Genomic DNA, 114718 nt, shown 5'->3' with positions numbered 1-114718 from the left:
GCCGGTGGCCGGGTTGGTCACATCGGCAACGCGGGTGTCGGCCGGTGCCGTAAAGGCGCCGTTGATCCAGTGCTTCGTGGTCTGCACGTGTACTCCTTGGTGGCTGGTAGAGGGGCTGGTCACCATCCTGCCCAGTCGCCTGCCCGCGCGACATTGCCAACGTGTCAGGAAATATCCAGAAATCTTTACGAAGTGTTGGCTTACTGCAATCCTCCCTGCCTAGACTTCCAGGCATGAGCCTGCAGCTGCGTACCGTCCTGGACCTCGGCGTCGTCCGGGCAGGGGAGCCTGAGATCCTCACCGGAGGTGACTCCCTGGACGTACCGGTGCGCTGGGTGCACGTGGCCGAGCTCCGGAGCCTCGCCGATCTCCTGGAGGGCGGGGAACTTGTGCTGACCACCGGATTGGCCTTTGGAAAGTCCGCAGACCAGGCGGCCGAGTACCTCAGCGGTCTCCAGACAGCCGGGGCGGCAGGCGTCGTCGTCGAAATCCCGCCGGACCGTCCGGAAGCCGCCGCCGCTCTGGAAACCGGTGCCCGGCTGGCAGCGGAGGGTTCCTCTACGGCCCTCCCGGTGGTCCGGCTGCACCGCACTGTCCGCTTCGTGGAAGTCACCGAAGTGGTGCACCGGCGGATCGTGGCCAGCCAGCTGGAACAGGTGGAAAAGGCCCGGCAGGTGCATGAAGTCTTCACCATGCTGAGCCTGCAGAGCGCCGGGGTTCAGGAGATTGTGGACCGGACCGCGCAGCTGCTGGACGCGCCCGTGGTGCTGGAGGACAGCTCGCACCTTGTGGTGGCCTTCGCCGCGGGAGCCATGGCGGCACAGGAACTGCTGCAGGACTGGCAGCGCCGTTCGCGGGCGGTGCATGTATCCCCGGAAACCCGGGTAGCCGGAGATGAGCGCTGGCTGCAGACACCCGTTGGCCTGGGCAGTACGCAGTGGGGCAGGCTCGTGCTTCCCGGAGTGCCCCGGGCTCCCGGGGAGGCCTCGGAAGCGGCAATGGTCCTGGAGCGTGCCGGGCAGGCCCTGTCCATCAACCGGCTCGCGGAGCGGGACCAGGCCGGGCTGGCCCAGCAGGCACAGGCCGGACTGATCCATGAGCTGCGCAGTTCCCGCTCGCAGGATGAGGACGAGGCGCTAACCCGGGCATCAGCACTGGGCCTCAAGCCGTCCCCGGCGTACCTGCCCCTGGTGCTGCACCTGGATTCAGGGTCCGCCAAAGACCCGATGTCCATGCAGCGCAAGGAACGGGCACTGCTTGAAGGGCTCGACGCCGTATTGGCAGCGACCCGGAACAGTGCGCTCGCTGCAGCGCTGCAGACCGGGCAGGTGGCAGTTCTGCTGGCGTTGCCGGCACGGATGCTGGAGGACGGGATGCTGGAGCGGATCTGCGGTGACCTTGCTTCCCGAACGGCGCCGGGGGAACTGGTGTGGACTGCCGGAGTGGGACGGGCGCGGACCCGCCTGGCCGACGCTGCTGCCGGTCTGGATGAGGCTGCCCATGTAGCGCAGACAGCCAGCACACTCAGTGCGGGGGCCAACCGCTATTTCCGATCCACGGACGTGCGCCTGCGCGGACTCCTGGCGCTGCTGCGCGAGGATCCCAGGGCTGTCTCTTTTGCGGAGGCGGAACTGCGGGGACTTGAGGCGGAGGAGGATCTGGCCCTGCTGCAGCGCTTCCTTGAATGCGGCGGCAACAAGACTTCACTGGCCCGGACCGGCTACCTCAGCCGTCCCACGCTTTACTCCCGGCTGCAGAAGCTTGAGTCCCGTCTGGGGGTATCGCTGGATGATCCCGAGTCCCGGACGTCACTGCATGTGGCGGTGCTGCTGCGCCAGCTCCAGGCGCTTTCCCCGGCAGGCTGAGCATGCGGTAACAAAAGACCGCCTAAGCCAAAGCAGGTCCCTGCCGCGGTAGGTTCAACGCATGACCTCATCATCATCCTTGGACTACGGGCAGGCCGTTGCCACCGTGCAGATCGATAATGACCGCGTTCGGGTCACGGAATGGCGGTTTCCTCCGGGGACCCAGACCAGCTGGCACCGGCACGAGCTGGACTATGTGGTGGTTCCGACCGTTGCGGGGCACATGAGTTATGAGACTGCCGAAGGCCAGGCAACGCGGGATCTGGTGGTTGGGGAGTCCTACGCCCGCGAGGCAGGCAGCGAACACAACGTCATCAACAAGACGGATACCGAGTTCGCCTTCGTGGAGATTGAGCTGAAGCCTCAGGGCTAAGACTCAGAACGCGTAAAGGTGCAGGCTGGCAGCCGGCGCCCTAGCGCCCGGAGACCAGGTTTGCTGCCTTGGCGATGGGCGACGTCGTGCTCCGGCCGTTGCGCTCAGCGCGGTCCGCAGCGTAGTACGCCGCGTACATGGCCTTCACGGCAATCCAGCGCAGTGGTTCCGGTTCCCATTTGCGGACCCTGCGGTTGACCCACGGCATGGCGGTCAGCTCGCTGCCGGGGTCAAGGATCAGGTCGCGCAGGGTGCGGGCAGCCAGGTTCGTAGCCGCTACGCCGGTGCCCACGTAGCCTCCGGCCCAGCCCAGTCCGGTCTTCGGGTCCAGACCAGCGGTGGCCTTCCAGTCACGCGGAACACCCAGCACCCCGGCCCAGGCATGCTCAATCCGGGCGTCGGCAGCGGCAGGGAACATGTCCTGCAGCAGCGCCGTGAGGCTGGCAATGGTCTCCGGCTGCGTGGCGCCGTCGGTATCCGTGCGGGAACCAAAGCGGTAGGGCACCCCGCGTCCGCCCAGCGCAATCCGGCCGTCTGCCGTCCGCTGCGCATACATATAGGCATGGGCCATGTCCGCGACGGTGTCCATCGAGTTCCAGCCGATCTGCTGCCAGACCGCGTCCGGGAGCGGCTCCGTGGCGATCATGGAGGAGTTCATCGGGAGCCATTCCCGGTGGTGGCCGCGCAGGTTGGCGGTGAAACCCTCAGTGGCACGGAGGATGTACTTCGCACTGACGGTCCCGCGGTCGGTCACGGCGCGTCCGGGCTGGATGTCCGTCACGGTTGTGCCCTCATAAATGGGAACGCCAAGGCGTTCGACGGCGGCAGCCAGACCGCGCACCAGGCGGGCAGGATGGATCCGGGCACAGTGCGGATGATGGATGCTGCCCAGCGCGCCGGCAACGTGAATCCGCTCAGCGGTCCCGGCGGCGTCGAGCAGGCGGGTCCCTGCCTCCGGCCAGGCGGCTTCGTCTTCCGCCCACGCCCGCAGGCGGCCCAGCTGCGCCTCGTTGCGGGCCACGTTCAGTTCCCCGCCCTTGGCCATCGCAGCGTCGATGCCCTCGGCAGCTGCCACCGCGATAACTTCGTCCACGGTCTCGTTGAGCAGTTCCTGGAACCGCCCCACGACGGCGCGGCCGTGTGACTTCACGTACTGGCTGCGCCCGCCGGTGATCGAATTCGTCAGCCACCCGCCGTTCCGCCCGGAGGCGCCGAACCCCGCGAAGCGGGATTCGAGCACCACCACGGACAGGTCCGGCCGGGCCTTCTTCAGGTAGTAGGCAGTCCACAGCCCCGTGTAACCGGCACCCACGACGGCGACGTCCGCCTCGCGGTTCCCATCCAGGCCGGGACGGGGTTCAGGAACACCCGTGTCCGCGTACCAGAAGGAAACATTGCCGTTTACCGGGGCTGTGGAGATGCTCATCAGAGGTGGTTCAGGCCTTCCGTAAGGACAGAGCGCAGGATGGACTCAATCTGGTCGAACTCGGGCTGCCCGATCGTCAGCGGCGGTGCCAGCTGGATGACGGGGTCCCCCCGGTCGTCAGCGCGGCAGTAGAGGCCGGCGTCGTAGAGTGCGGTTGAAATGTAACCGCGCAGCAGGCGCTCGGACTCGTCGGCGGAGAAGGTCTCCTTGGTTGCCTTGTCCTTGACCAGTTCGATCCCGTAGAAGTAGCCGGCGCCGCGGACATCGCCCACAATCGGCAGGTCCTTGAGCTTTTCCAGGGTGGCGCGGAAAGCGGGTGCATTGGTCTTCACACGGTTGTTGAGATCTTCGGCTTCGAAGATGTCCAGGTTCGCCATGGCGACAGCGGCGGAGACCGGGTGCCCGCCGAAGGTGTAGCCGTGGTAGAACGTGGTGTCGCCCTTGGCGAACGGTTCGAACAGCCGGTCGGAAGCGATCATCGCACCCAGCGGCGCATAGCCGCTGGTGATGCCCTTGGCGCAGGTGATGATGTCAGGTACGTAGTCGAAGTCGGTCGAGGCAAACATCGAGCCAACACGGCCAAAGGCGCAGATCGTTTCGTCCGAGACCAGCAGTACGTCGTACTGGTCGCAGATTTCGCGCACACGCTTGAAGTATCCGGGGGGCGGCGGGAAGCAGCCGCCGGAGTTCTGCACCGGCTCGAGGAAGACAGCGGCGACAGTGTCCGGCCCCTCGAATTCAATGGCTTCGCCGATGCGGTCGGCGGCCCAGCGGCCGAAGGCCTCCGGGTCCTCCAGACCGGCAGGTGCGCGGTACTGGTTAGTGTTCGGGACGCGGAAAGCGCCCGGGACCAGCGGCTCGAAGGCGGACTTCATGTCCGGGATGCCGGTGATGGACAAGGCTCCCTGGGGAGTGCCGTGGTAAGCGACGGCGCGGGAAATGACCTTGTGCTTGGTGGGCCGGCCGGTCAGCTTGAAGTACTGCTTCGCGAGCTTCCACGCGGACTCGACGGAGTCGCCGCCGCCGGAAGTGAAGAAGACGCGGTTCAGGTCGCCGGGGGCTCCGGCCGCGAGGCGCTCAGCGAGGTCGATGGCCGGCGGATGGGCGTAGGACCAAAGCGGCATGAAGCTCAGCTCACGGGCCTGGCGGGCAGCAGCCTCGGCCAGTTCTTCCCGGCCGTGGCCGACCTGCACGGTGAACAGCCCGGCCAGGCCGTCAATCAGTTCATGGCCGCGGTCGTCATAAATGTGATGGCCTTTGCCGCGCGTAATAATCGGTACATTTCCACCGGCGGCCGTTCCCGAGTGGCGGGCCATGTGCATCCACAGGTGGTCACGTGCCGCCTGCTGGCGGTCCGTTCCGCGCGGCGTTGTTGACGAAGAAGTTGAAGGCTGGACAGTTGTTTCGGTCATCTGGTGCCCCAGTTGTAGGCCTGCTTGCGCAGGGAGAGGTACATAAAGGTTTCGGTGGTTGAAACTCCGGGGATGCTGCGGAACCGGTTGACCAGCAGCATCAGGTCCTGGTCGTTTTCGCACACCACTTCGGCCAGCAGATCGAACGAGCCGGCAGTCACCACGCAGTAGTCCACCTGATCAATTGCTGAGATCCGGTCGGCTACCGCAAGGACGTCATCGTTCACGCGGATGCCCAGCATCGCCTGCCGGGGGAAGCCCAGCTGCAGGGGATCGGTCACCGCAACGATCTGCATGACGCCGCTGTCTGTCAGTTTTTGGACCCGCTGCCGGACTGCCGCTTCGGAAAGGCCCACGGCCTTTCCGATCGCGGCGTAGGAACGGCGTCCGTCTTCCTGAAGCTGCTCAATGATCGCCTTGGAGATGTCGTCGACGGAATGGTTCCCAGAAGCGGATTCCATGGTTTGCGCCACCTCCAGGTGCGGATTCGAGAGCTCAGACTGCGTGAGTGGTAGCAATTCAATCTTTTATTTCGTGTGAAATCAAGGCTTTTCGGAACGGAAAGCGTGCTGATCTTGTCATATTCATTTGGAAACCGTTGTGTAACAAAACTTTTACAACGAAAACCTTGTCGCAACGGATTTCGGTCTGGCACTATCAATCATCAACACCCGTCCGCAGTGAAGTAGTGCCAGCAAGGAGCCCCTTATGTCGAAGCGCCCCGTGAACGATCCGATGCTACGGAGTATCGTCAACGCCCAGCTGTCCCGGCGGAAGCTGCTCATGGGGGCCGGTGGGCTTTCCGTTGCAGGCATGCTTGCGGCCTGCGGAACCGGAGGCGGAACCAGCGGTGGTTCGTCCTCGAAGCCGAGCCCCGCAGCTGACGTTTCAGACACTGACAAGATCGTGAACTGGGCCAACTGGACCCTCTACCTGGACTACGACGACTCAACCCGGAAGTACCCCTCGCTGGAGGCGTTCAGCGAAGCCACCGGGATCAAGGCGAACTACTCCGAAGACGTGGACGGCAACGATTCATACTTCGGCAAGGTGCAGGGACAGCTCTCCGCCGGCCAGGACATCGGCCAGGACATCATTACCCTCACCGACTGGATGGCAGGGCGCATGATCCGCCTGGGCTACACCCAGGAACTGAACCTGGACAACATCCCCAACTCCAAGAACCTGCTGACCGGCCTGCAGAACGTGGACTTTGATCCGGGACGCAAGCACTCCCTCACCTGGCAGTCCGGCTTTGGCGGGATCGTATGGAACAAGGAAGCTTTCCCCAAGGGCCTGAAGTCCGTGTCCGATCTTTGGCAGCCCGAGCTCAAGGGCCGTGTGGAGGTCCTCGACGAGATGCTGGACACCATGGGCCTGCTCATGATGGATCAGGGCGTGGATATCACCGGTGACTGGGGCGAGGATGAGTTCGAGAACGCCCTGGACGTCCTGTCCAAGCAGATCGCGGACGGCCAGATCCGCCAGGTCAAGGGCAACTCCTACAAGGAAGACCTGATTTCAGGTGACGCCCTGGCGGTTATCGGCTGGTCCGGCGACATCACCCAGCTGAACTTCGAAGAGGGCGACAAATGGGAGTTCGCGCTGCCCGAAGCCGGCGGCACGCTGTGGTCGGACAACCTGCTGGTCCCGATCGGAGCGACACATAAGTCCAACGCCGAGAAGCTCATGGACTACTACTATGACCCGGTCAATGCCGCAACCGTCGCAGCCTACGTGAACTACATCTGCCCGGTTGAAGGAGCACGGGAAGCTATGGAGGCCATCGACCCCGAACTCGTCGAGAACCCGCTGATCTTCCCCACGGACGAGTACCTGGCCAACGCCCACGTGATCCGCACGCTGAGCCCCGACGAAGAGACCGATTTCAACGACCGGTTCCAGACTGCGATCGGAAACTGATAGATGAGCACCACCGAACTTTCCCGGGCATCAGGCGCCGCCGAGCAGGGCTCCGGAGCAGACCTCGTCCTTTCCGGCGTCACAAAACGGTTCACCGAATTCACTGCCGTGGATAACCTGGACCTGGTAATCCCCTCCGGCTCCTTCTTCGCCCTGCTTGGCCCCTCCGGCTGCGGCAAGACCACCACGCTGCGGATGATCGCCGGCCTGGAACAGCCCACGGCAGGCAGCATTTCCATCGGGGGCAAGGACATCACCGGCACCAGCCCTTACCAGCGTCCGGTCAACACGGTTTTCCAGAACTACGCGCTGTTCCCGCACATGAGCGTGCTGGACAACGTTGCCTTTGGGCTCAAGCGCCGCAAGATCCGCGATGCCGAGGCCCAGGCCAAGGAGGCACTGGAGCTGGTTGAGCTGGCGCACCTGGCAGCCCGCCGTCCTGCCCAGCTGTCCGGCGGCCAGCAGCAGCGCGTGGCTTTGGCCCGCGCCGTCGTCAACCGGCCGGCCGTGCTGCTCCTGGACGAGCCGCTCGGTGCGCTGGACATGAAACTGCGCCGCCAGATGCAGGTGGAACTGAAGAAGATCCAGACCGAAGTTGGCCTGACCTTTGTCCACGTCACCCACGACCAGGAAGAAGCCATGACCATGGCGGACACCGTGGCCGTGATGAACCACGGCCAGGTTGAGCAGATGGGCCCGCCGCAGGAACTGTACGAACTTCCGCGAACCGCTTTTGTCGCGAACTTCCTGGGCAAGTCCAACCTCATGCAGGCCACGGTCACCGGTGACGCGGGCGAGTACCTGCAGATCGACGTCGCCGGCAACTCCCTGACCCTTCTCAAGGAACGGGCCACGGACCATACCGGCAAGATCCTGGTGGGCATCCGGCCGGAGAAGCTGCGGATGGAAGCGGATACGGCTGCTGCCGCACCCGGATCGATCCGCGGGGTGGTGCTCGATGCTTCCTTCACGGGGGCCAGCACCGAATACCTGGTCGACGCCGAGGGCATCGGCACCGTTGGTGTCTTTGCGCAGAACCATGGCGGGGCCCTGTTCAACGACGGTGACCGGGTGCGCCTTGCCTGGGATCCCGAACACGCCTTTGGCCTCAGCGGAAGTGAGGACCGGGAGGCCGGCGCCGGAGAGGACGGCCTGTAATGGCGCTCCTCACCGCAGGCAAGGCCGCCGGCGCCGGGCCCAGCGCTGCAGAAGAGGAAGCCGGCAAGCGCCGCGGACGGATCGGCTACCTGCTGATTCTTCCCGGGTTCATCTTCCTGCTGCTCTTCTTTGCCATGCCGGTGCTCTCCCTGCTGGCAACTTCGCTCTACATCAAGCCCGAAGGGGCCGACGTCGGGCAGTTCGTTCCGGCCCTTGAGTTCGGCAACTACGTAGTAGTGCTGCAGAACTACTGGCCGGCAGTGCTCCGTTCATTCGGGTTCGCGCTGATCGCCACGGTTGCTGCCCTGGTTATCGGCTACCCGATGGCCTACCTGGTGGCCGTTCGGCTGCGGGACCGGAAGCTGCTCAAAGGCATCCTCCTGGTGCTTATCATCGCGCCGTTCTTCACCAGCTTCATCCTCCGCACCCAGGCCTGGAAGCAGATCCTGGCAGATGAAGGACCGGTGGTCTCCGTCCTGCGTGCGGTGTCCCTGCTGCCCGAGGACGGCCGGCTCACCGCCACGGCCTTCGCCGTCATCTGCGGCCTGACCTACAACTTCCTGCCGTTTATGACCCTGCCTATCTACGCGAACCTGGAACGCCTGGACACCCGGCTGATCGAGGCCGGCGGCGACCTATACGCCAACGGCATCACGACCTTCCGCAAGATCACCTTCCCGTTGTCGCTGCCGGGTGTGATGGCCGGGACGCTGCTGACGTTCATTCCAGCCACAGGCGACTACGTGAATGCTGCCCTGCTGGGCAACAACCAGAACACCACCATGATCGGCCAGGTCATCGATTCCCGGTTCTTCCGCGTGGTCGACTACCCGGGCGCATCGGCGCTTTCCTTCCTGCTGATGCTCGCGATCCTGTTCCTGGTGATCCTGTACGTGCGGCGTTTCGGCACCAAAGAACTGATGTAAGGAACCAAACATGAAACAGAAACTACGCCGCTGGCTTGTGCCGGTGTTCGGAGGACTGGCCTTCCTTTTCCTCCTGGTTCCGATCGTTTACGTCTTTGCTTTCTCCTTCAACGACGCCGGCCGCACCAACCTTTCCTGGCGCGGCTTCACGCTGGATAACTGGAAGAACCCCTGCGGGGCCCCCGGTGTCTGCGAGGCGCTGGGCAATTCCCTGCAGGTAGGGCTGGCGGCAACGCTGATTTCGACGGTGCTGGGTACGGCGATCGCCGTCGGGCTGGTCCGTTACCGCTTCAAATTCAACGCGACGGCGAACATGCTGATCTTCCTGCCGCTTGCTACCCCTGAAGTGGTGCTGGGCGCTTCGCTCCTGGCACAGTTCCTGAACGTCGGCGCTGAGCTGGGAATGGGCACTGTCATCATTGCCCACTCGATCTTCTGCATTTCCTTTGTGGTGGTGACGGTCAAGGCGCGTGTTGCGAGCCTCGACCCCAAGCTGGAGGAAGCAGCCGGGGACCTTTACGCCTCGCCCATCCAGGCGTTCTGGCGGGTCACTTTCCCGCTGCTGCTGCCCGGTATTGTGGCTGCGGCACTGCTGGCCTTCGCCATGAGCTTCGATGACTTCATCATCACCAACTTCAACTCCGGCAACCTGGACACGTTCCCGAAGTTCATTTACGTCGCGGCGACCAGGGGCATCCCGGCGCAGGCCAACGTGATTGGCTCGGCAATGTTCATCATTTCCCTGCTGGTGGTCATCGGCGGACAGGTCCTGGCACACCGCCGGGCCAAGATGCTGGCGGCCCGGTAGGGACTGAACGCGGCACTAAGAGGGCGCCTGGCGGATCATCCGCCAGGCGCCCTCTGCTGTGCTCGATGGTCCGGCTGCGGTTAGGCAGTGACCTCACGTTCATCCGCCGCAACGGCAGTTGCTTCAAGAGCACGCTGCCGGCGGCGCATCCAGATGGACAGGCCGAAGATCACCACGAGGGATGCATAGATACCCGCCGCGATAGGGGACTGCACCAGCGCCAGCGGATCGCCCTGGGAGATGGCCAGTGAACGCCGCAGCTGATTCTCGAAAATCGGGCCCAGGATCAGGCCGACCACCAGCGGGGCGATCGGGTAACCGTAGCGCCGCATAAAGAACCCAAGAACGCCGATCAGCAGCAGCAGCACAACGTCCACGCTGGTGAAGTTGACCGAGTAGGCGCCCAGAGCCGCGAAGACCAGGATTCCCGCGTATAGATATGGCCGGGGGATCTGCAGGATCTTGACCCATATGCCCACCAGCGGCAGGTTCAGGACCAGGAGCATCAGGTTGCCGACGTAGAGGCTGGCAATCAGGGCCCACACCAGGGCGCTTTCGCTTTCGAACAACAATGGCCCTGGTTGGATCTGGTACCGCTGGAATGCCACAAGCATCATTGCGGCGGTAGCAGTGGTCGGAATTCCCAAGGTCAGCAGGGGAACGAGCACTCCGGCTGCAGCCGCATTGTTCGCTGCTTCAGGCCCTGCCACGCCCTCGATCGCGCCCTTGCCGAACTGTGCCTTGCGGCGGCCCTTAGCCAGTTTCCGTTCCGAAGCGTAGGACAGAAACGTGGCGACGTCCGCCCCGCCGGCAGGGATGGTCCCCACCGGGAAACCAATCGCGGTTCCGCGCAGCCAGGGCTTCCAGGAACGGCTCCAGTCCTCCCGGCGCATCCAGGTGTTCCACCTGCCCGTGACCGGAATGACCTCTACCGGCCCGTGGCGCAGTCGGGACGCCACGTAGAACGCCTCACCCACAGCAAAAAGGCCCACGGCAACCAGCACCACGTCCACGCCGTCGGCGAGGAAAGCGCTGCCGAACGTGTACCGCTGCTGCGCGGTGAGCTGGTCCACACCTACGACGGCGACAAAGAGTCCGATGCCCAGGGAAGCCAGTCCACGCAGCACGGAGGCTCCCAGCAGTGCGCCGACGGTAAGGAAAGCCACCACCATCAGAGCAACGTATTCAACGGGTCCGATCTGTACCGCGAATTCCGCCACGTATGGCGCGACGAAGGTCAGCGCAATGGTCGCCAGCGTCCCTGCAATGAATGAACCGATCGCCGCCGTAGCCAGGGCGGCGGCGCCCCGGCCGGCCTTGGCCATCCGGTTGCCTTCGAGCGCCGTCACAATGGAAGCGGACTCGCCTGGGGTGTTCAGCAGAATCGAGGTTGTTGAGCCGCCGTACATGCCGCCGTAATAGATGCCTGCGAAGACGATGATGGCTGCGGTGGGATCCAGCGAATACGTGATGGGCATGAGTAGGGCGACTGTCATGGCCGGCCCAATGCCGGGCAGTACGCCCACGGCTGTGCCGATTAGCACACCACCAAGCGCGTAGAGCAGGTAAACCGGCTGGGCCGCTACCGCAAACCCCTCCATAAGGTGAATGAAATTATCCATTGAGGAACGGCACCCCTTCCAGGATTCCGGCGGGCAGGGAAACCCCCAGGAGGCCGGCGAATCCGACCTGCAGAATCAAGGCAAGGACCACGCCTATGACCAGGCTGCGGATCCATGAAGCTGCGCCGAGGGCCCAGCTCACCCCGAAGAAGAGCACGGCTGCAGCCACGGGCCAGCCAAGAGGTTCGATCAGAAAGATGTGGAGGATCAGGAAGCCGGCCAGCTTGGCCAGAGCCGCCCAATCGGTGCGCACCGTGGGATCGATGTCCTCGCCTTCTTCCGCGTCGCCTGTCCGTCCGCGCATTACCTGGACGATCAGCGCAGTGCCGACGATGACTAGAAGAGTTGAAACAAGGTATGGGAAGGCTCGGGGGCCGATGTCGCTGGCCGAAGGCGGCGTTTGGATTCCGGCTCCGGCAAGAAAACCGGTGACGCCAAGACTGAGGACGGCAGCGGCGAAGAGCAGTTCCCCTACGCGCCCGGAGAGAGCCGTGCGGCTGTCTCCGGGCGCAGTCGGCTGAGCAGTCATCGGATTAGAGCAGCCCGATGTCGGTCAAGGTCGTCTTCACCGTTTTGATGTCCTCGGTGAGGAAGTCCTGGAATTCCGGGCCGGTCAGGAACGCGTCGGTCCAGTTGTTCTCTTCCAGCGTCGCCTTCCATGCCTCTGTTCCGTGCAGCTCGGTAACGAGCTCGGTGAGGGCTTCCGCCTGGCTGTCGTCGATGGAACCCGGAGCGACTACACCGCGCCAGTTGGTCAGGACAACGTCAATGCCCTGCTGGCTCAGCGGCTTTACGTCGGGCAGCTGGACTGCCGGTTCCTCGCCGGAGACGGCCAGTGCGCGCAGCTTCCCTGCCTTAACCTGCTCAGCGTATTCACCCACGCCAGAAATGCCCGCGTTCACCTTGTTGCCCAGGAGCGCGGCCAGCGATTCACCGCCTCCGGAATAGGGGATGTAGTTCAGGTTTCCAGGATCGATGCCAGCTGCCTTCAGCATCGACCCTGCGAGGATGTGGTCCGCACCGCCTGCGGAACCGCCCGTTATGGACACACCCTGACCCTCTTCCTTAACGGCAGCAAGCAAATCGTCGATGGTCTGGTATTCGGAATCAGCGGGCACCACAACAACAAGCTGTTCTTCGGTGAGGCGAGCGATGGGAGTGGTGTCCTCAATCCGGTTCGCTGCGTTGTTGGTCTCAACCGCGCCGACCATAACGTAGCCCATGACCATCAGGGTATTGGGGTCCTTCTCGGTGGCGAGCTTCGCCAGCCCGTTGGTCCCTCCGGCACCGCCGATGTTCTGTACGGAGGCATTGCCAACGAGGTCATTTTCCTGCAAATCCGACTGGATGGCCCTGCCGGTCTGGTCCCAGCCGCCGCCCGGATCGGCCGGAACTACGATGTTGAGCCGGTCAATTCCTCCGTCCGCCGTGGAGCCTTCCGATGCGCCGCACGCTCCAAGGGCAAGAACTGCGCCGGCGGCTACGGCTGCGAGGGCTGAACGGCGCGTCATTGCGCGGTTAAGCAACATGAGGTTTCCTTTCTCAGCGTGATGCGGGTCACCACGTGCCGTCTCAGCGTAGGAAGACCCCGATGCCGGGACCAGAATGCGGTCATAGCGGAGGTAATGGTCTTTGTGGTCATGGGCACGTTCCGGATCCCGGTGCGGGACGCGTGCGAAGATGTGCCCATGATCGGATCGATGTCGCTCAGATCACAGCTGTTCCTGCTGCAGCTGCTGATTGTGCTTGTTGTGGTGCTGGTTGCCGGCTCAGTCGCAGTCCGGATGCAGGCCGAGCAGATCCGCGACGCCTATGAAGCACGCATGGTTGGCGTTGCCACCTCGGTGGCCCAGCTGCCGTCAGTTGTCGAGGCATTCAGTGAGCCCGACCCCAGTACTGCCATCCAGCCCATCGCGGACCTGATTACCCAGGCCACCGGTGTGACCTACGTTGTGGTCACAGACGACGCCGGCATTCGCTATTCCCACCCCAATCCCGCCCGGATCGGGAGCAAGGTGTCCACAGATCCTTCCGTACCGCTGAGCGGCGATGTCTACGTGGGAACCCAGACCGGCACACTGGGCACATCCTGGCGGGTGAAGGTTCCGGTTTTTGCTCCTGATTCAACAGTCATCGGTACGGCTTCCGTGGGGATCCTGGAGTCGGAACTCCAGGCTGAACTGCAGGAAGACATGCCGGAGCTCATCGCCTGGCTGATTGCGGCCGCGGTGCTCGGTTTTGCGGGCGCAAGCTGGCTCTCGCGGCTGGTCTGGAAACGGATCTACCGGCTGGAACCGGAAGAAATCGCCCAGCTCCTTAAGACCCGTGATGCAATGCTCCACGCGATTGGGGAAGGCATCGTCGCGATCGATGAACGTGGGAACGTTGCCCTGGTCAATGACGAGGCCCGGCGGCTCCTGGAATTGCCGGCGGACGCAGAAGGCCGCCCGGCGAAGGAAGTACTTCCCGCCAACTTGGCGGCGATGCTGCATTCCGCGGGCGAGACTGATGAGACGGTGCTGGCGGGCGAACGGGTGCTCCTGGCGCGCGCAGGAGGCGCGGTAGTGGACGGCCGAAGGACAGGCGGGGTGCTCATCCTCCGGGACCGCACCGAGCTGCACCAGCTGCTGCAGGACCTTGACGGGGCCCGGGATGCCACCTCTGCCCTGCGCGCACAGGCGCATGAGTTCTCCAACCGCATGCATGTGATTTCCGGCCTGCTGGAACTGGGTCATACCGAACAGGCAGTGGACTTCATAGCCCGGTCCGGCCATGGCGGTTCCCTGCTGGCCACGACAACTACGGACGGAATCACCGATCCGGACAGCGCTGCCCTTCTGATGGCAAAAGGGAGCCTTTGCGAAGAAAAAGGAATCGATCTTGTGCTCGAACCCGGGGCGGATCTGCGGCCGGACGGGACCACCGACTGCGTCACTGTGCTGGGCAACCTGCTGGACAATGCCATGGACGCCGCCGGGAAAGGCGGCAGAATTCGCGTTGCGCTCTCATGGCAAGCCGGACGGCAATGGGTCACTGTCAGCGACAACGGCCCGGGCATCCCGGCGGAGGAACGCGTTTTGGTGCTGCGGGAGGGATACACCACCAAGGGCCATAACCGTCCGGGCACACGGGGATTCGGGCTGGCGCTGGTTTCCCGCATCGCCCTGCGCCGCAGCGGAACCGTGCGGATCACCGACGCTCCGGGCGGCGGAGCCCAGATCACGGTCGAACTCGGCCCCAGCCAGCCGCCGGTTGCAGCGGGCCGGAGAGGCAGCAGCGAACACGACGCCGGAAGGGGTACAGAATGAGCAGCATGTCCGAATCAGTAAAGACTGCCCTGGTGCGTACCCTGGTGGTCGACGATGACCAGCAGGTAGCCGGACTGCACAGCGGGTTCCTGCTTGCCCATGGAGGGTTCGAAGTTGCCGGAACAGCGCACACCGGTTCCCAGGCAATGGAATTGATTGGGGCGCTGCGTCCGGAACTCGTGCTGCTGGACATCCATCTGCCGGATATGTCCGGCATCGATGTACTGCGGGCAGCCAGGAACCTCCCGGGTGAACCAGTGGACATCATCGCCATCACCGCTGCCCGGGAACTTGAGACAGTTCGTGCGGCGATGGCCGGCGGTGTGCTGCACTATTTGGTCAAGCCCTTTGGGTCCCGTGTGCTGCTGGACCGCCTGGATGCCTATCTGCAGGCCCGGGAACAGCTGCGGGGCAAGGAAGGCAGCCGTGACACACTCGACCAGGCAAGCATTGACCGTCTGCTTAGGCCCGGCACCGCGGCGTCCTTCCCGACGGTATTGTCCGGACTGCCCAAGGGGCTGTCGGAACCCACGCTCACCGCCGTCGTGCGTGAATTGAAGAAAAGCGGGGAAAGCTCCGCCTCCGCGGTCGCGGCCGGCGTCGGCCTGGCACGGGTGAGCGCTCGCCGCTACCTTGAGTTCCTGGTTACCCGCGGGATGGCCGCTGTGGCACCCCGATACGGTGATGCCGGCAGGCCGGAGAAGTTCTACCGCTGGATTGGTATCGACGGCTAAAAGTGTCACACCGCGAACAGCCCGGCGTTTTCTACTGCAGCAGCTCCCGCAGGCGCCGCGCATTGTTGACCGCAGCGCCTCCGCCGTCGTTATTGAAATAGGCATAGACATCCCGGCCCCCTGCGAGCCACTCGCGGATGCGCTCCGCCCACCAGCGCAGGTCCTCATCCGGATAGGACCCCGCATACAGGGTGTGCTGATCCGGCCCGTGCAGCCGCACATAGACAAAGTCGGAGGTTGCTTCGAGGATGCAGGGCAGCTGCGCGCCGCTCATCACGCAGTACGCAGCATTGTGGCGGGCCAGGAGCGCGAAGATTTCAGGGTCATTCCAGCTGGCATGACGGAATTCAACAGCCACCCGGATTGTCTCCGGAAGCAGGCCGAGCACGTGGGCGAGCCTGGCGTCGTCGCGTTCAAAGTCCGGCGGCAGCTGGAACAGCAGCACGCCGGCACGGTTCCCGAGGACCTGCCAGCAGCGGGTAATCCGGTCCACCCACACCTCCGGATCCCGCAGCTTGCGGGCATGGCTTAGCCCCCGCGGCGCCTTCACGGAGAACTCGAAACCGTCCGGCAGCCGGTCGCGGTACCGGGCGAATGCCTCTTCACGCGGCCATCGGTAGAAGCTCCCGTTGAACTCAACGGTGTCGAACTGTGCAGCGTAGTACTCCAGCCACTTTCCGGTCGGCACCCCGGCGGGATACAGCACATGCCGCCAGTCGCTATATGTCCAGCCGGAGGTTCCAATGCGCAGCTGTCCCATCCGTCCCCCTTTCTGCCTGGCCCAGTCTTTCCGGACCAACGTACCTCCGCATCCCAAAAAGAGCGCGGAAGCGTACACAGGGAGCCTGCCGAACGGCAGACTGGAAACGGAGCCTCGTACCAGCTTGGAAGCGCGGGAAAGGACCCAGCATGGAACAGCCGGAAAAGTCCCAGCAGCCGGATCAGCCAAATCAATCCGGTTCCGGGCGGGGAATCTATCTGCATATGGTGCGGGACCTGCGGGCGCAGCCCGACGCGGTCTACAACGCGTGGACTGACCTTGCCCACGTTACGGACTGGTGGGGTCCGGAGGGTTTTACCGTCCCGGAGGACAGGGTGCGCATGGACAGCCGCGAAGGCGGCGAGTACCGGGCCTGCATGGTCAACACCATTACCGGGGACGAATTGTGGTGGGGCGGCACCCTCGAGCGGCTGGACCCGCCGGGCCACCTCTCGATGACCCAGCGGTGGGAGCAGCCGGACGGCACACCTGCCAGCAACACCACGCTGATTACCGTGGACCTGGAACCGCACGACGGCGGCACGCGGATGGCGTTCGCCCAGGGTCCGTTTCCGGACACCAGGGACAGGGACGGGCACGAGACGGGCTGGAACTCGTCCTTTTCCCGGTTGGCGGAGTACCTGGCGCGACGGGCCTGAAATAACCCCGGGACTCACGCCGTTGCACTACTAAGCCCCACCCAGTGCAACGAAAGGCCCGCTTTCCATGACCTACCCGCTTTCCATCCTCGACTTCGCCTCCATTGAAGAAGGCGGGACTGCAGCCGACTCTTTCAAGGAAAGCCTGGCCCTTGCCCGGCACGCCGAAAAGCTTGGGTACCGACGTGTCTGGTACGCAGAGCACCACAACATGCCAACCATCGCGTCGTCGGCCACGAGTGTGCTGATCTCCTTCATCGGTGCCAACACATCCACCATCCGGCTTGGTGCCGGCGGAATCATGCTTCCCAACCATGCCCCGCTGACTATTGCCGAGCAGTTTGGCACCCTGGAGTCCCTGTATCCGGGACGGATCGACCTGGGCCTTGGGCGGGCCCCGGGCAGTGACCAGAAGACCATGCGCGCACTGCGGCGTGATCCCATGTCCGCAGACAGCTTCCCCCGTGACGTCCAGGAGCTGCAGGGATACCTCACCGGCAACAGCTTGATTCCCGGCATCGACGCCATTCCGGGCAAGGGCACCAACGTGCCGCTGTACATCCTCGGATCCTCCCTCTTTGGCGCCCGGCTGGCCGCCGCGCTGGGCCTGCCGTACTCCTTCGCCTCGCACTTCGCGCCGCAGGCGCTCCAGGACGCCGTCGCGCTGTACCGGCGCGAGTTCAAGCCCTCCGAACAGCTGGCGGAACCGTACGTGATTGCCGGAGTGAACGCCCTCGCCGCTCCCACCACCGGGGAGGCAGAGGAAATCTTCAAACAGTCCCAGCGCCGGCGGGTCACCCAGCTCCTGGGCAAGGACCGCACCTACACGGATGAGGAAGCCGACCTGGTGCTTGAATCCCCGGCAGGCCAGCACATCAAGATGATGGGCCACTACTCCGCAGTTGGTACCCCCGCCGAGGTCCGCAGCTACCTCGACTGGTTCGCCGGACATGCCCAGGCGGATGAGCTGATCGTGGCCACCCACGCTCCCACGCTGGAGCAGCGGCTGCGGTCCTTCACACTCCTGGCCGAGGCTGCCGAGCTCGTTCCCGCCTAACCCGTCTTCACCTTCATCGAGATGGCAGAAACTGCCCGTATGAACCCTCAAACGGGCAGTTTCTGCCATCTCGCGGGGAGGAACGGGGAAGGCGATTGCATCAGGGCCTGGATGACCGCGGACAGGTGCGCCGGCCCCTATGCCAGAATCTAGACATGGAAACATCCGCCCACGTCATCCGGGTCAACGTGCCGTTGCGCTGGTCGGACATGGACGCCTATGGGCACATCAACAACGTTGAAGTGATCCGGATGCTGGAAGAAGCCAGAATCCTCGCGTTCGGTCCGCCCGGCGGCACCGGTGCACACGGGATCGAGCCGCCCGTGCCGCTATTCAACACGGTTCCGCCAAACACCCAGTCGCTGGTCTCTGAACACAGGGTCAAGTACCTCGCTCCGCTGGAGTACCGCAACGTCCCGGCCGACGTCGATATTTGGTTCAGCTCGGTCAAGGGAGCGAGCCTGACCATTTCCTACCTGGTGTCCGACCCGGTGACGAATAAGGCGTGCATCAAGGCTGAAACCACTCTGGCCTTTGTCGACGCAGTCACGGGCGCCCTGCTGCGGGTTACCGCAGAGCAGCGGGAACTCTGTGGCCGGCATACCGGCACATCTGTCTTTGCTTAAGGGGTCCCCGCGGAAAAGCGCGCGGACTACCATCTGAGACAGCTGCCTGCCTAAGGTACTGGGGAACCGCTCACTGCCGGAGGAGACCCTGCCGTGTCGAATGATCCGTGGTACAGCCTTGGCATAACGCCGATCGAAGCCTTGTGGGTGGTGGTCTCGGCCATCGGCATCTACGCCGCGTTCTTCCTGCTGATCAGGGGCTTCGGCCAGCGTGCGCTGGCCAGCTGGAGCACCCTGGACAAGGCGATTGTGATTGCCCTGGGCGGCGTAGTGGGCCGGGTCATCCTCGGCTACACACCCACCCTCGCCGGCGGGATCGTCGGACTCATCACCCTGTTCACCATGATGCGGCTCGAAGAGTACCTCCGCCGCACCAAACGCGGCGTGTACCTGAGCAGCAAACCGGTACTGCTGATGGCCGGGGACGAGATCCTCGCAGATAACCTCAGAAAGGCCCGGATCCAGAACGACGAGCTCTATTTCAAACTGCGCCAAGCCGGGATCCATAACTTCTCCGAGGTCTCGATAGTGCTGCTTGAGCCCACCGGAGACGTGAGCGTAATGCGCAGGGGAGTGCCGGTGGAACGCGAGCTGCTGCGGCGCGTGGCTGACAGGGACCGGATCCCCAGCCAGCTGTTGCTGCCGGAGCGGGAGGGGCGCCAGGGTACCTAAAGGGGCCCATGGCCGGCCCGGCCCGCAGGCCCGATTAGGTGTTTCGGGAAACCCCGTGTAGAGTCTTTCTCAGTTGTTGTGTTGCGCATTTTGTATTTCAAGCGGCGAAACCCAGACGGGCTAGCCGCTTTTTCTGTAGAAGCGGTAAAAGGGACACCGCGACTGAAACCCCCGAAAGTCGGGAGCGGTTTCGAGCAGAAAGAAGTATAAAAAATGGCTACAGGTACCGTGAAGTGGTTCAACTCCGAAAAGGGCTTCGGCTTCATTGAGCCGGACGACGGCAGCGCCGACGTCTTCGCTCACTACTCCGCCATCAACTCCAGCGGCTACAAGTCCCTCGAAGAGAACCAGAAGGTTTCCTTCGACACCGAGCAGGGCCCCAAGGGTCCGCAGGCCACGAACATCCAGGGCCTCTAATTCAAGAAGCCTAGACGCCGCCGCTAAGGCAGGCATCTAAAAAGAAGAGCAGGACGGGCAACCGTCCTGCTCTTCTTGTTTAACCCGTCAACTCCGCCCGGCGGAGGGTAGGGCCCGTCGAGACGCTGAAGACGGGGCCTACCCTCCGATGCCGGAGATCGTCAGTCCTGGACGCGCACTGCAGTCTCGCGCAGGTACTGTTCCACCCGGGTATAGGCGTCCTGGGTCAGGGCACGCCAGAATTGCATCGCGAGGCGTGGTTCATCCTCTTCGATCTGATGGATCACGTCGGCCGGCAGGCGCCAGACCTCCACTGCGCCGTCGGCCTTGACGGTGGTCTCCTGCCTCCGGTCCTCGCCCAGGGCCATCTCGCCGAAGGTCATTCCGGCGCCCAGACGCGTCAGTTTCACGCGGTGGCCGTCCGGACCCGGCATGAGGGTCTGCACATGGCCCGAGGCAATAAAGTAGACACCGCTGAAGCGCTGGCCGATCCTGCGGATCACATCGCCGTCGTCGTAGGTCAGTTTCTCCATCCGGGAGGAAAGGTCCTTGGCGCTGTCCTCACCGAGGGGAGCCAGCGCGGGGGAGTCCTTGGGCAGTATCCGGGCAGGCTGAACGAGGTCCGCCGCGTAGCGCTCAAGCAGTTCTTCCTCGCACCACTCAACCGCTCCGGAATGGGTGGCAAACGCCTGCACGTCGTGGCCGTCTTCCACCAGGCTGGCCGCCACGGTCCCGTCCGCGTCCACGATGGCCAGGCTCCGTCCGCCGCGGGTCAGCATGTCTGCCGCCTCGGCGAACATCCGCATGGCCACTCCGGAGACCTCATCAACACTGCGCAGGTCCAGCACCACCAGTACGACGTCGTCATCCAGGGAAGCGAGCTCCCGCACCATGGCTTCGGCACCGGCAAAGAGCAGGTCGCCGTTCAGCTCAAGCACCCGTGCACGGTGGATGTTGGAGCGCAGGACGTTGGCTGCTTCTTCGCTGCGGCGGATGCCCGAAGGAGTGGTGCCAATGTCATAGGAACCGCGCAGCGCAGAGCGTCCTGTACGTCCGGCACGGACAAAGTGCAGTTCAAGGTCGCTGGAGAGCCGCTGGCTGACGGCTACGCCGCGCACACTGCTGCCGTGGGCATCCAGCGGCGGCGAGTAGACGGCCAGACCGATCTGGCCCGGCAGCACGGCGATCGTGCCGCCGGCTACCCCGGACTTCGCTGGCATGCCTACGCTGCTCATCCAGGCACCGGCGTCGTCATACATGCCGCAGGTGGCCATGACGGAGAGCACCCGCTCCACCGGCGCTATATCCAGTACCTGGTCATTCGTGAGGGGGTTGCGGCCGCTGTTGGCAAGGGTGGCAGCCATCATTGCCAGGTCCAGGGTGTTAACCATTACCGAGCATTGCCGGAAATAGTCCTCAATGACCGGTGTGGGATCAGATTCAATGATGTCGAAACTACGCAGAAGATATGCAAGTGCATGATTTCGGTGCCCGGAGCGGAGTTCTGACTGGTAGATCTTTTCGCTGACAGAGAGCTGACGTCCCGCAAATGCTGAATACGTATTGAGAATTCGCTTAAAGCGTGAATTTCCGCCGGCACCGCGGACGAGGGAGGTGGCAGTGAGGGCTCCGGCATTGATCATGGCGTTCGCGGGGCGCCCGGTGCCTTCGGCCAGGGAGATCTCGTTGAACGAGTCTCCGGACGGTTCAACGTCCACCTTGGCGTCCACCTCGTCCATGCCCCGGTCGGCCAGCGCCAGGCCGTAGGTGAACGGCTTGGAGATCGACTGGATGCTGAACTCCTCGCGGGTGTTGCCCACCTCGTAGACGAAGCCGTCTGCAGTGGCCAGGACTATTCCGAAGTGATCGGGATCCACGTTGGCCATCGCGGGAATGGAACTGTACGGTTTCCCGTCCTTTAGGTCGGCAATCTCGGCGTGGATTCGTTGCAGGTAGTGATCGATCGGGGAGTCCATCCATCCAGCCTACGGGGGTTGGGAAAGCCCGTGACCTGACCGTTATCTCTGTGTATACTGGCACGCAGTTGTTGTGTTGAGTGTTTGAACTTGAAGCGGCGAAGCCCGAATCCAGGGCCAGCCGCTTTTTTTGTAGAACGCTGCATGGGACACTTCAGCTGGAAACTCCTCGACGGTCGGGGATGTTTCGCCTCAGAAGGATGATTAAAAATGGCAACTGGCACCGTGAAATGGTTCAACTCCGAAAAGGGCTTCGGCTTCATCGAGCCCGATGACGGCAGCGCCGATGTTTTCGCCCACTACTCCGCCATCAACGCGAGCGGCTACCGCTCACTTGAAGAGAACCAGAAGGTTAGCTTCGACACCGAGCAGGGACCCAAGGGTCCCCAGGCGGTAAACATCCAGCCTGTCTAACCAAGACTTCCGGCCCTTTCACGGGCCAGCTGGAAACGCAGATGCAGGACGGATTCCGTCCTGCATCTCGCGTTTAAGGCACACTCCGCGCTGAAGCGTCCCCCTGCCTGCCGGCGCCGGCAGCAGGGCATTTCCCCGGTGCCTGCCCGGGCGTACCTCGCCGATGTCAGCCGTGACCAGCTGATGCGCCTGCTCACCGAAGGTGGATACGTCCACTACCGCTGGAAGGAAGATGATGAGCTTCACGCGGTGATGGCAGGCATCCTGAAAGAGTTCGGTTCCATAGGGGACATGGTCAAGGGCGCCGGTTCGGCCGGCGAGCTGCGGCACAGGCTGGAGGTTCCCCGGCATTGGACCGGTAACGGCCGGTATTTTCATGGAATGGGTGCCCGCACGGTTCAACGGAACCTGCACCGGCTGACCCTTCCCGGGGCCTTGGCCCGCCGGGGACGTAACGCAGCACACAAATCCGGATGCTTCTGGCTATACTCCTAACAGCTTCAAGAACTGCGGCCGCCAAGCTCCGACTTGGCCGCATACCAACCCCACGCTCGTTGGGTGGTTCGGATGAAGAAGCGGCCTGCACTCGCCCCTGGGGCAACCGGTGCCAGGCAAGAGCACGCCGAAAGGACCGGCGCCCGGCGCCGCCGCCATGGACACTCCTGTTCCCCCAGCAACCTCCCTCAAAGCAGTCAGCCTGCAGGACTATGAGGACCTCGTACGTCTGCGCGAGGCCTTCGTCGAGTTCCTTCTCAGCGAGCCAAGAGCCGCTGCATGAGCGGTCCGGCAGGGCTGCTGCTGGATACCCCCGTCCTTGCCGAGGTCCGCAGCGGGAGCCCAGACCCCGCCGTCGTCGGTTTCCTCCGGAGCCGCAGCCACCTTCGAGTCTTCGTGTCCGCCCTCACCGTGGGGGAATTCGAATCGGCTGCTCCAGGCTGGCTCAAGGAACTGTCCCAGCGCTTTGCCGGGAACATCCTTCCCGTGGACCATGAGGTGGCGATGCTGTGGCGGACACTGCCTGTGCCCGCTGCCGAAGGACCCCGGGACTCGCACCGCTCCTGGCTCGCGGCGACGGCAATCCACTGCAACCTCACGGTCGTGACACCTGAACCTGAGGCCTTTGTGGCGTATGGTGCGCATGCGGTCAGTCCATTCACGGAATTCGGCTGAGCACAACCCCCTGTGAGAGAATTCATTGTCCCGGGTGAGGCCGGGCACACTGCCGCGTGCTGTCTTGGCGCCGCGGACACTCGCAAGTTAGGAACTCTTGGCCGATGGCTGAAAACACTCCCCGCGCGAATGCAGTACCGCATTCGGAGCGGATTGACGACGACGGCGGCAAGGCCGCCAAATGGAAAATTGTCGGCCCGGGACTCGTGGTTGCTGCCACGGGTGTTGGTGCTGCCGACATGGTTGCCACCCTGGTGGCAGGATCCCGCTACGGCTACGGCCTGCTGTGGGCAGTTATCCTGGGCGTCATCCTGAAGATCATCCTCGTGGAAGGTGCCGGGCGGTTCACGCTTGCAACCGGTAAGACCATCTTCGAAGGGTGGCGTTCGCTGGGACGCTGGACCACCTGGTACTTCGGTCCGTACATCATGATCTGGGGCTTCGTTTACGGCGCCACGGCCATGTCTTCCGCTGCGCTGCCGCTGGCAGCAGTCTTCCCGTTCCTTCCGCTGTGGGCATGGGCCATCGTGATGGGCCTGGCCGGCTTCGTCATGGTCTGGTTCGGTAAATACGCCACCTTTGAAAAGATCACTGCTGCCCTCGTTGGCCTGATGTTCGTCACCGTGGTCGGCCTGGCCATCATCGCAACCCCCAACATCCCGGAGATGTTCAAGGGCCTCGTCCCGATGATCCCCGAAGGCGGCATCGTTTACACGCTGGCTCTCGCCGGCGGCGTCGGCGGCACCATCACACTGGCTGCGTATGGCTACTGGCTGCGCGAAAAGGGCTGGTACACGCCCAAGTGGATGAAGGTCATGCGCATCGACAACTCGATGGCCTACGTGATGACGGGCATCTTCGTGATCGCCATGCTCATTGTGGGTGCCGAGGTTGTCCGCACCGCCGGCATCACGCTCAGCGCAGGCGACAAGGGCCTGCTGGACCTCTACGACGTCCTGAAGCTTGAATACGGCGACTTCATTGGAACCGGCTTCCTGATCGGTTTCTGGGCCGCGTCCTTCTCCTCCATCATCGGCGTCTGGAACGGCGTTTCGCTGATGTTCGCCGATTTCTGGGGGAACATGCGCGGAAAGGAATCCGGTCACCCGGACACCCGCGTAGGCGGAAAGTACTTCAAGTTCTACGTCCTGTGGCTGACCTTCCCGCCGATGATTCTTTTCGCACTGGGACAGCCGATCGGCCTGATCCTCGCCTACGGCGTGCTCGGCTCGCTGTTCATGCCGTTCCTGGCCGTCACCCTCCTGGGACTGCTCAACGGCAAGCGCATCCCGAAGGAATGGGCCAACCGCCTCCACACGAACATCGCCCTGGGCATCACCGCCCTGCTGTTCATCATCCTTGGCCTGCAGCAGGCCTGGAAGGCACTCTCGCCGGTATTCGGCGGCGAGTAGCCCCTCACTTGGGCGGTCTCACAACCCGCCCGCCAAGGCGCTGCGAAGCACCCTGAAACTGCCCTGCCGTGTGTAAACGCGGCAGGGCAGTTTAGCGTACGCACCCTCCTTCCACGAGGGAAAAACTAAGTTCGAAAATAAGTACGCAGACCCTGTCTACGCCCTGAGGACCCTCCGCTACTCTGGAATGGCGAGAGAAGGTTGCAGCATGGAAATCAGCGCAGCGGGTGGCCTGAATCGTCTGATTGCGGGCCGATACCGACTCATCGAACCAATTGGCCACGGTGGCATGGCCACCGTCTACAAGGGACTGGACGAAGCTCTCGGACGCGACATCGCCGTGAAGCTCTTCCGGGCCAGCGCTGTCGACCCCGACGACGTCGGGCGGCAGGAAACGGAAATGCGTCTCCTGGCTTCGCTGACGCACCCGGGGCTGGTGACACTCTTTGACGCAGGCAAGGACGACGCCGGCCGCGACGACGGTCCCGACGGAGAGCCCCGGGCATTTCTGGTGATGGAACTCGTGGACGGGCCGGACCTGCGCAAGCGGCTTCGGGACAATCCCGTGCCTGCAGCTGACGTTGCCTACGTCGGCGCTGAACTCGCCGGTGCGCTGGCCTATATCCATGCGCGAGGAGTGGTTCACCGCGACGTTAAGCCGGCCAATATTCTCCTGCCGCCTACCATCGCCGGTACGGCACCGCGGGCCAAGCTCACGGACTTCGGGATCGCCCGGATGATGGACGGGGCCAGGCTCACTGCGACCGGTGCAACGCTTGGCACGGCCAACTACCTCAGTCCGGAACAGGCGTCGGGCAGGTCCGCGTGCGCCTCGTCCGATATCTACTCCCTTGGACTGGTGCTGCTGGAGTGCCTAACCGGAAAAATTGAGTTCGGCGGCACCCCGCTGGAGGCAGCCGTTGCAAGGCTGAGCAGGGATCCGGAGGTCCCGGAGACCCTCGGCACGCACTGGAGCTCCCTGCTCACCGGAATGACCGCACGGGACCCGGAGTCCCGGCCAACGGCTGCGGAGGTGTCTGCTGCATTGCTGGATCACGGGTGGTCCGCAGGGCCCGTGACACCGGCTGCAACCCGGGACATCGCCCCGCCCCGAACGGAAACAGCGGCTCCTGAAACGGCAGAGGCGTCAGAAGTGGACGGTTTGGCGGCTGAGCCGGAGACCTCCGCCAGCTTGGATTGGCTGCATACGGGCACCGGCGCCAGTACTGCAGAGGATCCGCGGACGCCTGCCATGGAGCAGGCAGCCGCAGCCTATCTGGCCAGGGACGACCTGGACCATCCGGACATCCATACGCCTGCGGCTCCGCCCACGCCTCCGTCGATCGGCCCCCTGTCCGGAGCCGGCCAGGGGCGTCCCGGCAGCGCGGGGCCGAAACAGGCCGCTATTGCCCGCGCAGCCGCCGTTCCAATGCCTCCCGGCCGTGCCGTCCTCGCCGGCCGTGTGCTGCTGGCAATCCTGGCCATGACCGTCCTGACGGTGGCAGTGGTGCTGGCAGCCGGCCGGGTCGGAGCGTCCGACTCCCTCCAGCCCCAGAAGGTCCCTTTCCAGATTGGCGGGACCAGCAGCGGGGAACCGTAACCCAGGCCCGCCGGTTTGTCCGGGTTAGGCCCGGAAGCGGCTCGGATCGCATACTTGAAACATGGATTTTCCCGTACCGTCCCCTAACGACCGCTGCCCTTGCCTGAGCGGTGAGACGTACGGGAACTGCTGCTCCCGCTTCCATGCCGGCAGCGCCTGGGCCCCCACCGCAGAAGCGCTTATGCGTTCGCGCTACACCGCATTCGTCACCGGCGACAAGGAATACCTGCTCCGGACCTGGCACCCCAGCGGGCGTCCTGCCCGGCTCGATCTTGACAGCGAAATGCGCTGGCGGCGCCTGGACATTCTGTCCACAGAGGCCGGCGGGCCACTGGATTCGACCGGAGTAGTCACCTTTGAGGCCCATTACCGGCAGGACGGCGACGCCGGTGTGCAGCGCGAACGCAGCACCTTCGTCCGGGAAGACGGCCGATGGCTGTATGTTGCGGGCGAGTAGGCCCCGACACCTTCCACCTGCTTCGGGCCGCGCCTAGTCTTAAGTAGCGTCCGACGGCGGCTCGGATCCGGGTCCCATCGGGAAGTCTTCCCGAACAGGCGTACGCGCCTGCCAGTGGTCGGACCCCAGCAGAACGAGGACACCATGAAAGCACTCGTTTATGAAGGACCCGGACAGAAGGCGTGGAAGGACGTCCCTGACCCGCAGATTCAGGATCCGCGGGACGTGATCGTCAAAATCGATACCACGACCATTTGCGGCACAGACCTCCACATCCTTAAGGGAGACGTTCCCGCAGTCACCCCGGGCAGGATACTCGGCCACGAAGGGGTAGGCACCGTCAGCGAGACGGGGTCCAGTGTCACCAACTTCAAGGTTGGGGACAAGGTCATCCTCTCCTGTGTTTCCGCCGACGGTTCCTGCAGCTTCTGCAAGGAGGGCCTGTACTCGCACTGCACCGGTTCCGAAGGCCAGTCCGGAATCGGCTGGATTTTCGGCCACCTGATCGACGGGACGCAGGCTGAGTATGTGCGGGTTCCCTATGCAGACACCTCCATGTACCTGTTGCCGGAGGGCGTAAGCGAAGAGCACGGAGTGCTGCTCAGCGATATCTTCCCCACCGGTTTTGAGATGGGCGTGCAGTACGGCCGGACCAAGCCCGGTGACGTTGTCGCCGTGATTGGAGCGGGACCTGTGGGCCTCGCCGTGATCTCCACGGCTGGCCTGTACGGGGCCGCGAAAATCATTGCCGTTGACCTGGACCAGAACCGGGTGGACCAGGCCCGCAAGTTCGGTGCCACGCACGGAGTGAACTCCGGCGACTCCGATTGGAAGGAACAGATCATGTCCCAGACAGATGGCTGGGGCGTGGACGTGGCCGTGGAAGCCGTGGGTATTCCCCGGACTTTCGAGATGTGCACAGAGATTGTCCGGCCGGGCGGAAACGTGGCGAACGTGGGTGTGCACGGCAAACCGGTCAGCCTGGAACTGGACCGCCTGTGGATCGAGAACATCGACATCAGCATGGGCCTGGTGAACACGGACACCCTGTCCATGCTGTTGAAGCTGATGGCGGAGGGGAAGCTCCCGGCCGAGCCCTTCATCAGCCACCGCTACCCGCTGAATGACATGATGACCGCGTACGACACATTCTCGCGGGCGGCGGAGACCGATGCGCTGAAGGTGATCCTGAGCACTGAATAGCAGGCCTCCCGGGCGGTTTGGGCAGCGGCTCAAACCGGGCGGATACTGGAAGTGCGACCGCAGCTGCGGCCGCACTTCCACGTCAAGGGGGTATGTAAATGTCAGCAGACATTTCCCGTACGATGATCGCCGGCCGGCTCAACATCGAAACCGGCACCTTTGCGCTGAAAGAGGTCCCGGTCCCTGACCCCGGGCCCGGTTTTGTCCGTGTGAAGGTGGGCGCGGCAGGCGTCTGCCTGTCTGATGTGCACCTGATCCAGGGCCTGCTCCGCCCTAAGTTCCTCAAAGGCAGTGAAGTCACCCTCGGCCACGAAGTCGCCGGAACGGTCGACCTGCCGGGCCCCGGTGTCTCCTCGCTGGCAGCGGGGGACCGGGTAGTGGTCCAGGCCGGTTATGAGTACAACGGGGTTACTCTCACCATGGGTGTGGACTACGACGGCGGCTGGGCCGAGTATCTGGTTGTTCCTGCCGGCGTCTGTGTTCCGCTGGGTGATGACATCCCGTTCGACCAGGCTTCCATCATTCCCGATGCCGTTTCCACGCCGTGGGGGGCTATTGCCTCCACTGCCGATGTACGGGCGGGGGAAGCAGCCGGCGTCTGGGGAATCGGCGGACTGGGTGCCCACGGTGTCCAGCTCCTGAGGCTGATTGGCGCCGCACCCATCATTGCCGTCGACCCGATCCCGGAAGCACGCGCCCGTGCGCTGGAGTTCGGCGCGGACATTGCCCTGGACCCGATGGCCGGTGACTTCGCCGATGCAGTGAAGGCCGCCACCGGCGGGCGGGGACTCGACGTCGCGCTGGACTTTGCCGGAGTGGACGCTGTACGTGCCCAGGCACTGGACTCACTGGGTCTCCGCGGCCGGCTGGTGCTGGTTGGCCTTAGCGGAAAGCCCGTGACCATCGGTGACAGCACCGGCTTCTCCTACGCCCGCAAACAGGTCCTGGGCCATTACGGCTCCGAGGCGCATCACGTTCCCCAGCTGGTTTCACTCACCCGCCTGGGACGGCTGGACTTTGCCAAGTCCGTAAGTGCCCGCCTGCCGCTCGCCGAGGCGGAGCAGGCGGTCAAGTCCCTGGACGCGAAGGAAGGCAACCCGATCCGGATTGTCCTGATTCCCTAGCAGGTCAAAACGCGCTGAAGCCCTCCGCCCAAGGCAGAGGGCTTCAGCGCGTTTCAGGCTCCCTTACTTGTCCTTGCGGTGCTTGCTGTCTTGGCTGTCTTTGGACTTTGAATCCTTGATGTCCTTGGCAGCCTTGACCGCTGCCGCGGCGGCCGTGGCCTTCACCGGGGTGGGGACCTTGACGACCTTGACCTTGGTCTTGCTCTTGGTGTCCAGGACCAGTGCGGCGGCTATGCCCAGCATCCATATGTCCTTGGCGAAGGGGGTGCCGGCGGCGCTGGGACGGATGCCGTCGTCTTCAGTGAAGTCCGGCGTCTTCAAATACATCCTCATCATGCCGCCCGAGAACGCGCCGAGCGCCAAACCGGCCAGGCGGCTGGGGACGAAAGGAGTCAGCAGCGCCAGGCCGAGGGTAATTTCGGCGGCGCACAGCAGTTTGCCGAACCGGACAGGTTCAATGTCCAGTACCTGGGGGAAGGCGTTCCCTGCCAGATGCTGCAGGCCTGCAGCAGATTCGGCGTCGAGGTTTCGCTTGTTCAGGCCCGAGTTCAGGATGTACGCGCCGGTGGTGAGCCGCAGCGGGATGTGGCTGAGTTTCATGGTGGTTCCTTACGGAGGCGGCAGTTTCCACGCACGAGCCTACGGCGGCGCCGGTACAGGCGCCAGAGCCCTGCGCCCCGGCAGGCGCCGAACTTTCCATGCGCGCCCGGCGCCGGGTGAACAAAAGATGGCCGGAGCGCGCACATTTGGTTCGACGGGGGAACATGCCGACGCAAAGTCCCACGGCTGCCCGGATATCTGCTTTTATTAATGAGTTACTGGGCAACCCGTCAACGACACTAGAAGGTCACTAATGGATTACCTCCCGGCCGAGCATCCCCGGCCGCGACATTTCATCCTTCACCTAAGCGACACCCATCTGCTGGCAGGACCGCAACCGCTGTACGGATCGGTGGACAGCCGGGCCAAGCTGCTTTCCCTTTTTGAACGCCTCTCGGCTGCTGAGCGCAAGCCGGAGGCGATTGTTTTTACCGGGGACCTGGCGGACAAGGGGGAACCCGAGGCCTACGATGAGCTGCGCTCCATCGTTGAACCGGCAGCGGAACAGATGGGCGCGAAAGTCATCTGGGTCATGGGAAACCATGACAAGCGGGAGCACTTCAAGGAGAGACTGCTGGATGAAGCTCCGGATATGGCTCCGATGGACCGGGTCTACGAAGTCAACGGCCTGAGGATCGTCACGCTGGATACGTCCGTGCCGGGCTACCACCACGGGGAACTGAGCGATTCCCAGCTTTCCTGGCTGCGGTCCGTTCTGCGCACACCGGCACCGGACGGGACGATCCTGGCCCTTCACCATCCGCCGGTCCCCAGTGTCCAGGACCTCACTGTCCTCGTGGAGCTGCGCCACCAGCGCGACCTCGCGGCTGTCCTGGCAGGAACCGACGTGCGCTCAATAATCGCCGGCCATCTGCACTATTCGACCTTTGCCACCTTTGCGGGAATTCCCGTATCGGTTGCCTCGGCTACCTGCTACACGCAGGATCTTGCCACCCCGGGAACCCGCGGGCAGGACGCCGGGCAGGGGTTCAATATGGTGCACGTCTACGAAGATTCAGTGGTGCACTCAGTGGTTCCGCTGGAGGAAAGCGCCACCGTGGGGGAGCGGGTGGACGAAACGGAGACGCGCCGCCGGCTGGAAGCAGCCGGCCGGCGCATCCTGGATGCCCGGTCCCTAAGCAACGCGTAGGGGAGACTACAGAACGTCCGGGTCCGGCTCCGGTCCGAGGTTGAAGAACCGGCCGGTGATCGAAGTGGGTGTGAGCTCCACATAACGGTACTTCGGCGTACGGACCCACGGCTTCAGCGGGTACTTCTCCGCCTCCTCGATCTCCGCGCTGCGGTCCAGCTCCCGGCAGGAGCCCTTGATAATTACGGACCATGCCTCGTCGCTCATGATGCCGTCGGTTTCGAAGGCCACCTGGGAGTTGATCGTCAGCCCGGCAAGTTTCGTTCCGGGTGCGGTCCGGAAGAGGAGCACGCCGTCATGCGCAAAGTAGTTGATGGGAAAGATGTCGGGCTGGTTGCCCACGCTGACTGCGATTCGGCCGTGGAAGGTCTTTTCGACGTACTTCCAGGCTTCTTCTGCCGTGAGCTCAACAACCGGAGGCAGTTCTTCAGTAGTCATGGTTCCAGTCTGCCCCGCCGGAGCGCCTCCCGCCAGCCGGTGGAACCGGACCGGGTTGACTGGGGCGTGCTGCATCACAAAAGTGGAACGGGTAACATCTTTGACCTGATCAGCACTACCTCGAGTGAGAGAGAGCGTGATGACGGACGACGAAAAGCAGTACGCGGCACAGGAGCACCTCACTACCCGGCAGGGCCACCCGGTCTCCGATAACCAGAACACCCGCACCGTTGGATCCCGCGGCCCGGCAACTCTGGAGAACTACCAGTTCCTTGAGAAGATCAGCCATTTCGACCGGGAGAGGATTCCTGAGCGTGTGGTCCATGCCCGCGGGTTTGTGGCTTACGGCGAGTTTGAGGCCAGCGGCAAGTGGGGTGATGAGCCCATCGCCAAGTACACGCGGGCCAAGCTCTTCTCCGAACCGGGTAAGAAGACCGACGTCGCGATCCGGTTCTCAACGGTGATCGGCGGCCGGGATTCGTCCGAGTCGGCACGCGATCCGCGCGGCTTCGCAGTGAAGTTCTACACCGAAGACGGCAACTGGGACCTCGTGGGCAACAACCTGGGGGTCTTCTTCATCCGCGACGCGATCAAGTTCCCGGATGTCATTCACTCCCTGAAACCGGATCCCGTGACTTTCCGGCAGGAACCGGCCCGGATCTTCGACTTCATGTCCCAGACGCCGGAATCCATGCACATGCTGGTCAACCTGTTCAGCCCCCGCGGCATCCCGGCCGACTACCGGCACATGCAGGGATTCGGCGTAAACACCTACCGCTGGGTCAACGCAGCGGGGGACTCGAAGCTGGTGAAATACCACTGGCAGCCCAAACAGGGGGTGAAGTCCCTGACGGAAGAGGACGCCGGAAACATCCAGTCGCAGGACCTGGGCCATGCGTCAAAGGACATCTACGAAGCCATCGAGCGCGGGGACTATCCCCAGTGGGACCTCTACGTTCAGATGATGGATGACAACGATCATCCGGAGCTGGACTTCGACCCGCTTGATGACACCAAGACCTGGCCGGAACAGGACTTTGTCCCGCAGTACGTGGGAACCATGACCCTGAACCGCAACGTTTCCGACCACCACAATGAGAACGAACAGATCTCGTTCGGCACCGGTGTCCTGGTGGACGGACTCGAGTTCTCCGACGACAAGATGCTGGTTGGCCGTACGTTCAGCTACTCGGACACCCAGCGCTACCGGGTGGGACCGAACTACCTTCAGCTGCCGGTTAATTCGGCCAAGAACGCCAAGGTGGCCACCAACCAGCGCGGCGGGCAGATGTCCTACGGCACGGATCTCGCCCCGGGGCAGAACCCGCACGTGAACTACGAGCCCAGCATCACCGGCGGTGTGCAGGAAGCACCCAGGACGGGTCCAACGGAGATCGGCCCCGAGCTGAAGGGCCGGCTGATGCGGGCCCGCATCGAACGCACGAACGACTACATGCAGGCCGGCCAGCGCTACCAGCTGATGGAGCAGTGGGAGAAGGACGACCTGGTGAAGAACTTCGTCGACAACATCTCCGAGGCTGCGCGTGCGGTGCAGGAGCGAATGCTCTGGCACTTCTACATGTGCGACGACGAGCTTGGTGCCCGTGTGGGCGAAGGCCTGGGTATTGGACTGTCTGAGATCAAGGACCTGGGACCGCTTCCCACCCAGACACTGAACGAGGAAGAACTGGACCGGGTCAAGAACCTCGGCAACAACGGTCCGCGCAATGTGGAAGGTCTGACCATGACCCACTGCGTGCCCAACGAGCACGTGGTGGTGTCCCGCTAGGGGCAGCACTTCCAGCGCAGCAGAGAAGCGGCTAGTTCGGGGTGACGTACGCGCCGGAAATACCGCCGTCGACCATGAAGGTGGAGGCAGTGATGAAAGAGGAATCGTCGCTGGCCAGGAACGCCACGGCACCGGCAAGCTCTTCGGGCTCCGCGAACCGGCCCAGCGGAATGTGCACCAGCCGGCGGGCCGCCCGCTCGGGGTCTTTGGCGAAAAGCTCCTGCAGCAGGGGAGTGTTGACCGGTCCCGGGCACAGCGCGTTCACGCGGATTCCCTGCCGCGCGAATTCGACGCCGAGTTCCCGGCTCATTGCCAGGACCCCGCCTTTGGACGCGCTGTAGGAGATCTGCGAAGTGGCGGCCCCCATGACCGCCACGAAGGACGCTGTATTGATGATTGACCCTTTCCCGGCCGCCAGCATGTGGGGCAGGGCGTACTTGCAGCAGTAATAGACGGAGGTCAGGTTCACCTCCTGCACGCGGCGCCACGCATCGATTCCGGTATCCAGGATGGAAGCGTCCTCCGGCGGGGAGATCCCGGCGTTGTTAAAAGCGATGTCCACCCTTCCGTAGGTGTCCTGTGTGATCTCGTAGAGGCGCCTAACTTCTTCCTCGCTGGTCACGTCAACGGGCACGAACAGGCCGCCCACCTCATCGGCCGCAGCCTTCCCGGCGACGGGGTCAACGTCGCCCACGACGACGTGCGCGCCTTCGGAAGCCAGGCGCCGGGCGGTGGCGAGGCCGATCCCGCTGCCGCCGCCGGTGATGACCGCAGACCGTCCTTCGAGCCGGCGCGGGGGAGCAGATGAGACCGGATCCAACATGGTGTTCCTCCTTTGGGCCGCTACCGGCCGGTGGCGATAAAGACGTTCTTGGTTTCCGTGAACGCGTCCAGGGCGTCCGGGCCCAGTTCCCGGCCCAGCCCGGAATGCTTGAACCCGCCGAAGGGAGTCCAGTAGCGAACTGACGAATGAGAGTTCACGGAGAGGTTCCCGGCTTCCACGCCGCGGGCGGTGCGCAGCGCCCGTCCCAGGTCCCGGGTCCAGATGGAGCCTGAAAGCCCGTAGGCGGAGTCGTTGGCGATACGCACCGCCTCCGCCTCGTCTTTGAACGGCACGACGGCGAGGACCGGACCGAAGATCTCCTCCCGCAGGGACGGGCTGCCCGGGGCCGGCGCCAGTACTGTCGGCGGGAACCAGAAACCCGGGCCCTGGGGCGCCTGGCCCTGGAAAACGACGTCGTCTCCGGTGACGTAGCCGGCAACGCGTCCGCGCTGGCCTGCGGAGATCAGGGGACCCATGGCGGTCTCCGCCAGAGCCGGATTTCCAACCGCCATTCCCGTGACGTGGGGTTCGAGCAGTTCCAGGAAACGGTCGTAAACCCCTGCCTGGACCAGGACACGGGAACGGGCACAGCAGTCCTGTCCGGCGTTGTCGAAGGCCCCGCCCGGTGCCGCGGCGGCCGCCTGGTCCAGGTCGGCGTCGTCGTAAATGATGTTGGCGCTTTTGCCGCCCAGTTCCAGCGTCACGCGTTTGAGCTGGGCTGAACAGCCCGCCATGATCTGCTGCCCGACTTCGGTGGACCCGGTGAACACGACCTTGCGGACCGAAGGGTGGGTGACGAAGCGCTCGCCGATCACGGACCCCTTGCCGGGGAGGACCGAGAAGACTCCCTCCGGAATGCCCGCTTCGAGGGCCAGTTCCGCCAGCCGCATGGCCGTGAGCGGGGTCAGTTCTGCCGGTTTCAGCACAACGGTGTTCCCTGCTGCCAGCGCCGGAGCGAATCCCCAGGCAGCGATCGGCATGGGGAAGTTCCAGGGCACGATCACCCCGACCACTCCCAGCGGCTCGTGGAACGTCACGTCAATGCCGCCGTCCACGGGAATCTGCGTCCCGGCGTGTCTTTCCGGTGCCCCGGCGTAGTAGTTCAGGACGTCCCGGACGTTGCCCGCTTCCCAGCGCGCGTTGCCGAGGGTATGCCCGGCATTGGCCACTTCGAGTGCGGCGAGGTTTTCCAGATCAGCGTCCACGGCGGCTGCAAAGCGGCGCAGCAGCAGGGCCCGGTCCGAAGGCCCGGTGTTCCGCCATGTTTCAAACGCACGGGCCGCGGTTGCGATGGCGGCATCCACTGCGTCCAGGTCCAGGGGCGCGACGGTGGTGATGATTTCTTCCGTGGCCGGATTCAGGATGGGGGTGGTCAACTGCGGGCTCCTTCGGAAGTTGAAACCGCAGCCGGTGCGGCGGGACCGGGCGCTGGTTTGCCGCTGCCTTCCGCGGCAGCGACGAACCCGCGGAAGAGACGCAGATCAGCGGGATTCTGTTCAGGGTGGAACTGCACGCCCAGCACCCAGGCGTTGCTGCCGGCCAGCTCAACCGCCTCGATGGTTCCTTCCGGAGCCACCGCGGTGACCTCAAGCCCGTGCCCCAGCTCGGCGATGCCCTGGTGGTGATAGCAGGGGGCACTGGCCGTGGGACCAAGCAGGGAAGAGATCAGGCTGCCGGGTGTAGTGGTGAAGCTGACTTCGCCAAAGACTCCCGGGGCAGGCTGGTAGTTGGCTTCGGACCGGGCATCGGGCAGGTGCTGGATGAGCGTTCCGCCCAGGGCTACGTTGAGGATCTGCGCGCCGCGGCAGATCGCCAGCAGCGGCAGCCCGCGCTCCAGGGCGGCCTTCGTGAGGGCAAGGTCGTGGGCATCACGCTGCGGCTGGCTAATGGTGAGCCGGTGCGGCTGGTGCCCGTACTGTGCCGGGTCCACGTCGGTGCCTCCGGCGGTGACCAGGCCGTCTAGCCGGTCCAGGACGTGCACGCCGGTTCCTACGGGCGGAAGCAGCACCGGAATGCCGCCGGCCGCAGCAACGGCTTCAACGTACGTGCCGGGAATCAGGGCCGCCGTCCCCTTCCAGACACCCCAGGCCGCCTCCTGGTAGTAGGTGGTAATCCCGATTAGCGGCCGGCCGGTGCCGCGGTTATCAGAGGCGCTCAAAGCCACGCTTGCGCTCCCAATCGGTGACCGCGGACTCGAAGGCGGCCAGCTCGACGTCGGCCGCGTGCACGTAGTGGGTGACGACGTCGTCGCCGAAGGCCTTGCGGGCAAGCTCGCTTCCGGCGAGGAGGTCCCTGGCGGCGCGCAGGGTGGTTGGCAGCCGGTCCGCTCCTGTGGTGTAGGCGTTCCCTGCCGTGACCGGTTCCAGCGGCAGCCGGTTTTCCAGCCCGTGAATGGCGGCGGCTACCAGTGCAGCTGCGGCCAGGTACGGGTTCAGGTCCCCGCCGCCCACCCGGTTTTCGCTGCGCATCCCGGCGCCGTGGCCCACTACACGCAGGGCGCAGCTGCGGTTGTCCATGCCCCAGGCGATGGCAGTGGGCGCGAAACTGCCTTCCACGAAGCGCTTGTAGGAATTCACGTTTGGTGCCAGGAAATAGGTCAGTTCCTTCAGTGCTGCCAGCTGGCCGGCGAGGAAGTGTTCCATCACCTCACTGAATCCGTGTTCGCTGTCTCCCGGGAACACGGGCTCACCGTCCAGGTCCCGGAGACTGAAATGGATGTGGCAGGAGTTGCCCTCGCGTTCGTTGAACTTCGCCATGAAGGTAACGCTCTTGCCCTGCTGGTCTGCGATTTCCTTGGCACCGGTCTTGTAGAAAGCGTGGTTGTCGCAGGTCCGCATGGCTTCGTCGAAGCGGAAGGTGACTTCCTGCTGGCCGTAGTTGCATTCGCCCTTGGAGGATTCCACCACCATGCCCGCGCTCTCCATCCCGGTACGGATGGCACGCAGCACCGGTTCCAGCCGGGAGGTGGCCAGCAGCGAGTAGTCCACGTTGTACCTGCTGGCTGCCTGCATTCCGGTGTAGTCGCGGTCCCAGGCATCGGAGTAGCTGTCGTCAAAAAGGATGAACTCTAGCTCGGTGCCGATGTAGGCCCGGTAGCCCAGCTCCTCCAGCCGGTCCAGCTGACGGCGGAGGATCTGCCGCGGAGAAGGCGCCAGCGGAGTGCCGTCGGTATGCAGCACGTCGCACTGGACTATCGCGGTGCCGGGCAGCCACGGCACCAGCCGCAGCGTGTCCATGTCCGGGCGCATCACAAGGTCCCCGTAGCCGTTCTCCCAGGACGATGACTCGTACCCTTCGATCGTGTTCATGTCCACGTCCACCGCCATCAGGTAATTGCAGCCTTCGGCACCGTGGGGATGAACGTCCTCGAGGAAGGACCTGGCGCCGCAGCGTTTGCCCTGAAGCCGCCCCAAATGGTCGGTGATGGCAACGATTACCGTGTCGATGCTGCCGTCTTCGGTGCGTTCGCGCAGTTCTTCGAGATCCAGCCCGTTCGGCGGTAGTTTGCGTTCCTGCTGCTTCATGCCTGTTCACTTCCCACGTTTGGTTCCTAACGGATTTCCGATTCTGCTTCGGTGATCTGGGCGAACTCCTCTTCCGGGGCGCTGGCAACCAGGTGGTGGCGGCTGTAGAACCAGAAGTAGGCCAGGGCTGCCACAAATATGCCTGCGGTGATGGAGGCAGCCAGTACGTCCACCACAAAGGTCGCCACCACTGCCACTACGGCAAGGACCAGCGCGACGCCGGTGGTCACCGCTCCTCCGGGGGTGCGGTAGCCGCGGGGGAGATCGGGCTCCCGCCGGCGGAGCACTATGTGAGAGAGGTTCAGCAGCACGTAGGACACGGTTGCGCCAAAGACTGCGATGTTGATCAGCAGACCGCCGTCGCCGGTGAGCGCTGCGAGCAGGAACCCGATGGTGCCCGGCACGATCAGTGCCATGTACGGGGTGCGCCAGCGTGTGGTCAGGGACATCCAGCGGGGCAGGTAGCCGGCTCGGGAGAGGGCGAAGAGCTGCCGGGAGTACGCGTACATGATCGAGAAGAAGCTGGCTACGAGTCCGGCGAGTCCTGCGTAGTTCACGAAGTCCGCCAGGAAGGTGTTGCCGCCGTAGGCGATGCGCAGAGCTTCAGGGAGGGGATTGTCCGAGGTGCTCATGGCCTCTGCGCCGGCAGCCCCCGGAACGAGTACCAGCATCAGCGCGCCGAAAACCAGCAGGATCGCCATTGCCGCGATGATGCCGCGGGGCATGTCCCGCTTGGGGTCGGAGGTTTCCTCGGCCGCCAGCGGGACGCCCTCGATGGCAAGGAAGAACCAGATGCCGTAGACCAGCGCCGCCAGCACACCGGCAATACCCATCGGCAGGAAGGAACTGGCGCCCGCTGCGTCGGTGGGAACAATGTCAAAGAGGTTCGCGGCGTCGAACTTAGGCACCAGGCCCACCACGGTGGCGATGAGCGCCAGGACAGCGATGGCAGTGATGACGAACATCAGCTTGAGCGCTTCGCCCACGCCGCGGAGGTGGATGCCGATGAAGATGGCGTAGGTGACCAGGTAGACCGGCCAGGAGTTGGTGAGGCCGAACAGCCCCAGGGCTTCTATGTACCCGCCGATGAAGGTGGCGATGGCCGCCGGTGCCACGGCATATTCGATCAGTACGGCCATCCCGGTGGCGAAGCCGCCCAGCGGTCCCAGTGCCCTGCGCGCAAAACCGTAGCCGGCTCCCGCGGTTGGCAGTGTGGAGGAAAGCTCGGCGAGTCCGAAGACCATGCACGTGTACATAATGCCCATCAGCACGAAGGCGATGAGCAGTCCGCCCCAGCCGCCCTGGGCCAGGCCGAGGTTCCAGCCGGAGAAGTCTCCGGAGATGACGTAGGCAACTCCGAGTCCGGCGAGCAGGATCCAGCCCGCCGCACCGCGCTTGAGTTGCCGGTGGCTCATGTAGCTGGCGTCGACCTTTGTGTAATCGACCCGGGATTTAGCCATGCCGTTTTCCTTGTTTGTTGGAATAGGACGCGGTGCAGGAACAATCCACTGGAGCTGGTACCGCACAAAAGGACTGATTTCAGTCCATGGCGGTTGAGGAAGAGTCTGAGGCCGCGCATGGCTGCACGTCAAGGGTTCATGCGAACTTTTATTGGTCTATTTTGAGGGTTTTAGGCATAGAATCCCGGACATGGAGATGCCGCATTTCGATTCCGGAGCGCTTCCGCCGCGGCCGGTGCGCCGGGGGAATGCCTTTGAGGAAACCGTCGAGCGGGTGCTCGAGAATCTCAAACTGGGCATTTACGCCGCCGGGACACGGCTTCCACCCGAGCGGGAGCTGGCCGCGCAGCTGGGTGTTTCGCGCGCTACCCTGCGCGAGGCGCTCGCAGAGCTGCAGGCCGCCGGATACCTTGAATCACGCCGCGGCAGGTACGGCGGGACCTTTGCCGCCCAGATCCTGCCCGGTCCCGCTGCGCAGCCGGACCAGGGCGATGCCCACGACCTCGAAGACGTCCTGCTGTTCCGCAGGGTGGTTGAATCGGCGGCCGCCAGGCTGGCTGCCGAGGCAACGCTCACCCCGGCAGCCAGGGCCCATCTGCGCTCGGCGCTGGAGGAAGTTGACTGCGCCACCACCGAGACATTCCGGCCGAAGGATGCCCGCTTCCACATCGCCGTGGCTGAGCTGTCCGGATCACCGCGCCTGGTCGCTGCGGTGGCAGATGTCCGGGCCCAGGCCAGCGACCTGCTGGACAGGATTCCACTGCTGCAGGCCAACCTTGACCACTCCCAGGCGCAGCACCGGGAACTCACCGAGGCCATCCTGCGCGGGGACGCGGATGCCGCCTCGGCTGCGGCACTGGCCCACTTGGAAGGTACCGAACGGCTGCTGCGTGGGTTCCTGGCCTAGCACTGCATAAAGCACGACGGCGGCACCCGGGCCTTCGCTGCAAAGGCACGTGCCGCCGTCGTACTTTGTTGCTAGTTTTCCCAGGGCGCCTTGATGGGGAAGTACTTTTCCAGGAAGTCCGTCACCCGGTTGGTGCGTTCCTCGGTGGAGACCTCCGGGAAAGAGCCGTCGTTGAGGCAGAACAGATCCTTGTTCCGCTTCGCCAGCAGGCGGTCCATATCCTTCAGCCCGCGGTAGGACGTGGTGTCCACGTACTTCACCTTGGCGGTTTCCTGCGTGACGGCACGGCCCGTGAGCAGCGCGTAGTAGTGGTAAAGCGAGTTGGTGACGGAGATGTTGTCCTTCGCCCGGAACTTGCTCGCCGCCGTGGCCGCGAACTCCTCCGGGAACACTGCTTCCATTTCCACGAGGACGCTCTTACGCAGCGGTGCCGCTGTGTGCTCGAGGTGCCTGGTGGTGATCCGGCCGAACCGTTCCCAGAGAAGGCGGCGGTTCACCCGGGCAGCGTTCTCAAAACCGCTGCGCTCGGGATCATTGGCGCCCAGGCCAATGCGGGTGCTGGCCTCGATGAACTTGGTGATGCCGCCGGGGGAGAAGAACAGGTCCGGGCCCACCGGACGGCCAAAGAACATGTCGTCGTTGGAGTACAGGAAGTGTTCGGAGAGTCCGGGGATGTGCTGCAGCTGGGACTCGACGGCCTGTGAGTTGAACGTGGGCAGCACGGAGGGGTCGCGGAAGTGCTCCACCGCCGGCACGAAGGTGACCGACGGATGATCGGCCAGCCACTCCGGCCGCGGCGAATCGGAGGCGATGAAGATACGCCGGATCCAGGGCGCGAACATGTAGATCGAGCGCAGGGCGTACTTGAGTTCGTTGATCTGCCGGTAGCGGGCTTCGCTGTCATCGCCTTCGCCAACGACGGCGTCCTGCATCAGGGCGGCCCGGCGTGCGCGGTATTCGGGGGAGTTGCCGTCCACCCAGGAGAAGACCAGATCGACGTCGAACCGGATGTCCGTGGCGTGGTCGGCGAACATGTTCTCGATGGTCGGCCAGATCAGGCCGTGCTTGTCCACGCTGCCGCGGACCACCTCGGAGGCGGGGAGGGTGCGGCGGGTCAGGGAGTTCTCCACCGGGAGGGTGATTTCCTTTTCACCCAGTTCCCAGAGCTCCACCTGGACTCCCGCGGAGGCTCCGAAAACGAGGTTGGTTCCGCTTGTCCCGCGGGGCCGGAAGAGCCGGACGATGCGGGTTTTCTGGTGAGGTGAGAGGTCTCCGTCGGCCACCAGCACTGTCCGTGCCTTCTCCGTGTCGACGCTGCGTGAGTAGAACGGTTCGTCCCGGCATGCTTCCACCAGGGCCCGGCGCAGGTCTTCGCGCAGCTGCAGGTCGATTGCGATCACCGGGCGCTGGTCGTTGCCGCGTACCAGCAGGTAGTCGATTCCGGCGTCATCGAGGACCCTGCGCACAAAAAGCAGGTCTTCCACCATTGCCTGGTGCGGGGTGAGGCCGGTGTCCATAAGGGTGAGCCGACCCTTGATCTTGCTGACGTTGGGACGGTGTTCGACCCTCTCGACGACGGCGAGGGAAGCCGTTTGGAGGACTTCTGCCTCTACTCCGTCTTCCGGGGTGCCGTAGTAGACGTCGTGCTCAGCTGTGATGTCGGTAATTGGAGCCTCCGAAGGGGTCGGGCCGGTTGGGCGCGGAAAAAGGGGAAGCGTGCGACACTGCACAGATAGCTGGGCCCCCGGTGCTGCCCGGCCGTTTTTGGTGCCGGACGGGTGCTGTGAAACCGCGGGATGCTATGGGCGGCGCTGGCGGGGCTGCGTAGCATTGATGCTTAGCACGCGGAAACCTCCGGGAGCCGATGTGAGATACCGTAACACCCTGTTCGCGGCCGTAATAACGGCCGGTCTTGCCGCGGCCTCCTGTGCTGCCCCGGAGCCTTCTGAAACCGCTTCTCCTGACTGGTCCGTGTACGAGGTCCAGGCTGCGTCGCTGGAGTTTGAATACCGCTCTGACTGGCAGGTTGAGCAGGTGGAAGCCCTGGCTAATGACCCTGCCGGCGGTGTTTCCCTGCGGGTTCACGACGCCGATGGCGACGTTATTGCCTGGCTGGATACCGGGATCATTACGGATCAGGTGTGCATGGGGATGCAGGAGCCTGTTGCCTATACGGAGTACGACTCCCAGATGATGCCTGACCTGGAATCCGAGCAGGGGACTGAGCAGCGTTTTGTGTACCGCTCTGTTGCTCCTGCTGCCGGTGAAGCATTGGTGACCTATGCGGTAGTGAGCACTCCGCCTCCTTCTGCAGAGGAGGCTGCCTGCGGTTTATTCGATTTCTTTACTTTGACTGAAGCCAGCGGTGGCCGGTTTGCCGGTGTGGTCCGTGCCGATGAAGGTTCGGATATGACTGCGCACTTGGAGAAGGCTTCAGCGTTTGCCGGTTCCGGGGAGTACCGCGATGTCAGGCGAATGCTGGTTTCTTTGCGCAATTCGGACTGATCTTTCTGGGCTTGTTGTGCTTCTTCTGTGGCGTCCTGTGGATAAGTCAGTATGCTGTGCGGCAGTTTGAGTAGGATCTACCGCACGCTGCCTTACTGCCTTGCCTACCACGGGGGTTTTGATGTCCAGTCTTGGTGTTCGCCGCCGGTTTGCTGCGGTATCTCTGGCTCTGGCTGGTTCTTTGATCGCTCTCTCGGCGTGCTCCGGTGCTGAGGATCCTGATGCTGATGCGGCGCAGTCTCCGAGTGGTTCTGTCTCGCCGAGCACTTCTCCCAGCCCGACTCCTACGCCTTCTGCGACGTATAAGCCGGCGTCTGCTGACGGCCCTGCGGAGAATGTTCCTTTGCCTGTGATGCCTGAGGAAGCGAAGGTCGAGTCCAAGGAGGGGCTCATTGCCTTTGCGAGGTATTGGTATGAGTTGGTGAATTACGGGTATGAGACGGGGGATGTGGAGCCCGTTCGGGCTGTCAGTGGGCCGGACTGCACTGACTGTAACCGGTACTTTGACGTCGTCCAGCGCGGGTACCGGGATGAAGACTGGATGGCTGGTGCCATGATCGACTTTAGGAGTGTCCACAGTGACTATGTGCTTACACCTGATGGGCTGTATCAGGTGTTGATTCAGTTCACGCAGGAACCAATCGAGTTCTTCGGACCAGAAGGTGCCGAGTATGGCGTTGACCCCGGGAGCGACGCCCCCGTCGTGCAAATCCTGGAGGCACGCTTCCAAGATGAAAAATGGGTCGTTGCACAATTGTCGAGCATGTAATGAGATCCGCTGCTGTCGATCGATTGACCATCACGATCCTGGTGCTTTCTCTATTCATGCTTTGGGCCCCCATCACGTCGGCTCACTCCAATGAAGATAAGACTGGAGGAGGATCGTCATTCCATGATGGCGATGTCATCGGCGAGTGGTACCAGCACGACTCTGGGGTGTGGACGAATCTACAGGTCGGTCTTCCAGAAGACCCCAATGGATATCGGTTTGAACCGGCCTGCTTCGACGACCGAAATTCCGGGGATATAGCATGCTTGCGACAGGCCGCTACTTGCACCGCGGCTTCAGACGGTCGACTGGTGTGGTGGTTCTCCGGGCTCCGGGTTACCGACCCTGCTACTTGGCCTCGCCTCGGTGCCAACCCGAGTTGCATCTACTCGGAAGACCCTGCAGCTTTTCAGGAGCGACTACGCGAAGCCATACTTACGGCTTTCCAGGAAGCACCTATTACTCCGGGAACCATGACTCTCCAGCCAAGTCCTCACACACTCATTGGTGCCCACACAAACGTGTACGTGGAAGCATCCAGCCAGGTCTTCGAGATGGAGCTCCTTGGCCAATCCATCCGCATCGAGGTGGAGCCTACGGAGTACACCTTCAACTACGGCGACGGCACAAGCTATGGGCCGGTGTCGACGTCCGGAGGACCGTTGCCGGAAGCACGCTGGGGCGAACAGACGCCAACCAGCCACATGTATTCGCAGACTGGTGATTTCACGGTGGGTATCACGACGTTCTTCTCCGGACAGTATTCGGTCAATGGCGGCCCGATGATTCCGATGGATGGACGTGCTGAGGTGGCATCGCCGTCGCAGGTGGTGAGTGTGTGGCGTGCAGAGTCCAGGAATGTTGCAGATAACTGCCTGGTGAATCCGGCCGGTGTGGGTTGTTGAGCCCGGTTAGGTCGAGCGGTCCGGCTGGATGTGCTCCAGTCGGACGTAGCAGGCGTTGATGCGCGTGATCGAGGGCGGTGGGCTGGCGCTGGCCTTTATGCTGGTGGCACTTGTAGTTGCGTCAGCCGGTTGTTCGAGCAACGCGGGGCCTGGTACGGAAGTGGGTCCATCTCACGCTGTGGTGAGTACGCCGGCTTCAGTGGAGCCGTCTGCTTCTGCCACGTATAAGCCTCCTTCAGCTGGGGGTCCTGCGGAGAATGTTCCGATGCCGGCGATGCCAGAGGAAGCGAAGGTCGAGTCGAAGGAGGGGCTTATTGCTTTCGCGCGACACTGGTATGCACTTGCCAACTATGGATACCAAACAGGCGACGTTGAGCCGTTGAGAGAGATCACCGGGCCGGACTGCTATGCGTGCAAGTCCTACTATAAAACAGTGGCCAGCGGGTTCCGGGAGGGGTGGGTTTCAGGCGCCGAGATCGAAATCCTAGATGTTAGTAGTACCTACGCCTTGACCGATAATGGGCGCTATCAGGTCCTCATACAAATAGTTCAGGAACCCCTCGACTTCTATACAGCTGCCAACGGTTTCATCAAGACAGTTCCAGGCAATGACCTGCCGTCTGTTCAAATGATCGAAGCCACATTCGCAAGTAGCTCATGGACTGCCGTGGATGTAGTGACTATTTATCACGCGGGATAGAATTCAGATGCTTCACGTAACAAGTCATTAGGGCCGTGGAAAATTGTGACGGTCGTGTAACTGACGTCGACTCGCAAATTACGGTGTTCATCCTATGTCGGGACCCCGCGCCCAACCGAACGCTTCATTGCGTCCAAGAGTGCCAACCCGTCTGGACGTAGATCTTCTGTGGCGTCCTGTGGATAAGTCAGTATGCTGTGCGGCAGTTTGAGTAGGATCTACCGCACGCTGCCTTACTGCCTTGCCTACCACGGGGGTTTTGATGTCCAGTCTTGGTGTTCGCCGCCGGTTTGCTGCGGTATCTCTGGCTCTGGCTGGTTCTTTGATCGCTCTCTCGGCGTGTTCCGGTGCTGATGATACTGGTGCTGATGCAGCGCAGTCTCCGAGTCCTTCGGTAAGCGAGTCTGTTTCTCCCAGTCCGACTCCTACTCCTTCGGCGACGTATAAGCCGGCGTCTGCTAAGGGCCCTGCGGAGAATGTTCCTTTGCCTGTGATGCCTGAGGAAGCGAAGGCGGAGTCCAAAGAGGGGCTTATTGCTTTTGCGCGGTATTGGTATGAGCTGGTGAATTACGGGTATGAGACCGGGGATGTTGAACCCGTTCGGGCTGTCAGCGGGCCGGACTGCTTCGCTTGCCAGAATTTCTACAGCGGGATGGGCGACGTCTACGGGAGGGGAGGATGGATCCAAGGTGGCGACATTGAAATAGTCACGCTAAATTCCGAGTATCAGTTGACTTCAGAGGGGCGTTACCAGGTTCTTGTCTCAGTGAAGCAACGAGACATGACTTATTGGGATGAAGCCGGGCAGGCAGACCGGCGACCCGGTGATGAAATCTCATTCCTCCAAATAATGGAAGTATCGTTCGAGAATGAGGGCTGGTACATTCATCTTGCCGAGTCCACGGGTGATTGACGTGCGCGTCTGGGCTTCCCCGCCGGAACAGGGAGGGCTTGCAGCAGAGGATCATTCTCTGGGGCCGGCTCGACGCAGGACGTTTCAACTCCTCCGCGGCGGCCATAGCGGAACGACCTCGTCGTGGATTCCTTTACACAAATTTGCTGCGCTTCTGGCATGTGTGGTCATAGTCTCTGCGGGTTGTTCGTCGCCACAAGATCTAGGAACGGCTTCAGGACAGTCGTCTCACCAGGTGACCGAGCAACGTTCTGCAAAACCGCTACCCTCCGCAACCTACAAGCCGGCTTCTGCTAAGGGGCCTGCTGAGAACGTTCCCCTGCCCGACATGCCAGCGGAAGCGAAAGCCGAATCCAAAGAGGGACTGATCGCCTTCGCGCGATACTGGTATGACCTTGTGAATTACGGTTATGAATCGGGTGATCTAATACCCATTGGCTCGCAGACCCTGGGAGACTGCCGGGACTGCTCCCGGTACGAGCAGGTGATTACGGATGGATACGCGAATTCGGACTGGATTTTCGGCGGCCAGATAACTGTTTGGGGGATGGATTCCGAGTACGTTTTGACCGATGCTGGCCGATACCAAGTCTTGGTCCAATTCAGCCAGGATCGGATTGAACTACGCGGCCCCAACGATGTTCTGTACACCGAGCACCCAGGCAGTAAACATCCGGTCGTTCAGATGCTCGAAGCCCGGTGGACGGACGCGGGATGGGTCGTCGAGGAGCTCGTAAGTCTCTAAGGAGGAACTCGTACCGCGGAATTCACCGGATGGCCGGGCTAACCGATGACGCGGATGAACAGATCATCCGGGCCAGACAGTCGGAGTTTCTGTGCCCGGTCCTGCCGTCTAAGGGTGGCCCGGATAAGGCACCGCGAACAGTGTCCGAGGATCCTGCAGCAGAGCGGGATACGCGAAATCTGACCTCAGCACACTGCCCGAAACACGAACCGTCCGCTGGGCAGTGTCATTCGTCAGGGACGCCTCGCCAACGGTTCCCAGCTCCAGGACAGTCCGGTCCGACCCCAGTAAGGCAACCTCATCGCCGTCGTTCATTTCATCCAGGAAGCGCTCAAGCTGGCGGGCTTTCTTCCCCGTCACCGGCGCACCGCGGGCGGACAACATGGGCAGCTCAATCACCTGCCCGTCCTTGCTTGGAACGGAACGGGCAACCCACAGCGCGTCTCCGCCCGGTTCTGCGGGAAGGACCAGTTCTTCGGGATCGGGCCACACGTAGGGCAGATGCGGGGGAGTGCCGGGAAACAGGTCGGCGTAAAAAACGGGATCCTTAGCCAGCAGGTTCGACCGGTGGCTCTCGTGGAGCTGTGCATCGCCGAGCCAGGGCGGCAGCGGTAACTCACCGCCGTCGGCCTCCGGAGCGAACTCAACCAGCTGCGGCCTCACGGTATCTGCGTATCCGCGGCCGGTCCACGCATCGGTCATCGCCAGCCCGTAGGCCACAAGCGCGGGAACATAACCCATCCACATACGGGTGACCGGATGGTTTCGCCAGCCGTAGTCGGGAAGGACGAGTGCGCGCAGAATCTGCAGGGTCTCAACCCTCTGCTTCCCCAGCCTCGGAGAATCCAGCACCCCGGCACTGCGCCGGAAGCTCTCGTAGGGAAGGAACGTCTGCACGGCTCAGAACCTAGTATTCGGCATACAGTTCACCGGCGAGCAGCGGGACATCAAGACGGTTGTCGGGCCCAGGCAGCGGACAGGCCCAACGCTCGTCATAGGCGCACGAAGGGTTGTAGAGGAAATTGAAGTCGAGCAGCAGCGAGTCCCCAGGCCCTTCTCCAAGATGAGCGCCCTTGATGGTGTCCAGCAGATACCGCCCGCCGCCGTACGTTCCGCCATCGGTGCCGGCGAGTCCGTCACGGACCGGCAGGAAAAGCCCGCCGCCGTAGGTCGCCAGCCTCCATACCGCCAGCCTGCCGACCGGCGTCGTAACGGTCCCGAGGCGTTCGAAATAGACCGTCCCGTCCGTTCCGGTGGCCACTTCGAGCTGCTGGCCAGCGCCGTCGTCGTCAATCTCTGCCGAACAGCGCAGCTCAGGATCATAGGGAGCGACGGCGAGCCCTCCGAAACGCTGTTTGGCCTCGCCGCTCAGCGGGGAAGCGGGGTGCGAGGCAAAGAGCGTATCCCGTTCACGGCGCCACGAATCGTGGGCCGACGACGGCGAATCAGCCTCCGCGGTTGCGCGCACCTGGGCGTATATGTCGAACATGCGACGGCGCCAGTCAGCCGTCCGGAGTGCCGAAGCTGGGGAAACCATAGGCCCAGCGTAGTGTGTTTGGGTGACTACGGGACTGTTGATTGTTGTGCTGGCTTCGATCTTTGTCGGGGCGCTGGCCCAGCGGATCGCCGGCCTTGGTTTTGCTCTTCTCATTTCGCCGTTCCTCGTGATTATCCTTGGCGCCCATGCCGGCGTGCTGATGGTCAATGTGTGCGGGTTGGTTTCGTCGCTGCTGATCATGTTCCGGGTCTGGAAGGACGTGGACTGGAGCATGTACCGCTGGCTCGTGATCCCAGCTGTCATTGGCAGCGTTCCGGCGTCAATTGCTGCCGTGTATTTGCCGGCCGCCCCGATGGCAGTGATTGTGGGTGCAATCGTCCTGGTGGCGCTTGGCGCGTCGCTGATCCTGGCGCGCAATTCGGTAGTTGTCACCGGTAATCCGGCGAAGGCGATAGCCGGTTTCGCTTCCGGAGTGACCAACGCTGTGGCTGGTGTGGGCGGCCCTGCGGTAAGCGCCTACGCGGTGATGGCACGGTGGCCGCAGCGTCCGTTCGCCGCGACCCTGCAGCCGTTCTTCGTAACCATCGCGACGGTCACCCTGGCCGTAAAACTGACGATGGAGCCGGGACAGATGCCTCCGTTCAGCGTCGTTGCCTGGGTGCTGATTGGTCTCATGATCGTTGGCGGAATCTACGCGGGGGAGCGCCTGCAGAAGCACATCCGGGACGACCACGTCCGCTTCGCAGTCATCGTAATCGCCTTCCTTGGCGCCGGAGCCGCGATGGTCAAGGGCATCATCGACCTGATGGCGTAATCAGGCTGTCACTGGTGCCCGACGGCGGTGCGGAGCCTGTGCGGTGGGCGCGGTTGGTGTTCTCTCGCACGCAGTAGATCCGGTCCGCGTGCCCGACGGCGGTACGCCAGGAAGGGGCCTAACCCGCCAGCGATAAGGGGCAGTTATTGACTGCCCAAGGTGCCCGTAGGTGCGTTTCACCGTGGTCCGAAAAGCAGGAAAATGACCCGTAATCGGTGGTCCTGAAAAGAGCCAAATTTGGACCCGAAATGTCAGTGGCAGCTGAGAGTGTAGGGGTATGAACCGCTCCTCGGACACCACGTTTTCCCGGTCACCTGACTGGGATGAAAACGGTGCGCCGGGCGCGGAATCGGGTGCCGATTACCCGTCTTCTTTTCGTCCGGATTCCGGGTCGGCTCCTACCGCTGATGCCGTGTTCTATGCGGACTCTGCACTTGTTGCTGACCCCGCATCCGGGGAACCCGCAGTTTTGCCGGCGGGATTTACCGGACGCCTGACGCTGCATGGAGCAGATTCTTTGGGTTACGACGAAACCGTTTCTGCCCTACAACGTCTGGGCATGCTTATCTCTTGGGCCCAGGCACAGCAGGCCCGAGTGGCAGCCCGTTTGGAGGAGCTCTTTGCCCGGGACATCGCCGAAGCTGCAGGACGCGAAGAGCCCGCCCTGGCCATGAGCCTGGCAGCTGCCGAAGCATCCACCGTTCTGAACATTCCGCACATGACGGCAATGCAGCTGATCAGCGAATCATCCCGTCTGTGCACTGAGGCGCCGCAGACCCTGACCCAACTGGCCGAGGGAAAGATCGCGATCCAGCATGCCCGCATCATCCTCGAAGAAACCCACAACCTTCCCACTGACATTCCTGAGGCTACGACTGCGAATTTGGATGGCGGTGACCCGGCGACTGGAGACACCGCAGGCGACCAATCTGCAGGGGAAGCCAGCCAGTTGGATCTCGGTCTCGATGGCATGGGCGCTCCGGCCGGCCGGGATGGGGGCGACAAGAGTGGCGAATCCTCGGACTCTGCCAATACCGGTGTTGCCGGCGGGGAGGACATGAGAACAGGGCAGGACGGGGATCCACGCAGTCCGGGAGGTGGAACCGCAGGAGCCCTGTCCACCGGCGCTGTGCTGAGTGTGCGTGCCGCATTCGAACGGGACCTTCTCGCTGCAGCCGAAGGCCGGACAGCTGCCGGGTTCGGCCGGCGTGCCCGCCGGCTCCGTGAATCAAGGTTTCCGGATCTAATCCCGATCCGTCACCGCCAAGCCAAGGACAGGCGGCGGGTAACCTTCCAGCCGCTGCCCGATGGCATGTCCTGCCTCAGCGCGATCATCGCGGCAGAGAAGGGCCAGGCAATGTTCGCAGCCCTCACAGGCGCCGCCAAAGCCGGCAGACGAGCAGGGGACCCACGGACGATGGACCAACTCCGTGCCGACACCCTTACTGAGCTTCTCCTGGAAGGTGATTCCAGGGACATAAACCCCGATGGTCCCAGCGACGGAGCGGGCACCGTGATTGAGCATCACACCGGTACAGTCTCTGGGACTGGGACTGGGACTGGGACTGGGACTGGGACTGGGACTGGGACTGGGACTGGGACTGGGACTGGGACTGGGACTGGGACTGGGACTGGGACTGGGACTGGGACTGGGACTGGGACTGGGGCTCAGACCGAGACCGGCACCGCGACCAGTGCCCGTAAACGTCCGAGACGGGCCGAACGGCACCGGAACCAGAACCGCTCCAAAGTCCGCACCGAGGTTATGGTCCTCATCAGCGCAGACACTCTCGCCGGCGTAGACGAGCATCCGGCGGAGCTGAACGGGTATGGACCGGTCAGTGCCGAGACCGCACGCGCCATGATCCTCGAAGCACTGCACTGGACGCCTCTGCTCCAAGACCCAAACACGGGGGAAATCCTCAACGTTGGACGAACACGGCGGATCCCTGCCGGGCTCAAACGCTGGCTTCAGGCCCGGGATGGAACGTGCAGATTCCCTGGCTGTTCAGTGAACGTCACCCACGCGGAGATCGATCACACGACGCCCTTCTCCCACGGCGGACCAACCGATCATGGGAACCTGGAACACCTCTGCCCCAAGCACCACAGGTTCAAGACCCTTGGCCACTGGAAGGCCCGGCAACCAGAAGCCGGAACCTTGGTGTGGAGCTCACCCACCGGGCGTACCTACGTCACCGATCCGGCTTTGGATTATCTCTCTCAGGGGCCAGCCCCAATGCGGCGGGACGTTGTGGGGCCAGCCCCAATGCGGCGGGACGTTGTGGGGCCAGCCCCAATGCGGCGGGACGTTGTGGGGCCAGATCCAGTGCGGCGGGACGTTGTGGGGCCAGACCCAGTGCGGCGGGACCCTCTGCAGCAGAGCCAACAACCGAGTGACGATCCACCTCCCTTCTAGGCAAGGGCAACTGCGTTCCAGATCAAGGGCAACTGCGTTCTAGACCAAGGGCACCACGTCCTTTCTCAGGGGCAACCGCCTTTCCGGGGCGCAATGCTCAAGCCCAGCCTCGACTCACGCCCACACCCTCAGCAACAGGACCGGCGGTGAATGGCACGATAGAAAGCGATGAAACTCTTGAAACGCCCGAAGAAACCGGGTGTGCTGCCCATGCCGCTCTGGCTGCAGGGAATGTTTGAACTGGGGCAGGCGGCAGTGCTGTCGGCCCTGGTCGTCATCCTGCCTCTCACAGGGGTCTGGGCAACCAACGGGTTTTCAGACCGGGACTACGCCTCACTGGCACGCCTGAGTGGACAAGCCTGGCTGCTCCTCCACGGAGTACCACTGTCACTGAGCTACCCGGCAGGAACGGTCGGCCCTGAACCCTCCGGGGGACTGCTTTCCCTCATTCCGCTGGGCCTGACAATGATCCCGTTCTTCCTCTGCTGGCGAGCCGGACGCCGACTGGCCAGAGCCTCCTACACGGACCAGCTCTGGCAGGCACTGCTCGGAGCGCTCGGTACATATGCCATTCTGGGAATATGTGCAGCGTACTTCTCCGCAAATGAGGATGTCAGTATCTCCCTCGTGGCCGGAGCCCTCATCCCCCTCATCTCGGCCGGACTAGGGGTGATCATTGGTGCCAGGGTGGAAGCCGGCTCATGGGTCCGGCTCATAGGCGTAGACCTGACCGACTGGATTGCCCGGACAAGCCAGCACTCACGCTGGGCAGGATCATATCTTTGGGCCGCTATCCGGGCTGGAGTCGTGGGGATTACCGCTGCAGTTGGGCTGTCAGCAGTCCTCCTAGTGGTGGCACTGACCATTAGCTGGGCGGAAATCGTTACTGTCTACGAAAAGCTCGACGCCGGAATCATCGGCGGCATTGTGCTCACGGTGGCACAGCTTGGGCTCCTGCCGAATCTCGTCGTCTGGACCCTGGCGTGGGCATCCGGCGCGGGTTTCAGCATCGGAACTGGAAGCATGATCAGCCCGCTGGAAACAACCGTCGGGCCGCTGCCCGCTGTCCCGGTCCTGGCTGCCCTCCCCACAGGGCAGCTCGAGTTCGCCTATGCCGCTCTCCTCATCCCTGTGGCCGCCGGAGTCCTGGCCGGGTGGTGGTTCCTGCGTGAGGGAGAGAACCACTTTGACGAATGGCTTTCCATCAAGATCCGTGCCCGATGGTTCACGGCATCCGCCTCGACGGTTTGTCTGGGGGTTGTAATCGGTGTTGTCTCCGGACTCCTGGCCGCCGCGATCGCCCTGATTGCCCGCGGATCCCTTGGCATCGGCAGGTTCGTGGAGATCGGACCGGATCCGCTCTGGACTGGAATCTGGGTTGCAGCTGAAGTGGCTGTCGGAGCGGTTATCGGCTATGCCGCAGGGCCATGGCTGGAGCGCGAGAAAACACGGCGTCCTTCGGTTGGTGCAACAGGGGTGAACAGCTAGTTCCCGGTACTAAAGGGTCGAGTACATACCCGAGGACACCGCTCGTTACCAGCAGAAGCAGTCCGATAAACAGAACACCGAAACCACCGCAGATGAACCACATAAACCGCCGTTCACTGGGTGTCATGCGCCGATACTAGCCAGGAAACGTGGAAGGCTGTCGGAGTAGGCGGGGAAAGGGGCCAGGGTTCTGAGCATGCAGCCCCGATTGCAGAGCCCCCGAAAGCAAAGCCCCGGTCACACGGAACCGGACAAGCTACGGCTGCGAGATCATCCCGCCGAAGCTCAGGTAATCCTTGGTGCAGGTTTCCGTGGCCTGCACCGTCAGCGCCGACTGCATGCAGGTCTCGTACTTCTCGGTCATCGGCCACAGTGCAACCATTGCCGCAAGACCAATGGTCATGAACGCCGTAGCGGCAATACCCATGGAGACCACAATGCGCATGAATCCGCCCATGCCAAACCGGACAACCTTCACAAGGGTCATGATTCCGACCACCAGGGCGGCAATACCCAGGATGAGCGGCAGCAGCTTCCAAGGCAGGGCCAGATCTGAGCTGATCAGCATTCCCAGCAGCAGGGCGATAAACACCCACATGTAGGACCGGGCTTCCTTGGACTGTGCCTCAGTGGGCTCCGGTTTGCGGGTTGCCGGGGGAAACGGCGGTCGCGGGCGTACATCAGGGCCGTCGTTATTCATGGATTAAGCCTAGGCGACGCTTCGACCTAAGGTTGACACATGCGAATTGTTGTTCTCGTTTCAGGCACCGGCTCCAACCTCCAGGCAGTGCTCGACGCCGTTGCGGCAGGGGAGCTCGACGTCGAAATTGCTGCGGTTGGCGCGGACAGAAACGCAACCTACGGCATTGAGCGTGCAGCCGCAGCCGGGTATGAAACCTTCGTGGTGAACTTCAAGGACTACCCGGTGCGAGCAGACTGGAACCGCGCGCTGACCGAGAAAGTCGCCTCGTATGATCCCGACGTCGTCCTCTCCTCCGGATTCATGCGGATTGTTGACGAGCACTTCATCAACACGTTCGAAGGACGCTACGTCAATACACATCCCGCACTGCTGCCTTCATTCCCAGGCGCCCACGGCGTGCGGGACGCACTCGCGTACGGAGTGAAGGTCACCGGATGCACGGTGCATATTGCCGACGCCGGAGTGGACACCGGCCCGATCCTGGCCCAGGCAGCGGTAGAGGTACTCGACGGAGATACCGAGGAGACCCTGCACGAGCGCATCAAGGTGCAGGAACGCCGGCTGCTGATCGAGACCCTGAGCAAAATCAGCAAAGAAGGACTCCCGGCACTCTGATACGGCATCCGGACGGCCCGGCGCCGGAGCCGCTTCGAGTCCCCGGTGCCGGAGCCGCTTCGAGGCACCCGCCGCCCGCCTCAGCCACGGCCCCGGGAACCCTAGTCCAGTGCAGCACCCCGAGTCTCGGGCGAGAACCTGGCCATCCACAGCACAGCAGCCAGCACCAGAAGTCCGGCCACGGCAAATGACAGCGGCAGGCCTAGATACGGCCAGAGCACGGATACAAAAAGCAGCGGTCCGAAACCTGCACCAACCCGCGATGCGGTGGATGCCCAGCCAAATCCGCTGGCACGCAGCCGGGTGGGGTAGAGCTCCGAAACATAGGTGTAGAGCACCGGTATGGCCACCTGCACCACAAAGCCGTAGATCAGCAGCCACGTCGTTGCGGCAGCCGGAACATCAACCACCAGGGCAACCACCACCAGCGACGCCGCGGCAGCAGGACCTGTAATGCCCAGCAGCCACTTCCGGCCGACCCGCTCCACCAGCAGGGCCGCAGCAACAACACCCAGCAGGCCCACCGCCGCCATGCCCGACGTCGTGAGGAACGCCTTGTACTCGGCGTAGCCCGCATCCACGAGAATCTTCGGCATCCACTGCAGGGCCAGGTAGTAGACCAGCAGGATGGTCACAAACAGTGACCAGGCTGTCACCGTGGACTTCGGATTGGACCGCCACAGCTCGGCAAGCTGGCTGCCCGTGGTCTTCAGGGAGAACTTCTGCGCAGGCTCCGGCTCCGGAAGCCGCCACTCGGTCTGGGTTCCTCCCGTACGGCGGATCAGATCATTGATGACGGCGCTGGCCTCCTCGGTGCGGCCCTTGCGGACCAGGAACAGCGGGGATTCCGGAACGGACCTGCGAACCCAGAAGACCAGCAGCGCCGGGATGACCATAACCAGCATGGTCCAGCGCCAGTCCGCGACGGTCGCCATGATGACCGCGGAAGTAACGCCGCAGAGCGCTGCACCTACGGGCCACCATCCGTCCATTGCGGTCAGCACCCGGCCGCGCTGTTTACGCGGGGTGAACTCTCCAACCAGGGCATAGTCCACCGGAACGCACCCGCCCAGCCCCACGCCGGCCAGGAACCTAAAGACACAGAACCAGGCGATGTCCGGAGCGAAGGCGCCGGCCACCGTGAAGATCGAGAAAATCAGCAGCGTGGCGGTAAAGGCCTGCTTGCGTCCAATCGCATCAGCAATTGAGCCCCACAAAAACGCGCCGATCGCCATGCCCAGCAGGTTTGCCGTGCCAATCCAGGCAGCCTGCGCTGGAACCAGGTTCCACTCTTCCGAGAGCAGCGGGATCAGGACGCCGTTCAGGGTGACATCCCAGGCATCGAACATAAAGCCCAGCCCGCCGATGAGAAAGATCCTGCCCTGGACACGCCACCGCCACGGCAGGTTCTGTACCACCTCGTCGCCCGCGGGCAGGGAATGGGTCGTCGTCATTGAGGGAGGGCCTTCCGCCGGTAGTTATAGTCAAAAATGCACTAACTGCTGGACACTCTACAACGCCCGGCCGTGGGAAGGATCCGCGGCGCGTAACGTACCGGAATTCAAGCTGGCTAAGCCACCAGCAAGCCTGGGTCAAAAAGGGTGACGCAGAGTTCGCCGAGTATTACCCGCTGCACCTCCCTCGGGAGGGGCCAAGGCATAAACTCGACCATGGGCCCGCCGATGGCCCGCGTGCATCGTTCGCCGATACCCACTTGGAGTGACTTCCCGTGAGCAACACCCCCCTTGACCGTGTACCCATCCGCCGGGCCCTCATCTCGGTCTACGACAAGACCGGCCTGACGGAACTGGCTCAGGGCCTCTCCGCAGCAGGTGTCAGCATTGTCTCCACAGGCTCCACCGCCAAGCAGATCGCCGCGGCCGGCGTCGAAGTTACCGAGGTTGCTGAAGTCACTGGCTTCGCCGAGTGCCTTGACGGCCGCGTCAAAACCCTCCACCCGCGCGTGCACGCCGGCATTCTGGCCGACCGCCGCCGCCAGGATCACCGCGACCAGCTGGATGAACTCGGCATCGAACCCTTTGACCTGGTGGTCGTGAACCTTTACCCGTTCGTCGAGACCGTGAAGTCCGGGGCCGCGCAGGACGACGTCGTCGAGCAGATCGACATTGGCGGGCCCTCCATGGTCCGTGCCGCCGCCAAGAACCACCCCTCTGTCGCCGTCGTCGTTGACCCGGCCAAGTACTCCGCTGTCACCGCGGCCGCCGCTGAAGGCGGCTTTGACCTAAACGCCCGACGCCGCCTGGCCGCCGAAGCGTTCGCGCACACCGCCGCCTATGACACAGCCGTAGCCAAGTGGACTGCCGCGCAGTTCGGCGACGGCACCGAAGAAGGAGCCACCTGGCCCGCCTATACCGGCATGGCGCTGGAACGTTCCGAGGTGCTGCGCTACGGCGAAAACCCGCACCAGGCTGCCGCGCTCTATGCGGACCAGGACTCGATGCCCGGCGTCGCCCAGGCAGACCAGCTGCACGGCAAGGCCATGTCCTACAACAACTACGTCGACGCCGATGCCGCCCTGCGCGCCGCTTTCGACTTCGATGAGCCGGCAGTCGCCGTCGTCAAGCACGCCAACCCGTGCGGTGTGGCCGTAGCCTCCCCGGGGGCCGCAGATCCGATCGCCAACGCCCACCTGAAGGCGCACGCCTGCGACCCGGTTTCTGCCTACGGCGGCGTGATTGCGGCGAACCGCACGGTTACCGCCGGCATGGCTGAGACCGTCAAGGACATCTTCACTGAGGTTGTCATCGCGCCGGACTTCGAGCCGGAGGCCGTGGAGATCCTCTCCCGGAAGAAGAACATCCGCCTGCTCACTCTCCCGGACGGCTACGGCCGCAACCCGCTGGAGTTCCGCCAGGTCTCCGGCGGCGTGCTGATGCAGCAGCCGGACACGGTTGAAGCCGAAGGCGATGATCCGGCGAACTGGACCCTGGCAGCGGGGGAGCCCGCTGACGAAAAGACCCTCGCGGACCTTGTTTTCGCCTGGCGGGCAGTCCGTGCCGCCAAGTCGAATGCCATCCTGCTGGCCCGCGACGGTGCCTCGGTGGGCGTGGGCATGGGCCAAGTGAACCGCGTCGATTCCTGCAAGCTGGCCGTCGAGCGTGCCAACACGCTGGCAGGCTCAGACGACGAGCGCGCCCGGGGCGCCGTAGCGGCGTCGGACGCTTTCTTCCCGTTCGCCGACGGGCTCGAGATCCTGCTGAACGCCGGCGTCCGCGCCGTTGTCCAGCCGGGCGGATCCGTGCGCGACGAAGAAGTCATCGCCGCAGCCAATGCGGCAGGTGTGCCGATGTACTTCACCGGCGCACGCCACTTCTTCCACTAGGAACACTCCAGCCACGCCCGGCCGCGGGCCGCACGGATCATGTCCGCATGCGGCCCGCGGTTTAGGGAGCGCATCTGCGCTGTGGCATAGTTGGACACAGAAACCAGACCCAAAAGCCGGGTCCCCGCATGTCTAAAGCCATGTCCGGACCCCCATTCCACAAGGAGACCGTGTGGCTGACAAAATCAAGGTTGTGGGCTCTGTCGTAGAGCTCGACGGCGACGAGATGACGCGGATCATCTGGCAGTTCATCAAGGACCGCCTGATCAACCCGTACCTGGACGTAGACCTGAAGTACTACGACCTCTCGATCCAGAACCGTGACGCCACGGACGACCAGGTCACCATCGACGCAGCCAACGCCATCAAGGAACACGGCGTGGGCGTCAAGTGCGCAACCATCACCCCCGATGAGGCCCGCGTTGAAGAATTCGGCCTGAAGAAGATGTGGGTTTCCCCGAACGGAACTATCCGCAACATCCTCGGCGGCGTCGTCTTCCGCGAACCGATCATCATCTCCAACATCCCGCGCCTGGTTCCGGGCTGGAACAAGCCGATCATCATTGGCCGCCACGCCCACGGCGACCAGTACAAGGCCACCAACTTCAAGGTTCCGGGTGCCGGCACCCTGACCCTGACCTACACCCCGGCTGACGGCGGCGAAGAAATCAAGCAGACCGTTGTTACGTACCCCGAAGAGGGCGGCGTGGCCATGGGCATGTACAACTTCAACGAGTCCATCAAGGACTTCGCGCGGGCATCCTTCGCCTACGGCCTGCAGCGCAACTACCCGGTGTACCTCTCCACCAAGAACACGATCCTGAAGGCCTACGACGGCCAGTTCAAGGATCTGTTCCAGGAAGTCTTCGACGCCGAGTTCAAGGACCAGTTCGAAGCGGCCGGCCTCACCTACGAGCACCGCCTGATCGATGACATGGTTGCCTCCGCAATGAAGTGGGAAGGCGGCTACGTCTGGGCCTGCAAGAACTACGACGGCGACGTCCAGTCGGACACGGTTGCCCAGGGCTTCGGCTCGCTGGGCCTCATGACCTCCGTGCTGATGACCCCGGACGGCAAGACCGTTGAGGCCGAAGCTGCACACGGTACCGTGACCCGTCACTACCGCCAGCACCAGCAGGGCAAGCCCACCTCCACCAACCCGATCGCTTCGATCTTCGCGTGGACCCGTGGCCTGATGCACCGCGGCAAGCTGGACAACACCCCCGAGGTCATCAACTTCGCGCAGACCCTTGAAGACGTCGTCGTCAAGACTGTGGAATCCGGCAAGATGACCAAGGACCTGGCGCTGCTGGTCGGACCCGACCAGCCGTACCTGACCACCGAAGAGTTCCTCGCCGCACTGGACGAGAACCTCAAGGTGCGCCTGGGCTAAGACCCAAGCTATAGCGCAGTAAACAGCAGCCAGCCCCGGTCCGGAAAGGACCGGGGCTGGCTGCTGTTTTGGTGAGGGCGTTCCGGGCCCGCCGGGCGGGCCGGGCGGGCCCGAACGGCGGCAACGAAACTCCTTCGCCCGCAGAGCTCGCTTGGAGTATTAAAGCCGCCTAACCCGGCCCGACCGGCGTACTCACTCAGGCGCCTCGTGAGCTCACTGCACTGCCTGCGAGCTCACTGTGGCACGTCAGGAGCGGGTTGAGGACTAGGAACCCGAGCTCCCGGAGCCTGAGTCCATACCGCCTGAACCTGAGGATCCGGAACCGCCGGAACCCATGCCGGAGCCGGAGCCGCCGGAACTCCCGGAACCGCCCATGCCGGATCCCGAGCCGCTGCCGGACCCGCTGGAGCCGGAACTGGATCCGGAGACCGAGGAGCTGACCGTCTCGGATTCTCCGCTGATGACATTGCTGTCACCCGTGTAGGAGGAGGAAACCTGGATCTTGCGCGGCTTTGACCGTTCGCTCACGGGGATGAAGACGCTCAGGACACCGTTCTCGTACTTGGCCGAAATGCCTTCAATATTGATGCCCTGGCCAAGATTCAGCTGGCGCAGGAACGTGCCGGATTCACGCTCGCGGGTCAGCCAGGTGGCACCCTCCGGCACATGGATGGTTCGCTCAGCCCGAATCGTGAGCAGCTGGCCGTCCACATCAACGTCGACCGATCCCGGATCAATACCAGGCAGGTCTGCATTCAGGATGTAGTGGTCGCCTTCACGGTAAAGATCGATCGGCATCAGCCGCAGCCGCTGCCGGGGATCCAGAAGGGCGCCTGCCATGCGGTCCAGTTCGCGGAAAGGATCGAATTTCATGGCCATTCTCATCAACTCCTTTTCACCCGTCCCGCCAGGACGGGTGGATGTGTTCTTCACTGACAGGAATAACGAAGGGTCGACAACTTGAGTCTTGTACGCTCAAGAATGGTTCAAGATTAGCAGTCGGCATTTGCGAGTGCTAGAGGTCACCACCGAAAACGGCGGCGTTTGAGGAAGATCGATTTCCCCGCAGGCCGCGGCACGTTTAGTCCACCGGCCAGAGATGAACGGGTTCATTGCTGTGCATATGGTGCCAGTAACGACGGGTCATCTCAGCCAGTGCAGAAGCCCTGTCGTATCCCTCGGCTTCCAGCTTTCCCAGGACCGAGATCTGCCACGCAGAACCGTTCTGCTCTGTCCGGGCCCTCTCCCGGATCACCGTCAGGTAGCGCTCGATCAGCGCGTCCTCAACACCGAGCTCACGCAGCCCCTCAGCAGCCACGGGCACCAGATGCCGTACCACCAGCTCCGCCACCGGGATGTCGCCAATACCGGGCCAGTACACGGATGCATCCACTCCCAGCCGGGAGCAGGCCAGGAAATTGTCCGCGGCGGTCTTGAAAGCGGTCCGGGTCCACAGCGGACGGTCCGCGGTCCGCAGTTTCTGGACCAGTCCGTAGAAGAACGCAGCGTTTGCGGTCACATCCAGCACCGTGGGCCCGGCGGGGAGCACCCGGTTTTCCAGCCGCAGGTTCGGGGTGTCGGCTCCGGGATCGTAGATGGGCCGGTTCCAGCGGTACACGGTGCCGTTGTGCAGCCGGAGTTCGGGCAGCAGCGGTGCCCCCGCTTCCGTGGAACCGGAGCTGGCTGCGGACAGTTCGGGCAGCAGCGCGGGGAAGTAGCGGACGTTCTCCTCGAAGAGGTCGAAGATCGAGGTGATCCACCGTTCGCCAAACCAAACGCGGGGCCGGACACCCTGGTTGCGCATCTCCGGCGGACGGGTGTCTATAGCCTGCTTGAACAGTTCAATCCGGGTCTCCTGCCACAGCACGTGCTCAAGGAAAATGGGTGAGTTGGCTGCCAGGGCCACCTGCGGGCCGGCGATAAGCTGCGCGGCGTTCCAGGCCGGTGCGAATTCTGCCGGGCTCACCTCCAGATGAAGCTGCAGGGAGGTGCAGGCGGCTTCCGGGGCTATGTTCTTGGCATACTGCGTCAGGGATTCAAGTCCGTTCAGCGACAGGTACACGTCCTCACCGCGGGCCTGAAGTACGGAGGTGTTCAGGGCTGCGTAGCGCGCCCCGGCGCTGATCCAGGCATCGCCGTCGAGCACTGAATTGCTGAGCGTGGGAAGAATGCCGACCATCAGGATATTCGCTTCGGCCTTTGCAGCCAGTTCATCGGCCCGGTTGAGCTGCCGGCGCAGGCTTTTCTCCAGGTCCAGCAGCCCCCGCCCTCCGATGGAAAGGGCAGGGTGGTTCATTTCGATGTTGAAGGCACCCATTTCCGTTTGGAACGCCGGATCTGCAATCTCATCAAGCACTGAGGAGTTCCGGAGGGCAGGGGAGAAGTCGTCATTGGTCAGGTTGAGTTCTAGTTCGACGCCGATGCTGCCGGTGTCCGCGAACTCAGCAGTTCCCAGAAAACCCGCAAAACGGTCGAGATTCTCCAGCAGGCGCGCCCGGTACCGGGTCCGCTCTTCTCGCGTGAAAGACCTGGCATTGACCTCTGTTCCCATGGATGAAGGTAACCACGGCACAGTGGCTGTGTATAGCGTCTGGAAGGGCCGCATTTAGAAAAGTGGCTGCACGCTCCGGAACGTCCAGTTCCGGACCGTGCAGCCTATCGTGCAGCCTATCTTGCACCCCGACGGCGCGGCCCGCCGTCGCACCCCGACGGCGCGGCCCGCCGTCGCACCCCGACGGCGCGACCCCACGGCGCACCCCGACGGCGCGAGCCGCCGTCGCAGCCCGGCAGCCGGCGGGCGGGACGCGGCGCCCCTTCACACTTGGTTGCGAAATGAGTTGCCGATCCTGCGCGGGACTAACCGATCCTGCGCGGGACTAAACGGAGTCCGAGAGTTTGCTGAGCGGCTCCAGCGAAGCGAGCCTGCGGTCGTCATTCGGATACCGGACGCCCAGCTGTGCCCGGACTTCGTCGAAGAGCTGCATGGTCTGCAGCGAATCGTCCCACGGCATGGTCGGGCTCTCCGTCAGGCCTTCCTGGATGCAGCGGGTTACTTCCCGAAGCTCATAGGTGTACCCGTTGCCCACCTGCTGGAAACGCTCCACACGGGAGGGACCCATGTGCTGCTGGATGTGCAGTTCCACGGGATTGTGCAGGGGAGCTCCCGTGCGGATCCAGCCTTCCGACCCGGAGATGGTCGCCGTGCGCGGACCTGAAGAGAGCAGGGAGGAGGTGAGCTGGGCCAGAGCACCCGAATCGTAGCCCAGGGTAATGGCGTTCTGCGTATCAACACCGTCGCCGTTCAAAGACCCGGTGGCCTGGATCCGCTGCGGGAACCCGAGCGCACCCACAGCCATGGTCAGCGGGTAGATCGTAAGGTCCAGCAGTGCGCCGCCGCCGGCAGCCGGGTCCCACAGCCTGCTGGCGGGGTCATACGGAGCCGGGAAGCCAAGATCGGCCTGGACCCAGTGGATCTGGCCCAGCTCCCCGCTGGAGAGGATCTCCCAGAGCCGGTTGATGCAGGGCAGGAAGCGGCTCCAGGCGGCCTCCATCAGGAATACTCCGCGCCGGGAAGCGACCTCCATCAGGTCCGCCATTTCCGCAGCATTGATGGTGATCGACTTTTCGCAGAGCACATGCTTGCCGGCCTCGAGAGCCTCGCGGGTCAGCTCGTAATGCTGGGCATGCGGAGACGCAATGTAGACAACGTCAACCTCCGGATCGGCGAAGAGCTGTGTGTACCCCGGGCCCCGGAGCTCGTCGTCGCAGTAGCTGGTCGCGAAGCCGAACCGGTCAGCGAATTCCACCGCAGTGACCTCGGAACGTGAGCTGACGGCTTGCAGGACGGCGTCCTCGAGCCGGGCGATGTCTTCAGTGACCCGGGCCGCGATACGGCCGGTGGCAACCACTCCCCACCGCAGGGTACGGCCGGTGGCCTGTACCGGGCTGGGAGCTCCTTGAAGGACGCACGGCGGTGTGCGAATAAACTGCGGGGCGCTCATATTCCTCGGCTCTCGGTCAGTGGCTTGGCCAGCTAGTGTCTCGGCAATAGAACTACCTTATTGTCCGGGCCGTAAACTGCCCAGTCCCAAGGCTCACCTGCCGACGGTTTGATTGATTGTGCGGCACGGAAAAGCCCGGGCTGCCTTCCGCAAAGAAGACAGCCCGGGCCGTACGCGTCAGCGCTGTGGACTACTTGACCAGTTCGGCCAGAGTCGGATCGTTGGCGTAAGCCTCGGCAGCGTTGTCCTTGGTGACGATCTGCGGTTCCAGCAGGTATGCCGGAACAACCTTCACGCCGTTGTCGTAGGACTCGTCGTCGTTGATTTCCAGCTCTTCGCCGGCACCGAGACCCTTGACCATGTCGATGGTGTGGTTCACCAGGGCACGGGTGTCCTTGTTGATGGTGGAGTACTGGACGCCTTCCATGATGGACTTCACGGATTCAACCTCGGAGTCCTGGCCGGTGACAACCGGAACCGGCTTGCCGGCAGCTGCAACGGAGGTCAGGATGGCGCGGGCCAGGGTGTCATTGGGGGAGAGGACGCCGTCCAGCTCTTCCGAACCGTAGGAACCCGAGAGCAGGGTGTCCATGCGCTTCTGGGCGTTCTCGGCCTTCCAGCCCTGGGTAACAGCCTGGTTGAATTCGGTCTGGCCGGAAACAACGTTAAGGTTGCCGGCTTCGATTTCCGGCTTCAGTACGTCCATTGCGCCGTCGAAGAAGACCTGTGCGTTGGCATCATCGGGGGAGCCGGCGAACAGTTCGATGTTCCACGGGCCTTCGGGCTTGTTGGCCTTCATTCCATCCAGCAGGGCCTGGCCCTGCAGCTGGCCGACCTGGAAGTTGTCGTAGGCGACGTAGTAGTCGACGTTCTCGGTGTTGGTCAGCAGGCGGTCATAGGCGATGACGGTGATGCCGGCATCCTTGGCTTCCTGCAGCTGGGAACCGAGCTGGGCGCCGTCGATGGCACCGACAACCAGGACCTTGACACCGTTGGTGATCATGGAGCTGATCTGGTTCTGCTGCTCGGAGACGCCGCCGTTGGCGAACTGGACCTGCGGCTCATAGCCGGCTTCCTTCAGGCCGTCGTTGAACAGGCCTTCTGCGAGGACCCAGTTTTCCGAGGTCTTCTGGGGCAGCGCGACGCCGATTGCCGAACCTTCTTCGAAACCGGCTGCTTCGCCGGAAGCGGACTCGTCGGCACGGCCGCAGGCGGACAGCGACAGTGCTGCCACCGTGGCGACGACGGCAAATGACTTTGCGAACTTGCGCATGGTGTTCCTTCTCTTGATTGGTGGAGCGGTGGTATTTCGTGGTGCGGATTAATGGGCCCGGTGGGGCTTAGGCATCCGTTCCGATGGTGGACTTGGTGCCGGTGGGCATTTCAGGCTTGGGGTTCACGGGAGCCGGAACGGTCAGCTTGTCCTTGGAACCGAAGTTCTTCATCATCATGCCGATGATGGACGGCTTGCCCTGGCTCTTGTTGTAGACGTCCAGTGCGACGGCGATCAGCAGGACCAGGCCCTTGATGATCGAGGTCAGGTCGGCGCCAATACCCAGGAGCTGCAGGCCGTTGTTCAGGACTGCCATGACCAGGCCGCCGACGATCGAGCCAACCACGGTGCCGACACCGCCGGACACTGCGGCGCCGCCGATGAACACGGCCGCAATTGCGTCCAGTTCCCAGCCGGTGCCGTCGAAGGGACCGGAGGCGGTGGAGCGGGCAACGAAGATCATTCCGGCCAGCGCGGCCAGGATGGACATGTTCATCATGACCAGGAAGTTGACCTTCTTGCTCTGCACGCCGGAGAGCTCAGCGGCGTGCAGGTTGCCGCCCACCGCGTAGACATGGCGGCCGATCACGGTCTTCGTGGAGATGAACACGTACAGGATCACCAGGATGGCCAAAATGATGCCCGAGACCGGGAAGGAGGTGCCCGGACGGCCGGTGGAGAACAGGTACGTTGCGTAGAGGATGGCAGCAACCAGCAGGCCGGTCTTGGTCACAGCGACCCAGGCCGGGGGATTGACGGAGCCAATCTTCACAGTCTTGGCGCGGCGGCGCAGCTCGCCCACGACTACGAAGGCGGCGAGGAGCAGGCCCAGCAGGAGGGTCAGGTTGTTGAAGCCCGTGTTGGGGCCAACTTCAGGCAGGTAGCCGGCACCAATGAACTGGAATTCCTGCGGTACGGGAACGGTGTTGGACTTGCCGACCCACTGGTTGGCGCCCCGGAAGATCAGCATGCCGGCCAGCGTCACGATGAACGCCGGAATTCCCACATATGCCACCCAGAAGCCCTGCCAGGCTCCGATGGCGGCACCGATGACCAGGCCGAGCAGGATGCCGCCCCACCAGGGAATGCCCCAGTCCCGCATGGCCAGGGCCACCAGGATTCCGGTGAACGCCGCCACGGAACCGACCGAGAGGTCGATGTGCCCGGCAATGATCACGAAGACCATGCCAACGGCCAGGATCAGGATGTAGGAGTTGCCGTTGAACAGGTTGATCATGTTCGTGGGCGTCAGGGTCTTGCCGCCGGTCAGCCACTGGAAGAGGCCGATCAGGACAACGAGGGCAAAGATCATGCCGAGCTGGCGGCCGTTGCCGCTCAGGAGCTGTTTGACTGCTTTCATGAGAGGGGTCCTTGAGTGGCGTAGTCGGAGGTTTGCTTGCCGGCGGAGGTCATGAGCCTCATGAGGTTTTCCTGGCTGGCTTCAGCCTTGGCAACCTCGCCGGTGATGGCGCCTTCGAAAATGGTGTAGATGCGGTCGGAGAGACCAAGGAGTTCGGGGAGTTCGGAAGAAATCACGATCACGCCTTTGCCCTGGTTGGCGAGCTGCTGGATGATCCCGTAGATCTCGTACTTCGCGCCGACGTCGATGCCGCGGGTGGGCTCATCCAGGATCAGCAGGTCCGGGTCGGTGAACATCCACTTGGCCAGGACAACCTTTTGCTGGTTGCCGCCGGAGAGCTTGGAAACGCCTTCATCCACCGTGGGAGCCTTGGTCCGCAGGCTGCGGCGGTATTCCTCGGCGTAACGGTATTCTTCGTCCTTGTCGACGACGACGCCCCTGGTGATTTTCTTCAGGTTTGAGGCGACGGTGGTGGCCTTGATGTCATCGAGCAGGTTCAGCCCCAGCGTCTTGCGGTCCTCAGTAACGTAGGCCAAGCCGTGGTTGATTGCCTGCGGAACGGTCTTGAGGACGATTTCCTTGCCGTCCTTGATGATTTGGCCGCTGATGAAGTTTCCGTAGGACCGGCCGAACAGCGAACGTGCAAGTTCGGTGCGCCCGGCGCCCATAAGTCCGGCAAAGCCCACAATCTCGCCGCGGCGGACGTGGAAATTGGAGCCCTTGCAGACCAGGCGGTCCGCCACCGTGGGGTGCCCAACGGTCCAGTCCCGGACCTCGAAGAACACCTCGCCGATGCTGGGGGTGTGGTCGGGGAAGCGGGATTCCAGCGACCGGCCGACCATGCCCTTGATGATGCGGTCTTCGTCCGCGCCGTCAGCTGCGACGTCGATGGTCTCGATGGACTTGCCGTCGCGGATGATGGTGATCGAATCCGCGATCTGCTCAATTTCGTTGAGCTTGTGGGAGATCATGATGCAGCTGATGCCCTTGGAACGAAGCCCTGCCATCAGGTCCAGCAGGTGCTGGGAATCCGTCTCATTCAGCGCAGCCGTCGGCTCGTCGAGGATGAGCAGCTTAACCCGCTTGCTCAGGGCCTTGGCGATTTCCACCAGCTGCTGCTTGCCGACGCCGATGTCCTTGATGGGCGTGGTGGGATCCTCGTCCAGGCCTACGCGGGCCATGAGCTCGGAAGCTTCGAGGTTCGCCTTGTCCCAGTCGATGATGCCGAACCGGCGGGGTTCGTTGCCCAGGAAGATGTTCTCCGCGATGGAGAGCTCCGGGATCAGTGCCAGTTCCTGGTGGATGATGACAATGCCTGCGGCTTCGGAGGAACGGATGTCCTTGAACTGGACTTCCTCGCCCTGGTAGATGATCTCGCCCGTGTAGGTCCCGTACGGGTAGACCCCGGAGAGAACCTTCATGAGGGTGGATTTGCCGGCCCCGTTTTCACCGCAAATGGCGTGGATCTCGCCCGCCTTTACGGTAATGGAGACCTCTGAAAGCGCCTTGACGCCGGGAAATTCCTTGGTGATGGAACGCATTTCCAGGAGGGTGTGGTTATGCGGCATGTGTGATTTCCCTGCCGTAGGGGCACTGGGCGCTGAGCGCTCCAGTTGCCCGAGCTGCGACTGCTGCTCGCATAAGTGCCTCCCGTTGTGACTTCTTTGTCGTGCCAAAACCCAAAATGAGGGTCGATAGAGAAGTAAACTCGTAATCCGTACTTGTCGTCGAGTCTTGAACACAAGCGTCGAAACTTCATGAAAAAACATAGATTCTAAATAAATAGACTGCTTGAAGAACCGGCAGGTCAGAGCACCGCATCGGCCTGGGCCAGCACCAGGGCAGCTGCGCCGAGCGCTTCGGCGCGGTCGCCAAGTGAAGACATCGTTACGGTGGTCGTTTCGCCGATCAGGGGTACGGCGTGGCGGAGCAGTCCGCGCTCGATCGGGTTCAGGAAAGCGTCACCGAGACCGGTGAGGGAACCTCCGACCACAATCACTTCGGGGTTCAGTGCGTTGGCGATTCCGGCCATCGCGCGGCCCACTGCCATCCCGGCGTCGTCCACCACCCTCAGTGTCGCCGGATCTCCGGCAGAGGCCTGCCGGATGATGTCAGCGGTGGTGACCGGCTCTGCGGCTGCCCTGCTGAGCAGGTCGATCATGGTGGCAGTGGAGGCTACGGTCTCCAGGCAGCCCCGGTTGCCGCACCGGCAGATGAGTCCCTGGTCAGAGATGGTGGCGTGGCCGATTTCCCCGGTGATTCCCACGTGTCCGTAGAACAGGGATCCGTTGATGACCAGCCCGGCACCGATGCCCGTGGCCACCTTCACGAAGATGAGGTTCTCACAGCCGCCGTGCGGCCCCCAGGTCACCTGCGCCAGGGCCCCTAGGTTTGCATCGTTGTCGATGTGGATGGGCACCCGCAGCCGACCGGCAAGGTCCTCACGCATGTTGATGCCCACCCACTCAGGCAGGATCGCGCCGCGGACCACGGTGCCGCTGCGGCGGTCAATCGGGCCGGGGATTCCGACGCCGGCGCCCAGTACTCGGTCACGGTCCACACCGGCGTCCCGGAGGACTGAATCAAAGAGCTCGGCCGCGGCGTCCATGCCCTCGTCGGCACTGTGGCCGGCGGGAAGGGAGATCGCATCCTCACCGATGATCCGGTAGCCGAGTGTTGCCAGCACCACGCGCACGTGGCGGCGGCCGATGTCAATCCCGGCTGCGACCGCTCCGTTGTCGTTCAGCCGCACTGACAGGGCACGGCGGCCGGAGCTGGTGGTGGGTTCAGTCATGACAAGTCCGGCCTCAGACAGCTGCCGGACTATGTTGGACACCGTAGCGCTGGAAAGGCCGGTGGAACGCGAAAGCTCTGCCTGGGTCTGCGGTCCGGCGGCCAGCAGGGCCTCCTGGATGCGCAGCTGGTTGCGGGCCCGGAGCGCAGACTGGGAGCCGGGTTTGGTGCGCCGGCGGCCGGCGGGGAGTGCCCTCATCGTCGAGGGTGATTCGGCAGACATAAAGTTCAGCGTCCTATATGAAATGCTTGTCGTCAAGAAATGAACACAAGCTATATTCCCGGCGGAACGAATTGAATCCGCCGGGGGAGTATTCGCCCGCTTGCAGGCAAAAGGTCAGCGCCCGGCCAGAGCCTCGCGGTGCTCTGCTGCCATCTCCAGATAATGGGCGGCGTTGCGCTGGACCGACGCGAATTCCTCATCTGTCAGGGTGCGCCGCACCTTGGCCGGTACACCGGCCACCAGGGAGCGGGGCGGGACCTGAGTCCCCTCGAGTACCAGGGCACCTGCTGCCACGAGCGAACCTGCGCCGATCACCGCACCGTTCATGATGGTGGCACTCATGCCCACCAGACAGTCATCCTCCACGGTGCACCCGTGTACGACGGCGTTGTGTCCAACGCTGACCCGTTCACCGACACTGGTGGGGAAGCCCGGATCAGCGTGCAGCACCACGTTGTCCTGCAGGTTGGTTCCTGCCCCGACCCGGATCGAGTTTGAATCCCCGCGCACGCAGACGCCGTAAAAGGCGCTGGCACCCGGGCCCAGTTCGACGTCGCCAATCAGCGACGCGGTTGGGGCCAGGAAGACGGAGGGGTCGGTGACGGGCGTCTTGCCGCGGAGCGTAACGATGTGAGCCATGCGACAACTCTAACGGGATGCGGCGGCTGGCAGGCTGACCGTGGTGCCCGCCCGCCGCCGGCCCCGCTGGGCTGATTGACCCGTCTGGCGGATTGAACTGCCTAGTTGAAAACGATTGTCCGGCGGCCGTCCAGAAGCACGCGGTGTTCAGCGTGCCACTGCACTGCCTTGGAAAGCGTGCGGCCCTCCACCCCGGCGCCAAGGGCAGCAAGGCGCGAGGCAGTCCGGGAGTGATCCACCCGGATGACTTCCTGCTCGATGATCGGGCCCTCGTCCAGATCCGAGGTGACGTAGTGGGCCGTTGCCCCGATCAGCTTTACGCCGCGGGCGTGTGCCTGGTGGTAGGGGCGGGCACCCTTGAAGGACGGCAGGAACGAATGGTGGATGTTGATCGCCCGGCCGGAGAGGTCCTGGCACAGCTCATTGCTGAGGATCTGCATGTAGCGGGCCAGTACCACCAGCTCAATGTCCAGTTCAGCCATCAGGGCACGCAGCCGGTCCTCGGCTTCCTGCTTGGTGTCCGGGGTGACCGGAATGTGGTGGAACGGCACCCCGTAGAACTCTGCGAGGCCGGCCAGGTCCCGGTGGTTGGAAACGATTGCGGGAATTTCAATGGGAAGGTCGCCCGCGCGCTGCTGGAAAAGCAGGTCGTTGAGGCAGTGCCCGTCCTTGGAAGCCATGATCAGGGTGCGTACCGGAACCCCGGCGCGGTGCAGTTCCCAGTCCATGCCGAACTGTTCGGCGACAACGGAAATCCGTGCGCGGACATCGTCATAGCCGCCCGGCGCCGTGAAATCCACACGCATAAAGAAGGTGCCCGAATCCGGGCTGCCGTACTGCTGGGACTCGGTGATGTTCCCGCCCACCCCGGCGAGGGCGCCGGAGACCGCATGGACAATCCCCGGACGGTCGGCGCAGGAAAGGGTCAGCGTGTAGGGGCTGGACACTGCCGCCGAACCTTCGGCGGGTACACCCGCAGCGGAGTCGGTGGCCGGTGTGGTGGAAACGGGGGACGCCGGCAGCCCGGCGGAGGCATTTTCTCTCACCTTCCCAAGGTTACCGCCCGGCGTCCAACGGCCTAGGCTGGGTGAATGGACGTTACTTTCGCCCCGCTCATGGATAAGGACGAAGAAGAGCTGGTCAAGTTCCTGACCACCAACGCCTTCCCGTTCCACCGCATCACCGCACCGTCGGAAGAGCTGGTGCGCAGGCTGCTGCTGGAAGGCAGATTTGAATCCGACGGCGTCCGCACCTTCTGGGTCTTCGGGGGCAACCACCGCCTGGGCCTGGTGATCCTCGAGGACCTCGGTGAAGAATGCGCCTACTTCGACCTTCGCCTTGTGGAGGAGCACCGCGGGGAAGGCAAGGGCGTTCCGGTCCTGAGGGCCCTCACCGACGAGGTGTTCCGGACTTATCCGAACCTGCGCCGGTTCGCCGGACGAATGCGCGAGGACAACATTGCAATGCGCAAGACGCTCCTGCGCTCCGGCTTCGTGAAGGAAGCGCACCTGCGTGAACAATGGCCGCTGGAAAACGGGCGCCGCCTGGCAGAAGTGACCTACGGCTGTCTCCGGTCGGATTGGGAAGCGGGGAACGTTACCGGGTTCGAGTGGGAAGAGCTCACTGCGGGCTAAGATGTAAGCGTCGCAACTGGCGTTGGGTGGGTAACCACCAGGAAGCGGCACAAGCAAGTCAAACCACGGATCGCACGCCTGGGCCATGGTCACGTCGTCATCTGTTTGTCATGCCCGGAACCCGGGGGTGCCCGGCAGGTAGCCTGACCTATAGAACACCCTTTCCCAGGAGATCCACGTGAGACTATCCACCCAGCCCGTCACCAATGCTCCCCTCTCCGAGGTCGACCCGGAGATTGCAGCCGTCCTCAACGGGGAACTGGCCCGCCAGCGCAATACGCTGGAAATGATCGCATCAGAGAACTTCGCGCCGCGTGCCGTCCTTGAAGCGCAGGGCTCCGTCCTGACCAACAAGTACGCCGAGGGCTACCCCGGACGCCGCTACTACGGCGGCTGTGAACAGGTTGATGTTGCCGAGAACCTGGCGATCGAGCGGGTCAAGGCCCTGTTCGGTGCCGAGTTCGCCAACGTGCAGCCCCACTCCGGAGCACAGGCAAACGCTGCCGCCCTGGCCGCGCTGATCAAGCCCGGGGACAAGATCATGGGCCTGAACCTGGCACACGGCGGCCACCTCACCCACGGCATGAAGCTGAACTTCTCAGGAAAGCTGTATGAAGTCGCAGCCTACGGCGTGGACGAGCACACCTACCGCGTGGACATGGACAAGGTCCGCGAACAGGCGCTCGCCGAAAAGCCCCAGGTCATCATCGCCGGCTGGTCCGCGTACCCCCGCCAGCTGGACTTCGCGGCCTTCCGCTCGATCGCCGACGAGGTTGGCGCCTACCTGTGGACGGACATGGCCCACTTCGCCGGCCTGGTGGCAGCAGGCCTGCACCCGAGCCCGGTGCCGTACTCCGACGTCGTGACCTCCACCGTGCACAAGACCCTCGCCGGTCCGCGTTCCGGAATGATCCTGGCCAAGGAAGAATTCGGCAAGAAGATCAACTCCAGCGTCTTCCCGGGACAGCAGGGCGGTCCCCTCATGCACGTCATCGCTGCCAAGGCCGTGGCGTTCAAGGTTGCCGGCTCCGAAGAATTCCGGGAGCGGCAGGAACGCGTGCTCGAAGGCGCGCGCATCATTGCCGACCGCCTGACCGCCGCTGATGTAGCTGAACACGGAGTTTCCGTGCTCACCGGCGGCACCGATGTCCACCTGATCCTGGTGGACCTGCGGAACTCGGAGCTGGACGGCAAGCAGGCCGAAGACCTGCTGCACTCTGTGGGCATTACCGTGAACCGCAACTCGATTCCGTTCGACCCGCGCCCGCCGATGGTTACCTCCGGCCTGCGCATCGGCACTCCTGCCCTCGCCACCCGCGGCTTCGGCGCGAAAGAATTCACCGAGGTCGCAGAAATCATCGCCGAGGCACTGAAGCCCGCGCCGGACACCGATGCCCTCCGCCGCCGCGTCACCGCGCTGGCCGAGGATTTCCCGCTCTACCCGGGCCAGGAGGAATGGTAAACGTGGAAAAAGGCACGAACATGGAAGGCACCGTGGATAACGCGGAAACAGCCCAGGCGCCCGCAACGGCCCAGATCCTGGACGGGATCAAGGCCGCGAAGGAAATCAAGACCGAGCTGGCAGGCCGTATCCAGGTCCTTAAAGACGAGCACGGCATTACCCCCGGGCTTGCCACCGTCCTGGTAGGCGACGACCCGGCCAGCCACTCCTACGTAGGCGGCAAGCACAAGGACTGCGCGCAGGTGGGGATCAACTCGATCCGCCGTGACCTGCCGGAAGACATCACCCAGGAAGAGCTGGAAAAGGCCATCGATGAGCTGAACGAGGATCCGGCAGTCACCGGCTACATCGTCCAGCTCCCGCTGCCCAAGCACCTGGACACCAACGCGATCCTGGAGCGCATCGCGCCGGAGAAGGATGCCGACGGGCTCCACCCGGTGAACCTGGGCCGGCTGGTGCTCAATGTTTCTGATCCGATGACCTCGCCGCTGCCGTGTACCCCGCACGGGATCGTGCAGCTGCTGGTCCGGAACGGTCTGGTCCTGACCGGCAAGAACGTGCTGGTGATCGGCCGGGGCGTCACAGTTGGCCGGCCGCTGGGGCTGCTGCTGACCCGCCGCCAGATCAATGCCACGGTCACCCTCGCCCACACCGGCACCGTCAACCTGCCCGAGCTGCTCGCGGATGCCGACGTTGTAGTGGCTGCCGCCGGCTTCCCGGGAATGGTCAAGGCCGCCGAGCTCAAGCCCGGCGCAATCGTCCTGGACGTCGGCGTCACCCGCGTCACGGATCCTGAATCCGGCAAGACCACCCTGAGCGGCGACGTCGAAAAGGATGCCATGAGCGTCGCTTCCTGGATGTCGCCGAACCCCGGCGGTGTGGGGCCCATGACCCGCGCCATGCTGCTGGCCAACGTGGTTGAAGCTGCGGAACGCAGTGTAGGAATCCTACCGGCCGCATAGCACACACACCGTACGAAACATGGAGCGGAACCGGACGCACGGCGCGTCGGGTTCCGCTCCATGGGTTCTTAAGTCGTTCGGGGACCAGCCGTTGGCGTGGCGCGTCACGGATAGATAATGGACTGAGTCCAAGTTATAAATGGACTATGTCCAAATTTAGGCTTCCGTCGCGCACTGCTCGCCGCGCCGGCGCTGCCGCGGTGGCGTGCGCACTCATCGCCACGGGTATGACCCTCACCGCTCCGGCCGCAGCACGGGCCGCCCCGTTGCTAGAGCACGAGTTCACCTTCAGCGACCCCAAAGGCAGCGACTGGGTCGTCCCCGAAGGGGTGACAGATGTGCTCGTTGCCCTCCGCGGCGGCGACGGCGGCTGCGTCAACTGCTCACAACCCGGTGGCCGTGGTCAGAGCTACCTGCTGCAGCTTGCCGTCACCCCCGGGGACACCCTGACACTGTACGCAGGGCAATCGGGCGACGTGTTCCGCACGGCCGGTCAGGGCTTCGTCGACGGCGGCAAGGGCGGCGACAAGAGCAGGAGTGGGAGTGTCGGCAACGGCGGAGGCGGCGCCTCCGCGTTGAAGCTCAACGGTGAACTGCTTGCGGTAGCAGGCGGCGGCGGAGGGGGTGGTGGTCACGGCGGCGACCGCGATTTCCGCCCCTTCAAAATCGACGTGGACTTCGGCGGCGCAGGCGGCGACGCAGCGACCGGCGAGCAACCCGGGTGGGGCTGGGGCAAGCATGCCGGCAACCCCGGGAAGAACGCGGAGGACAATCCCTCATTCGCGCGCTACGGCAAGGAGGGGGAGAACGGCAAGAGCGCCGGCTTCATGACGTCCGGCGGAGGCGGCGGTGCCGGAGGCGGCGGCTACCCTGCCAGCGGTACGGCGGGAGGCGCCGGCAAGAAGCGCCTGGGCTTTGGTGCCGGCAGCGGCGGCGGGGCCGGCATGAGCTGGATCGCCCCCGATGCACCGCAGCTCACCGTGCTGGAGGAAGCATGCCCCAACCTGGATTTCACCTGCTGGGGTCTGCAGAGGGTTGACAGCACCGTGAAGGTCACCATCCCGCTTCAGGTGGACGCCGTCCTATACGGGCCCGCGGAAGTGGCTGCAGGCTCGCCGTTCGAAGTGCGCGGGATCGCGCAGGACAGCATCCTTGGCGGCAGCCCGGTCGACGGCACGTACACGCTCGAACTCGACGGCGAGCCTATCGCCACCGGTACGACCGACGGCGACATCACATTGCCCGTTGAGGGCATCGCTGAGGGTACCCACACTCTCACCTACACGTTTACGGCGAAGCACCGAATGGGCGCGTACTGGAACGACTCTGCGGTGACGCGGGCGGAACTGACGCTCGCAGCGACTCCCACGCCGCCGGCTGAATCCATAGATGACTACGTTGACCTCCCGCCGGACACCCGGAATGGCGGCACTCCGGACAAGGACACGAAGGGGAAGGACACGAAGGCGAAGGGCACGGAGGGTAAGGACGCAGATGCACAGGACGAGGACGCAGAGGATGAGTCGGACGAGCCGCTGAGTCCGGCGGAGGAACGGCTGCGTGAAGCCAATAAACCGCTTACGGACACCATCGAAAGGCCCTAGAAGGCTCCGAGGGCAGCAACGGTCCGTGCCGTGGCTCCTTAGCGAAACGCTGCCGCAGGCCCGTCCTCCCGCAATGGAGGGCGGGCCTGCGTGTGTCCCCGGGCACCCTGCACTATGATTGCCGGGTGCCGCAGATCACAACCTCCAAAACTCCCGCCGTGCGCGGCTTCCAGGGACCGGTAATTGCCGCGTCGAACCTCACTAAGTCCTACGGCGACTTCACCGCCGTTGACGGAATCAGCTTCGAAGTACCGGCAGGGGAGTCCTTCGGACTTCTTGGGCCCAACGGCGCCGGCAAGTCCACCACGATGAAGATGATCGGCGGTGTCTCCCGGCGAACCTCCGGTGACTTGGCGATCATGGGCCTTGACCCGAACACCAACGGACCGGAAGTCCGGGCGCACCTGGGAGTGGTCCCGCAGCAGGACAACCTGGATGAGGAACTCCGTGTCCGTGACAACCTGCTTGCCTATGGGCGCTACTTCGGGCTGCCCAAGAGCTACCTGCAGCCCAAGGCAGACGAACTCCTCGAATTCGCACAGCTCACTGACAAGGCCAAGGCACGCGTGGACGACCTCTCCGGGGGTATGAAGCGCCGGCTGACCATTGCACGCTCGCTCATCAGCGATCCGCAGATCCTTCTCCTGGATGAGCCGACCACCGGCCTGGACCCGCAGGCCCGCCACATCCTCTGGGACCGTCTGTTCCGGCTCAAGGAAGCCGGCGTGACGCTGATCCTCACCACCCACTACATGGACGAGGCAGAACAGCTTTGCGACCGCCTGATTGTGGTGGACAAAGGCACCATCATGGCCGAAGGTTCCCCGTCCGCCCTGATCCGCACACATTCATCCCGCGAAGTTGTGGAACTGCGCTTCGGGTCGGAACGGAACACCACGGTCGCGGCCGAACTCGAAGGCATCGGAGAGCGGATCGAGACACTGCCGGACAGGGTGCTGATCTACGCCAACGACGGCGAAGCGGCGCTGGAAGCGGTCAGCGCCAGGGGCCTGCGGCCAATCACCTCGCTGGTGCGGCGCTCCTCGCTGGAGGACGTGTTCCTCCGGCTCACCGGAAGGAGCCTCGTTGACTGAGCAGCGCACCCACGCAGTGCTCGGGCTGCGCTCTCCGCTCACACCTGAACAAACAGCCAGCCGGGCCCGTCGCTTCGGCGCGGTCTACTATGCGGAGCACTGGCTGCGCCGGATGCGCGGTTACGGCGTTACGGTGCTGGTCACCGCCGTCGGAACCCCGCTTGTGTACCTGTTTGGAATGGGCATTGGACTGGCCTCCCTGGTGGACACCGGCACTAACGCAGCATTCGAAACCGGAAACGGGAACTCTGTCTCGTACCTGATGTTCGTGGCGCCGGCACTGCTGGCGACGGCGGCGATCATGGTCTCCAGCGAAGAAAACACCTACACCGTGATGTCCGGATTCAAATGGCGCCGGACGTACTACGGCCCCAACGCCTCGCCGCTAAGCAGCGGCCAGCTCGTGGACGGGCACGTGCTTGGACTGGGAGTCCGCCTGCTCATCACCTGCGGTGCGTACTTCGCCTTCCTGCTGCTGTTCGGCGCGGCGGGCAACCCGGCAACAGCCTGGCTGATGATCTTCACCGCCATCCTGGGCGGATTGGCGTTCGGCCTCCCGCTGATGGCCTACAGCGCCTCCATCACCGAAGACCGCGGCCAGTTCGCCATGGTCCAGCGCTTTATTGTTATGCCGCTGTTCCTGTTCTCCGGCACGTTCTTCCCGCTGGATACGCTGCCGATGATCATCCGCTGGATTGGCTGGATTTCGCCTCTCTGGCATGCCACTGAACTTGGCCGTCTTTTCAGCTACGGACTTGGCGAGCCCGCAGCCCTGACCGTGGTGCATGTGGCCTACCTGCTGGTGCTCGCCGCCGGGGGATGGCTGCTGGCACGGCGGACCTTCACCAGGAGGCTGGGCAAATGAGCACCGGACAGCGCAGCGGCGGAACCCTGTCAGCGCAGGACGCCGTCGATTCAAACTCACCGGGACAGGCAGGCAGCCGGTTCCTGGGATCGCTCTACGCCCGGAACATCCGGGCTGTCTTTGCCCGCGGACTCAAAGCGACGTGGGGAACCAACTGGTCCATCATGATCAGCGGGTTCGTCGAACCGGTCCTGTACCTGATCGCCATGGGAATCGGCCTGGGCGCCCTCATCGGCACCGTCACCGGTCCCGGCGGGGAGCAGATCAGCTACGCCGCGTACATTGCTCCTGCGCTGCTGGCCGTTTCGGCCATGAACGGTGCCGTCTACGACTCCACCATGAACGTGTTCTTCAAACTGAACTACGCCAAGCTTTATGAGGGGATGCTGGCCACCTCGCTGGGGCCGCTCGACGTCGCCCTTGGGGAGATCCTGCTGGCGCTGCTGCGCGGGGCCATGTACGCCACCGGTTTTACCGCCGTCATGGCGGCCATGGGGCTGGTGACCTCTCCGGTTGCGCTCCTGATGATCCCCGCAGCGGTAGTGGTCGCGTTTGGGTTTGCGTCCTTCGGCATGGCGATCACCAGCTACATGAAGACTTTCCAGCAGCTGGACTGGGTCAACTTCGTCATGCTGCCGATGTTCCTGTTCTCCGCTACTTTCTACCCGCTGAGCGTGTACCCGCAGGCAGTGCAGTGGATCATCCAGGCGCTGCCGCTGTGGCACGGCGTGGAGATGCTGCGCCAGATCAGTGCCGGAGCGTTTAGCATGGCCACGGCGGGGCACCTGCTGTACTTCGTGGTGATGATCGCGATCGGACTGATCGTGACCACCCGGCGCCTGGAGGCTCTGTTCCAGAAGTAGCCGGGCACCGGGAACCAGCGGCCGTGCCGGGGGAGGGCTCCAGCCTCAGGAGGCCCGAACCCGGGCCACGAGGGCGGCCTGCAGCCGGGATTCAACACCGAGCTTGCTGAGCACCCGGGAAACATGGGTCTTGACGGTGGTTTCGGAGATTCCCAGTTTCCTGGCAATCCGCATGTTGCTAAGGCCCTCGGCCAGACAATCCAGGACTTCCTCTTCCCGGGCCGTCAGCTCGAGTTCCGGCGCAGGGGCAGCGGGAGACGCCGGGGTCTGCTGGGCTGCACGTTCCCGTCCGGCCACGAACGCCGTCACCAGCCGGCCGGCAACTTCCGGGGCAATCACCGTGCCGCCGTCGTGGACCCGGCGCAGCGCCGTCGTGATTTCCACCGGCTCTGCAGTTTTCAGCAGGAAACCCGAGGCTCCTGCTGAGAGAACTCCGAACAGATAGGAGTCGTGGTCGAACGTGGTGAGGGCAACGACTTTTGCCAGTCCGGCGCCAACAATCTCCCCGGTGGCCTGCACCCCGTCCACCACGGGCATACGCAGGTCCATCAGCACCACATCCGGGCGAAGGGTCCGGGCCATGGAGAGGGCTGTGGCGCCGTCGGCCGCTTCGCCCACCACCTGGAAGCCGGGCTCGGTTTCCAGGACCATGCGCATGCCCAGGCGAATGGCGGCGTGATCATCCGCGAGCAAAACCCTGATGTCCGTGCTCATGCGACGTTCCCCCGCAAGATGTCCCCTGGCATCATTGGGCGCTGGCTGACCCGGGTGTTGGCAGGTGCTGGATCACATTGAACGTCTTCGGCCGGGGCCTCCTGGCTGCCGTCGGGAAGGAACGCCTCCACCCGCCAGCCGGTTCCGTCCGCCGGATCGAACTGGGCTGCAGGGCCTGACTGTGCCGCCGGGCCTGCCTGCGTCACCGGGCCTGCCTGTGTTGTCGGGCCTGCCCAGGCCTGACCTCCCAGCTGTTCGGCCCGTGCCAGCATGCTGGGCAGTCCGGTGCCCGTTCCGGGGACCGACACCGCCCGCCCTGCTGTGCCGCCGTCGTCCTCCACCACCAGCCGGACACCGCCGGGAACAGGCTCCAGGCTCATATCGACCCGCGCACCCTCGGCGTGGCGGGCAGCATTCACCAGTGCCTCTACGGCGATCCGGTATACCGCTGCCTGCACGGGTCCGGGGAGCGCCTTATCCGGATCCAGAAGGTTGTTCCACGTGATCTGCAGGCCTGCTGAACGGTGGCCGTCGACTACGGCGTCGAGGTCCCTGACACTTCCGGCAAGGGGCCGGGGAACGCCGCTGCTCAGTGTGCGGATCATGCCGTTGAGCTCTTCCAGTCCCTGGACACTTTCCCGGCGGGCATGGGCCAGTACCTCGGCGTGCAGGGTGCTGCCTGCCGGAGCGCGCAGCGCTGCCCCGGACTGCAGGGCAATGGCGGAAAGGCGGGAGGAGAGGACGTCGTGAAGCTCCCGGGCCATGTCCTGGCGTTCGGCGGCCAGCGCCAGTTCGTGTTCCCGGGCTGCCAGGCGTTCCTGGTCCCTGGCGGCTGCGCGGATCGCGGCGGCCCTCGCACCCTCACTCTCGGCCAGCTGGGCCGCTTTGCGGAGATTGGAGGCCCATTCCGCCGGGAGCAGCAGCACCATGCCGGTCAGCAGGATGACCGTGACGGCGTCGCGCAGGTCCCCGGTCAATGACCATACGGCTGTACCTGAGGCCAGGCACAGGGCAAGGACGCTGACCTCAGCCCGCCTGGCCGCCCGGTCCGAGCCGAAGAGGACCAGGGAGAAGACGGCTTCGAAGGCGAGGAACAGCCCGGCGCTGCTGTTTGCCAGGACCAGAGCAACTGCCATGGTGCCGCAGACAGCCACCATAACGGCGGTATGGTGCCGGCGGAGCAGGACGGCTCCGCAGCCGACCACAGTGAGAACGGGCCACCAGGGTTCCAGCGACGGGACTGCCGGGTTCCCGGTGGCGGTCAGGTCCAGTGAGTGCAGCAGCCACGCCAGCGCGGCGTATCCGGGAGCAAGCAGGATGTCTTCGCGCCGGATCCGGCGGGCCGGGGCATCCGGACCGGGGGAGAAGTTCATGTCTCCATCCTGACCTCGGCTTTGCCTTCCGCCAAGTAGGTTGAAGCGGCATGGCACTAAAGGACGACGCCGCGTCCAACCAACGCCGGATTCGCGCGGACAGTGAAACCGGGAGGCTGGGTTTATGACTTTGGAAACCGTTCTGCAGCTCGGTGTGCTGGCCCTGGTAGACAGCACCAGTATCGGCACCCTGGTGATCCCGCTCTGGTTATTGATGCGCCGGGACGCTGGCCGCACCACGGGCAAGGTAGCCACCTATCTGGGCGCCGTCGGGCTGTTCTACTTCCTCGTGGGACTGCTCCTTCTCTCGGGAGCAGCAGGACTGGGACGGATGCTCGGCGGGGGTATCGGAGCGGTTCTTGAACTGCCCGCCGTGCAGGTCGTCATGCTCGTGGCCGGTGCCGGCATGCTGGTGTGGTCCTTCAAGGACACCGGCAGGAACCGGGCGGCGGCCACGGCGACGGCCGCTGGGGCTGCACCAGCCGCCGGCGACCTTCGGGCAGCGGGCGCAGCACACGCTGTTCCGGGCAGCGTGACCGGCGGACAAGCTGGCAGCGATCTTCCGGGCAGCACTGCACCCGGCACCTCCGCTTCGGCGCATGGCACACCAACGTCAGCCGCACTGCAGCGCTCGCAGGCGACAGAACACCGGTGGCAGTCACGGATCGGGAAGGCTCTGGACACCCGGGGAGGGCTGCTGGGGCTGGCACTGCTTGCCGGGGTGCTGGAGCTGCCAACCATGCTCCCGTACCTGGCCGCCGTCGGGCTCCTCACTGCCTCCGGTGTTGGCTGGAGCGCATCAGCGGGCATCCTGGTGCTGTACTGCCTGGTCATGCTGCTGCCGGCGGCACTGCTGCTGCTGTCCCGGTGGCTGCTCGGCAGGCGCCTGGACGGCCCGCTGGAGCGCTTGCGTGCCTGGGTCTCGAAGGCCTCCGGGGAAGCGGTGCTCTGGATCGTGGGAATCGTCGGGTTCCTGCTGCTTCGCGCGGGGCTGGCAGGACTGTTCCCCGGAGCGTCCTGGAACCCGTTCGGCGGCTAGTTGCGCTGTCTCACTACGGCTAGTCCCGGGATTCAAGCGCGGTACGGAATGCCTGCGCCACCGGTTCGCTGAAGAGGACGAACTCCACCCTCTCGATGCCCGTTCCGGGATGGTTCCGGACCGCCTGAACCGCGGTGCGCGCGACGTCGTCCGCGTCCCAGCCGTAAACGCCGGCGCTGATCGCAGGGAAAGCCACCGTCGACGCGCCCAGCTGCACGGCCACGTCAAGGCTGTTGGTGAACGCCTGCCGCAGCAGCTCCGGGTCGGTCTCCCCAGCCAGTGCATTGGGACCCACTGTGTGGATGACCCAGCGGGCCGGAAGGTTGAACCCCTCCGTGGCAGCGGCCTGGCCCACCGGGAGGCCGTCCGGATAATCGGTCCGGCGGAGCGCGCGGCAGGCCTGAAGCAGTTCCGGTCCGGCCGCCCGGTGGATTGCTCCGTCCACCCCGCCTCCACCCAGCAGCGATGAGTTGGCGGCGTTGACCACAGCATCAACATTCCGCGTTGTAATGTCCCCCTCCAGCAGCACAATGTCCATCGGCCCAGCCTTCCAGCCGCAGCCGCGCTCCGGCAACCCCTGCCCCCTTCCCCCATCGAGATGACAGTTACGGCTCTTTTCAGGCCTCAAAAGGGCCGTAACTGTCATCTCGTTTCGCCGAGGGGGTAAGACGGAAAGATACGCCCTGAAAATTTGAGAGAATGGGGCCATGCAGTCGATCCGTAACGGCAAGACGCCGTCAGCAACTAATCCCGGCCGGGGAATCAGCCGCCAGATGGCCACGATCGGGACCACCGTAATGGTCTTCGTGTTCATTGTTGCCGTGCTCTTCGCCGCCAATGAGAACGACGTCGTTGGCTGGCTGGTGGTGATCATCTCCCTGGGCTGGCTGCTGCTGTTCGCCTTTGTTGTCTTCAGCATCCGCGGCGCCGCCCGCAAGGCCGGAGCCAAACTGGCCCAGGCTCAGGATTCACTGAACCGCGCCGCCGGCGGAGCTCCGTCCGTGGAGGTCATGGATGAGGCCACCCTCATCCGGGACCAGAAGCTGGATCACAGCTTCAAGATCATCCAGGTGCAGTCCAAGGTGATCCGCGACAACCTCGGCACCGACGCCGACCAGGTTTCCCGCGCGATCGAGACCATTGAGATCACCGCGCACAATGCCCGCGGCATGATGAAGAAAGACGAGGGCGGCCCGGTTGAGGGCACCGTAGTCGACTAGGGCACGGCACCGGACAGCGCTGTACAGCGCCGTCCGGGCACACAGCTACTGAGGGGTAAGGTATTTCGCGTGAGCATGGCATCGACAGGGGAGTCCGGAACGGAACCGGCAGCGGGATCTTCCGCCTTGAGGATCGCAACCGTCAACGTCAACGGCATCCGTGCCGCCTACAAGCGGGGCATGGCCGACTGGCTGGCCGAACGCGGCGTGGACATCCTGTGCCTGCAGGAAGTGCGGGCTCCGGACGCAATTGTCCGGGAACTGCTGGGCAGCGACTGGCACATCCTGCATGCCGAGGCTGAGGCCAAGGGCCGCGCCGGCGTTGCCATCGTTTCCCGCTCCGAACCCGTTGCCGTCCGCGAACACATTGGCGAGGATTACTTCGCCCTGTCCGGCCGCTGGGTCGAAGCTGACTTCAAGGTAACCGTGGAGGGCGAGGAGAAGATCCTCACCGTGGTCAGCGCCTACGTGCATTCCGGTGAAGCCGGAACTCAGAAGCAGGAGGACAAGTACCGGTTCCTGGACGTCATGGCCGCCCGGCTGCCTGTCCTTGCCGCTACCAGCGACTACGCCCTGATCGTTGGAGACCTCAACGTCGGCCACACCACGCTGGACATCAAGAACTGGAAGGGCAATGTAAAGCGCGCCGGTTTCCTGCCCGAGGAACGTGCCTACTTCGACCGGTTCTTCAGCGACGAGATCGGCTACGTCGACGTGGCCCGCAAACTCGCCGGTGAGGTGCCCGGCCCATACACCTGGTGGTCCTGGCGAGGCCAGGCATTCGATAACGACGCCGGTTGGCGCATCGATTACCACATGGCCACTCCCGCCCTCGCCGAACGTGCCGTCAGCGCCGTCGTCGACCGCGCAGCCACGTACGACTCCCGTTTCAGCGACCACGCCCCCGTGGTTGTCGATTACAAGTTCTGAGGCAAAAAGATCATGACGCAGACCCCCGCCCGCCAGCGCATTCTCTCCGGAATGCAGCCCTCCGCGGATTCCCTCCACCTGGGCAATTACCTTGGTGCCCTGGTGAACTGGGTGCGCCTGCAGGAGCAGTACGACGCGTACTTCTTCATCCCCGACCTGCACGCCATCACGGTGCCGCAGGACCCGGCGGACCTGCGCCAGCGCACCCGCGTCACCGCAGCCCAGTACATTGCCGGCGGCGTGGACGTGGACAACGCCACCCTGTTCGTCCAGTCCCAGGTTCCCGAACACGCCCAGCTGGCGTGGGTGCTCAACTGCCTCACGGGTTTCGGCGAAGCGTCGCGGATGACGCAGTTCAAGGACAAGCAGCAGCGCTTCGGAGCTGACGCCGCCAGCGTAGGCCTGTTCACCTACCCCATCCTGCAGGTTGCGGACATCCTGCTGTACCAGCCCCACGGTGTGCCCGTGGGCGAGGACCAGCGCCAGCATGTTGAGCTCAGCCGGGACCTGGCCAAGCGGTTCAACACCCGCTACGGAGACACGTTTACGGTTCCTGAAGCGTTTATCCAGAAGGAATCCGCAAAGATCTACGACCTGCAGAACCCTGCGGCAAAGATGTCGAAGTCAGCTGAATCTCCGGCAGGCCTGATTAACCTGCTGGATCCGGACAAGGTGATTGCCAAGCGCATCAAGTCCGCCGTGACTGACGACGGCACGGAGATCCGGTTCGACCGGGACACCAAGCCCGGCATCTCCAACCTGCTCTCCATCTACTCACTGATCAGCGGCCGAAGCATCGACACACTGGTGAAGGAGTACGAAGGCAAGATGTACGGACACCTGAAGGTTGACCTGGCAGAAGTTGTTACCGAGCACATCCGTCCTATCCGCGAGCGGGCCCTGGCGCTGCTGGATGATCCGGCAGAGCTGGACCGGCTGCTGGCAAAGGGAGCGCTGAAAGCGCGGGAGACGGCGTCGGCTACACTTGCCGATGTGTACGAGAAGATCGGTTTCCTTCCACTGGGTTCAACCGCCCGCTAAGCATCCATGGGCTACACGAACTCCACCGTCCAGACCTCAACCGGCGCAGCCCGCGGCGGCGGTGGCCGGATGCCCGAAAGTCCTTGCTGGGTGGGGATTGTGATCCCCGTTCCAGAGCCCATGGCGTCGGAGCTGCGGCTTGCACGCGCTTCATTCGGTGACCCGATGGCCTCCGTCATCCCGGCGCACATCACCCTGGTCACCACCACGCCGGCTCCGGACTGGGACTCCGCCCTGCAGCATGTGCGGGAGGTGACTTCCGCCCAGGCGCCCTTCACTGTCACCCTGCGCGGTGCGGCATCCTTCCGGCCGGTCACACCAGTGGTGTACGTGCAGGTTGAGGACGGTTTCTCTGAGTGCGCGCAGCTGCATGAACAGCTGCAGTCGGGGCCGCTGGACCACCAGATCCCGTACCCGTATCACCCGCACGTAACCGTGGCCCACGACGTCTCGGAAGCCAGCATGGACAATGCCGTGGACACCCTGCGGGATTACCAAGCGAGCTTCACCGTGGACCGGATCGGCGTGTTTGAACACGATCCGCACGGTCTGTGGGTCCTGCGTGAGGAAATGGCGCTAAAGGGCTAGGGAACCTGCTCCCGGGCCTGCCGCAGGTAGATTCCGGACCATGCTGCGATGATTTCCGCTGCACGGGTGGTCTGTTCCCTGTCCGGCATCAGGTGGCTGGAGCCTTCCAGGGAGACGAAACTGCGCGGATGCCGTGCGGCGTTGAAGATCTCCGAGGCATTGTCGATTCCCACTGTCTCATCGGTGGGGGAGTGCATCACCAGCAGCGGCAGGTCCAGGGACTTGATGCATTCCCGCAGATCGTGGCCGTTGAGGTCCTCGACCAGTTCCTGGCGGATCGTCAGCGTGCGTCCGCCCAGCTCGACGTCGGCCTCTCCCCGGGCAGCAATGGTCTCCAGTTCGTCCTCGAACAGGTGGGCCACGTGGGAGGGCCGGAACGGGGCGCCTATCGTTACCAGGGCCGCCAGTGAGTCTTCACTGGCCGCTGCTGCCAGGGCAGCAGCCCCGCCCAGCGAGTGGCCAATCAGCAAGGTTGCCGGACGGCCCGAGGAACGCAGGAAGTCCATTGCATTGTGCAGGTCGGTGACCTTGGTGGTGAATGATCCGTCTTCCCAGGAGCCGGTCGAACGGCCCAGCCCGGCGGCGTCGTAGCGAAGCACTCCGATGCCCCGCTCCGCCAGCGCCTTTGAGATGCGTGAGGCGGCAGCACTGTTCTTGCCCAGCGCGAAGCCATGGCAGAACACGGCCCAGCCCAGGGGGTCCCCGTCCGGCACGTCCAGGGTGCCGGCCAGGGTGGTGCCGTTGACACCGGGAAAGGTAACTGATTCAAACTCTGGCATGGTCCCAACCCTATCTGCTGCCCGGCTGGGCCCCTGAGCGGGAACGGCCTGCTCCGGGTACGCAAAAGGCGGAGGAACCGGATCGGTTCCTCCGCCTTCGAAAGCGGGTTGGGCCCTGAACTAGATGGAGCGGTTCAGGATGGCCTGCTTGACCTCGGAGATGGCCTTGGTGACCTGGATGCCGCGGGGGCATGCTTCCGAGCAGTTGAAGGTGGTGCGGCAGCGCCACACGCCTTCCTTGTCGTTCAGGATTTCCAGACGCATGTCACCTGCATCGTCGCGGGAATCGAAGATGAAGCGGTGCGCGTTCACGATTGCTGCCGGACCGAAGTACTGTCCGTCAGTCCAGAACACCGGGCACGAGGACGTGCACGCAGCGCAGAGGATGCACTTGGTGGTGTCGTCGAAACGCTCGCGGTCCTCAGCGGACTGCAGGCGCTCCTTGGTGGGCTCGTGGCCCTTGGAGATCAGGAAGGGCATGATCTCGCGGTAGGACTGGAAGAACGGCTCCATGTCCACGATCAGGTCCTTCTCCACCGGCAGGCCCTTGATGGGCTCGACGAGGATCGGCTTGGACGTGTCCAGGTCCTTCAGCAGGGTCTTGCAGGCCAGGCGGTTACGGCCGTTGATGCGCATTGCATCAGAACCGCAGACACCGTGGGCGCAGGAACGGCGGAAGGAGACAGTGCCGTCGTGCTCCCACTTGACCTTGTGCAGGGCGTCCAGCACACGGTCCGTGCCGTACATGGTCAGCGTCCACTCATCCCAGTGGGCTTCGTCGGAGATCTCGGGGTTGTAGCGGCGCACCTTCAGCGTGATGTCGAAGGAGGGGATTTCACTGGCGCTTGATTCAGCCAGATCGATCTTCGAGGCCGGCTCAGCGACTTCCGTTGTCATTAGTACTTCCTCACCATCGGCTCGTAGCGCGTGAAAATGACCGGCTTGGTATCGAGCCGGATGCCTGCCGTGTGCTCGGCGTTTTCTGCCTCGTCGACCTTGTAGGCCATGGAGTGCAGCATGAACTTCTCGTCATCGCGGTCCGGGAAGTCCTCGCGGAAGTGCCCTCCGCGCGATTCCTCGCGGTGAAGGGCTGCGACCGACATGACCTTTGCCAGTTCCAGCAGGAAGCCGAGTTCAACGGCTTCCAGCAGGTCAAGGTTGAAGCGCTTGCCCTTGTCCTGGACGTTGATCTTCTTGTAGCGCTCTTCCAGGTCCGCAATGTCGGAGAGCGTCTTGTTGATCGTCTCGGCCGTGCGGAACACCTGCATGTTGGCATCCATGGTGTTCTGCAGGTCGCGGCGGATCTCGGCAACGCGCTCGGTGCCTTCGGAGTTGCGCACCGTGTCCAGCAGGGCAATGGTGTCTGCTTCCGGATCCTCCGGCAGGTCGACGAAGTCAGCCTGGAGGGCGTACTCGGCGGCGTAGATGCCGGCACGCTTGCCGAAGACGTTGATGTCCAGCAGCGAGTTGGTGCCAAGGCGGTTGGAACCGTGGACGGAGACGCAGGCAACCTCACCGGCAGCGTAGAGGCCGGGGATGACGGTGTCGTTGTCCTGCAGCACCTCCGCCTTGATGTTGGTGGGGATGCCGCCCATGACGTAGTGCGCCGTCGGGAACACGGGAACCGGTTCGGTGTACGGCTCAACACCAAGGTAGGTGCGGGCGAACTCGGTGATGTCCGGGAGCTTGGCATCGATGTGAGCCGGTTCCAGGTGCGTCAGGTCCAGGAGGACGTAATCCTTGTTCGGGCCGCAGCCGCGGCCTTCACGGACTTCGTTGGCCATGGAACGGGCAACGATGTCACGCGGAGCGAGGTCCTTGATGGTCGGTGCGTAGCGCTCCATGAAGCGCTCACCCTCGGAGTTGCGCAGGATCGCGCCTTCGCCGCGGGCAGCTTCGGAAAGCAGGATGCCCAGGCCGGCGAGGCCGGTCGGGTGGAACTGGATGAACTCCATGTCTTCCAGGGGGATTCCCTTGCGGAAGGCAATGCCCATGCCGTCGCCGGTCAGGGTGTGGGCGTTGGAAGTGGTCTTGAAGACCTTGCCTGCACCGCCGGAGGCGAAGACCACGGACTTCGCCTGGAACACGTGCAGTTCACCGGTAGCGAGGTCGTAGGAGACGACGCCGGCAACGCGCTTCTGGCCGAAGCTGTCCTGCACGGTCAGGAGATCCAGGACGTAGTACTCGTTGTAGAACTCAACGTTGTGCTTGACGCAGTTTTGGTAGAGCGTCTGGAGGATCATGTGGCCGGTGCGGTCAGCGGCGTAGCAGGCGCGGCGGACCGGAGCCTTGCCGTGGTCACGGGTGTGACCGCCGAAACGGCGCTGGTCAATGCGGCCTTCGGGCGTGCGGTTGAAGGGCAGGCCCATCTTTTCCAGGTCCAGCACGGCGTCGATGGCTTCCTTTGCCATGACCTCGGCGGCATCCTGGTCTACCAGGTAGTCGCCGCCCTTGACGGTGTCAAAGGTGTGCCATTCCCAGTTGTCTTCTTCTACGTTGGCCAGTGCTGCGCACATGCCGCCCTGAGCGGCCCCGGTGTGGGAACGCGTGGGGTACAGCTTGGTCAGTACCGCCGTCCGCGCGCGCTGTCCGGATTCGATGGCGGCACGCATACCGGCGCCGCCGGCGCCGACAATGACGACGTCGTACTTATGGACCTGCATACCAGATGCTCTTTCTGTTGAAACTGTGTGTAGCTCTAAGGGAGTGCTGCGGTGTCTGCCGGGCTAAGGAGCGGGGCAGAAGGACGGCAGCTGGTCCAGGGTGGCGTTGGCAGGGCAGGGATCGAAGGTGAAGATCACCAGGGTGCCAAGGACGATGATGACGACGGTGGCCGCGTAAAGGACCGTCTTGAGCCACATGCGGGTTGAGTTCTTGTCCGCGTAGTCATTGATGATCGTGCGGACACCGTTGGTGCCGTGCAGCATTGCGAGCCACAGCATGACCAGGTCCCAGACCTGCCAGAGCGGGGAAGCCCACTTGCCGGCTACGAAACCGAAGTCGACGGCGTGGATGCCGTCGCCAACCATGAGGTTCACGAAGAGGTGCGTAAAGATCAGGATGACGAGCAGTGCGCCGGAGATGCGCATGAACAGCCATGCAATCATCTCGAAGTTGCCCTTGCCCGACCCGCTGCGGGTGTACTTGGGGGAGATGCGTCCGGCCCGGGGGGCCTCAACTGAAGGAGTGCTCATGGCTTAGTGACCCCCGAAGACGATGGGAAGGTGGCGGATGGAGAAGCCGATCATGGTCACGACCCAGAGGCCGACCACGCCCCAGAGCATCTGGCGCTGGTACTTGGGCCCCTTCTTCCAGAAGTCGATAAGAATCACCCGGAGGCCGTTGAAGGCGTGGAACACGATGGCGGCTACGAGGCCGAGCTCACCGAGGCCCATGATGGGGTTCTTGTACGCTCCGATGACCACGTTGTAGGCCTCGGGTGACACGCGCACCAGCGAGGTATCCAGAACATGGACCAAAAGGAAGAAGAAGATCACCACGCCAGTAATTCGATGGGCCACCCATGACCACTGGCCTTCGCGGCCGCGGTAAAGCGTGCCTGCTGGTAACTTCGACACTGAATTTTCCTCCCTGCATCGCAGCGGCGCTAGCGCGTGTTCCACGCAGTGATGACGCCGATGCGAGAGCACTTATAAGCTCAAGCATAATCTAGGTCCCGGTTGCAGCGGGATCAATTTAGGTTCCCCTATTGTGTGACCTGGCTTACACTGCAGGCTTCCGGCGGCGGTGCCGGGCCCGTGTCTGCACCCCGGCCACGGGTATCTCTCAGCTAACCTTGGCACTGATGAGTACTGAAACTGCAAATGTGAACCCGGGTCCGGCTTCGAACGCCGAAATATTCGAACGCTTCTACGGCGTGATCCCGGCCGGTGGAGTGGGGACCCGGCTGTGGCCGCTCTCGCGTGCCGCCGCCCCCAAGTTCCTGCACGACCTGACAGGTTCCGGGTCCACGCTTATCCGCGCCACCTACGACCGCCTGGCGCCGCTGAGCGATGACCGGGTGATGGTGGTGACGGGCCAGCTGCACCGGACAGCCGTCCTGGCGCAGCTGCCTGAAATCCAGCATGAGAACCTTGTGCTGGAGTCCGAGCCGAAGGACTCCGGAGCCGCCATTGGCCTGGCTGCCGCGATCCTCTACCGACGTGATCCGTCGATCATCATGGGGTCCTTCGCCGCCGACCAGGTGATTACTCCGGTGGAAGTGTTCCAGGAGACCGTGCGTGAGGCGATCCACACCGCGGCACAGGGTTACATCGTCACCATTGGCATCCACCCGACGCATCCCTCCACCGGCTTTGGCTATATCAAGGCAGGTGAGGCGCTGGAGGTCGACGGCGCCCCGAGTGCACACGCAGTCCTCGAGTTTGTGGAGAAGCCTTCCGAAGACACCGCCCGGGGTTACCTGCGCAGCGGCAACTACAGCTGGAACGCCGGTATGTTCGTGGCACCTGTGGCACTGATGCTGAAGCACCTGCAGGCCAACGAGCCGGAGCTGCACGCCGGCCTCATGGAGATCGCAGACGCCTGGGACACTGAGAACCGCCGGGAGGTTGTGCTGCGGGTCTGGCCGACCCTCCCGAAGATCGCCATTGACTACGCAGTTGCGGAGCCCGCTGCCGCGGCCGGCGACGTCGCCATGATCCCGGGCATCTTCAGCTGGGACGACGTCGGGGACTTCGCCGCGATTGGACGGCTTAACCCCGCGGCCGAGAACAGTGAACTGACCGTGATGGGGGAGGGTGCCCGGGTCTATTCCGAGGACGCCTCGGGGATCGTTGTGTCCGATACCAAACGCGTGATTGCACTGATTGGCATCGAGGATGTAGTGATTGTCGACACCCCCGACGCCCTGCTCGTCACCACAAAGGATCACGCCCAGGAAGTCAAGAAGGCCGTGGAGCACCTCAAAGCCAGCGGGGACACGGACGTCCTTTAGGCCGTACCGCGTTGCCGAGGGCCGCCGCAGGACGCGCAGCCGGCTGGGTTCCCTATATAAGGGAACCCAGTTTATAAGGGAGCCCGGTTGAGCGTCCTTCGTCACGCAATCGGGATGTGGGAAGTCTTAAAGTCATCCAGTTCCCGCAAGCAAGCTGAGGTTGGCTAACCTTGAATACGTGCAGACAACCCCACTTAGCAGCTCACCGGTACCTTCTATACGGGGCAGTGTTGCTCCCATTTTGGGTGAGCTGATTGACTTCCGGCGGGACCTGCACTCCCACCCTGAGCTCTCCCACAAGGAATTCCGCACCACCGACCGGATCGTTGAGGCGCTCGAAGCGGCCGGTCTCCAGCCCAAGCGGCTTGAAAACACCGGCGCGTACGTGGACATTGGCGACGGCCCCATCGCGCTGGCGCTGCGCGCAGACATCGACGCACTGCCCGTCCTGGAAGAAACCGGCCTGCCCTACGCCTCGGTGAACACCGGGATCGCGCACTCGTGCGGCCACGACATCCACACCACCGTCATGCTTGGCGCGGCCCGGGTACTGGCCAGGCTCGACGCCGAGGGAACACTTGGCGGACGGATCCGGGTAATTTTCCAGCCGGCCGAAGAAGTGATGCCCGGCGGTGCACTGTCGGTGATCGAGCAGGGTGTCCTTTCCGGCGTCCCGCGGATCCTTGCGCTGCACTGTGACCCGCGCGTCGACGTCGGACAGGTAGGCACCCGCATCGGTGCGATTACCTCCGCCTCGGACACCATCCGGATTGAACTCTCCGGGCAGGGCGGGCACACCTCCCGGCCGCACCTGACCCAGGACCTCGTCTTTGCCCTGAGCCAGATTGCCGTCAGCGTTCCGGCCATCCTCTCCCGCCGGATTGATGTCCGCAGCGGCGTCTCAGTGGTCTGGGGACAGATCCACGCCGGATCCGCACCCAACGCGATTCCGGGCCACGGTTTTATGGCGGGAACGATGCGCTGCCTCGATGCCGAGGCATGGCACGCCGCCGGTGAGCTGCTCGACGACGTGGTGCGGGAAGTCGCTGCGCCCTACGGCGTGAAAGTGGCACTTGAACATACCCGGGGCGTTCCTCCCGTCATCAACTCTGAAGCCGAGACCGGACTCATTGAGGCCTCGGCCCGCGCGGAGCTGGGGGAGGAGTCCGTAGTCCTCACGCCGCAGTCCATGGGCGGGGAGGACTTTGCCTGGATGACCCAGGCCATCCCCGGAGCAATGATGCGTCTGGGAACCCGCACGCCGGGCGGGGAGACCTTCGACCTGCACCGGGGGGATTACAACCCGGACGAGCTGGCGATCAGCTGCGGCGTTTCGGTTATGGCGGCCGCAGCGCTCCGTGCTGCGCGCGGTCTGCGGCGCTGACTCCACTACCCCATTAAGACGCGCCTACCGGCCGGTATTGATAACAACATGTAAACAATGTTCCCTAGGTCACCTGTTTGTGCCATGGATAGTGCTCCGTGCCACTAAGGTTAGGTCTGCTGCGCTCCATGAGGGAAGGAGCGCGCACCACACGCGCCTGAGCGAAAGGCCCACCCGTCCGGAGGGCCACGCGGCAGACATCATGCGGTGGAACCCATTTCTTTTCTGGAGGAACATTGAAGAATTTCCCGCGCGGCTTCAAGCGCAATGCCGGTGTATCCGCCGCCATGCTGGGCGCATCGGCGCTTCTGCTGGCCGGCTGCGGTGCCGCCCCGGAAGAAGATTCCGCATCCAGCGGCGAGGCAAGCGCCAACGGCGACTTCCTGGCCTGCATGGTTTCGGACTCCGGCGGATTCGATGACCGCTCGTTCAACCAGTCCGGCTTCGAAGGCCTGAAGGCCGCGGAAACCGATCTGGGCATCGAGATCAAGACCGCTGAGTCCCAGTCCGAGACGGACTTCGGCCCGAACCTGGACTCCATGGTTGTCCAGAACGGCTGCAACATCACCGTCACCGTCGGCTTCCTCCTGGCCGATGCAACCCAGGAAGTGGCCGAGGCGAACCCGGAGAGCCACTTCGCCATCATTGATGACAACTCCATTGAGCTGGACAACGTCAAGCCCATCATCTACGACACGGCCCAGGCTGCATTCCTGGCCGGCTACGTAGCTGCAGGCACGTCCGAGACCGGCAAGGTTGCCACCTACGGCGGCATCAACATCCCCACCGTCACCATCTTCATGGACGGCTTCGCCGACGGCGTTGCCTACTACAACGAAGAGAACGGCGCCGACGTCGAGGTCCTGGGCTGGAACAAGGCTGACCAGACCGGTTCCTTCATCGGCAACTTCACCGACACCGGTGCAGGCAAGACCACTACTGAAAACTTCATCAACGAAGGCGCCGACATCATCATGCCGGTCGCCGGTCCGGTTGGCACCGGCACCCTCGACGCTGTTGTAGAGGCGAATGCCGGCGGCGGCACCAACAAGGTCATCTGGGTTGACTCCGATGGCTTTGAGACCGCAGGCAACGGCAAGGAATACATCCTGACCTCCGTCATGAAGCTCATGGGCGAAGCCGTTGAAGAAGTTATCTCCGAGGACGTCGACGGCAACTTCGACGCCAGCCCGTACATCGGCACCCTGGAGAACGGCGGCGTAACCCTGGCTCCGTACCACGACCAGGAAGACGCTGTTCCGGCCGACGTGAAGACCGCCGTGGATGAGATCAAGGCCAAGATCATCTCCGGTGAAATCACCGTAGAATCCGCTGCCAGCCCCAAGTAAGCAGGGCAAGCAGCAACCCTGAACCGTCGTCCGTCCGGATGCACTACCACCGGGCGGACGGCGGTTCGTTCTGTTCCGGGTAATCTTCCTTTGGGAGTACCCAAACACTCAGACACAAACAGATTGGTTGGGGTTGTGAAACTCGAACTCAAAGGCATCACTAAGCGCTTCGGCACTCTGGTAGCCAACGACCACATAGACCTGGTGATCGAACCGGGACAGGTGCACAGCCTTCTCGGGGAGAACGGGGCGGGCAAGTCAACGCTGATGAACGTCCTGTACGGCCTCTACGAACCCACAGAGGGCCAAATCCTGATCAACGGCAAACCCGTTGTCTTCTCAGGTCCCGGTGATGCCATGGCAGCAGGAATCGGCATGGTGCACCAGCACTTCATGCTGGTTCCCGTGTTCACCGTTGCGGAGAACGTGGCGCTGGGCAACGAAACGACCCGCGCCGGCGGATCCCTGAACCTTGAGACGACACGGGCACGCATCCGGCAGATCTCCGAACAGTACGGGTTCGACGTCGATCCCGACGCCGTCGTGGAAGATCTTCCGGTTGGCGTGCAGCAGCGGGTGGAAATCATCAAGGCCCTGATCCGGGACGCTGAAGTCCTGATCCTGGATGAGCCCACTGCCGTGCTGACTCCAAGGGAGACCGATGAGCTGCTGGCGATCATGCGCCAGCTGTGTGACGACGGCAAATCCGTCGTCTTCATCTCCCACAAGCTGCGCGAGGTCAAGGCCGTCTCCGACGTCATTACCGTGATCCGCCGCGGCAAGGTGGTGGGAGATGCACCGCCGAGCGCTTCGACCACTGAGCTTGCTTCCATGATGGTGGGCCGTTCGGTCAGCCTGAACCTGCAGAAGGAACCGGCCAAGCTCGGCGAGGCCACCTTCCAGGTCCGCGACCTGGTGGTGCTCTCCGACACCGGCCAGGCCGTTGTGGACCACATCAGCTTCGAAATCGCCAAGGGCGAGATCCTCGCCGTCGCCGGTGTCCAGGGCAACGGCCAGACTGAACTGACTGAGGCCATCATGGGCCTGCAGGAACACGTCACGGGATCGATCAAGCTCGACGGCGAAGAACTGATCGGGAAGCGCGTGGCCCAGATCATCGACGCAGGTGTGGGCTTTGTGCCCGAAGACCGCAGTGTGGACGGGCTCGTGGGTACGTTCACCGTCGCGGAGAACCTGGTCCTGAACCGCTACAACAAGACGCCGTTCGCCAAGGGCCTGTCCATGCGTCCGGCCGTGGTTGCAGCCAACGCCGCGGAGAAGATTGACGAGTTCGACATCCGCACGCAGTCGGCCGAAGCCGCAGCCGGCACCCTGTCCGGCGGCAACCAGCAGAAGGTCGTTATGGCCCGGGAACTCTCCCGGCCCCTGTCCCTGTTCATTGCCTCGCAGCCCACCCGCGGCGTCGACGTCGGCTCCATTGAGTTCCTGCACAGGCGGATCGTTGCAGAACGCGACGGCGGAACCCCGGTGATGATCGTGTCCACGGAACTGGACGAGGTCCTGGAACTGGCAGACCGGATAGCCGTGCTGTACAGCGGCAGGGTCATGGGCATTGTCCCGGGCAACACCTCGCGCGATGTGCTGGGCCTGATGATGGCCGGCATGAGCGCTGAAGATGCACTTTCGCACCAGAGCGAGAACGAGGGAGGGGCGCAGTGAGCCCGGAGGAAGCAAACAGGCAGCAGGGCGATCCAGCCCACCGGAAAGAGGAGGGGGCCGCTGACGAAACGCGGCTGCTGTCCGCTGCCGAAACCGCAGGCGGGGCACTTCCGCCGCCGGCCGTACCCGTGCCGGAATCCGAACTCCACCCGGAGACCGGCAACGAGTCCGTGCTGCGCCGCATCGTCACCGGCAACGCGCTGGTTTCAGTGCTGTCCGTGCTGATGGCCCTGGTTGTCGGCGGGCTGCTCATTGCCCTGACAGACGAAGAGGTTGCGGACGCCGCGGGCTACTTCTTCAACAAGCCCGGGGACATGCTGGGCGCTGCCTGGTCCGCGGCATCGGGTGCCTACGTGGCCCTCTTCCAGGGCTCGGTCTTCAACTTCGAGGCCGACACCTTCTCCCGGATGATCTACCCGCTGACCCAGACCCTGACAGTGGCGACCCCGCTGATCTGTGCCGGCCTCGGCGTCGCCCTCGCTTTCCGCGCCGGCCTGTTCAACATCGGTGCGCAGGGCCAGATCCTGATCGGCGCCACACTGGCAGCCTGGGTCGGCTTCAGCTGGCACCTGCCCGTGGGCCTGCACCTGCTGATCGTGATTATTGCCGGTGCTGTCGGCGGTGCGCTCTGGGGCGGCATTGCCGGCCTGCTGAAGGCACGGACCGGCGCGCATGAAGTGATCGTCACGATCATGCTGAACTACATCGCGATCCAGCTGGTGCTATTCCTGCTCACCACGCCCGGATTCCAGCGCCCGGGTTCCACCAACCCAATCAGCCCGCAGCTGGATGAAACTGCCATGTTCCCGCCGCTGTTCGGCTCCGGGTTCCGCCTGCACTGGGGATTCATCATGGCGATTGCCGCCACGGTGTTCATCTGGTGGCTGCTGAACCGGTCCACAGTTGGCTTTGAGCTCCGCGCAGTCGGCGCCAACCCCGCGGCTGCCCGCAACGCCGGCATCAACACCACCAAGGGCTACGTCATCGTGATGCTCATCGCCGGTGCACTGGCCGGCCTGGCCGGCGTGGCGCAGGTATCGGGTACCGAAAAGGTACTCACCTCCGGTGTCGCTGCCAGCTTCGGCTTTGACGCCATCACCGTGGCGCTGCTGGGCCGCTCCTCACCCTGGGGAACCTTCGCAGCCGGTCTGCTCTTCGGTGCGTTCCGCGCAGGCGGCGTCACCATGCAGACCAGCACCGGAACCAACATCGACATTGTGCTGGTTGTCCAGTCGCTGATCGTCCTGTTCATCGCCGCACCTCCGCTGGTCCGGTCCCTGTTCCGGATTCCGCCGCCCGGAGCGTTCAAGACCTCCGGCAAGCGCACCACCAAAAAAGCCGATGCAGCGCAAGGAGCAGCATGAGCACCGCAACAACTCTCGCCTCCAAGGGCCAGCCGGCAGATGTGAAAGCCATCCGCAGCTGGAAAACTCCGGTGATCCTGGGTGTCCTGGCAATCCTTGGCTTCATCATGTTCGGACTGGGCTCGCCGTCCAGCGAGGTGACGTTCCGCCTGACGGACGCCGACGCAGCCATCCAGCTGCCCAACATCGTGGTGTCAGCGCCCGTCCTGGGCTGGATCGCCAGCGTTGTGCTGCTGGCCTCCGCCGCCTACGCCTTCATCCTGGTCAACCGCTACCAGCATGTGCCGGGATGGCTGATCGCCATCTTCGCGGTGTTCTTCATTGCCGCTTTCCTGACCTGGGCGGTGGGCAGCGCCCGCAGCCCCAGCGTGGCTCTGTACGGCCTGCTGGCAGGATCGTTCACGCTGGCGTTCCCGCTGATCTTCGGCTCGCTCTCGGGCGTGCTGTGTGAACGCTCCGGCGTCGTCAACATTGCCATCGAAGGGCAGCTGCTCTTCGGCGCCTTCGCCGCAGCCGTGGCGGGTTCCCTGTCCGGCAACGCCTTCGTGGGCCTGTTCGCAGCGGCCATCGCCGGTGTACTGGTCTCTCTCGTGCTTGCCGTGTTCAGCATCAAGTACATCGTGAACCAGGTGATCGTCGGCGTCGTGCTGAACGTGCTGGTCTCCGGCCTGACCGGATTCCTCTTCTCCACCGTGCTTAGCGCGGACTCGGCGAAGTGGAACTCGCCCCCGCGCCTGGACAAGATCGCTATCCCGCTGCTCTCTGACATTCCGATCCTGGGCCCGATCCTGTTTGACCAGTCGGTGATCGGCTACCTGATGTACATCGCCGTAGCCGCGATCTACTTCGGGCTCTTCCACACCAAGTGGGGCCTGCGTACCCGTGCCGTGGGCGAGCACCCGAAGGCCGCGGACACCGTGGGCATCAATGTGAACCGCATGCGGTTCTGGAACGTCCTGCTCGCCGGTGCCGTTGCCGGCGTCGGCGGCGCGTTCTTCACCCTGGTCGCAGTGTCCTCCTTCAACCGGGACATGACATCCGGCCAGGGCTACATTGCCCTCGCAGCGCTCATCCTGGGCCGCTGGAACCCGATTGGTGCGCTGTTCGCAGCACTGCTGTTCGGCTTCGCGTCCAACCTGCAGTCCGTGCTCAGCCTGCTCGGCACCCCGGTGCCGAACCAGTTCCTGGCCATGCTGCCCTACGTGGTGACCATCTTCGCCGTCGCCGGTGTAGTAGGTAAGTCCCGCGGGCCGGCAGCCAGCGGCATTCCATACATCAAGAGCTGATCCCCTTCCCGACCAGGACAAAAAAGGACAGAAGATGAACGCAGTTACCCCTGCGCACGAAATCGACTGGGACGCTTTGCAGGACGCGGCCCGGGCTGCCATGGCCCACGCTTACGTTCCCTACTCCCGGTACCCCGTGGGAGCAGCCGCACTGACCGATGACGGCCGGATTGTCTCCGGCTGCAACATCGAGAACGCCAGCTACGGACTGACCCTGTGCGCCGAGTGCTCCATGATCAGCCAGCTGAACATGACCGGCGGCGGACACCTGGTCGCCTTCACCTGCGTGGACGGTGAGGGCGAAATCCTCATGCCGTGCGGGCGCTGCCGCCAGCTGCTCTACGAATTCCGGGCACCGGGCATGCAGCTGCTGACCGTCAGCGGAATCCGGACCATGGACGAAGTGCTGCCCGATGCTTTCGGACCGCAGCACCTGGAAGGACAGGCAGGCAAATGAGCGAGCGTTTTGACACCGTTGACATCATCCGCGTGAAGCGGGACCGCGGCACACTGAGCCCGGAGCAGATCGACTGGACGATCGACGCCTATACCCGCGGCGTGATTGCCGACGAGCAGATGGCGGCCCTGAACATGGCGATCCTGCTCAACGGCATGAACCGGGAGGAAATCTCCCGCTGGACCGCAGCGATGATCGCCTCCGGCGAGCGGATGGACTTTTCCTCCCTGGGCAAGCCGACGTCGGACAAGCACTCCACCGGCGGCGTGGGGGACAAGATCACCCTGCCGCTGGCTCCGCTGGTTGCCGTTTTCGGCGTCGCCGTGCCGCAGCTCTCCGGACGCGGCCTGGGCCACACCGGCGGCACCCTGGACAAGCTCGAGGCCATTCCCGGCTGGCGCGCTGCGCTCAGCAACGATGAGATGATGGCGCAGCTCGCCGACGTCGGAGCAGTTATCTGCGCTGCCGGCGCCGGCCTGGCCCCGGCGGACAAGAAGCTCTACGCCCTGCGCGACGTGACCGCCACCGTGGAAGCCATCCCGCTGATCGCCTCCTCCATCATGAGCAAGAAGATTGCGGAGGGAACCGGCTCGCTGGTCCTGGACGTGAAGGTGGGCTCCGGTGCGTTCATGAAGAACGTGGACGACGCCCGCGAGCTGGCCCGGACCATGGTCACACTTGGTAAAGACGCAGGCGTGAACACTGTGGCGTTCCTCACGAACATGTCCACTCCGCTGGGCCTCACTGCCGGCAACGCCATTGAAGTTCAGGAATCCGTCGAGGTACTCGCCGGCGGCGGCCCGTCCGACGTCGTTGAACTGACCGTGGCCCTGGCCAAGGAGATGCTCGCCGCGGCGGGCCAGCCCGACGCCGATCCCGCGGCAGCGCTGAAGGACGGCCGCGCGATGGATGTCTGGCGCCGGATGATTTCCGCCCAGGGCGGAGATCCCGACGCCGAGCTGCCCGTGGCGAAGGAATCGGAGACCATCGTGGCCTCCGCCGACGGAGTGCTCACTGAGCTGGACGCCCTTTCCGTTGGCGTCGCTGCCTGGCGGCTCGGCGCCGGACGGGCGCGCAAGGAAGACGCAGTGCAGGCCGGTGCGGGCGTACGCCTGCACGCCAAACCGGGAGACACGGTCAAGGCCGGCCAGCCGCTGATGACGCTGCTGACCGATACCCCGGAGAAGTTCGACCGCGCCAAGGAGGCGCTGGAAGGCGCTGCCGTGGTTTCCCCGGAAGCCACGGCAATCCAGCCGCTGATCATCGACCGGATCAGCTAGCCGCCCATATCTTCACCGAGATGACAGAAACTGCCCGTATGAGCCTTCATACGGGCAGTTTCTGCTATCTCGATGGGGGAGGACGCCGGGGAAGGGCCTGGGACTCAGGGTCGCCGGAGGGCTCACTCAGGGTGTTTTGGGGGACTTGCCCGGTGACGGGCACTGATGCGGAAGTGGCATCGTTGTAGATACAGATACCGACCCAAGGAGTGCCGCCCATTGGACGTGCTAAACGCCGTAATGGACACCATCAACGACTTCGTCCTTACCTACTCAGGCGCCCCCTGGGTTTACCTGGTCCTCTTCGCCTGTTGCCTGCTGGACGGCTTCTTTCCCCCGATCCCGAGTGAATCGCTGGTAGTTGGCCTTTCGGCACTGGTGTTCCTGGACGGCGGCCCCAACGTCTGGCTCATCGCCGTCTCAGCTGCGGCGGGTGCCTTCATCGGGGACAACATCGCCTACGCCCTGGGCCGGACCCTGCGCACTGACCGGTACCGGTGGATGCGCGGACCACGGATGCAGCGCGGATTCGTCTGGGCCGGGCGTGAACTCGAGAAGCGTGCCGTGTCCCTGATCCTGATTGCACGGTTCATTCCGGTAGGCAGGGTGGTAGTCAACCTGACCGCCGGGGCCACTAGGTTCCCGCGGCGGATGTTTGTCGCGCTGACGGGCATGTCGGCCCTGCTGTGGGCTGCCTACTCGGTGGCCATCGGGGCCCTGGCCGGCGCCTGGTTCAAGGAAAACCACCTGCTCGCCGTTGTAGTGGCTATCGCTGTTGCACTGGTCCTGGGCCTGATCATCGACCGGATCATCGCAAAACTGCGCGGACCAACCCCCATCCGCACCCGCCTGCCGCTGGAGGAACGGGTCGACTCCGAGCCTTAAGCGCTCCGGCTAGGCCTCACGTAGAGTTGGCATGTGACTGAGCCGATAACGATTCCCGCTGCCCTTTCCAGCTTCGACGTCCGCGTCCTGCCCAAGGTTTCGCTGCACGACCACCTTGACGGCGGCCTTCGCCCGTCCACCATCGTGGAACTTGCCGAAGCCGTGGGTCATACGCTGCCTTCCACCGATCCCGTAGCGCTGGGGGAGTGGTTCCGTGAGTCAGCAAACTCCGGTTCGCTCGTGCGTTACCTTGAAACCTTCGACCACACCATCGCAGTCATGCAGACGCGCGAAGGCCTGAGCCGGGTTGCCCGCGAGTTCGTTGAGGACCTCGTTGAAGACGGAGTGGTCTACGCAGAAATCCGCTGGGCGCCGGAACAGCACCTTGCCGGCGGCCTCAGCCTGGACGAAGCCGTTGAGGCCGTGCAGGCAGGACTGGAGGCAGGCGTTGCTGACGCCGAAGCCAACGGCCGCCTGATCCAGGTCGGCCAGCTGATCACCGCCATGCGCCACGGCGACCGCGGTATGGAAATCGCCGAACTGGCCGTCCGGCACCGGGACCGCGGAGCCGTGGGCTTCGACATTGCCGGGGCCGAAGACGGATTCCCGCCCTCGCGTTTCAAGGACGCCTTCACCTACCTTGCCGAGCAGATGTTCCCCGTCACCGTCCACGCCGGCGAAGCTGCCGGCGTTGAGAGCATCACCGATGCCCTGGTCCACGGCCGCGCGCTGCGCCTGGGCCACGGCGTGCGGATTGCCGAGGACATTGAGGTTGACTTCGAAGATGAAGAAGCGCCCGACGCCGGCGAAGACACTTCCGTAGGCATGGTCACCCTGGGCGACGTTGCCGCCTGGGTCCGCGACCGGGGCATCGCCCTTGAAATCTGCCCGTCCTCGAACCTGCAGACCGGAGCAGTGGAGTCCTTCGGCGGCGACATCGAGTCCCACCCGATTGACCTGCTGTTCCAGACCGGCTTTGTGGTGACCGTGAACACCGACAACCGGCTGATGAGCGGCGTCAGCCTCACTGATGAGCTGGAGCTGCTGGTGGAGACCTTCGGCTACGACCTGGACGACCTGCTGGAACTGACGCTCAACGCCGCGAACGCAGCGTTCCTGCCGCTGGAAGAGCGTGCGGTGCTGGCCGAGTACATCACCGAAGGGTTCAGCAACGCACGTGGCTGATCCCCAGCCCGGCAGCAGCGACCTGGGCCCGGCTTTTGTCCGTCTGGCCCAGGTTGTTGCGCAGCTGCGTGAACGCTGCCCCTGGACACGTGCCCTCACCCACGAATCCCTCCTCGAATACCTGCTGGAGGAAAGCTACGAGGTGATCGAGGCGGTCGAAGCGGGCCATACCGGTGCCGAAGACTCCCGTGAGCTCAGCGGCGAACTGGGGGACCTGCTCTTTCAGGTTCTGCTGCACGCCCGGCTCCAGGAAGAGACCGGCAATTTCTCGATCAACGACGTCGTTTCCGGCCTCACCGCGAAAATGATCCGGCGCAACCCGCACGTTTTCCGCCCGGACGGATCGCTGACCAAGGACACCACCCAGGACACAGCGGAGATCGAGCGGGCGTGGGATGCTGCCAAGAAGACCGAAGACCCCCGGCGCAGCAACCCGTTCGAAGGCATTCCCGCTTCCCTTCCGGCGCTGGCACTTGCCGCCAAGACGCAGGAGCGGGCCCGCCGGGCAGGCCTGCCGGTCCCGGCAAAGCCGGAAACCCTGCCGGCATTCGACGGCGGGGATGAGCTGGGGGACCTGCTCTTCGAAGCCGTGCGCCAGGCCGCTGAACGGGGCATCGATGCGGAAGCAGCCCTGCGCGGAGCGGTGCGCCGTTTTACGGCACAAGGCCCCGGTACTGCCGTTTGACGCCCTAAGTCCTTACTCCGAAGCCGGATTCCACTAGGCTTGGAGCAGACAGCGTGGTCCCCGTCATAGGCCTGGCTGTAGTTACCAACCCAAGTTCCAATGAACAGGAGCATTCCATGGCCATCATTGATGCCATTCACGCCCGCGAGATCCTCGATTCCCGCGGAAATCCGACCGTAGAGGTCGAGGTACTGCTCGACGACGACACCTTCGGCCGGGCCGCTGTACCCTCCGGTGCTTCCACCGGCGCCTTTGAGGCCAACGAACGCCGTGACGGGGAGAAGGACCGCTACCAGGGCAAGGGCGTGCTCCAGGCCGTCGAAGCAGTGATCGACCAGATCCAGCCCGCCCTGCTCGGCTTCGACGCCGCTGACCAGCGTGCCATCGACCAGGCCATGATCGATCTGGACGGCACCGAGAATAAGTCCGGGCTGGGCGCCAACGCCATCCTGGGCGTCTCCCTCGCAGTCGCCCGCGCAGCCGCGGAATCCGCTGCCCTGCCGCTCTACCGTTACCTCGGCGGCCCGAACGCACACATCCTGCCGGTCCCGCTGATGAACATCCTCAACGGCGGCTCGCACGCAGACTCCGACGTCGACATCCAGGAATTCATGATCGTTCCCCTGGGCGCCGAAACCTACTCGGAAGGCCTGCGCTGGGGCGTCGAGGTCTACCACAACCTCAAGTCCGTGCTGAAGGAACAGGGTCTGTCCACCGGCCTCGGCGACGAGGGCGGTTTCGCCCCGAACCTGCCCTCCAACCGCGCAGCCCTTGACCTGATCCTGGAAGCGATCCAGCGTGCGGGCTACGAGCCCGGCTGCGACATTGCCCTGGCCCTGGACGTTGCTTCCTCCGAGTTCTTCAAGGACGGCGCGTACGTCTTCGAAGGCCAGAACCGCAGCGCCGAGGAAATGTCCGCATACTACGAGGAACTGGTGCGCGACTACCCGCTGGTTTCCATCGAGGATCCGCTGGACGAGAACGACTGGGATGGCTGGAGCGCACTCACCGCCCGCCTCGGTGACAAGGTCCAGCTGGTTGGCGATGACCTGTTCGTCACCAACCCGGCCCGCCTGGAGACCGGCATCAAGCAGAACGCCGCCAACTCCCTGCTGGTGAAGGTCAACCAGATCGGCACCCTGTCCGAAACGCTGGACGCCATCACCATGGCCCAGCGTGCCGGCTACACCACCATCACCTCGCACCGTTCCGGTGAAACCGAGGACACCACCATCGCCGACATCTGCGTTGCCACCAACGCGGGCCAGATCAAGACCGGTGCCCCGGCCCGCTCCGAGCGCGTCGCGAAGTACAACCAGCTGCTGCGCATCGAAGAAGAGCTCGACGACGCCGCACGCTACGCAGGCCGCAGCGCTTTCCCGCGTTTCACGGCCTAGCAACTCCGCCGCCGGTGGGTACCCTCGACTAAGAGGGTGCCCACCGGTGCTGTTTCCGCCGCAGGGCGTAAGCATGGCCGCCGGCGCCGAATGAACCAGCCAGATGAGGAGCAGCATGTCCACCCGTCGCCCGAAGGTCCCCAAACCCTCAGGCCTGCCCGGCGGGACACAACGGCGTGCTTCCAGCGCCCCGCACACCCGACCGGCATCCGGCCACCCGGGCGCGGAAGAACAGCAGGCCAGGGTCGCCCGGCCGCGCACCGCAGGAGCCGGGAAGCCAGAATCCGGCAAGCCGGAATCCGGTAAGCCGGAATCCGGCAGGACCGGATCTGCCAGGACTGCGTCTGACACGGGCGGATCCGGCACGGCCGGTATCGGCAGTGCAGGGCGCAAGCCCTCCCAGCCGAAGCCTGCCGGCGGCGGCAAAAGCGCCAGGCCGGCCAAAACCAAACCGGCAAAGCCTGCGAAGCCGGCAGATCCGTCGGCTGCCCGGGCGGCGGCCCGGCAGGAGCTCGCGGCAGAAATCCGCAGGGATGTTCCCCAGACAGAGGCCGGTGCCGAAGACAAACCCCGCACCGAACCGGCGCTCAAGCCTGTCCCCGCCAAGTCATTCTCCGGACGGCTGCTGGCCCTTGGCATCGTGATGGTGGTGATCACTGTGCTGCTTGCGCCTTCCGTCCGGACGTTCCTGCAGCAGCGCTCCGAGATTGCTGCACTGGAAGCGGAGATCGCCGAAGAGCGAAAGACAGGCCAGGAACTTGAACAGACGCTGGACCGCTGGGAAGACCCCGCTTACATCAAGGCCCAGGCCCGGGAGCGCATCTTTCTGGTGATGCCCGGCGAAACCCGCTACCTGGTGAAGGGTGAAAACGGCGTAAACGACGTCGAGGAAGAGGCGGCGGCCGACGTTCCCGCCGACCTTGAATGGGTTGACGCGCTCTGGGATTCAGTAGTGCGGTCCGCCACAGCACATTAACCCTGCTCCGGGGCACAGTAGGCTGGTGCATTGAGACATCATCAGTTCGGGTCCGTTACGGGCCCCCAGGAAGGACCCTCCGGCATGACCCCAGAGCAGCTCACCCCGACCCAGGAAGACCTGGAGACCCTGAGCCGCCAGCTCGGACGGCCGGTCCGCGACGTCGTCGAAATCGGCGCCCGCTGCGTCTGCGGCAACCCGCTGGTCGCCACTACCGCGCCGCGGCTCGGAAACGGAATTCCGTTCCCGACCACGTATTACCTGACGCATCCGGTCATCACTGCTGCCGTCTCCCGGCTCGAAGCCGCCGGGCTCATGGCAGAGATGACCACCCGCCTCGAGCAGGATCCCGAACTGGCCGACCGCTACCGGCAGGCGCACGAAGCCTACCTTCAGGTACGCAACGAAATTGGTGAGCGCACGGGGACGGGCCCCGTCCCCGAGATCGACGGCGTTTCCGCCGGGGGCATGCCCACCCGCGTTAAATGCCTTCACGTCCTGGTGGGACATTCCCTCGCGGCCGGCCCCGGGGTCAACCCCCTGGGGGACGAGGCACTTGACGCGATTGCCGAGTGGTGGACCCGTGACCGCTGCTATTGTGAGGGCGCATGGGACACAGACAGTCCTGCACCCGACCGTGACCTGAGCCGCCACACCAAGACCCAGGGCCTCTCGGCAGAGGAACTGGACCGGAAAAGGGCTGCCCGGCGTGCGGCGCTGCAGGCTGAGGAACAGCAGGCGCGCGAGCAGGAGGGCACCATGGAAGAACAGACCGAAGGCACTGCAGGCGACACTGTCCGGGTGGCTGCCGTGGACTGCGGCACCAATTCAATCCGCCTCCTGATCGCCGATGCACGGACGGAGAACGGCGTAACCCGCCTCACCGACGTCGTACGGCTGATGCGCATTGTCCGTCTGGGGGAGGGCGTGGACGCCACCGGGCGCCTGTCCGACGCCGCATTGGAACGGACATTCGAAGCCACTGACGAATACGCTGCGCTGATCAAGGAACACGGGGCACAGAAGGTCCGCTTCGTGGCGACATCCGCAACCCGTGATGCCGAGAACCGCAAAGACTTCACCAAGGGCATCCGTGCCCGGCTTGGCGTGGAACCGGAAGTCATCTCCGGGGACGAAGAAGCAGGGCTTTCCTTCGCAGGAGCCTCCAGCGTCCTGGCCGGTGAAAAGGGTGCGCGCACCCTCGTGGTGGATCTGGGCGGCGGCTCGACTGAGTTCGTCCTGGGCATCAACTCCGAGGTCCTGGCCGCCAGGAGCACGGACATGGGCTGTGTCCGGTTCACCGAGCGCCACCTGGTTTCCGATCCCCCCACCGATGCAGAGATTGCCATGGCCCGCGGGGACATCCTGGACATGATTGCCCAGGTTCTCCAGACTGTCCCGCTGGCCACCGCCGACCGGCTCGTAGGCGTTGCCGGAACCATCACCACAGTTACGGCACACGCACTGAAACTGCCGGAGTACTCCTCCGAAGCCATCCACGGCACCGAACTGAGCGTTGAAGCAGTGGACCACGCGTCGTCGTCCCTGATCCACATGAGCCGGAGCGAGCGCGCAGCACTGCCGTACATGCATCCCGGACGCGTGGACGTGATCGGTGCAGGTGCCCTGATCTGGCAGACGATCGTGGACCGGATGACGGAGCTGACCGACGGGCGCGTGGAAACCGCCATCACCTCGGAGCACGACATCCTTGACGGCATAGCCCTGAGCACGCTGCGGTGAGCCCGGAAGCAAAGCGGCGCCGGAAGGGCGCCGCGTTCAAACGTGCCGCCGTCAGCGGTGCCTTCTCACTCACTGCCGTGATGCTCTTCCAGCTATCCGCACCGGCGGCAGCCCATGCCGACGAATGGCGGGAGCGGGAATACTGGCTCGGCGACTACGGCATTACCGAAGCCTGGAAGAAGTCCCAGGGCGAAGGTGTCAAGGTGGCGGTTATCGACACCGGCATCGACTCCTCCCATCCGGACCTGGCAGGCGCAGTAACCGGAGGCACCGACGTCTCCGGTGCCGGGGACCCTGCGGGTACCCGGGGAATCGGCGTCAACCCTTCACACGGAACCCTGGTCGCCACGCTGCTGGCCGGCCGGGGCCACACCGCAGAAAGCAAAGACAAAGACTCCAAGGACGAAGACGCCAAGGATGATGACAAAGACAAGGACGCCAAGAAGTACGACGGCCCCGGAAACGGGCCGGACGGCATCATTGGCGTAGCGCCCAAAGCCGAACTGCTGGCCGTATCCGCCTGGATCGGCGAGGCGAACCCCGGCGGCATCCCGATTGACGAGCAGCTGCCCAACGCCGTGCGGTGGGCTGTGGACAGCGGCGCCAAGGTCATCAACATGTCCCTCGGCTCATCTTCGACTTCCTGGCCCGAGAGCTGGGACGAAGCCTTCCTGTACGCGGAACAGAACGACGTCGTGGTTGTGGCTGCAGCCGGGAACCGCGGCGTTGGGATGACGCAGGTCGGCGCACCCGCCACGATTCCCGGAGTCCTGACTGTCGCCGGGCTGGACCGTGACGGCCGCGCCAGCTGGGACTCATCCTCGGAAGGCATCAGCATTGGAGTTGCGGCTCCCGCGGAAGAGCTCCTGGGCGGACTGCCCGAGGGCGACGCCTCACGCTATGCCAGATGGTCCGGCACCTCCGGCGCTGCACCGCTGGTATCCGGCGTCGCGGCACTGATCCGGTCTGCCTATCCGGAACTCACTGCTGCGCAGGTCATTAACCGGATCATCACCACGGCCAGGGACAGCGGGGCCCCCGGGCGGGACACCCTGTACGGCTACGGAATCCTGGATGCCAACGCTGCGCTGAACGCCGATGTCCCGGCGGTCGCGGGCAACCCGCTTGGCACCATCGAAGAATGGATCCGCATCCACCGCCGCGGAGAAACTCCGGCCAGCGAAACCATCGCTCCTGCACCGGGACAGTCCCTTCCGGATATCCCGGAACCGCAGGTGCCCGAAGCTGCCGATCCCCGCACCGGGGACGATCCGCTTCCGGCGATGCTGGTGTTTGGGTTCGGGGGACTGATTCTGCTTGTGGGCGCGGGCGGGGCATTTGCCGTACGCCGTGTCAGGCGTTCCACCCAAACCGAAGATGCTGAAACCGCGGGTCCGGAAACCGCCGCTGACGAGGAACTCGAGCGGGCTCCGCAGCCCTAGGCGGGGACGATATGTGACGTGCCGGCGCCCCGCCGCGGGCTGCGTCAACCTTGGCCGTGAAATCAAAGACATTTAGATTGCGTGACTTAGTGAAGACTTTCACAAGTCAGGTACGATGTTGCCTATGGCATCGCAAACACAATTCTCTGATCGTCCCCGCGTTCTGGTGGTTGGCGGTGGCTACGTCGGTCTGTACGTAGCCAAGAACCTCCAAAAGCAGGTTAAGGCCAACGGCGGGATCGTTACGGTGGTGGATCCGCTGCCGTACATGACCTACCAGCCCTTCCTCCCCGAGGTCGCAGCCGGAACCATCAACGCGCGCAACGCCGTTGTTTCACACCGGATGCACCTGAAGGACACCGAGCTGATCTCCGGCAAGGTAGTGGGCATCAACCACGCTACGCACACCGCAACGGTGGAGCCCGCAGACGGCGGCGCCCCCTTCGAACTGAGCTACCGCGACGTCGTCGTGTCCGCCGGTTCGGTTACCCGCACCTTCCCGATCCCGGGCCTCGCAGAGGTCGGCATCGGCATGAAGACCATTGAAGAAGCCGTTGAAATGCGGAACAAGGTACTCGAGCGCATCGAGACAGCTTCCCTGATGACCGACCAGGCTGCACGTGCCCGCGCACTGACCTTCGTCGTCGTCGGCGGCGGCTTCGCCGGCATCGAGACCATCACCGAAATCGAAGACATGGCCCGCGGCGCCGTGCGCGAGAACAACCGCCTGAAGCGGGAAGACCTGCGCTTCGTCATGATCGAAGCCATGGGCCGCGTTATGCCCGAGGTTAAGCCGGACCAGGCCGAGTGGGTTGTCTCCTCCATGCGTGAGCGCGGCATTGAAGTCCTGCTGAACACCTCGCTGGCCAGCGCCGAAGGCGGCCTGCTGAAGCTGATCAACATGGCTGACAAGTCCCCGGCCGGCGAATTCGAAGCTGACACGCTCATCTGGACTGCCGGTGTGCAGGCCAACCCCATGGTCCGTGCCACCGACTTCCCGATCGACGACCGCGGCCGTGTCCGCGCCAACGCCGAACTGCGGATCACCGGCGACGACGGCCCCCTCGAAGGTGCCTGGGCTGCCGGCGACGTGTCTGCTGTTCCCGACCTCACCGGCGGCGGCGTCGGCGGGTTCTGCGTTCCGAACGCACAGCACGCTGTCCGCCAGGCCAAGCGCCTCGCCAAGAACCTGCTCGCTGATCGCTACGGCATCGGCCAGGTGGAGGAGTACCGCCACAAGAACCTCGGTGCAGTTGCCGGTATGGGCCAGTACAAGGGTGTTGCGAACATCATGGGCTTCGGCATGAAGGGCCTTCCGGCCTGGCTGGCCCACCGCGGCTACCACGGCATGGCCATGCCGATGTTCGAGCGCAAGTTCCGCGTGGTCTCCGGCTGGGCTGCCAACTTCTGGTTCGGCCGCGACTTCACGCAGCTGCTGCACCTGAAGAACCCGCGCCAGGCATTCGTGGAGGCTGCAACGCCGGCCAAGAAGCCTGCCGGCAAGTAAATACAGCGACCTGCCATACAACGGCGGCCACCGGAATCCTTCCGGGGGCCGCCGTTGGCGGTTAGTTGGCGGTTAGTTGGCAGTTAGTTGGCAGTTAACCGTGTTTCCTGCCGCCCCGGCGGCTCAAGTAGGCTTGTCTATGCGCTTCGAACCCGGCTTGCCGCCGTCGTTGGTGTGCGCGGGCCCCAGTAGCCCAATGGCAGAGGCAGCGGACTTAAAATCTGTGTGTTGTGGGTTCGAGTCCCACCTGGGGTACAAAGTGAGCGGTTCGAAAGCATGCTTCTGCGCATCCTGCAACACTGGTCACAGAGGTGTGACGAGTGTTACAAGGCTGTAACCGGAACCTCTTATCTTCGACACATTATTCAACTAGCTTTTCTTCTAATCAGGAACACCTGATAACAGCATCAAAGGCACCCGCCTTTCGATCGGGGAGAAAAACTACATGACTGCACTTCGCAAGACCGGGCCGCTTGGCCTCGGGGACGGGTACGGCCGCGCAGCAAAGATGGCAGCACTGGGCGTGGGCATAGCCCTCTTCGCTTCAGCCTGCGCCAGCGGCGGCGACTCCGGAACCGACTCCTCACCGTCCGAGGATTCTTCTTCGCCCGCAGCTAACAGTTCGGTCCTGGCCTGCCCGCCCAGCCAAGGCGGCACAGGCGAGGACCCCGGAGAGAAGGGCGACGCCTCAGCGGTTCCGGCCTCCACCGGAACCACGGACGCCCCGCTCAAGCTCGGCACCCTGCTGCCGACCACCGGCGCACTTGCCTTCCTCGGCCCGCCGGAAATTGCCGGCGTGGATCTGGCCGCGCAGGAAGTCAACGACGCCGGCGGCGTCCTGGGACAGCCCATTGAGATTGTCCACCGGGACTCCGGAGACACCACCACCGACATCGCCACGCAGTCCGTGACGGACCTGCTCGGACAGGACGTCAGCGCCGTCATCGGTGCCGCTTCCTCGGGTGTCTCCAAGACGGTCATCAACCAGATCACCGGCGCCGGCGTGATTCAGTTCTCCCCGGCCAACACGTCCCCGGACTTCACTGACTGGGACGACAACGGACTCTACTGGCGTACTGCTCCCTCCGATGTACTCCAGGGCCGCACCCTGGGCAACTACATCATGGAGTGCGGTGCCCAGACCGTCGGCATGATCGTCCTTAACGACGCCTACGGCACCGGCCTGCAGCAGAACATCAAGAGCTCCGTAGAGGCCGCGGGCGGCCAGGTTGTTGCTGAGCCGATGTTCAACGAAGGCGATTCCCAGTTCAGCAGCCAGGTCGACGCCGTTACCAGCGCCAACCCGGATGCCATTGTGGTGATCAGCTTCGACCAGGCCAAGAGCATCGCACCGCTGCTGACCGGCAAGGGCGTTGACCCGTCGCAGATCTTCTTCGTTGACGGCAACACCTCCGACTACAGCGGCGATCTTGAAGCCGGAACACTCGAAGGCGCCCAGGGAACAATCCCCGGTCCGTTCGCTTCGGAGAACTTCAAGAACGCGCTGCTGGAAATCGACCCGGCCCTGAAGGACTGGGCCTACGCCGGTGAAAGCTACGACGCAGTGACCTTGCTGGCCCTGGCCGCTGAGGCAGCCGGCAGCACCGACGGCGCAGCAATGGCCGCGGAACTGCAGGGAGTCTCCAGCGACGGCGAGAAGTGCTTCGACTACGCAGGCTGCGTGACCATCCTGCGTGAAGGCGGAGACATCGACTACGACGGCTACTCCGGACCGATCACCTTTGATGAAAACGGTGACCCGACCGAAGCCTTCATCGGTATCTACCAGTTCGACGCCGACAACAAGCCGGTTCCGAGCCGCTCCGAGGTGGGCAAGCTCTAACCGCTGTTCATCACCACCGCACCACTCGAAGGGCCCCCGCCATGGCAGGGGCCCTTTGGTGTTGCCAGGGCATCGGACTGCCTGCGGCTGCAGAACCCGGGCCCGACTGACGAGTCCCTGCTGCATCGCTGAGCCCCGAGCACATGGATTATCGTTCCCGCGTGCGCGGGGCGCCTTACGGGTGCGGGGCGCTGTACGGGTGCGTGCCGCGGCCGGGGGACGTCCCCGCACGGGCCCTTTCGAACACACCGCTAAACGGCGCCGGCGGGTGACAGGCGGCGCCGTCGTTCGGCGCTTAGAAACTGCCGCCCGCCGCTTAAAAGCCAGTGCCGTCCGGATCGGAATCCGGACGGCACCTGTTCGGCCAGCGCGGGGAAGCCCCGGGACAGTTACGCCGTATCGGCGAGTGTGCCCAGGTACAGCTGGATGACCTTGGGATCCTTCATCAGCTCACGCCCGGTCCCGGTGTACGCGTCCTTGCCCTGGTCCAGGACGTAGGCGCGGTCGCAGATCTGCAGGCAGCGGCGGGCGTTCTGCTCCACCATGATCACCGAGACACCCGCCCGGTTGATCTCATGGACGCGCAGGAAGGTCTCGTCCTGCTTCACGGGGGAGAGGCCTGCCGAAGGTTCATCCAGCAGCAGCACAGCCGGCTCCATCATCAGGGCCCGGCCCATCGCCACCATCTGGCGCTCACCGCCGGAGAGGGAACCTGCGCGCTGGCTGCGGCGCTTCTTGAGCTCCGGAAAGAGGTCCGCCACGAACTCGAAGCGTTCCTTGAAGTGCTTTGGCTGCTGGTAGAGCCCCATCTGCAGGTTCTCTTCAATGGTGAGCGTGGAGAACACGTTGTTGTTCTGCGGAACGAATCCCACGCCACGGGTCACCAGCTTGTTGGCCTTCAGGCCGGTAAGGTCCTGGCCGCGCACCATGACGGTGCCGGAATGGACCTTGACCAGCCCGAACATGGCCTTGAGCAGCGTTGACTTGCCCGCGCCGTTGGGACCGATGATGCCGATCAGTTCGCCCCGGCGGGCCTCAATCGAACAGCCGTTGAGGATGTTCACGCCGGGGATGTAGCCGGCCACCAGATCGGTGACCTTGACGACCGAGTCGCCCTCAAAATTCTCAGCGGTCATGCCGTGTCCTTACGTTCTTCGATGATCACGGGGGCAAGGCTCTCGCCGCCCTGAATATCTGATTCCGGATCCTTCTCCAGAACCGCCTCGAGCTTCTCGAAGCCCTCGGAGTCGCCGAGATCGACGTCGTGATGGGCACCAAGGTACGCATCGATCACCGCCTGGTCCTTCATCACCTCGCCCGGGGGACCTTCAGCCACAACCTTGCCCTCGGCCATCACGATCACCCAGTCGGCGATGTGCCGCACCATATGCATGTCGTGTTCCACGAACAGGACGGTCATGCCCTCGGCCTTCAGGTTCTTGATGTGGTCCAGCAGGGACTGGGTCAGCGCGGGGTTGACACCGGCCATCGGTTCGTCGAGCATGACCAGCTTTGGATTGACCATCAGTGCCCGGGCCATTTCCAGGAGCTTGCGCTGGCCGCCGGAAAGCGACGCCGCGTAGTCACTGCGCTTGGTATCCAGCTTGAACTTGGCCAGAAGGGCATCGGCCTGTTCAGTAATTTCGTTTTCACGCTTCTTCCACAGCGGACGGAACAGTGCCCGCCGCAGCGCTTCACCCGGCTGCTCATTGGCACCCAGCCGCATGTTCTCCAGTACCGTCAGCTTGCCCATTACCTTGGTGAGCTGGAACGTCCGGACCATGCCCAGACGAGCCACCTTGTAGGCAGAAACGCCTGCCAGGTCACGGTCTTCGAACCTCCATTCTCCGGACTGCGGAGTATCGAAGCCCGTGAGGAGATTGAACAGCGTGGTCTTGCCGGCACCGTTCGGGCCGATGAGCGCCGTGATCTTGTTGCGCGGGATCTCCACATGCTCGACGTCGACGGCGTTGATTCCGCCGTAGGTGCGCGTCACATTGGAGGCGATCAGGATTGGATCCCGTTTCCTGCAGCCGGGAGCAGCCGTATCTGCTGCAATCGGCCGGTCGTCGGTCATGTACTTGTTCGCGGCCCAGCTCTCTTCGTGGCTGGAAGGAACGCTCTCAACAGCTGTTTCCGGTGCCGGTTCAGCCGCGTGGGCACCGGGACGGCGCGGCGGCTGCGGGCTTTCTGCTTGATGGCTCATGCGAATGACAGCTCCTTCTTATTGCCCAGCACGCCCTGCGGCCGGAAAATCATCAGCAGCATGAGGGCTACACCTACAAGGATGTAACGCAGCTGCCCGGCCTGGGTAGTGTTCAGGAAGGTGATGGCCCCGGACTCGATTGCCCCGTAGAGCAGGCCCTGGGTCAGGGAGAGCACAGCCCAGAAGATCATGGCGCCGATCACCGGACCGAGCACCGTGGACATTCCGCCGAGCAGCAGCGCCGTGTACAGGAAGAACGTCAGCTCAGTGCCGTAGTTCGCCGGCTGCACCGCACCGCGGGGAAGCGTGAAGATGATGCCTGCCAGCGAACCGAGCATGCCACCGATGATCAGTGCCTGCATCTTGTAGGCGTACACGTTCTTGCCCAGCGAGCGGACGGCGTTTTCATCCTCGCGGATGCCCTTGACCACGCGGCCCCAGGGGCTGCGGACCAGCAGCCAGATCACCAGGCAGGCCAGCGCGACGACGCTCCAGGCAACGACGCGGATCCAGAGATCCCGTTCGTTAAGGCTGAACGGGCCCAGGTTGTACTGCCCGGGCGCGAACGGGTTGAGCGAGTAGAAGCCGCCCTCGAAAGCCGCCAGGCCGTTGGCCGACCCGGTGACTTCCGTCAGGCCGTTGGTGGTCACCACGTAGCGGATGATTTCCGCGGCGGCGATGGTCACGATTGCCAGGTAGTCCGCCCGCAGGCGCAGGGTTGGCAGGCCCAGGAGCACCGCAAACGCGACGGATGCAAGCATCGCGATCAGCAGGGCAACGGGGAGGGGGGCGTTGAAGCTCAGGGTGGGAATGGCGAAGCCGTAGGCGCCAATCGCCATGAAGCCGGCCTGGCCGAAGTTCAACAGGCCGGTGTAGCCGAAGTGCACGGCGAGCCCGAGGGCTGCCAGGGCATAGGCCGCGGTGGTGGGTGTGAAGAATTCGTTGACTGCACCCAGCAGGATGTTTCCAAAGTCCATGTCGAGGCCCCTAACCTATGCGCTCTCGGCGGCCGAGGATACCCTGCGGCCGAACCAGGAGGACGAGAATCATGATGAGCAGCGCGCCGACGTACTTCAGGTCCGCCTCGAGCCAGAGCGTGGAGATTTCCACGAAGAGTCCCACAATGATTGAGCCGATCAAGGCGCCGAAGACCGTGCCGAGTCCGCCCAGGGTCACGGAGGCGAAGATCAGCAGGAGAATCTGCTGGCCCATGTTGAAGGAGACACCCGGCCTGTAGTACGCCCACAGGATGCCGCCCAGGGCGGCCAGTGCGCCGCCAGCCATCCAGACAATGCGGATCACGCGGTCGACGTCGATGCCCGAGGCCGCTGCCAGCGGCGGATTGTCCGCGACTGCGCGGGTGGCCTTGCCGATCCGGGTCCGCAGCAGGAGGGCAGCCACGATCAGGATGACGACCAGCGAAACTGCCAGGGATACCAGGTTGTTCCGCGAGATCGAGATAGGTCCCAGCTCCAGCATGGGACTCTGCGAGTTAGGGAGCTGCTGCGTTGCCCCGCCGAAGAAGAAGAGGATGGTGTAGCGGAGGGCAAGTGCCAGGCCGATGCTCACGATCATCATGGGGACCAGTCCGGTTCCACGCATCCGCAGCGGTTTCCAAAGCCCCGCGTCCTGCACATAGCCAAGGCCGGCGCCGCCGACCACCGCCAGTATCAGTGCCAGCCACAGGGGCAGGCCCAGCGAGGCGAAACCAAAGGCCAGCACGGCTCCGAAGGTGACCATCTCACCGTGGGCGAAGTTGGTCAGCCCCGTGGTGCCGAAGATCAGGGAAAGCCCGACGGCGCTGAGCGCCAGCAGCAGCCCGAAGCTGAGGCCTGCAACGGCACGTTCGATGAGCTTGGTGCCGAAGCTGTCCCCCTGGAGCACAATGCCTTCACCCAGGAGGAAGAGAGTGGTGATGTTCGAGGTTCCGGCGAAAGTCACGGTGCGCGGGTTCTGCTGGCCCTCGGCCAGGGCTACGCCTTCGGGCAGGGAGGACTCATCCAGCTCAACCTCATAAGCGCCCTGCTCGGGA

Annotated in this window: 107 protein-coding genes, 1 tRNA gene, 3 pseudogenes and 2 riboswitches (2 of these 113 only partly in view); of the genes and pseudogenes, 69 read left to right on the top strand and 42 right to left on the bottom strand. The window is 63.8% G+C overall.

Features of this window, described 5'->3' with window-relative positions; translation table 11 throughout:
• On the bottom strand, positions 1-87 hold the beginning of the coding sequence (locus FYJ28_RS06025) for a CoA-acylating methylmalonate-semialdehyde dehydrogenase (RefSeq protein WP_055240140.1). It extends 1404 nt beyond the left edge of the window; 87 of the gene's 1491 nt are visible here — the first part of the coding sequence; the start codon lies at positions 85-87; the stop codon falls past the left edge of the window.
• A 146-nt stretch (positions 88-233) separates the two neighbouring features.
• On the opposite strand from FYJ28_RS06025, the gene FYJ28_RS06020 reads away from it, so the two are divergent.
• Together FYJ28_RS06020 and FYJ28_RS06015 are read left to right on the top strand one after the other, a co-directional pair.
• Positions 234-1865, top strand: coding sequence for a PucR family transcriptional regulator (locus FYJ28_RS06020; protein WP_154578624.1), 1632 nt, complete (start codon positions 234-236; stop codon positions 1863-1865).
• Between the two features lie 61 nt (positions 1866-1926).
• Positions 1927-2238 carry a cupin domain-containing protein gene (locus FYJ28_RS06015; RefSeq protein ID WP_055240141.1) on the top strand — a complete coding sequence of 104 codons (312 nt, stop codon included), beginning with the start codon at positions 1927-1929 and terminating at the stop codon, positions 2236-2238.
• Between the two features lie 40 nt (positions 2239-2278).
• Here the strand turns inward: FYJ28_RS06015 and FYJ28_RS06010 are convergent, their stop codons facing one another.
• From FYJ28_RS06010 to FYJ28_RS06000, 3 genes are read right to left on the bottom strand one after another with little or no spacing between them, the layout of a single operon-like run.
• Positions 2279-3664 carry an NAD(P)/FAD-dependent oxidoreductase gene (locus FYJ28_RS06010; protein WP_154578623.1) on the bottom strand — a complete coding sequence of 462 codons (1386 nt, stop codon included), beginning with the start codon at positions 3662-3664 and terminating at the stop codon, positions 2279-2281.
• On the bottom strand, positions 3664-5076 hold the full coding sequence (locus FYJ28_RS06005) for an aspartate aminotransferase family protein (protein WP_154578622.1): 1413 nt from the start codon (positions 5074-5076) through the stop codon (positions 3664-3666). The genes FYJ28_RS06010 and FYJ28_RS06005 overlap by 1 nt, the downstream gene beginning before the upstream one ends.
• Complete coding sequence (locus FYJ28_RS06000; protein WP_154578621.1) at positions 5073-5537, bottom strand: Lrp/AsnC family transcriptional regulator; 465 nt, start codon at positions 5535-5537, stop codon at positions 5073-5075. Before FYJ28_RS06000 ends, FYJ28_RS06005 begins: the two co-directional genes overlap by 4 nt.
• Before the next feature lie 247 nt (positions 5538-5784).
• On the opposite strand from FYJ28_RS06000, the gene FYJ28_RS05995 reads away from it, so the two are divergent.
• Genes FYJ28_RS05995 through FYJ28_RS05980 form a run of 4 tightly spaced genes read left to right on the top strand, consistent with a single transcriptional unit; the run spans position 5785 to position 9891 of the window.
• On the top strand, positions 5785-6999 hold the full coding sequence (locus FYJ28_RS05995) for an ABC transporter substrate-binding protein (RefSeq protein WP_154578620.1): 1215 nt from the start codon (positions 5785-5787) through the stop codon (positions 6997-6999).
• 3 nt (positions 7000-7002) lie between these two features.
• Complete coding sequence (locus FYJ28_RS05990; RefSeq protein ID WP_154578619.1) at positions 7003-8157, top strand: ABC transporter ATP-binding protein; 1155 nt, start codon at positions 7003-7005, stop codon at positions 8155-8157.
• Positions 8157-9083 carry an ABC transporter permease gene (locus FYJ28_RS05985; RefSeq protein ID WP_154578618.1) on the top strand — a complete coding sequence of 309 codons (927 nt, stop codon included), beginning with the start codon at positions 8157-8159 and terminating at the stop codon, positions 9081-9083. Before FYJ28_RS05990 ends, FYJ28_RS05985 begins: the two co-directional genes overlap by 1 nt.
• Positions 9084-9093: 10 nt before the next feature.
• Positions 9094-9891, top strand: a complete 798-nt coding sequence (locus tag FYJ28_RS05980) for an ABC transporter permease (RefSeq protein WP_154578617.1) — start codon at positions 9094-9096, stop codon at positions 9889-9891.
• Positions 9892-9971: 80 nt separating this feature from the next.
• Here the strand turns inward: FYJ28_RS05980 and FYJ28_RS05975 are convergent, their stop codons facing one another.
• From FYJ28_RS05975 to FYJ28_RS05965, 3 genes are read right to left on the bottom strand one after another with little or no spacing between them, the layout of a single operon-like run.
• Positions 9972-11513: a tripartite tricarboxylate transporter permease gene (locus FYJ28_RS05975; protein ID WP_154578616.1), complete on the bottom strand. Its 1542-nt coding sequence runs from the start codon at positions 11511-11513 to the stop codon at positions 9972-9974.
• Positions 11506-12042 (bottom strand): tripartite tricarboxylate transporter TctB family protein, encoded by a 537-nt coding sequence (locus FYJ28_RS05970; protein WP_055240150.1) that lies wholly within the window; start codon positions 12040-12042, stop codon positions 11506-11508. Before FYJ28_RS05970 ends, FYJ28_RS05975 begins: the two co-directional genes overlap by 8 nt.
• 4 nt (positions 12043-12046) lie before the next feature.
• A complete protein-coding gene (locus FYJ28_RS05965) occupies positions 12047-13042 on the bottom strand; it encodes a Bug family tripartite tricarboxylate transporter substrate binding protein (protein WP_055240151.1) in 996 nt (331 codons plus the stop codon).
• A 96-nt stretch (positions 13043-13138) separates the two neighbouring features.
• On the opposite strand from FYJ28_RS05965, the gene FYJ28_RS05960 reads away from it, so the two are divergent.
• Positions 13139-14821 (top strand): ATP-binding protein, encoded by a 1683-nt coding sequence (locus FYJ28_RS05960; RefSeq protein ID WP_229780292.1) that lies wholly within the window; start codon positions 13139-13141, stop codon positions 14819-14821.
• A gap of 5 nt (positions 14822-14826) precedes the next feature.
• Positions 14827-15555, top strand: coding sequence for a response regulator (locus FYJ28_RS05955; protein WP_200907602.1), 729 nt, complete (start codon positions 14827-14829; stop codon positions 15553-15555).
• A gap of 31 nt (positions 15556-15586) precedes the next feature.
• Here the strand turns inward: FYJ28_RS05955 and FYJ28_RS05950 are convergent, their stop codons facing one another.
• Positions 15587-16315 carry a DUF72 domain-containing protein gene (locus tag FYJ28_RS05950; protein WP_055240153.1) on the bottom strand — a complete coding sequence of 243 codons (729 nt, stop codon included), beginning with the start codon at positions 16313-16315 and terminating at the stop codon, positions 15587-15589.
• A 149-nt stretch (positions 16316-16464) separates the two neighbouring features.
• On the opposite strand from FYJ28_RS05950, the gene FYJ28_RS05945 reads away from it, so the two are divergent.
• The 5 genes from FYJ28_RS05945 to FYJ28_RS05925 all read left to right on the top strand — a co-directional run bounded on the left by FYJ28_RS05945 (position 16465) and on the right by FYJ28_RS05925 (position 19746).
• Positions 16465-16974: an SRPBCC family protein gene (locus FYJ28_RS05945; protein ID WP_055240154.1), complete on the top strand. Its 510-nt coding sequence runs from the start codon at positions 16465-16467 to the stop codon at positions 16972-16974.
• A 67-nt stretch (positions 16975-17041) separates the two neighbouring features.
• Entirely contained in the window at positions 17042-18031 is a 990-nt protein-coding gene (locus FYJ28_RS05940) for an LLM class flavin-dependent oxidoreductase (RefSeq protein WP_154578615.1), read from the top strand.
• A 155-nt stretch (positions 18032-18186) separates the two neighbouring features.
• A complete protein-coding gene (locus FYJ28_RS05935; RefSeq protein WP_154578614.1) occupies positions 18187-18657 on the top strand; it encodes an acyl-CoA thioesterase in 471 nt (156 codons plus the stop codon).
• Between the two features lie 93 nt (positions 18658-18750).
• On the top strand, positions 18751-19329 hold the full coding sequence (locus FYJ28_RS17620; RefSeq protein WP_154578613.1) for a DUF421 domain-containing protein: 579 nt from the start codon (positions 18751-18753) through the stop codon (positions 19327-19329).
• A 213-nt stretch (positions 19330-19542) separates the two neighbouring features.
• Positions 19543-19746: a cold-shock protein gene (locus FYJ28_RS05925; RefSeq protein WP_055240158.1), complete on the top strand. Its 204-nt coding sequence runs from the start codon at positions 19543-19545 to the stop codon at positions 19744-19746.
• 161 nt (positions 19747-19907) lie between these two features.
• Here the strand turns inward: FYJ28_RS05925 and glsA are convergent, their stop codons facing one another.
• Positions 19908-21722, bottom strand: coding sequence for a glutaminase A (gene glsA / locus FYJ28_RS05920; RefSeq protein ID WP_154578612.1), 1815 nt, complete (start codon positions 21720-21722; stop codon positions 19908-19910).
• A gap of 210 nt (positions 21723-21932) precedes the next feature.
• On the opposite strand from glsA, the gene FYJ28_RS05915 reads away from it, so the two are divergent.
• The 9 genes from FYJ28_RS05915 (at position 21933) to FYJ28_RS05875 (ending at position 29102) form a co-directional block, all read left to right on the top strand.
• Positions 21933-22136: a cold-shock protein gene (locus FYJ28_RS05915; RefSeq protein WP_055240160.1), complete on the top strand. Its 204-nt coding sequence runs from the start codon at positions 21933-21935 to the stop codon at positions 22134-22136.
• Positions 22137-22274: 138 nt separating this feature from the next.
• Positions 22275-22631 (top strand): hypothetical protein, encoded by a 357-nt coding sequence (locus FYJ28_RS05910; RefSeq protein WP_055240161.1) that lies wholly within the window; start codon positions 22275-22277, stop codon positions 22629-22631.
• A 3-nt stretch (positions 22632-22634) separates the two neighbouring features.
• Positions 22635-22760: riboswitch (SAM riboswitch) on the top strand.
• Positions 22741-22914 carry a hypothetical protein gene (locus FYJ28_RS05905; RefSeq protein WP_154578611.1) on the top strand — a complete coding sequence of 58 codons (174 nt, stop codon included), beginning with the start codon at positions 22741-22743 and terminating at the stop codon, positions 22912-22914. (Overlaps the previous riboswitch by 20 nt.)
• On the top strand, positions 22911-23306 hold the full coding sequence (locus FYJ28_RS05900) for a hypothetical protein (RefSeq protein WP_154578610.1): 396 nt from the start codon (positions 22911-22913) through the stop codon (positions 23304-23306). The genes FYJ28_RS05905 and FYJ28_RS05900 overlap by 4 nt, the downstream gene beginning before the upstream one ends.
• Positions 23307-23410: 104 nt before the next feature.
• Complete coding sequence (locus tag FYJ28_RS05895) at positions 23411-24718, top strand: Nramp family divalent metal transporter (protein ID WP_055240163.1); 1308 nt, start codon at positions 23411-23413, stop codon at positions 24716-24718.
• Between the two features lie 208 nt (positions 24719-24926).
• Positions 24927-26318 carry a serine/threonine-protein kinase gene (locus tag FYJ28_RS05890; protein WP_229780291.1) on the top strand — a complete coding sequence of 464 codons (1392 nt, stop codon included), beginning with the start codon at positions 24927-24929 and terminating at the stop codon, positions 26316-26318.
• Between the two features lie 61 nt (positions 26319-26379).
• Positions 26380-26775 carry a YchJ family protein gene (locus tag FYJ28_RS05885; protein WP_154578609.1) on the top strand — a complete coding sequence of 132 codons (396 nt, stop codon included), beginning with the start codon at positions 26380-26382 and terminating at the stop codon, positions 26773-26775.
• A 144-nt stretch (positions 26776-26919) separates the two neighbouring features.
• Positions 26920-27978 carry a zinc-dependent alcohol dehydrogenase family protein gene (locus tag FYJ28_RS05880; protein ID WP_055241921.1) on the top strand — a complete coding sequence of 353 codons (1059 nt, stop codon included), beginning with the start codon at positions 26920-26922 and terminating at the stop codon, positions 27976-27978.
• A gap of 98 nt (positions 27979-28076) precedes the next feature.
• On the top strand, positions 28077-29102 hold the full coding sequence (locus tag FYJ28_RS05875) for a zinc-binding dehydrogenase (RefSeq protein ID WP_229780290.1): 1026 nt from the start codon (positions 28077-28079) through the stop codon (positions 29100-29102).
• Between the two features lie 63 nt (positions 29103-29165).
• Here the strand turns inward: FYJ28_RS05875 and FYJ28_RS05870 are convergent, their stop codons facing one another.
• The gene (locus tag FYJ28_RS05870; RefSeq protein ID WP_055240167.1) at positions 29166-29702 is read right to left on the bottom strand and encodes a hypothetical protein; all 537 of its coding nucleotides are present in this window, start codon (positions 29700-29702) and stop codon (positions 29166-29168) included.
• Positions 29703-29955: 253 nt separating this feature from the next.
• Here FYJ28_RS05870 and FYJ28_RS05865 point away from each other — a divergent pair, with 253 nt between their 5' ends.
• Positions 29956-30852 carry a phosphodiesterase gene (locus tag FYJ28_RS05865; protein WP_154578608.1) on the top strand — a complete coding sequence of 299 codons (897 nt, stop codon included), beginning with the start codon at positions 29956-29958 and terminating at the stop codon, positions 30850-30852.
• A 6-nt stretch (positions 30853-30858) separates the two neighbouring features.
• On the opposite strand, the gene FYJ28_RS05860 is transcribed toward FYJ28_RS05865, so the two are convergent.
• Entirely contained in the window at positions 30859-31290 is a 432-nt protein-coding gene (locus FYJ28_RS05860) for a pyridoxamine 5'-phosphate oxidase family protein (RefSeq protein WP_055240169.1), read from the bottom strand.
• A 139-nt stretch (positions 31291-31429) separates the two neighbouring features.
• Between FYJ28_RS05860 and FYJ28_RS05855 the strand changes: the two genes are divergently transcribed.
• Positions 31430-33079, top strand: coding sequence for a catalase (locus tag FYJ28_RS05855; RefSeq protein ID WP_154578607.1), 1650 nt, complete (start codon positions 31430-31432; stop codon positions 33077-33079).
• Between the two features lie 31 nt (positions 33080-33110).
• Here the strand turns inward: FYJ28_RS05855 and FYJ28_RS05850 are convergent, their stop codons facing one another.
• The 5 genes from FYJ28_RS05850 to eat are packed head-to-tail and all read right to left on the bottom strand — an operon-like array spanning position 33111 to position 38886.
• The gene (locus FYJ28_RS05850) at positions 33111-33902 is read right to left on the bottom strand and encodes a 3-oxoacyl-ACP reductase (RefSeq protein ID WP_154578606.1); all 792 of its coding nucleotides are present in this window, start codon (positions 33900-33902) and stop codon (positions 33111-33113) included.
• 20 nt (positions 33903-33922) lie between these two features.
• Positions 33923-35278 (bottom strand): aldehyde dehydrogenase family protein, encoded by a 1356-nt coding sequence (locus tag FYJ28_RS05845; RefSeq protein ID WP_154578605.1) that lies wholly within the window; start codon positions 35276-35278, stop codon positions 33923-33925.
• A complete protein-coding gene (locus FYJ28_RS05840; protein WP_326831541.1) occupies positions 35275-36066 on the bottom strand; it encodes a gamma-glutamyl-gamma-aminobutyrate hydrolase family protein in 792 nt (263 codons plus the stop codon). The genes FYJ28_RS05845 and FYJ28_RS05840 overlap by 4 nt, the downstream gene beginning before the upstream one ends.
• Entirely contained in the window at positions 36047-37426 is a 1380-nt protein-coding gene (locus tag FYJ28_RS05835; protein ID WP_154578603.1) for a glutamine synthetase family protein, read from the bottom strand. The genes FYJ28_RS05840 and FYJ28_RS05835 overlap by 20 nt, the downstream gene beginning before the upstream one ends.
• 26 nt (positions 37427-37452) lie before the next feature.
• Positions 37453-38886 (bottom strand): ethanolamine permease, encoded by a 1434-nt coding sequence (gene eat, locus FYJ28_RS05830; RefSeq protein ID WP_055240174.1) that lies wholly within the window; start codon positions 38884-38886, stop codon positions 37453-37455.
• Between the two features lie 190 nt (positions 38887-39076).
• On the opposite strand from eat, the gene FYJ28_RS05825 reads away from it, so the two are divergent.
• Positions 39077-39793, top strand: a complete 717-nt coding sequence (locus FYJ28_RS05825) for a FadR/GntR family transcriptional regulator (protein ID WP_195840608.1) — start codon at positions 39077-39079, stop codon at positions 39791-39793.
• A gap of 71 nt (positions 39794-39864) precedes the next feature.
• Here FYJ28_RS05825 and FYJ28_RS05820 read toward each other — a convergent pair whose 3' ends face one another.
• A complete protein-coding gene (locus tag FYJ28_RS05820; protein ID WP_154578818.1) occupies positions 39865-41310 on the bottom strand; it encodes a stealth conserved region 3 domain-containing protein in 1446 nt (481 codons plus the stop codon).
• Between the two features lie 349 nt (positions 41311-41659).
• Here FYJ28_RS05820 and FYJ28_RS05815 point away from each other — a divergent pair, with 349 nt between their 5' ends.
• The 6 genes from FYJ28_RS05815 to FYJ28_RS17615 all read left to right on the top strand — a co-directional run bounded on the left by FYJ28_RS05815 (position 41660) and on the right by FYJ28_RS17615 (position 46330).
• Positions 41660-42298 (top strand): hypothetical protein, encoded by a 639-nt coding sequence (locus FYJ28_RS05815; protein ID WP_152969893.1) that lies wholly within the window; start codon positions 41660-41662, stop codon positions 42296-42298.
• A 121-nt stretch (positions 42299-42419) separates the two neighbouring features.
• Entirely contained in the window at positions 42420-43067 is a 648-nt protein-coding gene (locus tag FYJ28_RS17520) for a DUF6318 family protein (protein ID WP_268234986.1), read from the top strand.
• Between the two features lie 527 nt (positions 43068-43594).
• Entirely contained in the window at positions 43595-43972 is a 378-nt protein-coding gene (locus tag FYJ28_RS05805; protein ID WP_229780289.1) for a hypothetical protein, read from the top strand.
• A gap of 58 nt (positions 43973-44030) precedes the next feature.
• Entirely contained in the window at positions 44031-44672 is a 642-nt protein-coding gene (locus FYJ28_RS05800; RefSeq protein WP_326831539.1) for a DUF6318 family protein, read from the top strand.
• A gap of 262 nt (positions 44673-44934) precedes the next feature.
• The gene (locus FYJ28_RS17515) at positions 44935-45585 is read left to right on the top strand and encodes a DUF6318 family protein (RefSeq protein ID WP_268234985.1); all 651 of its coding nucleotides are present in this window, start codon (positions 44935-44937) and stop codon (positions 45583-45585) included.
• A 235-nt stretch (positions 45586-45820) separates the two neighbouring features.
• Entirely contained in the window at positions 45821-46330 is a 510-nt protein-coding gene (locus tag FYJ28_RS17615) for a DUF6318 family protein (RefSeq protein WP_154578601.1), read from the top strand.
• 108 nt (positions 46331-46438) lie between these two features.
• Here the strand turns inward: FYJ28_RS17615 and FYJ28_RS05785 are convergent, their stop codons facing one another.
• Together FYJ28_RS05785 and FYJ28_RS05780 are read right to left on the bottom strand one after the other, a co-directional pair.
• On the bottom strand, positions 46439-47227 hold the full coding sequence (locus FYJ28_RS05785; RefSeq protein WP_326831538.1) for an MSMEG_6728 family protein: 789 nt from the start codon (positions 47225-47227) through the stop codon (positions 46439-46441).
• Between the two features lie 10 nt (positions 47228-47237).
• Positions 47238-47867 (bottom strand): DUF1684 domain-containing protein, encoded by a 630-nt coding sequence (locus FYJ28_RS05780; protein ID WP_154578600.1) that lies wholly within the window; start codon positions 47865-47867, stop codon positions 47238-47240.
• A gap of 22 nt (positions 47868-47889) precedes the next feature.
• On the opposite strand from FYJ28_RS05780, the gene FYJ28_RS05775 reads away from it, so the two are divergent.
• The 5 genes and pseudogenes from FYJ28_RS05775 (at position 47890) to FYJ28_RS05765 (ending at position 52549) form a co-directional block, all read left to right on the top strand.
• Positions 47890-48642, top strand: coding sequence for a sulfite exporter TauE/SafE family protein (locus tag FYJ28_RS05775; protein WP_055240184.1), 753 nt, complete (start codon positions 47890-47892; stop codon positions 48640-48642).
• Positions 48643-48919: 277 nt separating this feature from the next.
• A pseudogene (locus tag FYJ28_RS17690) lies at positions 48920-50161 on the top strand (DUF222 domain-containing protein); the annotation flags it as partial.
• Positions 50160-50444 carry a hypothetical protein gene (locus tag FYJ28_RS17280; protein WP_229780288.1) on the top strand — a complete coding sequence of 95 codons (285 nt, stop codon included), beginning with the start codon at positions 50160-50162 and terminating at the stop codon, positions 50442-50444. The pseudogene FYJ28_RS17690 and the gene FYJ28_RS17280, both read left to right, overlap by 2 nt.
• Positions 50408-51061, top strand: coding sequence for an HNH endonuclease (locus FYJ28_RS17685; RefSeq protein WP_442778579.1), 654 nt, complete (start codon positions 50408-50410; stop codon positions 51059-51061). Before FYJ28_RS17280 ends, FYJ28_RS17685 begins: the two co-directional genes overlap by 37 nt.
• 168 nt (positions 51062-51229) lie before the next feature.
• A complete protein-coding gene (locus FYJ28_RS05765) occupies positions 51230-52549 on the top strand; it encodes a cell division protein PerM (protein WP_154578598.1) in 1320 nt (439 codons plus the stop codon).
• Positions 52550-52805: 256 nt separating this feature from the next.
• On the opposite strand, the gene FYJ28_RS05760 is transcribed toward FYJ28_RS05765, so the two are convergent.
• A complete protein-coding gene (locus FYJ28_RS05760; RefSeq protein WP_152969895.1) occupies positions 52806-53249 on the bottom strand; it encodes a hypothetical protein in 444 nt (147 codons plus the stop codon).
• A 39-nt stretch (positions 53250-53288) separates the two neighbouring features.
• Between FYJ28_RS05760 and purN the strand changes: the two genes are divergently transcribed.
• The gene (purN, locus tag FYJ28_RS05755; protein ID WP_055240189.1) at positions 53289-53867 is read left to right on the top strand and encodes a phosphoribosylglycinamide formyltransferase; all 579 of its coding nucleotides are present in this window, start codon (positions 53289-53291) and stop codon (positions 53865-53867) included.
• 101 nt (positions 53868-53968) lie between these two features.
• On the opposite strand, the gene FYJ28_RS05750 is transcribed toward purN, so the two are convergent.
• Positions 53969-55321, bottom strand: coding sequence for an MFS transporter (locus FYJ28_RS05750; RefSeq protein WP_154578597.1), 1353 nt, complete (start codon positions 55319-55321; stop codon positions 53969-53971).
• 275 nt (positions 55322-55596) lie between these two features.
• Here FYJ28_RS05750 and purH point away from each other — a divergent pair, with 275 nt between their 5' ends.
• Positions 55597-57210 (top strand): bifunctional phosphoribosylaminoimidazolecarboxamide formyltransferase/IMP cyclohydrolase, encoded by a 1614-nt coding sequence (purH, locus tag FYJ28_RS05745; RefSeq protein WP_055240191.1) that lies wholly within the window; start codon positions 55597-55599, stop codon positions 57208-57210.
• 172 nt (positions 57211-57382) lie between these two features.
• Complete coding sequence (locus FYJ28_RS05740; RefSeq protein ID WP_082413390.1) at positions 57383-58603, top strand: NADP-dependent isocitrate dehydrogenase; 1221 nt, start codon at positions 57383-57385, stop codon at positions 58601-58603.
• A 486-nt stretch (positions 58604-59089) separates the two neighbouring features.
• Here the strand turns inward: FYJ28_RS05740 and FYJ28_RS17275 are convergent.
• The 9 genes and pseudogenes from FYJ28_RS17275 to purU form a co-directional block, all read right to left on the bottom strand.
• Positions 59090-59482: pseudogene (locus FYJ28_RS17275) on the bottom strand (Hsp20/alpha crystallin family protein); the annotation flags it as partial.
• A gap of 202 nt (positions 59483-59684) precedes the next feature.
• Positions 59685-61154, bottom strand: a complete 1470-nt coding sequence (locus tag FYJ28_RS05730; RefSeq protein WP_154578595.1) for a glutamate--cysteine ligase — start codon at positions 61152-61154, stop codon at positions 59685-59687.
• Positions 61155-61479: 325 nt separating this feature from the next.
• A complete protein-coding gene (locus FYJ28_RS05725) occupies positions 61480-62604 on the bottom strand; it encodes a Gfo/Idh/MocA family protein (protein ID WP_154578594.1) in 1125 nt (374 codons plus the stop codon).
• Between the two features lie 190 nt (positions 62605-62794).
• Positions 62795-63877 (bottom strand): substrate-binding domain-containing protein, encoded by a 1083-nt coding sequence (locus FYJ28_RS05720; protein WP_152228767.1) that lies wholly within the window; start codon positions 63875-63877, stop codon positions 62795-62797.
• Positions 63878-63944: 67 nt separating this feature from the next.
• Entirely contained in the window at positions 63945-65237 is a 1293-nt protein-coding gene (gene mmsB, locus FYJ28_RS05715; RefSeq protein ID WP_154578593.1) for a multiple monosaccharide ABC transporter permease, read from the bottom strand.
• On the bottom strand, positions 65234-66805 hold the full coding sequence (mmsA, locus tag FYJ28_RS05710; RefSeq protein WP_154578592.1) for a multiple monosaccharide ABC transporter ATP-binding protein: 1572 nt from the start codon (positions 66803-66805) through the stop codon (positions 65234-65236). Before mmsA ends, mmsB begins: the two co-directional genes overlap by 4 nt.
• 239 nt (positions 66806-67044) lie before the next feature.
• Positions 67045-68253, bottom strand: a complete 1209-nt coding sequence (locus FYJ28_RS05705) for an ROK family transcriptional regulator (protein ID WP_154578591.1) — start codon at positions 68251-68253, stop codon at positions 67045-67047.
• 114 nt (positions 68254-68367) lie between these two features.
• Complete coding sequence (locus tag FYJ28_RS05700) at positions 68368-68892, bottom strand: gamma carbonic anhydrase family protein (protein ID WP_055240198.1); 525 nt, start codon at positions 68890-68892, stop codon at positions 68368-68370.
• A 101-nt stretch (positions 68893-68993) separates the two neighbouring features.
• Positions 68994-69839: a formyltetrahydrofolate deformylase gene (gene purU / locus FYJ28_RS17270; RefSeq protein WP_055241929.1), complete on the bottom strand. Its 846-nt coding sequence runs from the start codon at positions 69837-69839 to the stop codon at positions 68994-68996.
• A 144-nt stretch (positions 69840-69983) separates the two neighbouring features.
• Between purU and FYJ28_RS17265 the strand changes: the two genes are divergently transcribed.
• The 7 genes from FYJ28_RS17265 to FYJ28_RS05665 all read left to right on the top strand — a co-directional run bounded on the left by FYJ28_RS17265 (position 69984) and on the right by FYJ28_RS05665 (position 77376).
• A complete protein-coding gene (locus FYJ28_RS17265) occupies positions 69984-70526 on the top strand; it encodes a GNAT family N-acetyltransferase (protein ID WP_055240199.1) in 543 nt (180 codons plus the stop codon).
• Positions 70527-70528: 2 nt separating this feature from the next.
• A riboswitch (ZMP/ZTP riboswitch) is annotated at positions 70529-70617 on the top strand.
• 87 nt (positions 70618-70704) lie between these two features.
• Complete coding sequence (gene glyA, locus FYJ28_RS05690) at positions 70705-71988, top strand: serine hydroxymethyltransferase (protein WP_442778574.1); 1284 nt, start codon at positions 70705-70707, stop codon at positions 71986-71988.
• Positions 71989-72008: 20 nt separating this feature from the next.
• Complete coding sequence (locus FYJ28_RS05685) at positions 72009-72950, top strand: bifunctional methylenetetrahydrofolate dehydrogenase/methenyltetrahydrofolate cyclohydrolase (RefSeq protein ID WP_154578812.1); 942 nt, start codon at positions 72009-72011, stop codon at positions 72948-72950.
• 146 nt (positions 72951-73096) lie between these two features.
• On the top strand, positions 73097-74554 hold the full coding sequence (locus tag FYJ28_RS05680) for a hypothetical protein (protein WP_154578590.1): 1458 nt from the start codon (positions 73097-73099) through the stop codon (positions 74552-74554).
• Between the two features lie 125 nt (positions 74555-74679).
• Positions 74680-75648: an ABC transporter ATP-binding protein gene (locus FYJ28_RS05675; protein WP_055241934.1), complete on the top strand. Its 969-nt coding sequence runs from the start codon at positions 74680-74682 to the stop codon at positions 75646-75648.
• On the top strand, positions 75641-76513 hold the full coding sequence (locus tag FYJ28_RS05670) for an ABC transporter permease (RefSeq protein ID WP_154578589.1): 873 nt from the start codon (positions 75641-75643) through the stop codon (positions 76511-76513). Before FYJ28_RS05675 ends, FYJ28_RS05670 begins: the two co-directional genes overlap by 8 nt.
• Positions 76510-77376 (top strand): ABC transporter permease, encoded by an 867-nt coding sequence (locus FYJ28_RS05665; RefSeq protein WP_229780287.1) that lies wholly within the window; start codon positions 76510-76512, stop codon positions 77374-77376. Before FYJ28_RS05670 ends, FYJ28_RS05665 begins: the two co-directional genes overlap by 4 nt.
• A 45-nt stretch (positions 77377-77421) precedes the next feature.
• On the opposite strand, the gene FYJ28_RS05660 is transcribed toward FYJ28_RS05665, so the two are convergent.
• Positions 77422-78090 carry a response regulator gene (locus tag FYJ28_RS05660; protein WP_195840604.1) on the bottom strand — a complete coding sequence of 223 codons (669 nt, stop codon included), beginning with the start codon at positions 78088-78090 and terminating at the stop codon, positions 77422-77424.
• A complete protein-coding gene (locus tag FYJ28_RS05655; protein ID WP_154578587.1) occupies positions 78087-79463 on the bottom strand; it encodes a sensor histidine kinase in 1377 nt (458 codons plus the stop codon). Before FYJ28_RS05655 ends, FYJ28_RS05660 begins: the two co-directional genes overlap by 4 nt.
• 124 nt (positions 79464-79587) lie before the next feature.
• On the opposite strand from FYJ28_RS05655, the gene FYJ28_RS05650 reads away from it, so the two are divergent.
• A complete protein-coding gene (locus tag FYJ28_RS05650; RefSeq protein WP_055240204.1) occupies positions 79588-80502 on the top strand; it encodes a GAP family protein in 915 nt (304 codons plus the stop codon).
• Positions 80503-80521: 19 nt separating this feature from the next.
• Here the strand turns inward: FYJ28_RS05650 and FYJ28_RS05645 are convergent, their stop codons facing one another.
• The gene (locus tag FYJ28_RS05645) at positions 80522-81040 is read right to left on the bottom strand and encodes an O-acetyl-ADP-ribose deacetylase (RefSeq protein ID WP_154578586.1); all 519 of its coding nucleotides are present in this window, start codon (positions 81038-81040) and stop codon (positions 80522-80524) included.
• Between the two features lie 169 nt (positions 81041-81209).
• Here FYJ28_RS05645 and FYJ28_RS05640 point away from each other — a divergent pair, with 169 nt between their 5' ends.
• From FYJ28_RS05640 to FYJ28_RS05625, 4 genes are all read left to right on the top strand, one after another.
• Positions 81210-81722, top strand: a complete 513-nt coding sequence (locus tag FYJ28_RS05640) for a hypothetical protein (protein WP_154578585.1) — start codon at positions 81210-81212, stop codon at positions 81720-81722.
• Between the two features lie 75 nt (positions 81723-81797).
• Positions 81798-82652 carry an exodeoxyribonuclease III gene (locus tag FYJ28_RS05635; RefSeq protein WP_154578809.1) on the top strand — a complete coding sequence of 285 codons (855 nt, stop codon included), beginning with the start codon at positions 81798-81800 and terminating at the stop codon, positions 82650-82652.
• 12 nt (positions 82653-82664) lie between these two features.
• Complete coding sequence (gene trpS, locus FYJ28_RS05630; RefSeq protein WP_154578584.1) at positions 82665-83693, top strand: tryptophan--tRNA ligase; 1029 nt, start codon at positions 82665-82667, stop codon at positions 83691-83693.
• A gap of 6 nt (positions 83694-83699) precedes the next feature.
• Complete coding sequence (locus tag FYJ28_RS05625) at positions 83700-84281, top strand: 2'-5' RNA ligase family protein (RefSeq protein WP_229780286.1); 582 nt, start codon at positions 83700-83702, stop codon at positions 84279-84281.
• Here the strand turns inward: FYJ28_RS05625 and FYJ28_RS05620 are convergent.
• From FYJ28_RS05620 to sdhC, 5 genes are all read right to left on the bottom strand, one after another.
• Positions 84278-85060 (bottom strand): alpha/beta hydrolase, encoded by a 783-nt coding sequence (locus FYJ28_RS05620; protein ID WP_154578583.1) that lies wholly within the window; start codon positions 85058-85060, stop codon positions 84278-84280. The two genes, FYJ28_RS05625 and FYJ28_RS05620, sit on opposite strands and share 4 nt — an antisense overlap.
• 120 nt (positions 85061-85180) lie before the next feature.
• A complete protein-coding gene (locus FYJ28_RS05615) occupies positions 85181-85957 on the bottom strand; it encodes a succinate dehydrogenase iron-sulfur subunit (RefSeq protein WP_055240209.1) in 777 nt (258 codons plus the stop codon).
• A complete protein-coding gene (gene sdhA, locus FYJ28_RS05610) occupies positions 85957-87723 on the bottom strand; it encodes a succinate dehydrogenase flavoprotein subunit (RefSeq protein ID WP_055240210.1) in 1767 nt (588 codons plus the stop codon). The genes FYJ28_RS05615 and sdhA overlap by 1 nt, the downstream gene beginning before the upstream one ends.
• Before the next feature lie 63 nt (positions 87724-87786).
• Positions 87787-88254: a succinate dehydrogenase hydrophobic membrane anchor subunit gene (locus tag FYJ28_RS05605; protein ID WP_154578582.1), complete on the bottom strand. Its 468-nt coding sequence runs from the start codon at positions 88252-88254 to the stop codon at positions 87787-87789.
• Between the two features lie 3 nt (positions 88255-88257).
• Positions 88258-88638 (bottom strand): succinate dehydrogenase, cytochrome b556 subunit, encoded by a 381-nt coding sequence (sdhC, locus tag FYJ28_RS05600; protein WP_055240212.1) that lies wholly within the window; start codon positions 88636-88638, stop codon positions 88258-88260.
• Positions 88639-88865: 227 nt separating this feature from the next.
• Between sdhC and FYJ28_RS05595 the strand changes: the two genes are divergently transcribed.
• The 18 genes and pseudogenes from FYJ28_RS05595 (at position 88866) to FYJ28_RS05510 (ending at position 110480) form a co-directional block, all read left to right on the top strand.
• Entirely contained in the window at positions 88866-90017 is a 1152-nt protein-coding gene (locus FYJ28_RS05595; protein ID WP_055240213.1) for a mannose-1-phosphate guanylyltransferase, read from the top strand.
• Between the two features lie 238 nt (positions 90018-90255).
• Positions 90256-91401 (top strand): amidohydrolase, encoded by a 1146-nt coding sequence (locus tag FYJ28_RS05590; RefSeq protein ID WP_404322170.1) that lies wholly within the window; start codon positions 90256-90258, stop codon positions 91399-91401.
• A 236-nt stretch (positions 91402-91637) separates the two neighbouring features.
• Entirely contained in the window at positions 91638-92750 is a 1113-nt protein-coding gene (locus FYJ28_RS05585; protein ID WP_442778573.1) for a BMP family lipoprotein, read from the top strand.
• A gap of 135 nt (positions 92751-92885) precedes the next feature.
• Positions 92886-94430 (top strand): ABC transporter ATP-binding protein, encoded by a 1545-nt coding sequence (locus FYJ28_RS05580; RefSeq protein WP_055240214.1) that lies wholly within the window; start codon positions 92886-92888, stop codon positions 94428-94430.
• Positions 94427-95794, top strand: coding sequence for an ABC transporter permease (locus FYJ28_RS05575; protein WP_442778572.1), 1368 nt, complete (start codon positions 94427-94429; stop codon positions 95792-95794). Before FYJ28_RS05580 ends, FYJ28_RS05575 begins: the two co-directional genes overlap by 4 nt.
• The gene (locus FYJ28_RS05570; protein ID WP_055240216.1) at positions 95791-97080 is read left to right on the top strand and encodes an ABC transporter permease; all 1290 of its coding nucleotides are present in this window, start codon (positions 95791-95793) and stop codon (positions 97078-97080) included. The genes FYJ28_RS05575 and FYJ28_RS05570 overlap by 4 nt, the downstream gene beginning before the upstream one ends.
• 22 nt (positions 97081-97102) lie before the next feature.
• A pseudogene (locus tag FYJ28_RS05565) lies at positions 97103-97537 on the top strand (cytidine deaminase); the annotation flags it as partial.
• On the top strand, positions 97534-98817 hold the full coding sequence (locus tag FYJ28_RS05560; protein WP_154578579.1) for a thymidine phosphorylase: 1284 nt from the start codon (positions 97534-97536) through the stop codon (positions 98815-98817). The pseudogene FYJ28_RS05565 and the gene FYJ28_RS05560, both read left to right, overlap by 4 nt.
• Positions 98818-99057: 240 nt before the next feature.
• Complete coding sequence (locus FYJ28_RS05555; RefSeq protein WP_154578804.1) at positions 99058-99702, top strand: DedA family protein; 645 nt, start codon at positions 99058-99060, stop codon at positions 99700-99702.
• Between the two features lie 33 nt (positions 99703-99735).
• A complete protein-coding gene (locus tag FYJ28_RS05550) occupies positions 99736-100887 on the top strand; it encodes an adenosine deaminase (RefSeq protein ID WP_326831537.1) in 1152 nt (383 codons plus the stop codon).
• A complete protein-coding gene (locus tag FYJ28_RS05545; RefSeq protein ID WP_326831536.1) occupies positions 100880-101572 on the top strand; it encodes a MazG nucleotide pyrophosphohydrolase domain-containing protein in 693 nt (230 codons plus the stop codon). The genes FYJ28_RS05550 and FYJ28_RS05545 overlap by 8 nt, the downstream gene beginning before the upstream one ends.
• Positions 101573-101688: 116 nt before the next feature.
• The gene (gene eno, locus FYJ28_RS05540) at positions 101689-102969 is read left to right on the top strand and encodes a phosphopyruvate hydratase (protein WP_154578578.1); all 1281 of its coding nucleotides are present in this window, start codon (positions 101689-101691) and stop codon (positions 102967-102969) included.
• A gap of 115 nt (positions 102970-103084) precedes the next feature.
• Complete coding sequence (locus FYJ28_RS05535) at positions 103085-103945, top strand: FtsB family cell division protein (RefSeq protein WP_154578577.1); 861 nt, start codon at positions 103085-103087, stop codon at positions 103943-103945.
• Between the two features lie 84 nt (positions 103946-104029).
• A complete protein-coding gene (locus FYJ28_RS17680; protein ID WP_154578576.1) occupies positions 104030-105688 on the top strand; it encodes a DUF501 domain-containing protein in 1659 nt (552 codons plus the stop codon).
• Entirely contained in the window at positions 105685-107130 is a 1446-nt protein-coding gene (locus tag FYJ28_RS05525; RefSeq protein WP_442778571.1) for a S8 family serine peptidase, read from the top strand. The genes FYJ28_RS17680 and FYJ28_RS05525 overlap by 4 nt, the downstream gene beginning before the upstream one ends.
• Positions 107131-107254: 124 nt before the next feature.
• Positions 107255-108637, top strand: a complete 1383-nt coding sequence (locus FYJ28_RS05520) for an NAD(P)/FAD-dependent oxidoreductase (protein ID WP_154578575.1) — start codon at positions 107255-107257, stop codon at positions 108635-108637.
• A 182-nt stretch (positions 108638-108819) separates the two neighbouring features.
• Positions 108820-108892 (top strand) — tRNA-Leu (locus FYJ28_RS05515).
• A 190-nt stretch (positions 108893-109082) separates the two neighbouring features.
• Positions 109083-110480, top strand: coding sequence for an ABC transporter substrate-binding protein (locus FYJ28_RS05510; protein WP_055240226.1), 1398 nt, complete (start codon positions 109083-109085; stop codon positions 110478-110480).
• A gap of 389 nt (positions 110481-110869) precedes the next feature.
• Here FYJ28_RS05510 and FYJ28_RS05505 read toward each other — a convergent pair whose 3' ends face one another.
• The 4 genes from FYJ28_RS05505 to FYJ28_RS05490 form a co-directional block, all read right to left on the bottom strand.
• Positions 110870-111616, bottom strand: coding sequence for an ABC transporter ATP-binding protein (locus FYJ28_RS05505; protein ID WP_055240227.1), 747 nt, complete (start codon positions 111614-111616; stop codon positions 110870-110872).
• Positions 111613-112557 carry an ABC transporter ATP-binding protein gene (locus FYJ28_RS05500; RefSeq protein WP_055241947.1) on the bottom strand — a complete coding sequence of 315 codons (945 nt, stop codon included), beginning with the start codon at positions 112555-112557 and terminating at the stop codon, positions 111613-111615. Before FYJ28_RS05500 ends, FYJ28_RS05505 begins: the two co-directional genes overlap by 4 nt.
• Before the next feature lie 125 nt (positions 112558-112682).
• Complete coding sequence (locus tag FYJ28_RS05495; protein ID WP_154578574.1) at positions 112683-113663, bottom strand: branched-chain amino acid ABC transporter permease; 981 nt, start codon at positions 113661-113663, stop codon at positions 112683-112685.
• 10 nt (positions 113664-113673) lie between these two features.
• Positions 113674-114718, bottom strand: partial view of a branched-chain amino acid ABC transporter permease gene (locus FYJ28_RS05490; RefSeq protein WP_055240229.1) — the 3' portion only. 311 nt of this gene lie beyond the right edge of the window; the window shows 1045 of its 1356 coding nt (coding positions 312-1356); its start codon lies beyond the right edge, outside the window; its stop codon occupies positions 113674-113676.

This window comes from Arthrobacter sp. BL-252-APC-1A (assembly GCF_009696625.1).
GTDB lineage: Bacteria > Actinomycetota > Actinomycetes > Actinomycetales > Micrococcaceae > Arthrobacter_B.
The sequence above is the reverse complement of the archived record's forward strand: the minus strand, read 5'-3'. Positions and strand labels throughout refer to the sequence as shown.

Coding starts and splice junctions, on each gene's coding strand:
- FYJ28_RS05640 (WP_154578585.1), top strand. CDS start 81,210: ATGCAGTCGATCCGTAACGGCAAGACGCCGTCAGCAACTAATCCCGGC.
- FYJ28_RS05825 (WP_195840608.1), top strand. CDS start 39,077: ATGGAGATGCCGCATTTCGATTCCGGAGCGCTTCCGCCGCGGCCGGTG.
- FYJ28_RS05850 (WP_154578606.1), bottom strand. CDS start 33,902: ATGTTGGATCCGGTCTCATCTGCTCCCCCGCGCCGGCTCGAAGGACGG.
- mmsA (WP_154578592.1), bottom strand. CDS start 66,805: ATGCCGCATAACCACACCCTCCTGGAAATGCGTTCCATCACCAAGGAA.
- FYJ28_RS05980 (WP_154578617.1), top strand. CDS start 9,094: ATGAAACAGAAACTACGCCGCTGGCTTGTGCCGGTGTTCGGAGGACTG.
- FYJ28_RS05865 (WP_154578608.1), top strand. CDS start 29,956: ATGGATTACCTCCCGGCCGAGCATCCCCGGCCGCGACATTTCATCCTT.
- FYJ28_RS17520 (WP_268234986.1), top strand. CDS start 42,420: ATGTCCAGTCTTGGTGTTCGCCGCCGGTTTGCTGCGGTATCTCTGGCT.
- FYJ28_RS06020 (WP_154578624.1), top strand. CDS start 234: ATGAGCCTGCAGCTGCGTACCGTCCTGGACCTCGGCGTCGTCCGGGCA.
- FYJ28_RS05875 (WP_229780290.1), top strand. CDS start 28,077: ATGTCAGCAGACATTTCCCGTACGATGATCGCCGGCCGGCTCAACATC.
- FYJ28_RS05510 (WP_055240226.1), top strand. CDS start 109,083: ATGACTGCACTTCGCAAGACCGGGCCGCTTGGCCTCGGGGACGGGTAC.
- FYJ28_RS05800 (WP_326831539.1), top strand. CDS start 44,031: ATGCGCGTGATCGAGGGCGGTGGGCTGGCGCTGGCCTTTATGCTGGTG.
- FYJ28_RS05895 (WP_055240163.1), top strand. CDS start 23,411: ATGGCTGAAAACACTCCCCGCGCGAATGCAGTACCGCATTCGGAGCGG.
- FYJ28_RS05560 (WP_154578579.1), top strand. CDS start 97,534: ATGAGCGAGCGTTTTGACACCGTTGACATCATCCGCGTGAAGCGGGAC.
- FYJ28_RS17515 (WP_268234985.1), top strand. CDS start 44,935: ATGTCCAGTCTTGGTGTTCGCCGCCGGTTTGCTGCGGTATCTCTGGCT.
- FYJ28_RS05720 (WP_152228767.1), bottom strand. CDS start 63,877: ATGCGCAAGTTCGCAAAGTCATTTGCCGTCGTCGCCACGGTGGCAGCA.
- FYJ28_RS17265 (WP_055240199.1), top strand. CDS start 69,984: ATGGACGTTACTTTCGCCCCGCTCATGGATAAGGACGAAGAAGAGCTG.
- FYJ28_RS05885 (WP_154578609.1), top strand. CDS start 26,380: ATGGATTTTCCCGTACCGTCCCCTAACGACCGCTGCCCTTGCCTGAGC.
- FYJ28_RS05955 (WP_200907602.1), top strand. CDS start 14,827: ATGTCCGAATCAGTAAAGACTGCCCTGGTGCGTACCCTGGTGGTCGAC.
- FYJ28_RS05835 (WP_154578603.1), bottom strand. CDS start 37,426: ATGAAGCAGCAGGAACGCAAACTACCGCCGAACGGGCTGGATCTCGAA.
- sdhA (WP_055240210.1), bottom strand. CDS start 87,723: ATGCAGGTCCATAAGTACGACGTCGTCATTGTCGGCGCCGGCGGCGCC.
- FYJ28_RS05535 (WP_154578577.1), top strand. CDS start 103,085: ATGTCCACCCGTCGCCCGAAGGTCCCCAAACCCTCAGGCCTGCCCGGC.
- purN (WP_055240189.1), top strand. CDS start 53,289: ATGCGAATTGTTGTTCTCGTTTCAGGCACCGGCTCCAACCTCCAGGCA.
- FYJ28_RS05595 (WP_055240213.1), top strand. CDS start 88,866: ATGAGTACTGAAACTGCAAATGTGAACCCGGGTCCGGCTTCGAACGCC.
- FYJ28_RS05855 (WP_154578607.1), top strand. CDS start 31,430: ATGACGGACGACGAAAAGCAGTACGCGGCACAGGAGCACCTCACTACC.
- FYJ28_RS05965 (WP_055240151.1), bottom strand. CDS start 13,042: ATGTTGCTTAACCGCGCAATGACGCGCCGTTCAGCCCTCGCAGCCGTA.
- glsA (WP_154578612.1), bottom strand. CDS start 21,722: ATGGACTCCCCGATCGATCACTACCTGCAACGAATCCACGCCGAGATT.
- FYJ28_RS05570 (WP_055240216.1), top strand. CDS start 95,791: ATGAGCACCGCAACAACTCTCGCCTCCAAGGGCCAGCCGGCAGATGTG.
- FYJ28_RS05820 (WP_154578818.1), bottom strand. CDS start 41,310: ATGGACACCGGCCTCACCCCGCACCAGGCAATGGTGGAAGACCTGCTT.
- eno (WP_154578578.1), top strand. CDS start 101,689: ATGGCCATCATTGATGCCATTCACGCCCGCGAGATCCTCGATTCCCGC.
- FYJ28_RS05555 (WP_154578804.1), top strand. CDS start 99,058: ATGGACACCATCAACGACTTCGTCCTTACCTACTCAGGCGCCCCCTGG.
- FYJ28_RS05665 (WP_229780287.1), top strand. CDS start 76,510: ATGAGCACCGGACAGCGCAGCGGCGGAACCCTGTCAGCGCAGGACGCC.
- FYJ28_RS05975 (WP_154578616.1), bottom strand. CDS start 11,513: ATGGATAATTTCATTCACCTTATGGAGGGGTTTGCGGTAGCGGCCCAG.
- FYJ28_RS05680 (WP_154578590.1), top strand. CDS start 73,097: ATGTCCAAATTTAGGCTTCCGTCGCGCACTGCTCGCCGCGCCGGCGCT.
- FYJ28_RS05635 (WP_154578809.1), top strand. CDS start 81,798: ATGGCATCGACAGGGGAGTCCGGAACGGAACCGGCAGCGGGATCTTCC.
- FYJ28_RS05950 (WP_055240153.1), bottom strand. CDS start 16,315: ATGGGACAGCTGCGCATTGGAACCTCCGGCTGGACATATAGCGACTGG.
- FYJ28_RS05730 (WP_154578595.1), bottom strand. CDS start 61,154: ATGGGAACAGAGGTCAATGCCAGGTCTTTCACGCGAGAAGAGCGGACC.
- FYJ28_RS06005 (WP_154578622.1), bottom strand. CDS start 5,076: ATGACCGAAACAACTGTCCAGCCTTCAACTTCTTCGTCAACAACGCCG.
- FYJ28_RS05645 (WP_154578586.1), bottom strand. CDS start 81,040: ATGGACATTGTGCTGCTGGAGGGGGACATTACAACGCGGAATGTTGAT.
- FYJ28_RS05970 (WP_055240150.1), bottom strand. CDS start 12,042: ATGACTGCTCAGCCGACTGCGCCCGGAGACAGCCGCACGGCTCTCTCC.
- FYJ28_RS05900 (WP_154578610.1), top strand. CDS start 22,911: ATGAGCGGTCCGGCAGGGCTGCTGCTGGATACCCCCGTCCTTGCCGAG.
- FYJ28_RS05940 (WP_154578615.1), top strand. CDS start 17,042: ATGACCTACCCGCTTTCCATCCTCGACTTCGCCTCCATTGAAGAAGGC.
- mmsB (WP_154578593.1), bottom strand. CDS start 65,237: ATGAAAGCAGTCAAACAGCTCCTGAGCGGCAACGGCCGCCAGCTCGGC.
- FYJ28_RS05985 (WP_154578618.1), top strand. CDS start 8,157: ATGGCGCTCCTCACCGCAGGCAAGGCCGCCGGCGCCGGGCCCAGCGCT.
- FYJ28_RS06000 (WP_154578621.1), bottom strand. CDS start 5,537: ATGGAATCCGCTTCTGGGAACCATTCCGTCGACGACATCTCCAAGGCG.
- FYJ28_RS05945 (WP_055240154.1), top strand. CDS start 16,465: ATGGAACAGCCGGAAAAGTCCCAGCAGCCGGATCAGCCAAATCAATCC.
- FYJ28_RS05960 (WP_229780292.1), top strand. CDS start 13,139: ATGGTCTTTGTGGTCATGGGCACGTTCCGGATCCCGGTGCGGGACGCG.
- FYJ28_RS05655 (WP_154578587.1), bottom strand. CDS start 79,463: ATGAACTTCTCCCCCGGTCCGGATGCCCCGGCCCGCCGGATCCGGCGC.
- FYJ28_RS05615 (WP_055240209.1), bottom strand. CDS start 85,957: ATGACAACGGAAGTCGCTGAGCCGGCCTCGAAGATCGATCTGGCTGAA.
- trpS (WP_154578584.1), top strand. CDS start 82,665: ATGACGCAGACCCCCGCCCGCCAGCGCATTCTCTCCGGAATGCAGCCC.
- FYJ28_RS05705 (WP_154578591.1), bottom strand. CDS start 68,253: ATGTCTGCCGAATCACCCTCGACGATGAGGGCACTCCCCGCCGGCCGC.
- FYJ28_RS05505 (WP_055240227.1), bottom strand. CDS start 111,616: ATGACCGCTGAGAATTTTGAGGGCGACTCGGTCGTCAAGGTCACCGAT.
- FYJ28_RS06015 (WP_055240141.1), top strand. CDS start 1,927: ATGACCTCATCATCATCCTTGGACTACGGGCAGGCCGTTGCCACCGTG.
- FYJ28_RS05860 (WP_055240169.1), bottom strand. CDS start 31,290: ATGACTACTGAAGAACTGCCTCCGGTTGTTGAGCTCACGGCAGAAGAA.
- FYJ28_RS05935 (WP_154578614.1), top strand. CDS start 18,187: ATGGAAACATCCGCCCACGTCATCCGGGTCAACGTGCCGTTGCGCTGG.
- FYJ28_RS05650 (WP_055240204.1), top strand. CDS start 79,588: ATGACTTTGGAAACCGTTCTGCAGCTCGGTGTGCTGGCCCTGGTAGAC.
- FYJ28_RS05765 (WP_154578598.1), top strand. CDS start 51,230: ATGAAACTCTTGAAACGCCCGAAGAAACCGGGTGTGCTGCCCATGCCG.
- FYJ28_RS05990 (WP_154578619.1), top strand. CDS start 7,003: ATGAGCACCACCGAACTTTCCCGGGCATCAGGCGCCGCCGAGCAGGGC.
- FYJ28_RS05780 (WP_154578600.1), bottom strand. CDS start 47,867: ATGGTTTCCCCAGCTTCGGCACTCCGGACGGCTGACTGGCGCCGTCGC.
- FYJ28_RS05685 (WP_154578812.1), top strand. CDS start 72,009: ATGGAAGGCACCGTGGATAACGCGGAAACAGCCCAGGCGCCCGCAACG.
- FYJ28_RS05995 (WP_154578620.1), top strand. CDS start 5,785: ATGTCGAAGCGCCCCGTGAACGATCCGATGCTACGGAGTATCGTCAAC.
- FYJ28_RS05520 (WP_154578575.1), top strand. CDS start 107,255: ATGGCATCGCAAACACAATTCTCTGATCGTCCCCGCGTTCTGGTGGTT.
- FYJ28_RS17680 (WP_154578576.1), top strand. CDS start 104,030: ATGACCCCAGAGCAGCTCACCCCGACCCAGGAAGACCTGGAGACCCTG.
- FYJ28_RS05660 (WP_195840604.1), bottom strand. CDS start 78,090: ATGAGCACGGACATCAGGGTTTTGCTCGCGGATGATCACGCCGCCATT.
- FYJ28_RS05495 (WP_154578574.1), bottom strand. CDS start 113,663: ATGGACTTTGGAAACATCCTGCTGGGTGCAGTCAACGAATTCTTCACA.
- FYJ28_RS05870 (WP_055240167.1), bottom strand. CDS start 29,702: ATGAAACTCAGCCACATCCCGCTGCGGCTCACCACCGGCGCGTACATC.
- FYJ28_RS05750 (WP_154578597.1), bottom strand. CDS start 55,321: ATGACGACGACCCATTCCCTGCCCGCGGGCGACGAGGTGGTACAGAAC.
- FYJ28_RS05915 (WP_055240160.1), top strand. CDS start 21,933: ATGGCAACTGGCACCGTGAAATGGTTCAACTCCGAAAAGGGCTTCGGC.
- FYJ28_RS17685 (WP_442778579.1), top strand. CDS start 50,408: ATGGTCCTCATCAGCGCAGACACTCTCGCCGGCGTAGACGAGCATCCG.
- FYJ28_RS05620 (WP_154578583.1), bottom strand. CDS start 85,060: ATGCCAGAGTTTGAATCAGTTACCTTTCCCGGTGTCAACGGCACCACC.
- eat (WP_055240174.1), bottom strand. CDS start 38,886: ATGGCTAAATCCCGGGTCGATTACACAAAGGTCGACGCCAGCTACATG.
- FYJ28_RS06010 (WP_154578623.1), bottom strand. CDS start 3,664: ATGAGCATCTCCACAGCCCCGGTAAACGGCAATGTTTCCTTCTGGTAC.
- FYJ28_RS05925 (WP_055240158.1), top strand. CDS start 19,543: ATGGCTACAGGTACCGTGAAGTGGTTCAACTCCGAAAAGGGCTTCGGC.
- FYJ28_RS05880 (WP_055241921.1), top strand. CDS start 26,920: ATGAAAGCACTCGTTTATGAAGGACCCGGACAGAAGGCGTGGAAGGAC.
- FYJ28_RS05890 (WP_229780291.1), top strand. CDS start 24,927: ATGGAAATCAGCGCAGCGGGTGGCCTGAATCGTCTGATTGCGGGCCGA.
- FYJ28_RS05500 (WP_055241947.1), bottom strand. CDS start 112,557: ATGACCGACGACCGGCCGATTGCAGCAGATACGGCTGCTCCCGGCTGC.
- FYJ28_RS05700 (WP_055240198.1), bottom strand. CDS start 68,892: ATGGCTCACATCGTTACGCTCCGCGGCAAGACGCCCGTCACCGACCCC.
- FYJ28_RS05725 (WP_154578594.1), bottom strand. CDS start 62,604: ATGAGCGCCCCGCAGTTTATTCGCACACCGCCGTGCGTCCTTCAAGGA.
- FYJ28_RS05760 (WP_152969895.1), bottom strand. CDS start 53,249: ATGAATAACGACGGCCCTGATGTACGCCCGCGACCGCCGTTTCCCCCG.
- FYJ28_RS05625 (WP_229780286.1), top strand. CDS start 83,700: ATGGGCTACACGAACTCCACCGTCCAGACCTCAACCGGCGCAGCCCGC.
- FYJ28_RS05605 (WP_154578582.1), bottom strand. CDS start 88,254: ATGAGCACTCCTTCAGTTGAGGCCCCCCGGGCCGGACGCATCTCCCCC.